We start from the raw sequence: 111926 nt of genomic DNA on the forward strand, positions 1-111926 counted from the left end.
ACTATGATAAGATTAACCCGTTAGGTCAGGTGGCCTAACTTAAATAAAAAACTCTCCGACAAACCCGGTACGGTTCACAATGCCTTGACATCATTGTCTTGGCTTGGATCTTTGTACTGCACATTCAGCGTTTGATTTTCTTCAATCGGCGTAGCTGGTACTAAGGTCACTTGCGCACCATCAATGATGATGTCGGTAATCACAACGTCTTTACCATTCACCATGAAAGTGAAGTCATTCAAGCTTGGTGGATTGGTTGCATCTAACACTTCATTGAACATTAACGACACGTTGCCATCCGTTGTCACCTCAGCACTTTGCAAGGTTGGTGCTGTTTCATTAAGGTCAGAATCGCTGTCCGAGTCAGAGTCAGAATCGCTGTCCGAGTCAGAGTCAGAATCGCTGTCCGAGTCAGAGTCGCTGTCCGAATCAGAGTCAGAATCCGAGTCGCTGTCCGAGTCAGAGTCGCTGTCCGAATCAGAGTCAGAGTCGCTGTCCGAATCAGAGTCAGAGTCGCTGTCCGAATCAGAGTCGCTGTCCGAGTCAGAGTCACTGTCCGAGTCAGAATCAGAGTCGCTGTCAGAATCAGAGTCGCTGTCAGAATCAGAGTCGCTGTCCGAATCAGAGTCGCTGTCCGAGTCAGAGTCGCTGTCCGAATCCGAGTCAGAGTCGCTGTCCGAGTCAGAATCGCTGTCCGAATCAGAGTCGCTGTCCGAGTCAGAATCGCTGTCAGAGTCAGAGTCAGAGTCGCTGTCCGAATCCGAGTCAGAATCGCTGTCCGAATCAGAATCGCTGTCCGAGTCAGAATCGCTGTCCGAATCAGAGTCAGAATCGCTGTCAGAGTCAGAGTCAGAATCGCTGTCAGAGTCAGAGTCGCTGTCAGAATCAGAGTCAGAGTCCGAATCAGAGTCGCTGTCCGAGTCAGAATCGCTGTCCGAGTCAGAGTCGCTGTCAGAATCAGAGTCAGAATCGCTGTCCGAATCAGAATCAGAGTCGCTGTCAGAATCAGAGTCGCTGTCCGAATCAGAGTCGCTGTCCGAGTCAGAGTCGCTGTCCGAATCAGAGTCAGAGTCGCTGTCCGAATCAGAGTCAGAGTCGCTGTCCGAGTCAGAATCGCTGTCCGAATCAGAGTCGCTGTCCGAATCAGAATCGCTGTCCGAGTCAGAGTCAGAGTCGCTGTCCGAGTCAGAATCGCTGTCCGAGTCAGAATCGCTGTCCGAATCAGAGTCAGAGTCGCTGTCCGAGTCAGAGTCGCTGTCCGAGTCAGAATCGCTGTCCGAGTCAGAGTCGCTGTCCGAATCAGAATCGCTGTCCGAATCAGAATCACTGTCAGAGTCCGAGTCGCTGTCCGAGTCAGAGTCGCTGTCCGAATCAGAGTCGCTGTCCGAATCAGAGTCAGAATCGCTGTCCGAATCAGAGTCGCTGTCCGAATCAGAGTCGCTGTCCGAATCAGAGTCAGAATCGCTATCAGAATCAGAGTCGCTGTCAGAGTCAGAATCGCTGTCCGAATCAGAGTCGCTGTCCGAATCAGAGTCGCTGTCAGAATCAGAATCGCTGTCCGAATCAGAGTCAGAATCGCTATCAGAATCAGAGTCGCTGTCCGAGTCAGAGTCAGAATCGCTGTCAGAGTCCGAGTCGCTGTCAGAGTCAGAATCACCTTCTGAATCTTCGATCTCTGAGTTGTTCGTTACAGCCACATCAAAACTTGTAGCGTCATTGCCTGCTTCATCTTGCAATGCAGCAGTGTCGTTCTCTGCACTTGGATCGTCGTACTTCACATTCACCGTTTGATCTTTTTCAATCGGTGTTGCAGGCACAAGCGTCACTTGATTGCCATCAATGATGATCTTCTCAATCTCAACCTGTTCGCCATCCACTGTTAAGGTTAAGTCCTCAAGGCGTGGCGGATTGGCTGGATCAAGCGCTTCGTCAAAGGTTAACAGCACTTCACCATCAACGGTCACTTCAGCTGTTTCAAGGGCTGGTGCAAGTGGATTGGTCACCGCAACGTCAAAGCTGGCAACGTCGTTACCCGCTTCATCTTGGAATGCAGCAGTGTCGTTCTCTGCGCTTGGATCGTCGTACTTCACATTCACCGTTTGATCTTTTTCAATCGGTGTTGCAGGCACAAGCGTCACTTGATTGCCATCAATGATGATCTTCTCAATCTCAACGGCTTCGCCATCCACCGTTAAGGTTAAGTCCTCAAGGCGTGGCGGATTGGCTGGATCAAGCGCTTCGTCAAAGGTTAATAACACTTCACCATCAACGGTCACTTCAGCGCTTTCAAGCTGAGGGGCTGGGTCAATATCGGGATGATTATCTGGTGCTTGAGGTTGCTTGGTATCGCTATTGGAGTTTGCAATCCCTGCAAATGCTGCAATGCCTAAACCTGTTAGAATTGGCCATAAATAAGGGAATGCTGCAAATTCAGATTTAGAATAAAGTAAAGGCTCAAGCTGATCTAAGCTGACATATTCGACTTTCGCCAAATCATAGTAGAAAAATTGTTCATGTTGGGTACGAAACACCAATGAACTTTCTTCTGCTACAAAATTTTCAATCTTTATGACATCACCATTTTTTAAGGTAATGACCACTGTATTGCCAACATATTCAATTGTTTTAATCTGTGCTGGATCAATATCCACTAAAACAACAGAGTCTTCACCTAGCTCTATACCTGCTTGTGGTTTATCGACCAATTGATTGCTCCAAGCCGATTTAGAAATAATTTGTACTTGCATATAGCAACCCCAAAATTTATGCCCTATCACACAATTATTATTTAATTAAAAGTTAAATAATTCACGTTATATATTAACATAACACCATTAAATCCCAAGGAAATAATGTGATTTAGTTGACAATAAATCATGTATAAAATCCTATATTGTTGGCATATGGTGCGTATTTTATGGGTATATTGCATATTTACTAACACAAAAAAATCCTGCCATATAGACAGGATTTTTATTTCAGATTCACTTAATAATTATCGCTCACGTAAAGCTTCTTTGGCTTTGTTAAACGGTTTAATTAAGTAATCAATAATGGTTTTATCGCCGGTTTTAATATCGACTGTGGCAACCATACCAGGCGTAATACTAAATTGCTGCCCAGACTTATTTTCTAGCTTGTCCTTGTCAGTACGGATATACACACGGTAATAGAACTGATCTTGTTTGACTTCATCACGAATTGTGTCTGGTGAAATCACGGTCACTTTACCGTCTAAACCACCATAAATTGAATAATCATAGGCGGTAATTTTAACCAATGCCTCTTGCCCCGGACGGATAAAAGCAATATCACGTGGTGAAATACGTGCTTCAATTAGCAGCTGTTCATCTAAAGGGACAATCGTCATCAATTTACCATTTTGTGGAATCACACCACCAATGGTCATTACATCAATTTCTTTGACCACACCACGCATAGGTGATTTAAAAATAGTACGACTTAAGGTATCTGATTTACCTTTAACCACCTGTGATTGGGTTTGAATATCCGTATTAGCCTTGGCCAATTCTTCACGTGAATTTACATAGTATTGGTTACGAATGTCATTCATTTGATTACTTAAATCATTGGCTTGACGTTTTAAACGCAACACTTCTACTTCACTGGCAGCACCTTTGGCCACCAAAGGTTCGGTCATACGCAATTCTTGCTCAACCAAATTCAGTGCTTGACGTAAACCCGACAAAGACTCTTCTAAATTGGCACGGCGTGAATTATATAAAGCAGTTTCTTCATTGACTAACTTAGGTTCTTTAAGCACTTCGGCTGGAAATACCAAAGCAGTTCCATTTACTTCAGCACGTAAACGTGCAGAGGTCGCTAAAGAAGACAGTAACAATGACTCTGATTCGCCCACATTAGATTCAAAACGTGTCGGGTCAAGCTGAGCTAAGACTTGGCCTTGCTCAACAATCTCACCTTCACGCACGTTGAGTTTGGTCAAAATACCGCCCTCAAGCGATTGAATGACTTGCTCTTTAGAAGAAGGAACCACTTTACCTGTACCGGTTGATACTTCTTCAAGCTTAAACAGCCATGCCCAAGCAATTAATATAGACAAACCAACACAAACAATCCAAATCAGCAGACTCGATTTTGGTAATGGTGGTTCAAGCTCAGTGACTTTTTGTGCTTGCTTACTCATCCTTTCGCTCCTGCTGCTGGTGCTGGACGTTTTTGCGCGGATTGATTCAAAATCTGATCGCGCGGCCCATCCATCACAATTTTACCGTCATTGACCACAATAATCCGATCTACCAATTGCAATACTGCACGGCGATGGGTCGCGACTACCATGGTACGATTGGTCAACCAAACTTTAAGATGATCTATCAGTTGTTTTTCAGACACATCATCAATCGCGGCTGTAGGCTCATCAAGCAATAAAATATTGGGTTGACGAATCAACAAACGTGACAACAATAATGCTTGACGTTGACCACCAGAGAAACCAACCCCACCTTCTAAGATCACATGATCAAGACCTTCTTTTTTGTCTTGAACAAAGTTAATCGCACCGGTAATACGCAACGCTTGTAGAATTTCATCATCGGTTGCCAGTGGTGCACCAAGGGTTAAGTTTTCACGCACCGTACCATAAAACAGTTGTGCACCTTGATTGAGCAAACCCATATCACGACGTACATCCGATGGATCAATTAAGTTCAGTTCTACCCCATCGAGCTTGACCTTACCTTGGGTAGGTTCTTGCATACCAGACAATAGTTGCAACAGCGTTGATTTACCCGCGCCATTACGCCCTAAAATCGCAATTTTCTCGCCCGGTTTAATTTCAAGTTTTGGCACCACTAAAGTCGGTTTTGCATCGTCAGGACCATACTTAAATGCAACCCCTGCCAATTCATAATGGCCATGAATCGCGGGACGATGAATCAATGAGGCATGATCAGGCTGATCGACTGATTTTTTCATCAGCTCATCTAAGCCTTGTTTCGCCACTTTGGCTTGTTGTAAACGCCCTAATACCCCTGCCAGTTGTGAGATTGGCGCGAGCATACGTGACGATAAAATCGAACACGCCACCAGCGCACCTGTGGTCATTTCACCATCCATCACGGCAAAAGCACCAACCAAAACCACCACAGCAAAGGTTAAACCTTGAATCTTTTGTGTCCATGCCGTCATTAAACCAATGATCTTACGTTGACGCATACCCACATCGGCTGCCACTTCATTCATGTGATTCCATTGGTTTTGAAAACGTGCCTCTGCACGTAATAACTTAATGTCTTCAATACCTTGTACCGACTCAACCAGCATAGCATTACGAATTGCACCTTCACGCATCCCTTCTTGTGCCAATTTCGCCAACGGTTTTTGTGCCAAAATACCCGGTAGAATCATCAGTGGCACCACCACTAACATCACCCAAAACAGATCGCCACCGATCATCCAAAAAATCACCAAGAATAAAAAGAAAAATGGCAAATCGGCAATTGCAGATACGGTCGTTGATGTGACTAACTCACGCACACCTTCAAGCTCACGAATTTGTGAAATAAAAGTACCCGTGGATTTTGGTCGTTCATTATTTTTAATACGTAAGGCATGTCCAAAGACACGATCAGAAATGCGTAAATCAGCGCGCTTACCAATCACATCTGATAAATAAATCCGACTCACCCTTAAAATAAATTCAAAGATTGCCGCAATCAGTACACCACTAGCCAAAACCCATAGCGTTGGAATTGACTGTGCTGGAATAACACGGTCATACACATTCATAGAAAACACAATCGTGGCCAATGCCAACACGTTTGCCAAGAGTGAGGCAAACATAATGTCGATATAGCGTTTCCAGTCTTTTAACACAATCGACCAAAACCAATTTTTTTCAAACGGTTTGATATATTCATCGACACGCGCATCGGGCACTGACTTTTCAGGACGAATTACATACAAATAACGCGCATTTTCGCGCAATTGTTCAAGCGTTAAAGTCTGTGATAAGCCTTGATCACCACTAAATTGCACACTGCTATTGCCTTCACTGTCAATTTTGTCAATGACGCCTACTTGACCGCCATTAAACTCAACCACAACAGGCAAGCGCCATGGATTCATTAAATCATCTGAAAACGCGGCTTTACGCACACTCATGCCAATTTGACGCGTCATCACATGCAGTACATCATCTACAGTTTGGTTGGGATTCCAGTCCAATTGCAAACGAATACGTTCTTCCGATGGTTCAATACGGTAATGCTTGGCGATGGATAAAACCGCTTGCAGCCATGGTTGGTAGTTGATTTTCGTACTCATTATTGAACTTCAAACCCCTGAATAGAAATATTATTTAGTTCATACAAATCGCGTGAACGTCCTGTTTGCGCAATATAGTTCACAATCGCGGTATAGATGTCATAACGTGCCGCTTCAATTTCTTGTGAGGCACTATGAATAGACTGCTCTGCATTTAACAGATCCACAACAGTACGTGTGCCGAGTTTATACTGCTCTTGATACAGCTCTTTGGTACGCGTGGCTGTTTCTTTACGCGCCATTAAGATACTCATTTGACGCTGCTTATTTTCAATTTCTTCACGCAATACCCGCACTTGATCCAGCACATTTAAATATTCAGTATTTAAACGTGCGCGCGCCGCTTGTTCAGCATAACTTGCAGCTTTGGTGCGTGATGTGGTTGCACCACCTTGATAAAAGTTACTGTTGGCTTCAAGCATAATCGAGTGATAAAAACCATCATCTTCATTATTATTGGGATTACGTCCATTAATCGCTTGACTGAGTGAGCCTTTCACATTCAAGGTTGGATAATTACTTAAACGGGTTTGCTCAAGTTCAGCCTTAGCCACTTCAATTTGGGCTTGTGCCAAGATCATTTTCGGAACTTGGTTAAACTCTGGTTCTTGATATAAATTAGAATCCACAATTAAACGCTCAGGTAAGCTCCATTGTAAACCCGACACATCAAAGCCCAGTAAAGTACGTAATTTCTGTTGATACTGACGCAATTGGGTTTGCTGCACGATCATATTAGAACGTGAGGATTCTAAATACGATTGCGCTTGCACAGGATCGGCTTGACTGCTAATACCGGCACGAGCACGTAAATTGGCAATTTCGGTAATGCGTGAAATCCCTGCAATTTGTTGTTCGGCGATTTTAGTAATTTCTTGATAGCGCTTAATTTGCACAATTGAATTGGCCGCTTGATAGGCCACATCATCCATACTCACCAAGACATTGGCTTGTTCGGCAAATAATCGTGCTTGTTGGACATCTACAGTGCTTTTGACTTTGCCAAAGTCGTATAACATTTGGGTGAGGCTTAAGTTGATTACTTGTCGACCACGCTCACCTGAGGTTAAATCGCCTGTACCTAAACCACCTGAAATTTGCGGATAATATGCAGCTCTTGCTACATCAATATTGGCATTTTGTGAGGCTAAATTAGCAATCGCTTGAGAAATATCAGGATTGCGTTGTACAGCACGCAAAATAGCTTCATTAAAGGCTAAACGCTGCACGTTTGGCATGTAATTAGTACCAGTAGGCATATTTGGGTCAAAACTGGTCACCATCGGCAATTCTGGAATTGCCGAGGTATCAATTTGGAAATTGCTCAGTGCTTTAACATTTGCTTTATTAAAGTTTTCATCACTTTTCGGTCCAAGCAAACCCAAGCTTTTATCCTTAAAAGTACTGAAATACGACTTCGGTGTATCCGCATACGCTGTCGAAACCAAAAGAGATAACGTTAAAATTACTCCCTTAATCACATTTGCTTGTACCCCATAGCCCTGTTTTGCTTTAGTTTTTTGTCTGAATGCCATAATCAATAAGTTTGAATGAGCTAATATTTTTCGGTATTTTACCTTGTTTATCGACACTTTTTTGTATTTTTATTTTCAAGGACTTACTTTTTATCAATTCTATGAAAAAAGACCAGTCATCTCCTGGTCTTTTTCTGATTTTAAAGTTCCATTAAACAGTAAAATCTTCACCTAAATATACCTGACGCACTTTTTCGTTGGCTAAAATATCTTTTGGTGTACCTTCTGCAATCACAGCACCCTCACTGACGATATAAGCACGCTCACAAATCGCTAAAGTCTCACGTACATTATGATCGGTAATTAATACCCCAATGCCACGCTGCTTTAAAGTGGTAATAATATCTTTAATATCACCCACCGAAATTGGATCAACCCCAGCAAATGGTTCATCTAACAACATAAATTTAGGGTCTGCCGCCAAAGCACGTGCAATCTCAGCACGACGACGTTCACCGCCTGATACACTCATCCCTAAAGAATCTTTAATGTGGGTAATTTTAAAATCACTTAACAGTTCATTTAAACGTGCCTTACGCTGGTCTTTGTTTAAATCGTTACGTGTTTCTAAAATTGCCATAATATTTTCCGCAATGGTCAATTTACGAAAAATTGAGGCCTCTTGTGGCAAATAGCCAATGCCTTTGCGAGCACGTTCATGCATGGCAAGATCAGATAAATCTAAATGATCAAGATGAATCTCGCCTTTATCCATACGTACGAGACCCACCACCATATAAAAGCTGGTGGTTTTGCCTGCACCATTGGGCCCAAGTAACCCTACAATTTGACCACTTTGCATGCTAAAGGATACATCTTTGACCACCCAACGCTTGCTGTAGTTTTTGGCCAAATGCTTAATGGTTAGAGTCTGTACTGGAGTGCTTGACATTAGTCACGTGCTCCTGGGAATGATTTAGTGCTCGATGGTGGAATCACAATTTGCACACGACCTGAAGATGAACCTGTGCTATTTGGCGTACCAATCGCTTCAATATCACCTTTGTTCATGCTATAGCGTAAGGTGCTGCCTTTTAAGCTTGCGCCATTTTGCTCTAAGATTGCATTGCCCGACAGGGTTAAAATACCCGTTTGTGCATTATAAACAATTTTATTGGCTTGACCTTTGGCTAAGCCTTTATTGGCTTCAAGCTGCTGCTGAAAACGTGCAGGTGAACCTGATGCAGTAATGCTACTGATTTCTTTTTTGGCATTTAAATTGGCCACAATGGTTGCAGCTTGCAGCTTCATGGTGCCTTGTTCAATCACCACGTTGCCGCTATAGGTCATGACACCGCTTTTTTCATTAAAGCTACCACGATCGGCTACCAATGAAATCGGTTGATTGCGATCTGATGGCAAGGCCCATGCCGTACTTGCAAGCAGTGTCATTCCAAGGAGGGCAGCTTTGATTAATGCTGTATGCTTAAAATTACCGTTCATACGTTCCTCGAATATTAAAAAATTCGTATTGCCCTTCATTTAAATTGGCTTTCAGACCTTGGCTGACAAACTCAGCTTGCGGGGATTGCACAATCACCATTTTATCGGTTTCGATATCACGCGTCTTTGGGTAAAAGGTTAACTCAGTGGTATCAAGTTGCATTTGACCTTGGGTCAACAGCTTGGTGGCAGAAACTTGCTCTGACAACACCACTTTATTGTTATCGTCAAAGCTTTGTGCTTTGTTGGCCGTAAAAGTCGCATTGACCACACCATCTTGATACAAAGATGCATCTAGATTGCTTAAGCTTGCGGTTTTTTGTTGCATGTCTTGCGCTAGTCGGTCGACTGTGGCTTTAACATGCAACTGACCATCTTCATGGGTTTGGGTTAAATGAATGTTTTCAGCAGAATAAGTCATGCTTTGGGCAGCATCTGCTTCAAGCTTTTGCTGTTTTCCGCTGTAATAGTAGTAGCCACCACTTACAGCAGCAATCACAACTGCTGCGACGTATAAAACTTTAGTATCCATCGCTGTGGTTTCACTTTAATTAGATAAAATATTAGTGTGGGGTCGCGGCATACTTTTCAAGTAAAGCGTCATACACACCCTTTGACATTAACAACATGTCACAAATCTCACGTACCGCACCACGGCCACCCGTGGCTTGGGTCACTAAATCTGCACGACGACGCACTTCTAAATGACCGTTGGGTACAGTCACTTTCATGCCCGCAATCGAAAATGCTGATAAATCTGGCCAATCATCACCCATGTAGAGGCAATCTTCTGGGCTTAAACCTAACTGCTGACAGGCTTCAGTTAATGCCACACCTTTATCTTCACGGCCTTGATAAACTAAATCAACCCCTAAATCGCTCATGCGTTTTTCAACAATATGACTTTTACGACCGGTGATAATAATCACTTTCATGCCGGCTTGTTGCACCAGTTTCATGCCTAAGCCATCACGAATATCAAAGGATTTAATCTCATCACCATTATTGGTGAGTGTGACAAAACCATCACTTAAAATACCGTCTACATCAAGGACTAAGGCCTGAATATCACGCGCTTGTTCTAGTAAAATATAAGATGCCATGTGTTAATTTACCCCAGCTTGAATTAGATCATGCATACTGACCACCCCAATCACTTTATTGGCTGCATCAACCACCACAAATTGGTTGATTTTTTTATCACGTAGTTGTGCTAAAGCCTCTACCGCACGTGCCTCAGCATCAATGGTTGTAGGCTGTGCCGTCATCACCTCAGACACTGCCAAATTCACATCAAAGCCTTGTTGCTTATCAATTAAACGACGTAAATCACCATCGGTAAAAATACCCAGTAAGGTGTCATTTTCATCAACAATGGTGGTAAGCCCCAAACGTTTATTGGAAATTTCATACAACACTTGGTTCATCGGGGTATGAGGTGCAACTTTGGGCAAGTCCTGACCAGTATGCATTAAATGTTTGACTTGTAACAATAAACGCTTACCCAATGCCCCTGCCGGATGCGAACGAGCAAAATCATCTGCAGTAAAACCACGCGCATCAAGCAGTGCCACCGCCAAAGCATCACCCAAAGCCAATGTGGCTGTGGTACTTGATGTAGGTGCTAAACCTAAAGGACACGCTTCTGTGATATTGCCTAAAGTCAGTGCAACATCAGCATTTTGCGGCATTGGACCTGATGCATCACCACTAATGGTAATCAATGGCACTTGTAAATGTTTAATCAAAGGCATCAGCATCATTATTTCATCGCTTTTGCCAGAATTAGAAATCGCAATTAATACATCACCGCGCATGAGCATGCCTAAATCACCATGCCCCGCTTCACCGGGATGCATAAAGAATGAGGGTGTACCAGTTGAAGCAAAAGTGGCTGCCATTTTACGACCAATATGTCCCGACTTACCCATCCCTGTAATGACCAGACGACCTTGGCATTGCAAAATAATCTCACAGGCACGGCGAAAACGTGCATCAATCTGAGTGGCTAACACTTGCAGTGCTTGTTCTTCAATTTTTAAGGTGGCTAATGCGACTTTTTCAAAGTCAACAAGATTGGGCATATTCGGTGGATTCAATGTCTTAACCTTCACGCTACTGCGTGTCTTAAGGAGGATCAGCAAAAATGAATTTTCGCAAATTTTAGCATATCTATGCAAATGGCTTTTTTAAAATCGCAGCCTTTTTGCCATATCAGTACCGCATTTAGCAAACATAGCGTGGAAAACTTTGTTAAACATGGGCATTACGTTATCATTAGCGCATCTTTTTGTTAATTTTTATTGAAACAGCCATGCAACCATTTGTTCTTTATAATTCAGAGCAGCGCAAAAAAGTAGAATTCGTACCTCGCGTTGAGGGTCAAATTGACATGTACGTTTGCGGTATGACCGTCTATGATTACTGTCATATTGGACATGCGCGTGTCATGGTTGCATTTGACTACATTATTCGCTTCTTGCGTAGTCAAGGTTGGCAGGTGAAATATGTGCGTAATATTACCGATATTGACGATAAAATCATTAAACGTGCCAACGAAAATGGCGAGTCAATTACAGCCCTCACCGACCGCTTTATTCAAGCCATGAATGAAGACGCTGAAAATCTAGGCTGTTTACAACCTGATGAAGCACCGCGTGCCACAGATTTTATTCCACACATGCAAAATATGATTGGCACCTTGGTCAATAATGGCACAGCTTACCCATCAAGTAATGGTGATGTGTATTTCCAAGTAGAGAAATTTGCCAAATACGGTCGTTTATCTGGTCGTAAATTGGAAGATATGCAAGCAGGTGCATCTGAGCGTGTAGATGTTGAAGTTGAGAAAAAACATCCTTTTGACTTTGTGTTATGGAAACATGCCAAAGAAAATGAACCATCATGGGCTTCACCTTGGGGCAATGGTCGTCCGGGTTGGCATATTGAATGCTCAGCCATGTCAACCTGCTGCTTAGGCAACCATTTTGATATTCATGGTGGTGGTTCAGATTTAACCTTCCCACATCATGAAAATGAAATTGCCCAATCAGAAGCGGCAACTGGCGAACAATATGTCAATTATTGGATGCATGTGGGCTTTATTAATGTCGATGGCGAGAAAATGTCTAAATCCTTAGGCAACTTCTTCACCATTCGTGACGTGATGGAAAAATTCCATCCTGAAGTAATTCGTTACTTTATTGTGTCTTCACACTATCGTAGCCCAGTGAATTTCTCAGATGTGGCACTCAAAGAAGCCAAAACCACACTCACGCGTTTTTATCATTCCTTTAAAGCATATCAAGCTGTGTATGGCAATGAAGTTAAAGCGAGCGCCGATGAAACTTTAGTTGAGCGTTTTAATGCGGCGATGCGTGATGACTTTAATACCTCAGAAGCGATTGCGGTATTGTTTGAAATTAACAAAGCGTTGAACACGGCGGTCAAAGAACAACAGGCTGAACAAGCGCATGTGTACTATGCCACTTTGCGTCACCTCACCGATATTTTAGCCATTGTTCAATACGATGTAGATGAATTCTTAAAATCAGATATTGGTCAAGATGCCTTAGCCTTAAGTCCTGAACAGATTGAAGATTTGATTCAACAACGTGTGGATGCCAAAAAAGCCAAACAATTTGCGCAAGCCGATGAAATTCGTCAAAGCTTACTTGAGCAAGGCATTGTGCTTGAAGATACCCGTCAAGGTACAGTTTGGCGCCGTGCCGATTAATTTTTTCATTGGGGTGTTGACAAGCTTAATTTTTTGCTTATAATTTACCTCATTGCGGGAATAGCTCAGTTGGTAGAGCATAACCTTGCCAAGGTTGGGGTCGGGAGTTCGAGTCTCCTTTCCCGCTCCAGAATACGAAAAATCCGAGATCTTTGATCTCGGATTTTTTTATGCCTAATTACAACACTGCTTTACTGTTCACGTTGTTGAATCTGTTGACTGAGTAAAGCATATACCTGTTGTAAATCTTGACGCGCTGCATCATGCAATAGACTTTGATGTAGATTTAAAATATTTTGATCTCCACGCTTTGCAGGTCCTGTTTGTACGCTATGCGGTGGATGCTGGGTAGCTTTTTTGGCCGTTTCCAACATCAAAGGGTGTAACAAACTAAAATCGACTTGTTGAGCATCTACAATTTGTTGGGCTATATCAAAACAATAATTGCTAAAATTGCAAGCAAACACGGCTGCCAAGTGCAAACTTAAACGTTGCTCAGAACTATAAACATAGACACGTTGACTCATCTGTTGTGCCAATTGCAGCAATTGCTTTTCATCCGCTGGATATTGAGCTTCAATCAACAGTGGAGTATTGCTCCAATCAATCACACTTTCAAAGCTAAAGGTTTGCAAGGGATAAAACACCCCGACCCGATCATGTACTGCGCTTAGCACCTGCATTGCCGTGCTGCCTGAAGTATGTACCAAACAAACGTTGCGTAGATACACACCAATATCACCCACCACAGCTTCAATCGCCTGATCACTCACTGCAATAATGGCAATATCAATTTCAGGGTTTAAATCCTCTGCAGAGGTCACCACACGTGCTGCAACTTGATCAGCAAGTGCCTGTGCTGATGCACCACTACGACTATACACATCCACAATTTGATGCTTTGGGCTTAAAGCCTTGGCTAAATGATGGGCCACACGTCCTGCACCAATAAAACTAATCTTCATACCAGCCATCTATCTTTAAATTTACCCACAGCATGCCAATAAAAAAAGGACGAAGCAATTCGTCCTTTTGGGTTTGGTTGAGTTAAGGCTGTTTATTTACCCCTTGTTCATCCACTTTACGTACTGTACCGGTTTCAGTATTGACCACTTCAAACTCAATACGACGATTTCTAAATTTACCTGATTCAGTGGCATTATCAGCAATGGGTTGTTCTTGACCAAAGCCTAGCGCTTTTAACTGATTTGGGTTCACGCCTTGCCCAACTAAATATTTCACCACGGCTTGAGCACGTTGTAGAGACAATGTTTTATTGGCTGCTGCATTGCCTGTGCTGTCGGTATGCCCTTCCACATTCAACACCACATGTCGTGCACCTTTCATTAAACCTGCGGCTTGATCTAAAATTAACTTATTGCTCTCAGGAATGACACTTGATACCGAAGCAAAATTAATGATTTGCAGATTTAATGCTGTGGCGACATCTAAGGCAGTCACGTTATTACGATCAATGTTTGAGAGTGCTTGACCGGCTTGACTAATACTGTCATTTACCGCGCGATCCACTTCAACTGCTGTACTTGCTGGCACGGCATTAGCATCAGTTGCCATCGCAGCTACAGCAGGTGCCACCATGACACTCACATTTTTAAGTAAAGGTTTGATTTTATCTGCAAGATTTTGTGCATCGGTCGGGTTGGCAGATTGAATGCTCAGTTGATTACCCTGCCAATCTATATTGGTATTAGGCACACCTTTAATGTGTTTCAGCACAGTTGGAATTAAATCTTGATCCATAAATTCAGTGCCATACATCGCATTGCCATCGGCACCACAACCATTGTTTTGGTTAAAGATTTGTTTGACCTCATTTTGCAAAATCTGCATGTATTTCGGCTGATTAAGATAAATTTGACAGGTGACCAAATCACCAGTTGCGCCGGTGTTGAGCTGAAAACGTGCTGACTCGCTGGCAGTTTGATTACTTGCGACCACAACAGGTTGTGTTTTTTGGCTGTTACAAGCTTTAAATAAAAATGCCAATAAACCGGCCAAAATTAAAAAGGCAATCAAAGGCAATAAAAAGCCCGATTTTTTTTCTTCTTTTACAGGTTCAACCGGATGATAATGCACAGGTTGTGCTTGGGCATGATTGACCCCCAAAGCTGCCAAAATTGGCACAGCCCATGTAGGTAAGTGCGCTTGAATAGTGGCTAATTTGCTAGTTAAAAAATGGGCAATGGTATCGGGGTTGCTAGAACCTGCCTCGTGTTCTAACACCGTTAAGCTGGGTGCAATAGCATGGCTTAACGTTTTTTCAGTTTGATCAATGGGAATGGTTGGGCTTAAATGTTGCAGCATTTGCTGTTTTAAGCTCTGATTGCCGCTAAATAAATCCTCTACTCGTGGGTTGAGTTGATTTTGTAAACTTTGAATCAAGCCCGGCTTGGCTTGCAGTAATGCCAATAAAATGGGATAAAAACCAGCCAAAGCTTGACTCTTTTCTACGGCATAATCTTTTTCGTCGGCAAGTACCTGTGCAGACACTTTCTGCTTGAGTACATCTACAATATCAAATGTCATAACAAGACCTCATTGTATTTTATTGTGATTATTCTTGCTTTGTAATCGAAGTTACTTTTATCAGTGTAAAGCGGCTTTTTTAAGATGATGTAAATAATTGTATAAATTATAAGCATGACATAAGTAAACTTCAGCTATTACAGGTATAAAAAAAGCCAGCCGTAGCTGACTTTTTTTGACATCATAATTAAGCAATAAAGGTACGTAGCACTTTACCTGTCAGTTGTTGACCCATTAATGGCGTATTTTTACCTTGTGACAAAATGCTTTCTTTGCTGAGCGTCCACGTCTGTGCAGGATCTACTAAGAGCAAACCGGCTTGCTCTTGCCAACGCGCTTGCATATGCGCCACAGTTGCCGGTGCAAGGGTCACTTTTTCCACCCACTCTAATGCTGACAATAAACCTTCGTCCACCAATTGCACACCCAATGCCACAAATGTATCAAAAGCTGTGATACCCGGTTGAGTTTCTGCAAACGGCGCAAGTTTAGCCGAACCACTGAGTGGTTCATGATGAGTACAAATGGCGTCAATCACACCATCTTTTAAACCTTGACGTAGCAGTTGTTTGTCTTGTTCTGAGCGTAATGGCGGACGCACATGCGCAAGTGAGTTAAAACCATCAATTAAATGATCGGTTAAATGCAATTGGTGCATTGCCACATCACACGTTACAGGTAAGCCTTTGGCTTTTGCTGCTTGAATTAAGGCCACAGATGCACCGCTTGATAATAAACCAAAATGCGCACGGACTTGAGTCGCTTCAACCATAATCAAATATTTGGCAATCGCGACAGTTTCAGCAATGGCAGGAATGGTCGGTAAACCTTGACGTGATGCGGTAAAGCCTTCATGCACACAGCCATCTTTGGCAATTTGTGGCTCTTCGGCATAAAACACCACCGTCATGTCTAAACCGGCTGCATATTCAAGGGTGCGAATTACTACATCATCATCAGCAAAAGCCGCATTGGCGTTGGTCACAGCGCTACAACCACCCTTTTTTAAGGCTGCCATATTGGCTGGTTGTTGACCTTTAAGACCTTGGGTTTGAGCACCAATCACTTCTAAATAAATACCACCATCAAGCATGGCTTTTTCAACCAAACCATGAATCAAAGCCCCATTGTCTTGCACAATCGGCTGAGAATCAGGCGGGGTAAACACATGCAAAATCCCGTTTTCACGCGCCGCACGCCCTTCAGATTTTAAGGTACCATGCTGCTGCTGACCCGGTTCACGCAAACGTGCACATAAATCGACCATAGTCGGCATCAGCCATTTGCCTTGACCCTCTAAGGTTTCATCTACGTTGTCTACAGCAGCAACGCGTTTGCCATCTTGAATATAAACGGTTTCTACGCAATCAGTTTGAGTAATCGGATCAAGTACGCGTACGTTTTCAATTTTTACAATAGTCATGCCCAATCCCTTAACCTGCAATCGCTTCAATTAAACCTTGTTCTTCTAGTTGCCCTTGCATGGCAAGTGCCAACACCGCCATACGCACCGCAATTCCGTTGGTGACCTGATTTAAAATCACCGCCTGTGGACCGTCGGCAACACTTGAATCAATTTCAACACCACGGTTCATTGGTCCCGGATGCATCACGATACAATCAGGTTTTGCCATGGCCAAACGTTCTTGGTTTAAGCCATACATACGGTAAAATTCAGCTTGTGACGCCAGTGCCGGTGAATCAATACGTTCGTTTTGAATACGTAAGGTGATAATCACGTCGCAATCTTGAATACCCGCTTCCATGTCGTTAAATAAACGCACTTCAGGGCCGTATTCTTCAAAACCATATGGCAATAAGGTGTTTGGCGCAATCACACGAATATCTTTACAACCTAAAGTTTGTAATGCGGCTACATCCGAGCGTGCCACACGTGAGTGCTTAATATCGCCAATAATGGCAATCGACATCTCTTCAAAATTTTTCTTGGTTTCACGGCGAATGGTCAACATATCCAACATCGCTTGCGTTGGATGCGCATGGCGACCATCGCCTGCGTTAATAATCGCCACATTGGGGCAAATATCTTTGGCAATAAAATGCGCTGCACCTGAAGATGAATGACGCACCACAAAAATATCAGTAGCCATGGCTTCTAAATTCCACAGCGTATCGCGTAGCGTTTCACCTTTTGAGGTACTTGAACGGGCAATATCAATATTTAACACATTGGCCGATAAACGTTTAGCCGCCGCTTCAAAGGTGGTACGGGTACGGGTTGAGTTTTCAAAAAATAAGTTCATGACCGTACGACCTTCCAACATATTGTTGGTGATCAATTGATTTTGGTCATTAAAAAAAGATTGTGCAGTGTCTAAGATTTTGGTGAGCGTTTGTTTTGAAAGACCTTCAATGGTCAAAAAATGTTTTAAATTGCCGTGTTTATTGAGTTGAATCTGGCTCGGGGTGTGTAATGCAGCAAAGTGCATGAGAGATTCCTTAGCGGTTAAGTTGATGCATTATACAGAGATTCATGGATTTGGGCACAGGCTTGCCTCCTCATTCGTACAAAAAGCAGCTTGGTAAATAAAAATCAAAAAGCAAATTCTTATTTGATAATTCAATTAGATAATTTAAACAAAACTCAGTCTTTAGCCTGTGGCATGCTCGGCTTTTTAAGCGATACGCTTTGCGCTAGGGTGTGTACTTGATGAGCAAATTTCCTCAAATCTAGAAAAGCGTGTAAACAAAGACAAAGCCTGTCACCCAAAGCCATGAAAATACGCTAAAATAGCAGATTGCGTTATTGCTTTTGGAAATTTACATGAATTCGAAACCCCGTCTTTCTACCTATTGGGTCACCTGTGCAGATGGACTTGAAGTCCTGCTTCAAGAAGAACTCGAAAATCTAGGGATTCAAAAGATTGAGCGTTTACCGGGTCGTTTAATTTTCCAAGGCACACTCGAACATGCCTATCGCATTTGTATGTGGTCGCGCCTTGCTTCACGTGTATTGTTACCGATTCATACCCATGAGATTGAATTTACTCACGATGCGCGTGATGTTGCTGAAGAGTTGTATGAAGGTGCAATGGCCTTTGATTGGTCACTGATTTTTGCACCACAAAGCACTTTTGCGATTCGTTTACATACCGAACGTGATATTAAGGTCAATACTCAATTTGCCACTTTACGTGCCAAAGACGGTGTAGTTGACTCCTTTATGGAAGCTGTAGGTAAACGCCCAAGTATTGACACTAAAGCCCCTGAAATCACCATGTATATTTTGGCAGGTAAAACTGAGCACACTTACTGCTTAGATTTATCTGGTGATTCATTGCATAAACGTGGCTACCGTCATTACATGACCGATGCACCAATCAAAGAAAACTTAGCAGCTGCCATTTTACATAAAGCCCAATTGGCACAAGTGCAACCTGAAATTTTACTCGACCCAATGTGTGGTTCGGGTACCTTTATTATTGAATCTTTATTTATCTTTACCGACCGTGCCCCAGGTTTAGTACGTCGTTTTGGTTTTAATGGCTGGAATGGCCATGATCATGAACTTTGGATGAGCATTAAAGCTGAAGCGGCTGAGCGTCATCAGGCGGGTCTTGCCAAGCAACTGCCAAAAATTTATGCCTTTGATGCCGACTGGGAAGCAGTAAAAGCCACCAAGAAAAATATTGCTGCGGCAGGTTTTGAAGCTTTGCTTGATCAAATTCAAATTGAAGAACGTACCTTAGCCGATTGGCCTGATTTTCACGCTGAGGGTAAACGTGCCTTTATTGTGACCAACCCACCATATGGTGAGCGTTTAGGTGAAAAAGCCTCCAACCGTGCCTTGTATTTAGGTTTATCGGCACTGTTGCAAAAGAATTTCCCAAATCAAACTGCAGCTGTGATTGCCTCACAAATTGAACAAGCCGATGTGTTGGCCTTTAATGAGCCACAAACTTTGCGTTTAATGAACGGTAAATTACCAATTTATATCCGTTCGGGTAAAATTAAACCGGGCAATGTGACGGTGCCATTTTTAGCCGAGTGGCAGCCACAACAGTTTGAACCGATTGAAGGTGCTGTTGAATTTGCCAACCGTTTAACCAAAAACATGCAAACTTTAAAGAAATGGGCAGTCAAAGAAGGCGTGTATTGCTTACGTTTATATGATGCCGATTTACCTGACTTTAACGTGGCGATTGACTTATATGGCGATCGTTTACATGTGCAAGAATACGCGCCACCAAAAACCATTGATCCTGAAAAAGCCAAAAAGCGTTTCAACTTAGGCTTACAAGCGATTCGTGCAGTCACCGGTTTAGGTCGTGATGCGATCTTTATTAAAACCCGTGCTCGCCAAGAAGGTAAGAATCAGTACACCAAACAAAGTACGGCTTCAAAGCGTTTTATTGTGCAAGAAGGCAAAGCCAAAGTCTTGGTCAACTTAACCGATTATTTAGATACCGGTTTGTTCCTTGATCACCGTCAAATGCGTTTACGCATTGCCAAAGAAGCCAAAGGTAAACACTTCTTAAATCTGTATAGCTATACCTCTACAGCAAGCTTACATGCGGCTTTAGGCGGTGCTGCGAGTACTACAAGTGTGGATTTATCCAATACTTACTTAAACTGGTCAAAAGAGAACTTTGTACTCAACGGCTTAACTGTCGATCATGTAGATGAACAACATATGTTCTTCTCATCAGATTGCTTTGAGTGGCTCAAAGAAGGTCATGAACAATATGACTTGATCTTTATTGACCCACCAACCTTCTCAAACTCAAAGAAATTCCATGGTACTTTTGACGTACAACGTGACCATTTGTCGTTACTTAAACGTGCTATGAACCGCTTAACCACAGAAGGTACTTTGTACTTCTCAAATAACTACCGTGGTTTTGAAATGGACGAAGAAATTTTAGCGTTCTTTGATGTCGAAGAAATTTCGCATGAAACCATTGGCCCTGACTTTAAGCGTAACCAAAAGATTCACCGTGCATGGAAAATCACCCATCCACAAAACTAAACATAGTGCATAAAAAACCGCGCCTTGGCGCGGTTTTTTTATTTAACTTAACTTGACTTTATCAAACACCAATTCACCATTTTGAGCAGTGACTAAAATGGTATCACCCGGCGCATAGTCACCGGCTAAGATACGCTGTGCTAAGCCGTTTTCCACTTGTTGCTGAATCGCACGTTTCAGTGGACGTGCGCCGTAAATTGGGTCAAAGCCGGCATCAATTAATTGATCGAACGCGGCATCATCTAAAGTTAATTGCAAATTACGCTCAACCAAACGGCTACGTAAACGTTGCAATTGAATATCAGCAATGCCACGAATTTGCGCTTTTTTAAGCGAGTGGAAAATCACCAATTCATCAATACGGTTAATAAATTCCGGGCGGAAATGCTCACTTACCGCAGCCATCACCACAGTACGTACTTCCTCTTCTGTTGCATGGTCACCTAATTCACGCACATCATGCGAACCTAGGTTTGAAGTCATCACAATCACAGTGTTTTTAAAGTCAATCACGCGTCCTTGAGAGTCGGTTAAACGACCATCATCAAGTACTTGTAGCAAGATGTTAAATACATCTGGATGGGCTTTTTCGACTTCGTCGAATAACACCACGCTGTATGGCTTACGACGTACCGCTTCGGTTAACACGCCACCCTCTTCATAACCCACATAACCCGGAGGCGCACCCACCAAACGGCTCACCGAATGTTTTTCCATAAATTCAGACATGTCCACACGAATCATGGCATCGTCATCATCAAACAAGAAATTGGCTAAGGCTTTGGTCAATTCGGTTTTACCCACCCCCGTTGGGCCTAAGAACAAGAACGAACCACTTGGACGATTCGGGTCAGATAATCCGGCACGCGAACGACGTACCGCGTTAGACACAGCCACTACGGCTTCATCTTGTCCTACCACACGATTGTGTAAGAAGCTTTCCATTTGTAGCAGTTTCTCACGCTCACCTTGGAGCATTTTTGCTACAGGAATACCCGTTGCCGCACTCACCACTTCTGCAATTTCATTGTCTGTGACTTTATTACGCAGCAATTTGGGTGCATCACTTTCTGTGGCGGTTTCTACACGCTCCATCTGTTTTTGCAATTCTGGAATCACGCCATATTGCAAACGTCCCGCCTCTTCTAAATTGCCTTCACGTTGGGCTTTTTCAAGCGCAATACGAGCTTGATCGAGTTTAACCTGTAGATCTTTGTTACCTTCAACCAACGCTTTGTCGGCACGCCAAATTTCTTCTAAATCATTAAACTCATGCTGAACTTCAATAATCTGTTTTTCTAAATGGCTAATTTCAGCTTTAGCCCCTGCATCTTCATCTTTTTGCACCGCTGCCAATTGCATTTTGAGTTGAATTAAACGGCGCTCAAGTTTATCTAAACTCTCTGGTTTAGAATCCAGTTCCATTTTAATGCGTGATGCTGCTTCATCAATTAAATCAATGGCCTTATCCGGCAATTGACGGTCGGTAATATAACGGTGCGACATTTTAGCCGCTGCAATAATGGCTGAATCTAGAATTTGTACACCATGATGGGTGGCATAACGCTCTTTTAAGCCACGTAAAATAGCAATGGTGTCTTCCACACTTGGCTCATCGACCAAGACTTTTTGGAAACGACGTTCAAGGGCTGCATCTTTTTCAATAAATTGACGGTATTCATCTAAAGTGGTGGCGCCGACACAGCGTAATTCACCACGCGCAAGCGCAGGTTTGAGCATATTGCCCGCATCCATTGCCCCATCGCCTTTACCTGCACCTACCAAGGTATGTAATTCATCAATAAAGAGAATCACTTCACCATCGAGCTTGGCTAAATCTTTCAGCACCGCTTTTAAACGCTCTTCAAATTCGCCACGGTATTTGGCACCGGCCAGCAATGCGCCTAAATCAAGCGACAGCACACGTTTGCCTTTGAGGCTATCAGGTACTTCACCATTAATGATACGTTGCGCTAGGCCCTCTACAATGGCGGTTTTACCGACCCCTGGTTCACCAATCAATACTGGATTATTTTTGGTACGGCGCGATAAGACTTGAATGGTACGACGAATTTCATCATCACGGCCAATCACAGGGTCTAATTTGCCAGCCAAGGCACGTTCATTTAAATCAATGGTGTATTTATTGAGTGAGTCGCGTTGCTCTTCATGGTTATTGCTCATGACTTTTTCATCCCCTCGAATTTTTTCAATGACTTGGCGCAGGCTTGCTTGATTGAGCCCACTTTTTTGCAACAATGGTTTCGTGTTACCCACTTCACTTAAAGCCAACAACAACCAATCGGTAGATAAAAATTCATCGCCCACTTTGGTGGCATAGCTATCGGCAAGGGTTAAGGCTTTAACTGCATCAGGGTTTAAATTAATGTCTGCACTTGGCGTACTTAAAGTTGCCGCATCAGTTAAGGCTTGGTTTAAAGCACTTTTAAGCTGCTGTAAATGACTGCCTGCTTGCTGTAATAAACTGAGATTGCTCGACTCATTTAGCAAGGTGGCTAACAGGTGAATGGTGTCGATGGCAGTATGGTCGCGGCTCATGGCCAAAGACTGCGCATCAGAGAGAGATTGCTGTAAACGATTAGTAAATTTTTCGAAACGCATTGTTATTGTTCCTATGTAAATGTTCGACTTGAAATATATATGGGTGCAAGTTTTGTTTTTTCAATTTATTTTTTATATATTTTTCAATGTTTTAAATAAAAATATTAGGTAAATTTTAGCTTTAATATTGTAGCATGCATTTTAAATTTCAAGTCTTACAATTAAAAAAGCTGTTTATTTTTAATCCAAGCACTTTACTCAAGTTTATTTTAAATAACTTACTCATTTAGTTGGTTTTTTTCTTCATATAAATTGTTACAAAGGCTGTGATTTTTTGCAAAAATTGATCAAAAAAAAGGCTGATAGAACATCAACCTTTCAAGTGTCTATTTTTTAAACCAAATTATTCAGAAACTTCAATAATTTCATAATCATGAGTGATTTCAACACCACCATCTGACAACATCTTACTGGCTGAACAATATTTCTCCGCCGACAACTCAACTGCCTTCGCCACTTGCTTGTCTTTGACACCATGACCCGTCACCACAAAGTGTAAATGAATCTTAGTAAACACTGCAGGTACGCTATCGGCACGCTGTGCTTGTAGCTGACACACTACATCGGTCACATCTTGGCGTGATTTCTTTAAGATGGTCACAATATCAAACGATGCACAACCACCAAGCCCCATTAATATTAATTCCATCGGACGTGGACCACGGTTTTGACCCCCATAGGCCTCAGCACCATCCATAATGATACGATGACCACTTTCTGATTGGGCTTCAAATGCGACGTTATCCATCCACTGCACTGTTGTTTGCATTGCAACTACCTAAAAAAAGCTATAAATTTACCCGGTAACTGTACACTAACATAAATTGAGTTGATACGGAATTTCATCTCTTGACGTGTGAGCAGCAGATTTAGGTTACAACGCCTATCGTTTATCCACATTCGGAATTGTTAGCATGACTGCAAATTTTTCACAATTAAGTACTGATGCCCTATCACCAGGTCAACTCCCAGACTCGGTTAAAGCGCTTCTTAAACGTGCTTATATCAATCGTTATCCAAAACGTACCACCATTGTGGATGCGGGCACAGAATCAAAATCGTTGTATTTAATTTTAAAAGGTTCTGTATCAATTATTTTGCGTGAAGATGATGAACGCGAAATTGTAGTCGCTTATTTAAACCCTGGCGATTTCTTTGGGGAAATGGGTTTATTTGAATCCAATCCACAACGTACAGCAGAAGTTCGTACCCGTGATGTGTGTGAAATCGCTGAAATCACCTACGAAAACTTCCATGACTTAAGCAAAATTTATCCTGATTTAAGCTATGCTGTGTTTGCACAATTGGTACGTCGTTTAAAAAATACCACACGTAAAGTGACTGACCTTGCCTTTATTGATGTCTCAGGTCGTATTGCGCGTTGCTTGATTGATTTGTCTTCACAACCTGAAGCGATGATTTTACCAAACGGTCGTCAAATCCGTATTACCCGTCAAGAAATTGGTCGTATTGTCGGTTGTTCACGTGAGATGGTCGGTCGTGTACTTAAAACCCTTGAAGAGCAAGGCATGATCGAAACTGAAGGTAAAGCGATCTTAATCTTTGATATCGCACCTGATGAAAATAAAATCATTGAAGATGATTTTGACGACGAAGAATAAAATCTTTTGATTCTAAATTCAAAAAGGCAAATGTTTCGACATTTGCCTTTTTTTTGCTTCTTTATTGCGTCAGTAGACAAACACATTCAAGCATAATTTATGCTTTTCATCAGCACAATGATTTGCGTATGCTACAGCATCGTGACTTAATAATTTCAAAGGATCATTATGCAATTTAAAGCCTTAGGTAACAGTAGCATCGTTGTGCCTGAAATCTGTTTAGGTACCATGACATTTGGTGAACAAAATAATCAACAACAAGCCTTTGATCAACTCGATTACGCTTTAGAGCGTGGTGTGTATTTTTGGGACACTGCCGAGATGTACCCCGTGCCGCCTAAGCCTGAAACCCAAGGCTCTACCGAACAGATTATTGGCAATTATTTAAAACAACGCGGTGGACGTGACAAAGTATTTATTGCCAGTAAAGTTGCAGGTCCAGGCTATGGTGGCAGTCATATTCGAGACGGACAAACCCGTTTTAATCGCACAGATATTCGTGACGCTTTAGATGGCAATTTACAACGTTTGCAAACCGATTATATTGATTTATATCAACTACATTGGCCAGAACGCCCAAGTAATATCTTTGGTCGCTTAGGTTATGGCAATCCAGAAGCATCTCAAGTCATTGACCTTACCACATTAGAAGAAACTTTAACTGCGCTCAGTGACGAAGTCAAAGCAGGACGGATTCGTTATATTGGTCTATCCAATGAAACGCCTTGGGGCACCATGAAATTTCTACACTTAGCTGAAAAATTGGGTTTAGAAAAATTGGTGAGTGTGCAAAACCCGTATAGCTTACTTAATCGTAGTTATGAAATTGGTATGTCTGAGATTGCCCATTATGAAGGCGTTGGCTTATTGGCATATTCTCCGCTGGCTTTTGGCTATTTAACAGGCAAGTACCGGCATGGTGCACGTCCTGAAAATGCTCGAATTACCCGCTTTAGCCGTTTTAGTCGCTATAGTAATGAACAAAGTTTATCGGCCACCGAACAATATGCTCAGCTTGCCGAGCAACATGGCTTAAGCTTAACCCAATTGGCACTGGGCTTTCTTAAGCAACAATTTTTTGTTACCTCCACCATTATTGGTGCAACCAATTTAACTCAACTCAAGGAAAATATGGATGCATTTGAGGTGAATTTGTCTGATGAAATTTTAACAGCCATTGAAGCCATTCATATTCAACAGCCTAATCCTGCACCTTGAAGATAAAACAAAGCACTGCCCTATTTTATCCAAAGACTAAGAGTTGATGTAATACACAAGACTTATGTTTTGTCTATCCAGCATGATTTTGATTTATGGCTACAAAAAAGGCTGCATGATGCAGCCTTTTATTATTTTTTCTTGCTCTGATTATATAAAGCTTGCGCTTGGCTTAAATTCTTACGCATGGCTTCAGTACGTGCACTATTGGATGGATGAGTCGATAAAAAAGCTAAGCCTTCCTTACCACCATCATAGGCGCTCATTTTTTGCCATAAGCTAATTGCAGCTTGTGGATTGTAACCAGCACGTGCCATCAGTAATAAGCCACCTTGGTCGGCACGACTTTCTAAATTACGCGAATATGGTAAACCAATGCCAATTTGTGAACCTAATTGCGCAGCAGCTGTACCGGCTTCACCCACACCCGCATAGCTCAGTCCTACATTCAGGGCCAAATTGGTCAAAGCTTGAGCACCGATTTTTTGCTTCGCATGCTCCTCTAGCGCATGTACCATCTCGTGTCCCATAATGGCTGCAATTTCAGCATCGGTTAAATTCAGCTTATTCACGATACCAGTATAAAACACCACTTTGCCACCCGGCGCCACATAAGCATTGACTTGGTCATTTTTAAGCACTGCCAACTGCCAATTAAATTTAACACCAGTTTGATTCATTTGATCAGCGTAAGGGCGTAGATTGTTAAATACAGTATTAATACGACGATATGTGGTTGACGAAGTGTCTAAAGTACCATTGGCACGTGCTTCTGTAAGTGTTTGATTAAACCCTTGAGTTGCTGTCATATTCAAGGTTGTGGTGTCTGCACCCGCCATATCTGCAATCGTTGTACACCCTGATAATGTGATTGCACTCATCGCAAGCGTACTTAAGATGATATTCTTCATAAATAATTTTCCACATTCGTTTTTTGATGTAATAAACTGAATTATAAAGAATCCTTTACCATATACCTATATCAGTTTTTAACGCATTCATACGATTTATGTAAATTGATAAATCAACCAATACAGCAAACATAAAACATTCAACACCAAATAAAAGTGCGCCAATGGTTCGATCTTGTCATTTAAAACGTCATCTTTGCGTTTTAAATACAAATAGCCATTTTGGAGCAAAATCACGGGCACCAATACGCATGCAATCATGACACTTAAACCAATAAAAATCTGATAAAACATTGCAGGATCATGCGGTTGTGACTGAATGATCAGCATCGCAATGGTCGGTGCTCCACCCATGGCAAATAAAAGTGAGTAAAACATGGTATTGGCAATATGACGCTGCATGTGTTGTGATTATCCTAATTTTATACTTTTTTCGATTGTAACAAGCTGTCAGCTTTGGTCTGTGCAACTTTAGTCTTGACATAAAAAAACCCATCCGAAGATGGGTCCTTTATTAATTATGCTTAAGCATCAAATGGATGACGAAGGATAATCGTTTCATCACGGTCAGGACCAGTTGATACGATATCGATTGGACATTCGATCAACTGCTCAAGACGTTTGATGTAGTTAATTGCCGCTTGTGGCAATTGCTCTAAAGATTTCGCACCAAAAGTAGATTCAGTCCAACCTGGCATAGTTTCGTAGATTGGTTTAAGTGTTTCAAATGCAAGTGCATCAGAAGAACCTACACAACCAGAATCTGCAGCTTCATAACCTACACAGATTTTGATTTCTTCTAAACCATCAAGAACATCAAGCTTAGTCAAGCAGATACCAGACAATGAGTTGACTTCTACCGAACGGCGTAGAATTTCAGCATCGAACCAACCACAACGACGTTGACGACCAGTAGAGGCACCAATTTCGTTACCGACAACACCTAAGTGTTTACCGATTGCATCACCAACATCGCTTGCAGCATCATACACCAACTCAGTTGGGAATGGACCTGCACCCACACGCGTGGTATATGCTTTGGTAATACCAAGTACATAGTCTAAGTGCAATGGACCTAGACCTGAACCTGAGCTTACGCCACCAGCCGTGGTGTTTGAAGAAGTCACATATGGATATGTACCATGGTCAACGTCAAGAAGTGAACCTTGCGCGCCTTCAAACATGATGTTGTCACCGTTTTTACGGTATTTATGAAGTTCACCAGTAACGTCAATCACCAGTGGTGCAACCACTTCACGCCATTGGTCACATAGTGCAAGTACGTCTTCTAATTGAACTGCTTCCACACCGTAGAATTGAGTTAATTGGAAGTTATGGTACTCAAGAAGCTCAGTTAACTGTGCTTTAAGATGTTCGCCACCACGTACAAGGTCAGCAACACGAATTGCACGACGTGCCACTTTATCTTCGTAGGCTGGACCAATACCACGACCAGTTGTACCAATTTTTGCGTTGCCACGCTTAATTTCACGCGCTTGGTCAAGTGCAATGTGGTTTGGCAAAATCAATGGACAGTTTGGAGAAATACGTAAACGCTCTTTTACTGGAACGCCTTCTTTTTCAAGAATATCCATCTCTTTGATGAGCGCTTCAGGAGAAAGAACGACACCATTTCCAATTAAGCACAATACGTTTTCACGTAAAATACCAGATGGAATGAGGTGTAATACAGTTTTCTTACCACCAACTACCAGTGTATGACCTGCGTTGTGTCCACCTTGATAGCGAACAACCGCAGCCGCTTGATCTGTGAGCAGGTCAACGATTTTACCTTTACCTTCGTCGCCCCATTGGGTACCAAGTACCACAACATTCTTGCCCATAATAGCCTCATTGCATCATGCTTAAAATAAAAAACGATTGCCAATTGCTTGGCAATCACTGATTTAGATTGGTTGAACTTGCCACTGTCCGTCTACAAGCACCATTTGATGGGTGGCTGCAGGAACAGATTCAATCGCATCATCACCTAAGAGTTGGATGACGCTCAAACCCTGATTACGGCTATCTTCGATTGCCGCAAGTAATGCTGGATCACTGCCATTTGGTGCAACCACAACCTTAACTTGTTGGTATTGACCGGCGCTCAAGGCATACAAGTCACATGAGAAACCTGTTGCGGGACGCGCACGGCCAAAGTGTTCTCCAATACCATCATAACGCCCACCTTGTGCCAAGGGTGCAGCACGATTTGGTGCATACACGGCATACATTAAGCCGGTGTGGTAATGATAAGAACGTAATTCGACCACATCAATGCCAATATGTAGCTCAGGCCAACGGGCTTGAATGGCCGCTTTGGTTGAACTTAAGGCATCAAATGCATGTTTAAATGCTGAATCTTGCACAATCTCCGCACTTAAATGTGCTTGGAGTTGCTCTAGATCACTTGCATAACGACCAAGCGCATAAAAGTCCTGACCGAAGTTTAAATCTTGGGTAAATTCAGCCAATTCCGGTAACGCTTTACGCTGATACAAATCAGACAAATGACGTTCGGTGGCTTTATTTAAACCGGCATGCTTGACAAGACTACGGAATAAACCGACATGACCTAAATCAAGATGAATCCCATGTGCAAAGTCGGCTTTTTGAAGCAAACCTAGCATCACATCAATCATTTCAACATCAGCATCAATGCTGTCTGAACCGAATAATTCCGCACCAAGTTGCAGCGGTGCACGTGTGGTATTAAACCCTTGAGGTTTCGTATGTAAGACCGTTCCTGCATAGCAATAACGTGCCACACCATGTACAGGATGTACATGTGCATCGATACGTGCCACTTGTGGTGTCATATCGGCACGCACACCAAGTAAACGACCCGACAATTGATCGATTACTTTAAAAGTGGCTAAGTCTAAATCTTGATTCGATTCTGAAAGAGAAGAGAGAGATTCGATGTATTCGATGAAAGGTGTGTACACCAACTGATAACCACGCGATGCGAGGAAATCTAATGCGTCACGGCGCAAAGTTTCGATTACTTGCGCCTGTTCGGGTAATACATCAGCTACACCATCAGGTAATAACCATGTCTCTGAAATGGGCATGTTGTAAACCTAAATTCTTGTCAGCGCGGAACAAAATCCGCATAAAAAAATCGGGAACACACCCGATTTCTCTTAGTCTAGCACGATAGTTTAGTGCTTGCACACGTCTTTTTTGCCAAAACTTAAAAATCATAAATAATCTTGGCAATGAGCGAATCTAGAGCTTTTTATCTCAAAGCATTTAAGCCCACGAGATCTGCTTAGGTTGCTCTTTAATGTGTTTTAAAGCCAGAGCTCAGCGCGCTTTTTGCTGTGCTTTGACCAATTGGGTCATTAGCTCAACCAATTGCGCATGTTGCTGCTCAAGCTGCTGTAAACGAGCAGCTTGTTGTGTCTGTATGTGCTGTTGTTGCTGCATCTTTTGCGTCATGTCTTGAATGAGGCTCAAGGTTTGACTTAAATGCTGCTCTAAATGCGCAGTTTTTTGTGTCGCATACTCAAGCGCTGTTTCAGTGGTCTGCACGCGTTGCTGCATTTTTTGATATAAAAATATGCACAAGGCCAATGCAGTGAAACTCAGGATCATCGCCAATAGCAGCATAGTTTAGTCCTCAAAGGATTGGCAAAGATCTAACAAACGGTTGGCATAACCCCATTCGTTGTCATACCACGCAAAGACTTTGGCCTGCTGCCCCACCACCATGGTTTGACTTAAATCTACAATCAATGAATACGGTGAATGGTTAAAATCAGATGAGACTAACGGCTCATCGGTGACTTGCATAATACACGCATAGTCGCCTTGTGCTGCTTGGCTTAAAACTTGATTTAAACGCGCCACATCAATTGCAGTTTGTGCAATAAAATTGAGATCAATGGCGGCTACGTTAATGGTTGGCACACGAATTGAATAGCCATCTATTCGTCCATCCATTTTAGGTAAAACCCGTTTGAGTGCACCTAAAGCACTTGATGTAGTCGGAATGATATTTTGACCCGAAGCACGCGCACGACGTAAATCACGATGCGCATGATCCAGCACCGATTGATCGGCTGTCACTGCATGAATTTCGGTCATTAAGGCACTTTCAATCCCAAAGGCATCGTCAATAATTTTGACCAACGGCACTAAGGCTTGGGTGGTACACGACACACTGGAGATAATTTGATCGGATGCTTTGACTTCATGATGATTGACACCATACACAATGGCAGCATCAACCGTATCAAAAGGCGCTGCGCCAATAATCACACGTTTAGCCCCTGCGCTTAAATGTTCTGTAGCAGCAGCTCTGGAGCGAAATAATCCACTACATTCAAGCATCACATCGACATTCAAGGGCTGCCATGGTAAATCGCATGGTTGTTTGCATTGCAACACTTGTACACGTAAAGATTTATTGGCTGCACAAATTTTTAAAAAGGTGGCGTTGTGTTGTTGCTCTACTTCTACCACGCCATTAAAACGTCCATGGGTGGTGTCGTATTTAAATAAATGGACTAAGGTCTCTACATCTGCAATGTCATTAATGGCCACTAAATCAAAGTTAAATTGTGTAGGATGTTCAAACCATGCACGTAATACATTACGGCCAATTCGTCCAAACCCATTAATGGCTACCCGTTGCATGCGCGTTCCTTTTTCATTTTAGCCTAGCGGGCTTATGTTAATAGATTTCACATGAGTACGAGAGAAAAATTTGCACAACAAACGCGCCTAATGCCTAAAATACCAACAAAATAGAATTATATTCTAATATATTGAAATTAAATTTGACTAAATTGCAAAAAAATTAAAAAAATCCCCCTTTTTTGTTTACTTTATGCGTTAAAACGAGTAAAAAATGCATCCGTCACTCAATCTAAACCTTGAAGTTTAGGCGCTGAGTATCATCGCCTCAAAGATGAGCATTTGAGCACAACCTATTGCGCTTAAAATATTGTACTTGGCAATTGTCAGCCAATCGGGCTAAAAGCATTGGTGGATAGCGCTTTTTTGGGTATAATTTGTCGTTTTTTAATATTTAAGCCCCGTGTAACAGTTCGGCTTTTTTTGCCACATCAACTGTTATACTTTTGCCAAATCAGAAATTATGGAGTGACTTGGTTGTGAGTACTCGTTTTATGACATCAGCTGAAATTCGTGAAGCATATTTGCGCTTTTTTGAGACAAAAGGCCATACACGTGTCGCGTCGAGTTCTCTGGTACCCGCCAATGACCCAACGTTATTGTTTACCAACGCTGGTATGAACCAGTTTAAAGACTGCTTCTTGGGTCTTGAAAAGCGCGATTATGTACGTGCTACATCTTCACAAAAATGTGTACGTGCCGGTGGTAAGCACAATGACTTAGACAATGTCGGTTATACAGCCCGTCACCACACTTTTTTTGAAATGCTAGGCAACTTCTCGTTTGGTGACTATTTCAAACGCGATGCGATTCAATATGCATGGGAATTTTTAACCTCAGATGAATGGTTAGCTCTACCTAAAGACAAATTATACGCCACGGTTTATCACACCGATGACGAAGCGTTTGAGATCTGGAACAAAGACATTGGTCTAGATGCATCACGCATTATCCGTATTGGTGACAACAAAGGCGGTCAATACGCATCAGATAACTTCTGGGCGATGGGTGATACCGGTCCTTGTGGTCCTTGTTCTGAAATTTTCTTTGACCATGGCGATCACATTTGGGGCGGCCTGCCTGGCACACCTGAAGAAGATGGCGACCGTTTCATTGAAATTTGGAACAACGTCTTCATGCAGTTTAACCGCACCGCTGATGGCGTACTGCATCCACTTCCTGCACCATCTGTTGATACAGGTATGGGCTTAGAGCGTATTTCCGCAGTTTTACAACACGTCAACTCAAACTATGAAATTGACTTGTTCCAACACTTACTTAAATCGGCAGCTCGAATCATTGGTTTAGACACCACTGAATTAGAAGCCAAAGCGCAAGAAACGGGTAAGCCTGTTGAATACCCTGCATCTTTAAAAGTGGTTGCCGATCACGCGCGTTCATGCTCATTCTTGATCGCCGATGGCGTGAATCCTTCAAACGAAGGTCGTGGTTATGTACTGCGTCGTATTATCCGTCGTGCCGTGCGTCATGGTAACAAATTAGGCGCAACGGGTTCATTCTTCCACAAAATGTTGCAGCCTTTAATTGAAGTGATGGGTGAAGCTTATCCAGAACTGGCAGCCAACCAAGCTCGCATTGAAGCGCAACTTTTAAAAGAAGAAGAGCAATTTGCAAAAACTCTAGAGCAAGGTTTGAAATTGCTTGAGGGTGAACTTGGAAACTTAAAAGGTTCAGTGATTCCGGGTGAAGTAGTATTTAAACTGTACGACACTTACGGCTTCCCAACTGACTTAACTGCTGACATTGCGCGTGAACGTGATTTAACTATTGACGAAGCAGGCTTTGAAACTGAAATGGCGACACAGCGTCAACGCGCGCGTGATGCAGGTAAGTTTGCCATTGACTACAACAGTGTGGTGAACGTTGAAGGTGAAACTCAGTTTGATGGTTACGATGCAACTCAAGGCCAAGGTCAAATTATCGCAATCTATAAAGATGGCGAGCAAGTTGATGAAGTCCTTGAAGGCGACGAAGCACTGATCGTGTTAAACCAAACACCGTTCTATGCAGAAAGCGGTGGTCAAATCGGTGATACAGGTCTGTTTAAAAACGATACCGGTATTTTTGAAGTACAAGACACCAAAAAATCTGGTGGCGCGTTCGTTCACCAAGGCATCGTGACCATGGGTAACTTAAAAGTTACTCAAAATGTAGAAGCTGTGGTTAAAGCAGACATCCGTGCTGCAACTGCACGTAACCACTCTGCAACGCACCTTTTACATGCTGCGCTGCGTCAAATCTTAGGCTCACACGTTCAACAAAAAGGTTCATTGGTTGCCTCTGACATCTTACGTTTTGACTTTGCCAACGATCAACCGGTTACGTTTGAACAATTGCAAGAAATTGAACGTCTTGTGAATGCTGAAGTGGTTGCCAACACTGAAGTGACCACTGAACTGCTGGACATCGAATCTGCCAAAGCCAAAGGCGCAATGATGTTGTTTGGTGAGAAATACGGCGAAGAAGTTCGCGTACTTTCAATGGGTTCTGTAATCGAAGAGAAAAACTTCTCAATCGAACTTTGTGGTGGTATTCACGTTAAACGTACAGGCGATATTGGTTTATTCAAAATTACCTCAGAAGGTGGCGTGGCCGCAGGTGTGCGTCGTATTGAAGCGGTAACTGGCAATAAAGCTGTTGCAGCGGCGCAAAAAGCCGACCGCGACATTCATGCCATTAATGAGCTGTTAAAAGCGCAAAAAGACCAAACTTTAGAAAAAGTAGAAGCTTTAAGTGCCACAGCATCAAGCTTGCAAAAACACATTGAACAGCTCAATCAAAAATTGGCCAGCTTACAAGCGGCTGAATTATTAGGCCAAGTTCAAGACATTGCCGGTCGTCAAACCTTAATCACCACAGTTGAAGGTATGGATGCCAAATCGCTTCGTACCCTACACGACGGCGTGAAATCAAAATTAGACAACGCAGTGATTGTACTTGCAGCAGTAGAAGGTGACAAAGTCAGCTTACTTGCTTCTGTCGCAAAAGACTTTACCGCGTTTATTAAAGCAGGTGACATCATCAAACATCTTGCCACCGAGCTTGGTGGTAAAGGTGGTGGTAAGCCTGATTTAGCACAAGGTGGCGCGCCACTCAACGAAAAATTTGCTCCTGTGATGGCTGATTTAGCAGCTTGGCTTGCAGCAAAATAATCACTTCACCTTTTGTGTAACTGACCCTAAGGCGCTTAGGGTCATGGTTTATATGGAACAACTATGGCATTAATCGTACAAAAATATGGCGGTACTTCAATGGGTACTCCTGAGCGCATTTTAAATGTTGCTCGTCGTGTAAAGCGCTGGCATGACCACGGCCACAAGGTGGTGGTGGTGGTATCGGCAATGAGTGGCGAAACCAATCGTCTACTTGCTTTAGCGAAAGCCATTACTGAGACCCCTGACCCACGCGAATTAGACCAAATGGTGTCTACGGGTGAACAGGTCACGATTTCCATGTTATCAATGGCATTGAACTCAATTGGTGTTGCGGCGAAGTCTTTAACTGGTCGTCAAGTCGGAATTAAAACCGACAGCGCATTTACCAAAGCCCGTATTGAATCAATTGATACCGACGTGATGACTGAGCATTTAGATGCAGGTCGTGTGATTGTAGTGGCAGGTTTCCAAGGCTTTGATGCCGATGGCAATACGACTACTTTAGGTCGTGGTGGTTCAGACACGTCTGGTGTCGCTTTAGCTGCTGCATTAAAAGCAGATGAATGCCAAATCTATACCGATGTAGATGGCGTTTACACCACCGACCCGCGCGTTGCACCAAAAGCAAAAAAAGTAGATCGTATTTCGTTTGAAGAAATGCTTGAAATGGCATCACTGGGTTCAAAAGTATTGCAAATTCGTTCGGTTGAATTTGCAGGTAAATACCAAGTGCCATTACGTGTACTTTCAAGCTTTGACAATGACAACGATGGCGCATTTGACGAAGACTTTAAACAAAACGTCGGAACACTTATCACTACTGAATTGGAAGACAACATGGAACAACCAATTATCTCGGGTATCGCATTTAACCGTGACGAAGCAAAATTAACAATTTTAGGCGTGCCTGATGAGCCAGGTATTGCATCTAAAATTTTAAAGCCAATTGGTGATGCAAACATCGAAGTCGACATGATCATCCAAAATGTAGAAGAAGATGGTACGACTGATTTTACCTTTACGGTAAACCGTGGCGAATTGGCTAAAGCTAAAAAAATCTTAGAAGAAACAGCGCAAAACATTGGCGCGCGTGAAGTGACCACACGTGATGATATCGTAAAAGTATCAATCGTAGGTGTAGGTATGCGTTCACATGCAGGTGTGGCGAGCAAAATGTTTACTTCTTTAGCTGATGAAAGCATCAATATCTTGATGATTTCAACTTCAGAGATCAAAATTTCTGTGATTATTGAAGAAAATTATCTTGAACTTGCAGTACGTGCCCTACACACAGCATTTGGTTTAGACCGCGAATCAGGCGAATCTAGCGTACGTGCTTAATGTGACCATCAACTTTGAAAGATAAGTTGATTTTAGCTGTAATTGCCAAATGCTACAAAAAAACAGAGCCACTATATTTTCTTTTATAGTGGCTCTGTTATATTAGCCAATAAGGATTTTTGTAAATCTATAGAAAATAGATATTGCGTTATATAGCATATAATGCGATACATCTTTTTAGATGAATACTTTTCATTCTCAAGGTTGTGTTTTACGTTTTAAAAATCGCAGTTTATAGCATTTGGCAAGGAGATAAGCATGCTGATTCTGACCCGACGTGTCGGAGAAACTTTAATGATTGGGGACCAAGTCAGCGTGACTGTGCTTGGTGTTAAAGGTAACCAAGTTCGTATTGGTGTAAATGCCCCAAAAGAAGTGTCGGTGCATCGTGAAGAAATTTACCAACGCATTCAACATGAGCGTGCCATGCATGAGCATTTACAGCACCTTGACCAAGATTATCAACCGACTTTTGAAGAAGGTGATTTCTCGCAGAATAACTACAATCGTTAAGATCGATGTTTTTCTCCTAAAGCGGCATTTATGCCGCTTTAAACGTTTTTGATCTACCGCTTTATTGGGATTACTGCTCAGTTAAGGCTTTTCGTACTGGTGCAAAACTACGACGATGTTCAGCAATCACCCCATGCTCTGCAATAGCAGCAAAATGTGCTTTGGTCGGATAGCCCTTATGCTTGGCAAAACCAAATTGCGGATACTGTGCATCAAGCTCAAGCATCTGGCGATCTCGAGTCACTTTGGCCAAAATACTCGCCGCTGAAATCTCAGCATGTAAAGCATCCCCCCCAATCACAGCCTCGCACGACATGCTTAAACCTTGCACCAGCTTGTTGCCGTCAATCAAAACATGTTCAGGTTGAATATTTAAGCCTTCTACAGCACGGCGCATTGCAAGCAGTGAGGCTTGTAAGATATTGAGCTCATCAATCTCTGCTGCACTACTTTGCGCAATTGACCATGCTAAGGCTTTTTCTTGAATCTCAATAAATAATTGCTCACGTTTTTTTTCGGTGAGTTTTTTAGAGTCATTGAGTCCATCAATCGGATTTTTTGGATCTAAAATAACTGCTGCTGCCACCACTGAGCCAACCAAAGGCCCGCGCCCTGCTTCATCTGTACCCGCAATTAACATCTTTTCCTCACTTTTGTTCATAAAAAAACGACCCTAAGACACAGCTTAAGATCGCTTTTGGTTATGTATTCATTTGCTTAGTTTTTTAAAGTTTCAACCACACAAGCATTTAAGGTATTCGTCACTATTTTAGTGGCTAAATTGGCTTGTGAAGTTTTATCCATCGCGGCAATAACTAAATCTGTTGCAGTCACTGAGGTGGTGGCTTTTTCGCCCACACAGCTACAGACTTCGGTTTGTAATTCTTGCTTTTGTGTTTGCGTCAAAAGTTGTGAAGCAGTTTGCCAATAGCTGTTGTTTTCAACTTCAGTGACACACTTCGCCTGTACACCGACCTTTACCGCTGCCATAGCCAATTGCTGTGCACCTGTCGCAGCTGAAGTTTGACCTGTAGCAGTTGTGCCATCGGTTATTGCACAGGCAGTTAAAGCAAGAGCAAAAGGTGCTAGCACAGCAAGTAATTTTTTCACGATTATTTTCCCAAATGGTTATACAACATGTATGGCGCTATTGTGCCCAAATCTTACTATATAAGACATGCATCCCCCATTTAGATGCATAAAATAACAGCAACTAGCGTTTCAATGACATGAATAGAGCGTTGCAAGCACAAGCTGTGCTGAAACCCAAATCCATCCTATACTGATGACAATTTAGACGAGCTTAAAACAACATGCATCAAAACTATTACACCCGTACAGCGCAATACTTACATTGGATCATGGCCATTATTTTTATTGCAGCATGGCTGATTGGTTTTTACAGTGGGAATTTTTTATCTTATGCGGTCGATGGTAGCTTTAAAGGCAGTGTGATCACTTTACATAAAAATATTGCTACCGTAATTATTTTCTTATTGCTGGTACGCATTTTCTGGGGTTATACCCATCCTATACCGCAACTTCCCGACACCATGAACCCTTTTATGAAAAAAATGGCGCATTTGGGTCATTTAGCTTTGTATTTGATGCTAATTGCATTGCCGGTGACGGGCTGTTTATTTAGTTGGAGCGCAGGACATCCTGCACCGGTATTATATTGGTTTGAAATTCCACGCTTAGTAGATAAAAACCCTGAACTGTTGGCGATTGTTAAACCCTTACATATTTACTTGTCTTGGGCCGTAGGTGTTTTATTACTGGGTCATATTGCTGCTGCACTTAAACATCACTTTATAGACAAAGACCATGTCTTGATCAGCATGACCCGCCAACCCAAAAATTAACGCACAGCTTCTGCGATGCAGCCTTTTAAGCTGTTCATGACCGCTTGACGAACCAATCTATTTTTTTCGTCTTCGTTAATTACAGCTAACGCTACATCTTTGGCATCCATATCGTTCATGGCATGTTGACTGACACAGCCACAGATCCTGTCTTGATGCGTTTGCTTTTGTTGTGCGCTCATTAACCAACTTGCAGCACTCCAGACTTTAGAGTCTTTGAGCTCTTGTTGGCATTGATAAGCAATCACAGGTCTGAGCATTTTTTGGGTGAGGCTGGCGGCTGTTGTATGTGATGACAACAGCATAGCCAATAAAATGAGATATTTTTTTTGCATGGTCTAAATATCCTGCAAGCAAAAGGCAGCCGAAGCTGCCCTTGTGTTTAAAGCGCTTGGATTTTCTCAATCCACTGTTGTTTGTCTTGCTCACTGATAAAAGATGCCTCAAAAGAATTGATTGCCAAATGTTTGAGTTCATCTTCGCTTAAATCAAGTGCTTGTGTAATGGCAATAAAGTTGTCATTCATATAACCGCCAAAATAAGACGGATCGTCTGAATTGACAGTGACTTTAACACCCTGTTGTAGTAAACGACGAATATTATGCTCACGCATATCTTGAACCACACACAGCTTTAAATTAGACAGTGGACACACGGTAAGTGGCATTTTGTCGCGAATTAAACGCTGCATCAATTTTGGATCTTCTTCTGAGCGTACACCATGGTCAATACGATTGACTTGAAGTAAATCTAAAGCTTGCCATACGTAATCTGCAGGTCCTTCTTCACCGGCATGTGCCACAATTAAAAAGCCAGCTTCACGCGCTTTAGCAAAAACACGCTCGAACTTTTTCGGTGGATGCCCCACTTCGCTTGAATCTAAACCAACCCCAATAATGTGGGCTTTATACGGTAAAGCTTGTGCAAGGGTTTCAAAGGCTGCTTCTTCGCTTAAATGACGCAAGAAACACATAATTAAATGCGAGCTAATACCAAGTTTGGTTTTTGCATCATCACAAGCACGTTTTAGACCATTGAGTACGGTTTCAAAAGCCACACCACGGTCGGTATGGGTTTGTGGGTCAAAGAACATTTCGGTATGTACCACATGATCTTCGGCACATTTTTCAAAGTATGCCCATGCTAAATCATAAAAATCTTGTTCATGAATTAACACTTGAGCGCCTGCATAATAAATGTCTAAAAATGACTGTAAATTATGAAAGTTATAGGCTTGTTTAACTTCTTCAACCGATTTATATGGAATTTCAATTTGGTTACGCTGTGCAATAGCAAACATCAGCTCAGGCTCAAAGGTGCCTTCAATGTGCACATGTAACTCAGCTTTGGGTAATGCACGAATTAAATCAAGTTGCGTCATGATCTTATCCTCTTATTGATATAAAAAAGGGTGCTCACCTTAAAGGTTGCACCCTTTTGGTTGTTTTGATGAAATTAACCACCAAACAGCGCAAATTTTAATGCCCAAAGTACCGCAATAATCCATACCATATACGGTACGGTTGATGCCTTACCTGTAAGTAATTTGACTAAGGCATAACTAATAAAGCCCATTGCAATACCATCTGCAATTGAATAGGTAAATGGCATAAATACAATGGTTAAAAAGGCAGGTACCGCTTCGGTAATATCGTCCCAATCAATATGGGTGATGCCCTGAATCATCAATACACCAACAAACAATAATGCAGGCGCTGTGGCAAAACTAGGTACTGATTGTGCAAGCGGTGCTAAAAATAAACACGCCACAAACAACAACCCTACGACAAGAGCAGTTAAACCGGTACGACCACCAGCAGCAACACCCGCTGATGATTCAATATAAGGCGTGGTAGATGATGTACCTAAAGCCGCACCTGCCACAATCGCAGATGAATCAGCAAATAAGGCTTTTTTCAAACGTGGTAATTTGCCATCTTTGAGTAAACCTGCACGGTGTGATACGCCCACCAAAGTACCGGTTGAGTCAAATAAATCGACCAAGAAGAAAACAAAAATCACACCAATTAAGCTGGCTGTAAATAGACCCTCAAAGTCCATTTGCATAAAAGTTGGGGCAATTGAAGGAACGCCACCAATCACACCATGAAATTCGCTTAAGCCTAAGGCAGTTGAAATGGCGGTCAACACTAAGATACTGATGATGATAGCACCACGTACTTTAAATTGATGCATCACCACGACCATCAAGAAGCCAAATAAAGCCAGTAAAACCGAAGGTTGTTTTAAATCACCTAAGCCCACTAAAGTCGCTGGGTTATCTACAATGACACCAGCATTTTTGAGTGCAATTAAAGCCAAGAATAAACCAATACCACCGCCAATCGCCAGTTTAAGCGACATCGGAATGGCATTGACAATTGCCTCACGGACTTTAAACATACTAATGGCAATAAATACCAAACCTGAGACAAACACTGCAGCCAGTGCAGTTTGCCATGGCACACCCATGCCCATACACACCGAATAGGTAAAGTAAGCGTTTAAGCCCATACCCGGTGCCAATGCAATAGGATAATTTGCAACCAATCCCATCACCATACAGCCAATAGCTGCGGCAAGACAGGTGGCAACAAAGACAGCCCCATGATCCATACCTGTTTCAGATAAAATCATTGGATTGACAATAATGATGTAACACATTGTTAAAAATGTGGTGATACCTGCTATGACCTCTGTGCGAAAATTGGTTTTATTTTCGCTGAGTTTAAACAGACGTTCTAGCATATTTGCGGAAGATGGATTAGGAGTCGTCATGACCTAGCCCCTATAAATAAGTAATACCTAACTGTGCGATAGGAGAGACTCTTGATGACACTATCAAAGAGTTAGCAGCAAATTAAGCAATGGATATGCCAAATGTTCCATTTTAAGAGGAAAATTATTTACCCTAAATCCAATATTGAAATAGTGTAAACAAAAAAGCTGCATATCATTTATGCAGCTTTCCTCACTTTCATTTAAATCAAGTACTTATAAAAAAAACACATTGATTTAACTTACAGTACGGTAATTATAACACATTGATTTTTTATTTTTTCTAAAAATTACATTTAATCGCTTAACTTGTATGGCATTACTGTACAAGTATAGGGCTGTAAAGTACTCTAACGCTTAATGAGTGATAACAGTTTTATTTGATATTTCAATGGGTTGATTTTGGTAATATGGGTTTTTTTGTACAGTATGCAATGACCTTTTGGCTTCATTTAACACCTGATCCACATAATGTTGCTGCTGTTGTTTTTTGTGCTGATACAGTACATAACTCGTGATTGATACAACAATAAGCGTTGTACCCAACATTATTTTTATCATAATTGACTCATTGTGCTAAAAGTTATTGTTGTGGCGATAGTGCTTGAGTGTACTGTATTTTATTGCCTGCTTGAATATCAATTGTCTAAACAGAGTGTAACTTTACTGAGTGAACTGACGCTACCACCCATAAAAAAACCGGTGCCATGCACCGGTTTTTTCGCAAGCTTAAAGTTAAGCTTTAAATGTGTCTAACACAGTGTTTAATGTTGTGCTTGGACGCATTACTGCATCTACTTTTGTAGGATCAACAGCGTAGTAACCACCGATATCTACAGATTGACCTTGAACTTGTGCAAGCTCAGCAACAATTTTTTCTTCATTTGTAGCTAAGTTTTCTGCAAGTGGTGCAAATTGTGCTTTTAGCTCAGCATCTTGATCTTGGTTTGCAAGCTCTTCAGCCCAGAATTTCGCTAGGTAGAAGTGGCTGCCACGGTTGTCAAGTTCACCAGTACGACGTGATGGAGACTTGTCATTGTCAAGCAATTTGCCTGTTGCAGCATCTAAAGTTTTGGCAAGAAGTTTTGCTTTTGCGTTGTCTTCTTTAATGCCCATCTCTTCTAAAGATACAGCAAGTGCCAAGAACTCACCTAAAGAATCCCAACGTAAGTGGTTTTCTTCAACAAGTTGTTGTACGTGTTTAGGTGCTGAACCACCTGCACCAGTCTCGTACATGCCGCCACCTGCCATTAATGGCACGATAGACAACATTTTGGCAGATGTACCCAATTCCATAATTGGGAACAAGTCTGTTAGGTAATCACGTAAAATGTTACCTGTTACAGAAATCGTATCTAGGCCACGCGCTACACGTTCAAGTGTGAAACGCATTGCACGTACTTGTGACATGATTTGAATGTCTAGACCAGTCGTGTCATGATCTTTTAAGTATTTTTCAACTTTTTTGATCACTTCGTTTTCGTGTGGACGGTACGGGTCTAACCAGAAGATCGCTGGCATACCAGAGTTACGTGCACGTGTTACCGCAAGTTTAACCCAATCTTGAATCGGTGCGTCTTTCACCTGACACATACGCCAGATATCGCCTTCTTCAACATTTTGTGACATCAACACTTCACCGGTTTCGATGTCAGTGATGTTGACAACGCCTGCTGCTGAAATTTCAAAAGTTTTGTCGTGTGAACCGTATTCTTCAGCTTTTTGCGCCATAAGACCAACGTTAGGTACAGTACCCATGGTCTTAGGATCGAAGTTACCATTCCACTTACAGAAATTGATCATTTCTTGGTAAATACGCGCAAATGTTGATTCAGGCATCACTGCTTTACAGTCGTAAGGCTTGCCGTCAGCACCCCACATTTTACCGCCACCACGGATCATTGCAGGCATAGAAGCATCTACAATCACGTCGTTTGGAGAATGGAAGTTAGTGATGCCTTTAGCAGAGTCGACCATTGCAAGTGCAGGACGGTGTTCTTGGCATGCATGTAAATCAGCAATGATTTCTTCACGTAAAGACGTTGGTAAGGTTGCGATCTTTTCATAAAGACCAGCCATACCGTTATTTACGTTTACGCCAAGCTCTTCAAATAGCTTACCGTGTTTTTCAAATGCTTCTTTGTAGTAAATTTTCACACAGTGACCAAATACGATCGGGTGTGAAACTTTCATCATGGTTGCTTTTACGTGTAAAGAGAACAAGATGCCTGCTTCTTTACAATCAGCCAATTCTTTTTCATAGAAATCGCAAAGCGCTTTCTTGCTCATGAACATAGAATCAATGATTTCGCCGTCTTGTAACGCCACTTTGTCTTTTAAAACAATGGTTTCACCAGCTGTGGTGATGAGTTCCATTTTCACATTACGCGCACGGTCTAAAGTCATTGACTTCTCACCATGGTAGAAGTCACCTTCTTGCATGTGCGATACGTGAGTTTGTGACCATTGTTTCCACTCACCCATAGAATGTGGGTGTTTTTTCGCGTAGTTTTTAACAGCAGTCGGTGCACGGCGGTCTGAGTTACCTTCACGTAACACAGGGTTTACCGCAGAACCTAAGCACTTACCAAAACGTGCTTTAAGTGCTTTTTCTTCGTCAGTGGTTGGGTTTTCTGGGTAGTTCGGAATTGCATAGCCTTTTGCTTGTAATTCTTTCACACACGCCGTTAACTGTGCAACAGAGGCACTGATGTTTGGCAATTTGATGATGTTAGTGTCTGGGTCTTGGGTTAAACGGCCCAATTCAGCAAGGTTATCGGTAACCTTTTGCTCTTCAGTTAAAAATTCTGAAAATTCTGCAAGTACACGAGCTGCAACAGAGATGTCAGTTTTAACAATCTCAACGCCAGCAGGCTTAGTAAAAGTCTCGATGATCGGCAATAGCGAGTAAGTTGCTAATAATGGTGCTTCATCAGTTAGTGTGTAAATGATTTTTGACTTTCCACCAGCCATATAGATCCCCTTTTGGATTGTGTTTTTAAGAGCCACGCTTGTGGCACAGCCCCTAGAACCGGTTTGCTTAAATAAAACCCTGAGAGTATCGTCCCTCAGGGCTTTTCAGTCAACGAAATATGCTTTTAGATCGCGATTTTGCTGAAATTTTATACGTATTTTTCAGTTTTATCGGTGTTATATTCTAAGTCAAAGCATATACAAAGTGTATAAAAAATATACGCATTCAATTTAAGCCAAGAATGCTGATCAATCAAGTTGAATTATGCAAAAGGTGTAGGCATAAAAAAACCACGCAAGCGCGTGGTTTTTTAAAATCTTGGTAGGTATAAGCAGACTCGAACTGCTGACCTCTACGATGTCAACGTAGTATCTTTCCAACATAATCAATAATTTAATTTAATATGACGTAATATTGACGTAAACACAAGATTATCCACAGTCTGTAATTAGCTGTGTAACAACATTATAACATGTCTAATCAAACTAGCTACTCTTCCTCTTTCAAACTTTTCACACCATTAACAGATGTTTTAAAACCAACGCTCTTGTCAATATTATGTGTACATTGCTCAACAATCCAATCACCAGCAATTCCCTCTCTGAAATTCACAAGTGTTATTGGCATTTCTGCTGAAATTTTAGGATTACCAGGTAAATTTAAACTAAGACTATCCTCACCACGGCGTGATTGATCAAGTGATGCTTGTGCAGCAGCATATGCACTTTTCTCATCCTGATAACTATGTCTTAATCTTTTTACAGGCTCACCATCTCCGACTTTAACTTCTTTTCTTTTAGCACCTTTTTTATCATGCCAATAAGCAATTACAGTACCTGCACTATCACTTGTGCTCGATGTCATTTCCCAATCGCTCACTTGTTCTTTAGCCAAAATCAAATTAGGTAAGTCAATATCGCCACGTTTTACGAAAAGTAGCTTTCCACCTGCAGGTTTACAGATCACATCGTACCTTTTAGCGATACGTAATAAAAAGTTTAAATCCGATTCATCAGACTGATCAAAATGCGGGAGTTTAATTTTAGCAACAGCATCACTTACAAACGGATCTAAACCATGCTCTCGTGCAATTTTAGTGACTACTGCCGACACACTTGTATCTTTTGGCCATGATCTTGTTTTTTGAGATGCTAATGATGTAATTCCGCTTTTACTTGTCAATTGAGGTACAGCACGACCACGGATCACCATTTTTTCAGGTGGTCCAGATAACGAAACTTCACTAACAATAAAAAGCCCCATATCAATCATTGCTAAGTCGTATCCCATGGAGATTCTTAACTCAGCCCCTTTTTTTGGTAACTCAATAGGACGTATAGGGTCATCAATTAAAGATATTTCGCAAGTATCTGATTCATAGCCTGTGCCATCAGTAATAGAGATATATTCATACAAATCTGAAATGATGCTGGTGATATCAGTTTCATTCGCAATGACAGAGAAGCAAGGTTTTAATCCCATAATTTCACCTTCTGCTTTTCAGTTGATTGTGTTACTTCAGGCAGCTCAATCAAAACACCCGCAGGTAAAATTGCTGGATAATCTGTAATACCAAAATTCGCTTCAATGATGTTTTCCACGACTTTGTTGTTCGTGTTTCCATAATAGCGATAAGCGATTTCATCTAAAGTATCACCATCTTTCGTTGAATATTGAGCCATTTATATACCTATTGCATTCATTAGTGTGCCAAGTAAACCTAAGCGCTCAGGACTATCAGAGTATTTGCGCATATTCACTGTAAATTCCTGACGGCGGGGAACACCAAAGGCAGCAAACCTAGTCTGGCCTTCTGTAATGCTACCAATCACCCAATAACCTAAAATTCTACCTGTACCACTCACAAGTAATTGAGGCTGTCCTGTTGCAGCCAATGCTCTTAGATCGTCAATTTGCCCAGTACCACCTTTAAACTCAGGATAAACTACGCCTGTTAATGAAATTGCATCTTCACCTGGTCCTAAATACTGTAAGTTATCCCAACCGCCAAAAACCGCTTGTTCTCCCCACTTATAATTTGTGGTTCGATTCAGTTCTTGATATGCAGCTGTATAAATACAAAACCTAAATGTTCCCAACTTCATCATTGAGAGGAATGTACCGAATATTTGACCTTTCATTATTGGCTATACCCCACATCTAACATTGAACCGCGTTGAGCAACTGCACTGGCTCTATTCATTTTTTGCATGACCAAATTAGCAATTTCATTTGGATTTTGACCTGGTGCAGCATTAACCGTAAAAGAGTTGGTTATGTTTGGTTGAGAAACAATACTCTTTGTATTAGCTCCTCTAATTTGTGGTGCAACTCCTGTTCGGTATGGTACTGCTGCTGGCTGTGCTTTTGCTGGTGCTTTTGAATTACCAAAACCTAAAGAGCTTTTTACAGCACCAAAGAATCCGCCAATAGTCGGTGCTTTATTTGCAAGATCTGCAACCTTACCAATAATTCCACCAATATTTTTATGAATCCAAGATAGGGCATCGACCAATGTCGTAATTGGTTTTAGGATCCATTCAATCGCTGTCCCAACTACCTTACCAAATGACTCGCCTGCACTAGTGGCTGTCTTTAGTTGTTCTTCAGTTGCTTTAGCCGGTGATATCAGCTTCATAAACCAGTCGTAAACAATCCCAATCCCACGACCAATCAATTCGACAACAGGATGAAGCCATGACATAGATTTATAAAGATCAGTGAATGATGTAACTACAGGTGCAATCCCCTGTTTTAATCCAGTCCAGAAACCACTAAAGAATGCTTTGATTCGATCCCAGTATTTATAGATCATCACACCAGCGGCAATCGCAACGGCTGCTACTGCGCCCCAAGGGGTTCGCATCAATGCAAAGCCAATTTGCCGAATTACTGGCATAAATTTTGCGAATGATAAACGCGATATTGTCGCACCAGCTTGCAAGCGTGCGAACATCCCAGTCGCAGCAAGAAACGGTGCTTTAACCGCCACCATTGCGAGTCTGAGCATTAACCACCCAACCTTAAATGCAGTCAAGCTAGCTAGTGCAACAACAATTGCGCCAACAATTTTCGGGTTTTGTTGAACAAAAGTCGTTATTCCGTCAATCACTGGTGTTATTGCGGTTGCAATTGCAATGAAGGTTGGTTCCAGCGCATCACCGATAGCGATAGCCATACGCTTGAATGATGCAACAACAGTGCCACCCCATGACTTCGAAGTTTCACTGATTAGAGCGAAATCTTTATCTACAACACCGTCAGCGTTTAGAGCCGACTCCTTGATTTTTTTGTAATCATCCCATTGCTGAATCATTGGACGCAAGAAATTTTGTACTTGCATGTCTTGGAATAATTCACCGATTAGCTTCTGGTCGCCGCCATTTGTCGCCTTGATAACACCTTCCATTGCTGCTTCGAATGGGTTGCCGCCTTCTTTCTGTGCCTTGGTGATAGCTCCATATAGGTCAACGCCCAATGCATCAGCATTCCCTAATGTTTTTGGTGACAAGATTTTTGCGAAAAAGTTTTTCATGTTGTTCGCGGCTTCCGCTTCATCTGCGGCACCTTTTCGCGCGATCTGCAAAGCTGCGCCCATTGTGGCCGCTGCCTCCTTGCCTTCCATTTTTAATGCTTTGAATGACGCACCAAGAACTGGTAAGTTTTCGGCCATCGCTCTAAATTCGAAGTTCCCGTCTTTACCAGCTTGAGCTAATGCATCTAGCGCGCCGATCATTTTGTCTGGCTGAATATTTAGCGAGTCTTGCAATGTGTATGCGGCGCGTGCTGCGTATTCAACGTCTGTGCCTGTTGCGATTGCTGCTTTACCGATCGGTCTAAGCATTTTTGTAGCGGTGCCAATGTCCAAGCCTGCGGCAGTCAAGAACCCTTGTGCGCGTTGCACTTCCTGTGGTGTGGCTGCCAGTTCCTTGGAAATATCCATAATTTCTGACTTAAGCCCACTAATCTGCGCTTTCGTCATATCGGCAGTGTTGCCAATCATTTGCATTTGATAATTAAATTCTGACGATTCTGCCAACATTTTACCAATAGGCAAACCAACCGCCAAAGCAGTACCAACAGTCGAACCAATCTCACCGTATAATTTTTTGGCTTGTTCGGCATTTGCAAGGCGTGCGCGTTCGGAACGATTTAGCCGATCTTGTGCTATGCGAAGGCGTTCAAGTTCTCCAACAGTCTGTGAATAGCGACGGCGCAAGTTATCAACGTTATGCCCCATTCTTCCAAACGTTTGAATAGAATCTGTTAGCATTCGCTGCCGATTCTGTACGCGTTGAATTTCAGAACCGATTTTTCCTAATTGAGAAGTCGTACTGCCAATTGCAGTGCGTAAAGATCCTGCGACTTCACCACCAATCGTGATAATGGCATTTAATTTCTTATTTGACATTGCATCTGACACACTTAAACCAATGTGCCATTTTGTTATTTTTAATACATTTTATTCATTATTCACTTATGCAAAGAAAAACCGCACTTAAGCGGTTTCTCTTGGTAATCCATCACACCACCAGATCAATCTTGAAATTGGTAATCTCTCAATTTCCGAAAGTGACCATGAGGTAAATGATGATAGTGCAATCACAAGCTGGCGAATGTCATTTGCACTTATGATGTAAAAAGTCGATATGAATCCTGAATGCGACCATAATCACGTAAACCAAGACCTTTAATAAAGCCAGGTTCAATTTCACAAAGATTTGTGAACATAGTGATTTCTTGCTCTGCACTAGACTTGCCTTTGCTTTGTAATTCAGCAGTCAATAAATCTTGTACAGTTGGCTCACGCATTACAATATGTTGAATCCCACCATAAGCACGGCTTAATTCAATTGTATTTTCACCTTCACCTTCTTGAATATAATCTTTTTTTAGATTTTCTTGATTTTCCATTTTTTACATTCCTAATGCTGAACGAATATCTGCAAGTACATCTGTACCATTAATAATACGAACCATGTTGATCACATCAACTTCATGGATCACTTGACCACCAATGGTCTGTTTGTAATACGTTAGCGATAAATCATATTTATCTTTTGGTGCTTCACCAGCTTTTGATGTGCCTTGGTTAATTTTGACAATCTTACCTGTTAAATTATGAACTACTGGTGTAACTGTGCCATCGAATGATTCCATAGCTTCACGAACAGTAAATGAAGTCAAACTACCTTCTTTTACACCAAATAGAGATAGCACATCACGATCATGTGAATTCAAAGTAAAGTCAGCTGTTAGCTTTTCCATACCCATCGTGATATCAATCGGGGCATCCATACCACCAGCACGATATTCTTCAGTCTGTAAAGACAATTCAGGCATATTGGCTTCATCTGTATTACCAGCGTAGCCACGACCATCAACAAATAGATTAAAATTCTTACGAATATCCTTTGCTACACCCATCTCAAATACTCCTTAAGAAAAAATCTCTTTGATATAGTCATTGACCAAGTGCGAACGGAAAATAATATGCTCAGCTGGATATACAGGCGTAAAGTCAAAATCAAAGTACACTTTACCTTGAGCAATTTGATCTGGTGAATTGAGCTCAGGATCCGCCCAACAAGAACCACCCAAAATAGCACCAATGTTTGTAAGGTAGCGTAAATAAGCATTTACCCCTTCAACTACATCACTGACATAAGTTTTTGTAATACCACGGTCTACTGCCCAAAGATGTGAAGCTTTTAAAGATTCATCAATCATATCGGCTGTACGTACTACACATAAAAATGCCCACTTCGGATCAGTGGAAAGTGTACGGTTACCCCAAAGACGATAGCCTTGCTGACGAATAATTGTTGTGATGTTATTTTCATTGAGCAAATTAGCGCGACAGTTTGCATCACCCATTGCAAAATCAATTGCGCGAGCAGTACCAACAATACCATTAATTTCTTGGTTAGACGGAGACCACCACCAACCACGATCATTGTCTGATTTAGCAATTAAACCAGCAACACATGCACTTGCCCATTCTTGAGAAGTTTCACCAGCAACTGATTTTAAAACTTTAGGATCAACAAGGAATACGCGTTTAGAACCAAAGTCTTTTGAGTATGCAATTGCATCAGCATCATTAGTGTTAGGACCATCGGCAACAATGACTGCTTTTAAGCGCTCTGCAATACCAATTAATTCCGCAACAACTGGATTTGATGTAGCTGGTGTTTCGCCAACTGCTTCTGTACGAGTGTGTGTAAAACCAGGTGCAATTAGAATTTTAGGAACAAAGCCTGTGATGTTTTCAGATGCTAGGAATGCATGAACACCTTCATATGTGCCAGTGTTTGCATCAACACCACCAATTACATTTGCTAATGTAGCTGGTGCTGTTTCCTCTTCATCAATACGCACAACAATAACCACGGCGCCAATTTGATCAAAAATAGAATCAAGCGCTTGTGGCAATGTTCCTTCTGCTCCAAGCTTTGCTGCAAGCGCACGTGACCCTGCAATTAAAACAGGTTTATTCAGTGGAAAAATTAAAGGATCGGCTTCTGGTGCAGATCCAATCAAACCAATAGTGGAACTACGCACAGTAGTAATGGGGCGCGCACCATCATCTACCGTGACGTTTTGAATCCCATGTAAAAAAATATCGCTCATTAACCGCAATCTCAGTTGAAGATTTTAGTCAATTTTTACGCTTTAAACAGTTATTTTCATTATTCACAATTGTGATTTAAAAAGTCATACTCAATTCCCAAAACTCATCAATTTCTTCATCTGTTTTACCTAACAAGTCACGCATCACATCAATGCTGGGGTCTGTACGAACGAAGTTAGTCGCATCTTTAAAACCGATCATTGTTAATTCACGTGTAAATTCATCTTCAATTAATAAGATTTGAGCTTCTATGTCTAAGGACTTAAAGCCCATTTCAATTAAGCCACGCATAAATTGATAGCGTGTGAGTTTTGGATATTGTGAGCGTTTATACGCGAGTTTTTCTTCTTCAGTTCGTAGATCAAGCCAGTCATTGTCATTCCAAACTTCAAAGTGAGAATTAGGTTTTAACTCTGTAAACTCATCTTTGATTTTTCCTACATAATCGACTTTTGATTCAGTTTGATCTAAAGTTGAGTACACTGTTTTTTCACGATGATCTTCTTTTTGTTGCCATGCTTCACCATTCCAGACTCTTACAAAACCTTCTTGAAACTCTAGTGGTACAACAAGCGTGCTATTTGCAGCAAGTCCTGTTCCGACTTCCCATTTATAATCAAAATTTCCGCAGTAAATGCCGAGACTGTCAAATGAATAAAGTCTTACTATTTTTGTTTCTTCTGCAAACATGATTACCCCGCTTTCACAATATATAAAAATGCAATGTTTTTAACTCTAGTTTCTGTGCTTCCTACTGCGCCTGTTGATCCTGTTTGACCTGCTGTAACACTAAAATGTCCTGCCCCAGTCGCTGTTTGTATATTTACATTACGGTTCCAAGTTGGGTGACTGTGCGATTTAATGGCATCATCTTGCTCACTCAAAACAACACGATCAGTATCAATACCACGTCCGTAATCCAAACCTCGAATACTATATGCACGCAAATCTGGTAGCTTTGGGCCGTACAATGCATAAAGCTTGGGATATGTGGCTTGCGATATTGCTTGACCCATCATAGCTAGATAACCTGTTGGTGGTGTGCTTTTTGGGTATGCAATCGGACAGTAATTCAAAATATCAAGTGAATCACCTAAAATCTTACCTTGTGCAGCAGTTAAAGCTTGTGTGTTGCTAGTGCTTGTTAGTGTGTTGTTAAGTGAAACAGATAAAACTTCATTTGCAACACTTAAGCCTGTGCCAACTTTAACACCGCCTTTTGTTGTTGTGCTTGCTGTAGGCAGAGAGTAAACAGGAATGTTTGTTATCTTTTCATTCAGCACTTTACCTTGTGCAGCACTCAATACCTTAGCTGAATCATTCGTGGTTAAGTCGTCTACGATTTCAGAACGCTTAATATAATTTTCGTCAATCCATGCTTGTGTTGCATAAATTAACGATTCATCTAACGTCAGTTCAACAACAGAACCATCTGTCACATTTTGAGTAAAACGAAGTCGATATTCACTTACACCGCTTGGATCAGCTACCTTTTCAAAAGGTGCATGTGAACCATGTGAAATCAATTTTTCATTCGCAATGATGCCCATTTCACGAATGGTAAAACCACCAACATCGGATGGAATAATGGTTTCAATGACAATCCAATTTGCATTGGTAGGATGACGTTCATATTTAGTGACAGCTTGACGATGAACTTCACGAACTAAAAATGTTCGTGCCTTATTTGGCGTTGGTACAGAGCCATTGCCATCTCCAAAAGCAATATGAGTGATATTCAACTTTGTATTTGTGGCAATTGCATTCGCTATTTCAGCGTCACCTAAATTTGTTGTGACATTATAATATTCAGCCATTTATGCCCTCGGCTCACTTGTATACGTTAATGCTGTTTGATGCACAAGAATATTGCGGATCGTTAAAATCGGATTTGTTGTAATAGTCAGATTGGTTAAATGTCTTGAAGCCGCTTTTGCATCAGAAACAAGTCGACTAATTTCGTTATAGACTTCTTGATCTAAGCTTTTCCCAATTAAATCCAACTCAAGATTGAAAGTACCTGGTATTAAATTCGGCTCAGCCTGAAACCATTCGATGAGCTTTACTTCATAACCAAAGGGTTCTAGTGCACGTTTGATTGCCGCTGCTGTTCCCTTAATTCGATGTTGTTCAAGTGAATTCTTAATCACATTTCGTTTTAGGGAGTCTTGCCAGTTCTCATCCCAATAATCGACCGACTTTTGCCATGCGATAAATGGTAAAAACTGCGCTGGTACCTGATCGATATCTTTGATGATACGAATCGACGGTAAATCAAAAGCATCTTTACCTACTTCAGCAAGTTTTCGTTCTAGTTCTGTGGAATTTGGAGGAAGTAAAGTTTTCAAACTACACCTCCAACAGTAATATTTTTAGCAGTGCAGTATGGGTGGTGATAACTATCCATCACCAAGTCTGCTGTCGGTGAAATAATCTCTACTCGTTCAATACCGTCCACATGCAATGCAGCATAAACTGCAGATAGATAGATACTCTCACCATTTTTTTGAGCATTTTTAATATATTTATCTAATCGAATATTTGCTGCTTCAAGTAACAATGCATCCTCAGCATTTTTACCAACATATAGAGATGCTTCAATTTGGTAATTTGTTGCGATACTTGATTTGACGGTTGGTCTATCACCAACTGGACGCACTGTATCAGGATCTAATGCGGTTTGAACTATTTGAATTAATTCTGCTGATGCTGCACCATTTTCACTATCGACTTGTGTAATCACAATGTCTAAAAAACACGGTGTTTCTTCATCTGATTTGACTTTAATACCATCAACACGACCATCTGCTGATAATGTGAAATAACGATATGCATTAGCAGAGCCTGCTGTATTCATACCATCAAATGACAAAATACAACGTTCTTTCAATCGTTCGTCAGATTCATAAACTGCTGGCAATGGTGGAGTGGCAGAAATGTCTTCAGGAGTTACGATTAAACGTGTTAATCCATATTCTGTGAGTGCTAAATGGTCTAAATCTGATTTTTCCGCATAAGCAAGCAACAAAGATCTAGCGTCAGCATTACATTTTGCTTGATAAAGCATTTCCAGATATGCATTTTCTTGCAGTAACTTTACTACTGGTTCAGATTCACGTTGCAATAACTCTCGTACTGCTTGTTGTTCAGATGCATCATATAGAGATATGAAGCTTTCTTTTCTTTTTGTGAAAATAGCTTCGTAGCTTAATTCTGTGATTAAGCTAGGCGGTAAAAGCTGTGAAAAATCGACTGTACTCATTTGCCCACCACAATCCCGTCCAATTGAACAGTTTTTCCATCAAGTTTGTATTTACCAGTGATTCTTAGAACAATCTGTCCTACTACTGCGCTCGTTATATCTACAGCACTAACCACAAGGCGATCTTCCCACTTCATTAAGGCTTCAGCTGTTTCTGCAACAATATCAACCACTGTACTTCTATTAATTGGAGCATCAATTAACTCAAATAATCGAGAGCCATAATCACGGCGCATCACTCGCGAACCAATCGGAGTATTTAAAATATCGGCAATCGATTGTTTTAAATGCTCCAGCCCTGTCAATTCACGACCCGTTTCAGCATTCATACACATTAGTTCACCGCCCCAGTATTACCACTGCCAGTTTGAACACCTTTATGTGAATGGTCTTTACCAATGCTTTTACCTTTATGTGTTACATCAGAACCATTAAATTCAGCTAAGCCATTTACAACCAATTCACCATTAATCACAACCTTGCCACCTGAAGCGGAAAGATCGATATTCAATGTATGACTCGCCTTGTTGTATTCAACCACAGTCCCATCTGCATAAATATGCTTAGGATTTTCACCATCACCAGCATTCGGAAAGGCATCTTGAGATATCGCAAATGCAATAACACCTTGTGACAAATCACCCGATGGAGATAGCACTACAACTTGCTCGCCTTTGGTATAACCACCATTCCATGAACGATCTGCTCCAGCACGTGATTTAGACCACTCAAGACCTGATACCAACTCACCATCAAAATCCACCGTTGCAGTACCAGCAGCTAAATCAACGCTATCTACACGACCTATCTTTATAAGGTTTGCAAGGATGCGATCCATCTGTGCTAATGCATAACTCATGGCAGTATCTCCTGATAAGCACTTGAATGAGCGCTACCAATTTCAGGCGACCAACCAAACCATGCTGTAGGCGTCACACCTCCAGATTTCCAAATACTCTCACCAATATGAATGGGTATAGAAAAATCCACACGCCAAACATCATAGCGGTCTAGTCCAGGATAAAATGCATCTTCAGTCACATCTAAAAGAGTTAATGGACCTGTTTTTAACTCATGAAAATGTTTGTTTTTAAAAAGGTATTGCGCGAGTTTTAAGGCAAGTGCTCTTACCTTTAATTTTGCAAAAGTTGGATTGTCTTGTTCTTTTTCCATTGCATCAATAACAACGCGCGCTTCAATGCGAGCAAGCATAGGTAATTGTTCTGTGCCCGCATCTTCTTCCAAATTTAATTCAAAGTCTGGAACCTCAAGCAACAATGCTGGTAAATTTTCTTTTTTTAATGGCGTGCGATCATTTTCACTTCGATAAAATTCAATCAACTTAAAATCATCTTTAAATTGATCTGAAAGTTTTTTTACAATGTTCTCATGCATTGCAACGATGTCTGTTCCTTCTATCGCATCTGCCATTTCAATTCATGCTCCAAAACTTTAAAAAATTGCTCTTGGTACCCATTAGAAAAAGCTTGGCCATCTAAATATGAATCTGCTTTTTCTTTAATTTCTAACGTTTGCTTTTCAAGTGGCAAACGTCCTTTTCCTTGTCTTTTAAAAACTTGACCTTTAGCAATAAAAGCACCGTCTCGCTTATGTTTGCCAGCAGTCACACCACGTTTAGTTTCACGTGCATTTAAATGAATCAATGATATTTCGTTTAAGCCATACCAAAGATTGATTGTCCAACCTGTACTTGTTTTTTGAATCGTCGTCTTACGCATTCTTCTGCGTAAAACCTTCTGCATAACTTGAAGCTCTGCACTCAAACCTTTTACAGTTCTCGTTTGAATCCACTTGGCCATCTTATTTAAAGTACGGCTTAATGCAGCATTAACTTGTTTTTCTGTAGGCTCTAACTCAGCAATAATTGATTCAATGCCTTGAGCACTAATATCAAGAGAAATCATGCATTCACTTCAAGTTTAAGAATAGACATTCCAGTACCGTCTTGCTGTGGATATGTCATCACATGAAATTTTCGACCATCAGAAAGTAACAAACCATCACCGCGTGCAACACCTTTAACGTCACTTGATTTGCATGTAAAGCGTGGCTGAGCATCATCAACTTCATATTCACCGAGCTGAGCATTTAAATACGGCTCATCAAATATGCCTGTTACTGGCTTATCATCAGATCCATTTGCAAACTGAACCGTTGCAGTAATAGCAAAACCACCTACTGCATCAGTTTGTAGAAAAACGTCTAAATTTTCCCAGCTCGGCGAAGTCATTATTCGTCTGCCGCAGCTGCTTGAATCGCTTCGATTAATGCATACTTGGTAAGCGATGCATCAAGTTCAATTTCATATTCATGCAGTGCAAATTCAACCAATTGAGCTTTTGTCATTTTAGCCAAATCAATCTCTTCATCCCCCTCTTGGGTGGAATCGGTTGCTTCAACCAATACGCCACGACCACGCGCCAATAAATCTTTTGCAAGATCTTGATCAACTTCAACTTCAGCGCCTGCAACACGAATTTCACCATCAATTACAACAGCAGAAGTTAAAGCGATAACTACAGTTAGTTTCTTAACCATTTTTATATGCCTATATAAAGTCTAAAGACAGGTTAGAAACCAGCATTAAGCTGGTTTCTTGCCATAGCAAATTGATGCAGTATTGCGAAGAATAAAGTCTACGTCTTGGAAGCCAACAATGCGCACGCCACCTTTAGCACTTGATGAATACGGATCGACAGTAATATCAAGACCACCCCAAAGTGCGATGATTAAGTCGGCAAAGTTACCGAAGAACACATCACCATTGGCAATTTGATTGGTTACTTCTGTGCGGTAGCCGTTCATTGTATTGCCTGCTTCCCAGATTGTACTTTCTGTACCAGATCCAAAACGCGCTGTTGTTTTTGCATGACCGCGCATTACTGCGTTAATCACATATGCCATACGGTCTGCTTCTGCATTATCAGATGCAATTTCAGACTCCATTTTCACCAATTCAGCAAAAGTAGGATTATCCGCAGCAAAATTCACGGCGTTAATGCCTGAAATATTTTTAAGGCCTAGTGGCTGATTTGCAGAACCTGAACCGTAATAAGCAGCATGGTCAATTTTCAATGCAATTGAACGGTTTAAATCATTCCAAACCAAATCTTCTGCTGCTGGAGAGCTTTGTTGTAAAAGCTTACGTGTAATCTCAACACGGCCACCAACTGTTTTAGGAGATGCTTTTAATTGTGAAGTAGTAGGATTTGAACCGCCAACCTCTTCATCTTCACCCAACCAATATGCTGTTGAGCCAGCAGTTTGTTTTGGAATATCAACATCGCCAACTAAACCACCCATCACATAACCAAGACCCATGATTGAAGTGCGGTTGCGAAGCATGTCAATAAACATGTCTGCACGATGGTCTTCAGCAACAAGGCTTGCACCAGAGCTTGAAGTACCGCCTTTTTCAAACGCACGATTTAAAACATCGCTTGGCACTAAAATACCTTGTGCAGTACGACCATACGCTTTTTCAGCTTCACGGCTACATTCCATTTCAAAAGCAGCTGCTTCTTTATCTGCTTGTGTTGCATTTGGAAGTAATGCACGAATTGCGCGGACCAAGCTAAAACGCTGAACTTCCGAATCAGACAAACCAAGGTTACTATCACGCGTTTGTTCGCGTAACGGTTTGCTTTGTTTTTTATGGGTTCGTTCTAAAATTGCGGCTTGCAAATCTGTTGCTGTTTTATTTTCATCAATGAATTGACGAACCAAGTCACTCGCACCAAAACGCTCACCTAAAGCAATAATATCGCTTACACGTTTGCGCTCTGCTTGCGCGCCTTGCTCTGCTGTATCATCAACAGCGCGAACCAATTCGATTGCACCAAAACGCTTACCTTCTGCGTCTACTTGTTGACGTACTTGGTTGCCCTTTTCGTCAGTAAAATATTCCCAATTCATAATGTGTGTTCTCTGTTGATGAGGAATTTGAGTATTGTTTATTTTTTCATTTTGCAAATTCGTAGGCGTGTTTTCATTATTCACAATTGCAGAACGCCCCACCCCCACTGTGATATCCGCAGGTACAGATACAAGTGAAATCTCATAAGGTTCCCAATCTGTAATGAGATAAACATCATTATCATCACGTGTTTCTTTTAACTTGGCACCGAGTACGCGATAACCCACAGATACATGCTTACGAATACCATCTTTAACATCTTGAAAAATCTCTTCTGCATGTGCTGAGCGCCCAAAACGAACTACCGCACGACCTTTGCGATCTGCATCAATGCGCACAGATTCAACAACACCCACCTGATCATCCCAATCATGATTCAGCAACAAAGAACCACCAATAATGCGGTCCATACGCATAGCGCCAGCACTATGATCTAGTACCTCAAAACCAAACCAACGCTGAACCTCCACTTCACTTGAAAATGAAAGCTCTACAGTGCGTTTTTCTTCATCAATTGAAGCGCGCTCAAAAGTAAAAGAACGCGTTAATGCCTCCTTGTTAAATTCAGGCAACACAGTGTTTGAAGCATCACGTGTAAAATAGGTACCAGCCAAAGCCATCGCTAAATTGATACGGTTAATTTTCATTTACATACCTTCCTTTGGACGACCTACCGCCCCTGTTTGTTTGCGCCCCATGCTGGCAAGCACCATTTCTTCTGCGGTTTCAGCAGAAAAACCTTGATTAATGTATTCGTCTTTCATTGTTTTTAAATCACGCGCGGATTCTGCCCACACGGTTTGCGGATCTTTACCTTGTTCGCGAATTACAGAGCCTGGTGAAGTCAGCATGTTATTTTTTGCTTTTTCAGCGGCTGCTACTTCGCTTGATGGATCGATCCACGTCCAACGACGTGCTTGCCAAGAAACCTTGCTTAATCGGTCAAGCTCCAATGCCTGATATGAAGAACCATTTTTTTTCTTAATATGGCCTTTCAATAGCGAATATTTGAGCCATTCAAAAAATACAGGCTCAATCAGTGTTTCAATTAGCCATTGTTGTAGTTCTTTCCAGTGTTCGCGCTCATCCAATGTGCCCTGACGAATACTTGAGAAGTTGACGTTTTCCAAATCTGAAGCAAGGTTGTTATATAAAACCCCCATACCTGCCGCCATCGATCTAAGCATTGCTTTGTGAAATGGTAGAAATTCACCTGTTGGATAATTTGGCGACCACTCTTTTAACTCTGCCCCCTCGGGTAGCATCGGAAATTCACCCGCTTGCGATTCAATTTGAATCTCATCGTCTTCTTCAAATTTAGGACCGAAACCCTCACGCCACTGAATAAAACCCATTTTGTTAGCGGAAACACGTGCATTCACAATAGCTGAGTCTTCAAATTCTGAAATTTGATGTAATCGGAATAAGCTTGTAGAAGTCCAAGGCAAGCCACGCTTTTGCCCAACCATGTCTTCTAAAAATCCATGAATTACATCAGAAGCTTCTACACGAGTGTAATTGTTAGTCGCTGTTCGATAGTAAACATCATCACCATCTGTAGCATTAAAGTAATATGCGATTGGCTTGCCATAAGTATTAAACTCAATGCCTTGGCGAATAAATCTGCCATTTTTCAACTTAGCGTTGTAATCAATTGGACAACGTTGTGCATCAATCATCTGTAACGAAAACCCCCATGGCCCAGCGTCACCACCGCGAACGATCCGTGCAAAAAACTCACCATCCTTAGCTGCAGAAACCACGCAAGTACGCTGAATAGAGCGCCATGTTTTCTTTGATTGAATATCGCAATTTTCTTTTTTCGACCAATCAGACCATGCAAACTCAAGTGCATCATTGGCTTGGGCATCAAGTTTACCTGCGGAGTTTTTAACTTGTGCTTGAAGTGTCACACCAGTAGGGCCAACAATATTTTGGTGCACCATGCGAACATAGTTTTTCGCATAGTCATTGTTTGAGCATTGCTCACGACTACGTGCCACTAAAATTCTTTGATTGCGTTCAATTACTATATCCGCGCTGATCGGCATAGATGGCCACTTACTGTTTAAGCGACTTGAAACAGCAGCTTTAAAAGAGCGAACCATATTTCGATATAGTTTTTTTGGCTTGTTCACAGTTACGTCATTCAATTCTGTAACGTGTGGAGTTCTGATTTGGTCTTCTTTCTTTACTAATCCAAACATGGCTTACCCCAAACGCACACGTAATGTTTTACCGAACATGCTTTTGCCGGATAGCTTTGCTTCTTCACGGCTCACTTCTGCTCGATACTGATCACGTAGTTTCTTTAAAGTTTCTAGTGGTGTTCGATATAGTTCACGGTTGTTAATTCTGTATCGTTCTTGATCAAGAGATGCACGCCCTTCAATAGTTGCCTCAATTGCATCTAATGTTTTACGTGCATGACTTCTTAAATCTTGGCTTGTAGATATCGCTGCCAAGTCTGCTTTAATCTCAACAGCACCAGCTTCAAGTTCATCAACTTCACCAGATTCAGTTTGAATTGCTCGAAGTGAATAGCCGTAATGACCCGCTTTGTATTCTTTAGTAACCAAAGCTGAAATATTGAAAATATGCATATTGCCCTGTGGTTCTGCCTGCATATCAATTGCATCAGCACCACGTAAATAGGCGTGAATTGTCCAATCGGAGGCAGGATAAGCGGTCAAATTCAAACTAAATTTAAACGTAGTACCTGCTTTGATTTGGTTTGGAAATTGCTGACCACTCATGTATTTTTAACCAAAAATGCGTGTTTTCTTGGTCTTATCATTATTTTTTAGGCGTTTTTTTTCATTATTCACAATTGCAAAAAGCACCCTTTCGGATGCTTGTAAAAATTTAAATTTAAACTTCTTCCAGAACTTCAGAAAGCCCATTTAAGGCTAATGCTGCCTGCCAATTCTCTTGTGCGTCACCGTCTACGACTACACGTTCATATAAAACGGAAATAGCTGCTTGCATTGGCTCTTGTAGCTCAACAGATAATTGACTAATAAATGCATTGCGTAGTTCGTCACTGCTAAATTCGGCATAGTCATCAATGCGCCAGTAGCTATGACAGCCGTAGTGAGTCACTTCACCACTTTTATCGCAAAGCGGCACGCTGATGTTATTCGGGCCGCATTCGTAGACTTCTGCAAGCGCATTGATTAAAGCAAGGTAAGCGGCAGGGATGATATTCACGACTGATAAAATATAAAGATCACTTGTCATGTAGCCGCCCCAATTTTATTAAAATAATCTGCAACTTGACTGCGCTCTAGATCAGTAAGTGCGCGATTAATCAATAAGTACTGCTTAAAATCTTGATTAATAATATGTGCTTGATTGATTGCTTGATTATCTAAAATCTGTGTTTGCTCACCGTGCTTTACAGTTACAATCGTGCAGTTTGTTAAAGCGCTTGGGAATGCAATGTTTAGTGCATCATCAATGCCGTCAAATTTAATGTCGTTTTGTAATAGTGGTTTTTTAGCGCTATCAATTTGATATGCGTGATTTCCAGCCACTTCTTTAACCGAAACAGACTCGACTATTATTTGAGCACCAATAGCTTCTGTCGCGACTGCATAAGCACGTAGCACTCCCGAAACAGACGTAGCTTCCAAGATAAAAGTGTATTCAGTTGTAGTTGTTGAAGTAAGGGTAGTCCGATAGCTGAATTTATCAAATGCAGAAAACAATCGGAAATGCTGAGTACCGCCAATTTCATTTTTACGTGCAATGAATTTAATTTTGTAGAACTTGCCAACCGTAAGACCTGAAATAGGTATTTCAGCTCGATTAGCAGGGCCTGTTTGCGCTGTGACAACCAAAGCAGTACCCTCAATGCTAAGCGTAGCCCATACAGGCGATATTCCTGCAAGTGAGTTAAACCCTGCTGAATAGTTTGACAATTCATTGCCAAGTACCAACCCTTTGCTCTTATCCAACAGCAACCCTACAGGCTGCCCTGCTGCTGTGACTGGAACAATCCCTGTTGCATCTTGATAGAGTGTACTTAAGTCGTTAGGGTCGTATGCGAAGCCCTGCTCACCGTTTGAGAATAGTTTGCGCATTAGTGAGTGTATGGTTTCATTAACAAAAATGGCAGCTTTACCAGTTTTAGGCTCAATAGCTGCTCTTGAATTGACGATAGCCATAATTAACCTCGTCTTAATAAAACATCACCACCAACAACTTTGATGTAATGCCAGCTTTGCTGTAATACAGATGAATCATTAATAGCCAAATCTACAATCTTGACCCAGTTGACTTGATCGTGACTCCCATACACAGCACTCGCTGTTGCTGTTGATTGATATGTATATATAGATGACAAGCCTTTTATTTTGTAAATTTGACCATTTTTAAGAGTAACTAGCTCAGCTGGAGAGATTTCAGTAACCATTTTATTTACTCAAATATAAAATTTGAATGTAGTCAAAGCTAACTTTGAAATCATTATTCAGTTTTGTTGTTGGTATTTAGGACGGCTTCTTATTTCCAAATATTCGTTTTTTCTTAACCACAGCACTCTTGATAGCTGGCATGACTATTTTTGCTTGTGGCTTTTTAACAACCTTACGTTTAACAACAGTTTTAGGCTTAGATTCGGTATTCTCTTTATTTTCAATCACAGGTTGATCTGACACATCTATTGATACACGCTCAGCTACACGCTTTAAATTCGGCTGCATAATTTTTAAAGCAGCCAAAGCATATACACGACAATCCAGTGCTTCATTTCGTGCTCGATCTGGCTTATGCCATTCACGTATTGGCTGTCCTTTGACATAGCGGATAATCAATTTTTCAGCCGTTAATTGTCTATACCATTCACTTTCTCGGTCATGTGGAAAATGACAATATCCCGGTCCTTTCTTTTCTAAATCCAAACGGCGCATGACAGTGAGTTTGGCTTCATCAACCCCCACAATGAATAAATCAACTTTACGCTTATCTTTACCCGATTGCTTACGCTGTGGACTTTGCACAATCGGCATACCCCAACCGGCACGCCCTTTAATTGCAAATAATTTTCTATTTCTACGACTTTTTACATATTCATAGGCACGCTGTGTATAACCAGCCGTACCACCTGTATCTAAACATGCAGCCGAAACACTCAGTTGTGCACCCGATTCATGCAGATACGTAGCTTCAAGAATGTCGTCTAATTCTTCCCAGATTTCATCACCCAGCGGATCACCCCAAAGCACACGGTAATCAATAGACCAACTTTCTTCACCTACACCCCAAGCGACAATCTCAAGTTCTAAACGATCCATCTGCATGTCGATACCACAAGTTAGATAGACACCTGCGTTCGGCACACGTGCGACATATTCCTCAGCACGCAATTGAAGTATTTCAGGATCTGCCTTATCTCCATTTTCTTCATAAGTTTCACCCAGTGACACATTTACAAATACCTGTAAATCATCAAGTGTCAATTTATCCAAATAGGATTGCACGATGTCACGCATCTTACGGAATGTAGAAAGCATCTCTGGTGCGTGAAAGCTAATATGCCCCTTAAAAGGCTTTTCGGCTTTCCAACCATGACCAAGTTTTTCAGCATTGCGAATCGATGCAATGCGCTCACCATCAGACCACACTACACCACAGCATTCACAGCGATAACCCGCTGTTTCAACATCATGTTCTTGATCCAAATCCTCTTTTGCATCTTGAATATTTGTAGATTTTCGACCCTGCCAAGTGACATTTTCCCACCTTAAAAATTGCGCTTCATTGCAATGTGGACAAGGTACATAATACCGGCGCATATCACCTTGCTTAAACGCATTTTCAACACGGCTTGCACCTGCAATAGTGGGTGTGCTTGATTCAGTTCTTAATGCTTGGTCGCCAAATGTTGCAGAACGCTGAGCAAGTAATTCAATTGGATCACCTTCTGCCGTTGCCTCCATGCCGTCAATTTCATCGGCATGCGTAATTGGTGCAGAACGCGAACGCAAAGTTTTTGGAGAGCCTGCCCAGGAAAACATCAACCAACCACCAACGTAAGAAATCATGCGACTGTTATTCACACCATCACGGCTACGTGGCTTGGCCATCTTTTGTGAAATAGACCTGTTCGCTTCAATCATTGGACGAAGCTTAGTTTCTAGAAAAGTTTGCACATCGCCTTGTGTTGGCTGTACGAATATTTGTGATTTAGGCTCATGAGCAATGAAATAACCGGTTGCGCACTGCTGAATGGTAGTTTTACCAAGCTGTGCGCCTGTCATGTAGGTAATACGACGAACACCATATTCTTTAATGGCGTCAATCATCCCTCTTTGATAAGGTGCGTTATCAAAATTAATAGGACCCGGTATCGCATTACCCACAGGGATTTTAATATTTTTTTCTGCCCACTTGCTTGGCAAAATATCTGGTGGCGGTACCAGATGATGCATAGAGCGTTTTACAGCATCTAAAACAGATCCGTGATTACTGAATATAGATAAATCACTCAATCTCTTCCTCCTCCAGCTCCTCTTCCGCTGAAGTTTCAAGCGCCAAGACCAATTCAGCTTTTAATTTCTCTTTAAAAGCTCTTTCATCAGTTTCACCAAGTAGCTGTAAAACGGCACGCTGCGGCACATTCATAATATTTGCACGTATAGCAGCAAATACCATTGCTTGAGCACGCTCAAACTCTGCAATTAATGCAACCTCACCTTTTTTTGTGGCCAACTCTAATTCAGTAAGTTCTGTTTTTGCTTTTTGCTCACGCAATTTTAATTCTTCGAGGTCATCTGGAATGCCACCTGTTGCTCGATCAACTGCTTCGTCTTGGAGCCATGATGAAATTTGGGCTGTATTAAACTTCCATTCTTGCCCCTTTCCATGACCACGCACTACTACTGGGCAGCCTTTTTTTACCCACGAATCAACGGTTGTTAAAGCAACCCCAAAAACCTCTGCAAGCCCTGCTCTACTTACGTTTTGACCCTTTACAGCATTCGTCATGACAAGACATCATCCAAACCTATTTATATTTAAGAAGTAGTAGTATGTTGCGATTTTGAAATTCACACAGATATGAAAACCTGCGAGGTCTTTGCCCCCGCCTTGGGTGCCCCTCTGGAAGTACCTTGGGAAACTATTTTTTCATTGATATTAGATATATCGGTCTGACCGTTACAAAGCTCTCTGTCTTGCTTGATGAGAGCTTGAGCACTCTTGAGTTGCTCTGCTACGGCGTCTGCTCTTGCGGCATACCGAATAAGAAACTCGACATCTCTGTCGTGAAGTCCGCCTGTTGTGGTTGCATGATTGCCGCTGGTGCTGTTGGCAGTGCTGGACACATCGGGACATTGCTTGGCTTTAAGTGAGTCGCGCAACCTGAGATTGTTAGCGTGATACTCATTAATAAGAGTTGTTTCATTGTGCTGTAATTCCTTAATCTTTTCAAGGTACTTAGTCTCAAGTTGCTCTTGTTTTTTGTAACTCTCACGCTCTCTTTCGAGTGCTTGATCTGATTCAGCTTTCAGTTCTCGAATCATGCTTTCGTAATTGTCTATTTGCTGTGTGCGTGCCTGTGTATAACCATAGTCATAACAGCACCAACCAATGAAAATACTGGTCAGTAAAAAGCCAAGAGCAACAATGAGTTTAATATTCATAATCGTATGCAATTATCCAACTTTGCGATAAACGCTTTTATCTTTAGCAGTTAAGAAAATCCCAAAACTGCAACCATGTACGCCCAGCAAAAAACCCTTATATCCACCACCAACCACCAAGCGCCCTAACGCCTCAACGCAGTAAGGCGAATGCGGATCATATTTAGGTGGATTAAAACGATAAGTGATAAGAATGCGACCAATTTTTAAAGACATACCCAACACCACCTCATTTCAAAAATAGGAGTTTTTCTTTAGCACGGCGGTTCACCAGCCCGTTAATGACTTTGCCATTGTCATAGATCCAACGGTCGAACTGATTGGCAGCTAATCCAAACTTTGATTGGTTGATTAGCGTCAGCATGGTGCTTTTCACAAATGCTGTCTCGCCAACGTTGTAAACGAATGAAGCCAATGCATCGAATTGGTTTTGATTGAGTTTTACTTTGATGTGTTTATCAAGGCATGCATCCACCCATTTGCAATCGTTTATCAGCCATAAGTTTGCTTGGCCTTGGGTGCAGGTATCACCTTGTTTGACGGTCACACCATTTGGATACTTGATCGTTCCATAGCCAATTGTCCAAACACCGCCAGTATCTTTATAAGCTTGGTTCCGAAAGCCTTCACTTTCACGGATGATGGAATAGCCATAACCTGAAATATCAAAATGACCACTTACAGTATTGGTTAATGAAAACCCGATCAGCGTTGCGAATGTTGTTAAGCCATGGCATGCAATAATTTCATCGCCAGCAATCACTTGTGACTGCTCAAGCTTTCCGCCTGAGATTGATCGTAACCATGAATATGCCTGTGCAACTTGACTCGATTGATCAATACTCATCACTTACCACCCCGCTTAAACCAGTTTTTCATCATTTCTATGAAAAATGATGTAAATCCGACCTGCTTATATGCACCCGATTTAATCCAAGCGAAGAACTCTTGTAAGACCAACCCACCAAGCGCTCCAGTCAAAAACCCAATACCACCCGCATGACTCGGTGCAAGCGCCGTGTAATGCATAATGAGTAAAGTGAGGTAATGTGCCGTAAATGCACCCGACAGTAAAAACACGGCGTAGTCTTTGGGTGTTTTAAGCTGCTCTTTGTTATATCGAGTTGCCACAACCGCCCCCATCAAACCTGCAATCCAATACTGAAAATCGCTCAACAACTTCAACACAGCGACCCACCATTCATTTCCACCCATTTTTCCACACACCTTTTTAATTTTCTTTATTGTTTAAGAGTGCAAATTATTTTTCATTATTCACAATTTAAAAGTCATTTGCTGGTTGCTTAACTCTGTTCCGTAGACTCTTGAAACAACTCTTTCGGTTACATTAAAAATATTCGCAAGCTCTTGAACCCCAAAGCCATACTTCATCATTTGGCGAATACCGTTGTCGCGTGTTTTCAAAATGATTTGCTTACACTGAGCCAATACAAGCAACTCTCCGCCAAATTCTTTTGAGAGTTTTTCCGCATCTAGATAGCCAAGAGTTTTTACAAGGAAATGATTCATTTCGAGCCTTTTCAGTGTTGGCACATAAAGAAATAATTGCCCTTGTCCTGCACGTTTTTCTGTTTTGTATCGCGGGCACTGGCTGACAAGATAAAGCGCATTTTGTCGACCAATGACCTCAGCAATACTTCTTAAATCCCCATTTAAATCATTAATGCGTTCCATATCAGTCCTTTTGGTGTCTAGCTATACGGTGAAATACCAACATTTCTGCATCACGTGTGTTTTAGCGCTGCATTAATCCCTATTCCCCTCAAAACTTCGCAAATCTTTTAAATACCAACATAGCTGCATCACGTGCATGCTCATTCGTGCGACCAGTCCAACCGGTCCTACGTTTAAAATCTGCTGCTTTCATTTTTGTTGCATTTGCCGCTGGGTGAATCATCTTGAAATTAAGACCTTGCTCAGTGCACCAGTCTTCCCAAATTTGTGCATCACGTTTAACCGATCCAACGCCTTCGCGAATTCCTGCCCCACTTCTGGCTTGTCGAGCATCAGCACCACCAAACCAGGTACGTTTTCGTGCATCTTCGATATAAAGCATGATGTCTTTAAGATCGTGCTCATCTTCCAATTCAAGAACACTTTGCATGGCTTGAGTAATACTGAGACTTTCCACCTTTTGAAGCACACCACCTTCACCATGGTCGAATGCCACGGCGAAGCCTGTATGAACACCAGTATCGATACCGATGAGGATTTTCACTTAGAGTCACCTCGCAGGGCATCTTCAACCTTGATAGCAAGAAAAACGCCTAACACTCCAGATTCATGACAAGCAACCAACGCCTTATCAATCTGACCCTGCAACCCTGCACACTCACTTTTCTTCTGGTTGAGTTTGGATTTAAGTTGAGCAATCTCATAATGCAGGCTATCAACCAAACAACCATCACAAAATCCCACTTCGCCATGCTCTAAGCATTGATGCTTCATACAACAAACTCCATGTCACCCTTACACCAACACACATACCCAATCTGAACAGTTAAATCGCGGTACCCAATACCCTGATCAAAATCAAACAATCGATCACCCCGGATATATTTCAACTGCAGGTAAAACGGTTGGTTCATGAAAAAGGCTTCGTACTCTTTGCGCTTGTCCGGGCATGTACCTGATTGAATTAAACTCATGCAGCTACTCCCAAGCCATTACCCAAATTAATTAACTGAATAGCCTTAAATTCTCTTGCACACGCCAAATTTCTAAATGCTGAAAAACAAGTAACTACATACGGCTGTTTAACAATTTTAAAGTCCGGTCCAGCGGTTGCATGGAAGTAATCGTTCATCAAATTATTCGCGCCCTTCCATTCGGTTTTTAAGCCAGCTTCCATGATGTAAATCGGTTCCTCGCCATTTTCTCTATCAGCACCACATAAGAACTGGCCATACGTCATACGCTCTGGTACAGCTATTTCATAATCAAGCTCAATAGATGCACCATTTGGGTGTTCTGCATATATCTTGTAAGCAATATGAAAGCTTTGTTCTGAATCAATCAAACCTTTGCGAAAAGCAATCACTAGATCACCCTTCACCATAGTAAGCATGTGTTCAAGTTCTGGACCTTCATGCTCTGATCTGCCATTCAATAACTGCCATAAATCCATCTGCAGGTTTTCTTCAATAGCTTCACCTGCAAATTGAAATTTACGCACTGGATTAGGTAGCGGTTTATTTGGGTTGTATTTCTTATTACGCTTTACTGGCTTCTTCATGCTACTACCTCAATCACTGCGCCAAATTCACCGATTAGATCGGCTTGCTGTTCACACCAGGCTTTACGAAATGCAATCTCATCCGTTTTTAATTTGCTGTGTTTATTTGAAAAATACACAGCATGACCAGAGCCACCCTTCTTCATTAGAGATTCACACGCATTCAATTCAGGACTAAGTACCGCATTGCTGAATTGTGATAAATGTTCGAGTCTGGTCATGCTGCACCCCCTGTACGAGCATCAGCCCAAATACATTCAACCAGGCGAGATCCGTTATCGTGAAAACGAGACCATAGACGATCACCCATCCATTTTTTTAATGCCGGTGCATCAAAGTTAGATACAAGGATTGTGCTTTTCATGTCGTCATAACGCTTGTAAAGCAACTTATGTACAGCTTCACGCTTCATATCATTCATGCTTTTGGCTTTACCATCAGCACTTGCACTTGAATCGTGCAGACCTACTTCATCAACGATCAGAAAATCATACGAAGCCAATTCATCAATTACGGATTGCTCTGTTTGGTCTTTGCGGTTCCAACTGCCCATGATCTTTTCAGCAATTTCAGCACTGGTGATGTAGCGAACACTTTTCTTAGAACGCAACAAGTAACGGCCAGTACCACAAACCAAATGTGTTTTACCTGTACCGGTGCTTCCAACTAACATCAAATTTTTATTCAGGCCTAATTCCAAGTCCTTTGAAAAATTCACACATGCTTCAAGTGCAACTTGCTGACCTGGTGTTTTCACCGAATAACTTTTCAAAGTGCATTCAGCATGACGGCGCGGGAAAAATGCCTGTTTTATGCGAGTGCTGATCCATTGTTCCGATTGGGCATTCGCTTCATTTATTTTTGATTTCTGTACAGCTTCAGTCGCGCATTGCGGGCAAATCGTATTACCCACAATCACAACCATATTCACTTGATGAGTCGGGCAGATCGCCGTTGAATTCTCTAATTTAAACATTGAAGTCATCTCAGTTGAACTCCTCACCAAGTACCAGTGTTGGCACAAAATTAGTTGCTGGTTCTTGCGCTTGTAGTTTGTCAGTCCAGTAGGCGTTTACGTCAGTGTGTTGCTGTTGAGCAGGTGTTTGAATCTCATCAGCCCAACGTTCGTTGAAAATCCAAGTCGTTGGCATTGGTACGTATTGACCGTCGTTCTTGGTCCAATCATCAGACTGCTTTTGTTTTTCAAGTGAAATCATGATCGATTCAAATGAGGTCTTTTTGAAATCAATGCGTTTGAATTTTTCAAATGCTGTTTTTTTTGATTTCTTGTTTGGATATGCAGACCAGAACAATTCGAAGTTTTTCAAAAGTTGATTTTCTGATTCCGCTTTTGCTTTTGCCTTGGCTTCCAAGTTGGCTTTCGCTTCCTGTTCCGCTTTTTGTTTTTCAAGACGTTCAGCTTCTAATTTTTGCTCAACAAGAACTTGATCCTGTTTTGCTTGGTCATGTGCGTTTTGCACATAAATACTTTCTTTAAAGTTTTCTTTAAATATATCTTTAACAGTCCCCCCATGATCGGGGGTAGTTTTATCCCCATGATCGGTGGTGGTATACCCTCCCTCATCGGGGGTACTGCCGTTTGTAGGTGGTACTACCGTTTGGCGGTGGTGGTTAAGGGTCAATGTATAAACATTTGTTGCACCAGTTTTACGAGACACATGGATCAATTTAAGTTGCTCTAATTCACGCACGGCGCGAGAAAAAGTTTCTTCTTTGCTAATCCCTGTTTTCGTACGAGCAAGACTGCTACCCACCTGGCATGAATTGCTACCGAATCCATAAGCCATACGAATAAGGAAGTCCAAAACCTTGTATGCATTACCACTGAGTTCAGACATCAAACCCGAATCAATAATAAAGTTTGGTTTTTTTGTATACCCACCCATAAAAACCTCTGAATCTTTCCCCAAAGGCTTTGATAAACCTTGAAAATTTGATAAACTTAATGCCATGTTCATTTTCTTCTACCCGATGATTTTGAATTAAAAAGCCTGATCCCCGAGATCAGGCTTTTTCTTTGCCTAAATCCCTGTGAATCCCTTCCGATCCCTCTGTCAAAAGTACTTCGGTACTCAAATCCCGCAACAAAGCTGATACTCCCAAGCGCTCAAATGATTTTGCTTGTAAATTAAGTACATGCCACTCACCTGCGATTTCTTTCTCAAGTAAATACGCAAGATATTGAGCAAGGTCTTTGCCTTTAATATTTGAGAGAACTTTTGCTCGTTCATGGTTCTCTGGAGACAAACGGACATGTGTAGATTTCTTTTCGAGACTCATAAATTCACCTATATGATTGATGCTGATTTTGAAATTTTCTCAATTAACAAATCTAGCGCCTTGCCTTTTTCATACTGCACGCTTTGTTGGGTTTCTTTGAGAATCCGGGAAACTGAGCTTTGAGTAATACTTGTCTCTTCGCTGATTTTTTGCTGTGTATACCCATTTGAGCGCAGAAATAGAATTTTCTCTTTTAGGGTCATTGTTAATACCTCTCACCTTATTATTGCTATTTTATGCATATTTGCATAGCTGTCAATGCATAAGTGAGTTATTACTTTTTATTTATGCTTTATCGCATAAAATGTTTATAAAATAATGGTTGTGATTGCTATGAGTTACTTAAGAACCAACATTGAATATTTTCTAGATAAGTACAAAACAAACCCAAATGATCTTGAGCATAAGAACCCAAGGATTAAGCAGTCCACAATTTTTCGCATTCAGAGCGGGGCGACAAAAGATCCAAGAAGATCAACTCTTGAGCCATTCGCTGAATGGGCCGGAGTTTCTGTAAGTGATTTATTTGAGGTTGATTTTAGGGAGACAGGCAACTCATTAAAATTAGACAACAATGTTGACTTATCTAAAAAAATAGCTATTGAAGGTCGACCTATTCCTGTTATCTCTTGGGTTCAAGCAGGTAGTTGGACTGGTGTTGAGAGTGTCCCCCACGATACAGAATTTACTGAATGGCTCCCACCCAATGCAGATTGTGGAAAGAATGGTTACGCATTGGTGGTTAAGGGTCTTTCTATGTCGCCAAAATTTGACCCCGAAGATCGTATCTATGTGAACCCAGATATTCAGACATTCGACTTAAAAACTAATGATCTTGTTATTGTGTCTTGCGCTGGTGATCACGAAACAACTTTTAAAAAATTAATTATTGAAGGTAATGAGAAATATCTACAGCCATTAAATCCACTATGGCAAGAAAAAATAATGCAGCTCACTGAGGATTGCCGCCTAGTTGGTAAGGTTGTTGGGTTATATAGAAAAATTTAGATAATCAAAGAAAGCACCAAATTTGGCGTGCCGAATAATTTAAGCAGCAAGGAAACAAAATGGATAACTCAAAATTACCTATCAATCAAATTATTGAAAAATTAAAACAAGCCTCTGAGAGTAAGCAAGGAATTACTCTAAATTCAGATGAGGTTGTTGAGTTATATGAGGAGTTTAAAGACCTTGTATACATACCTGTTTTAAGTATGGAAGAACTTGCTGAGTTAAGTAAAAAGGATTGAAAACGGAAGCTAACCCATTTTTTAATAAGCATGTAGAAAATATAACGATTCTGCATCATATTCCGTAGAGCCATAATTTTTAAAAGGACAAAGCATGCCAAATTTAGAAGAAATCAAACAACAATTATCACATGTTAGTGGTATGGAAAATCTCTTCGGTAGAAAAGAAATCAAAGAACTACCATCTATCCTATGGGATGACGAAATTGTCGAGGGTATGATTACTGGGACATACAACAATGGTTTAGGTGCCTTATTTGTTACGAATAAACGATTAATATTTGTAGATAAAGGATTGTTATTTGGTTTAAAAGTAGAGGACTTTCCTTTAGATAAAATAACATCTGTTCAGTATGAGACAGGATTATTATTAGGAAAAATTACTATCTTTGCTTCTGGTAATAAAGCTGTAATTAAAGATACAGATAAAAATTTGACTAGAATATTTGGTGAAATTGCTCGAGCTAAAATAGAAAACTTTAATAAAAAACCAGAGACTACAAATACTCAAAAATCATCAGAAAATGTTGAGCTAAGTATGGAAGATAAAATTCAACATTTGGAACGCCTATTAAAACTAAAAGAGGCAGGTATTTTGACCGATGAAGAATTAGCTACACAAAAAGCAAAAATTTTAAATTAATTGTGAACCCGACACAGTCCTTACAACAGATCGGGTGGAGATAAAATGAAGGCTTTACTAATTTTAAAAGACCACCAATTTAACTTAAATCGATTCAATGAGGTTGCGCAGGTTAAATCAAGCAAAGGCTACGAAATACTATCAACTAGTGTTTTTCTTTTTGAGCTTGAGCATGCTTCTCATCTTCTAGCAAATACACAAAGTTGGCTAAACGCTCAAGAAAAGTCTTACCGTGTAATATACCTTCAAGACGAACCTGTACACTTTGATTATCCGAAGAACAACATATTGGACACTCTTTAGGCTCTACAGGATTAAGAAACATCTCCAACTGAGTAATAGCAGACTTAATATCTTCAGCTTTTAAAACCCCTTGAGCTATTAAAGCCAACATAAGATTATATTTTTGCTCTTTTGACATAACAAACTCCAACCAACCCACCCCAGCGGTGGGTTTTCTTTTGTCTATTAAATCATATTTAAAAAAAATAATGCACTTTTGCATAATTTAGTATTGCATTAAATAATGCATATATGCATATATGCATAATTATTCCCGTACACATCATAACCAGATACGGGAAGAGATCATGTCAAACAAACAAACCGATGCACCCCAATTCGTTGCCGACCTATCAGGCGGTAATTTCGCACAACAACTTGGTATCGCAATTTCAGAAGTTGCTCAAGGCGTAGTGGCTAACGGCAAAAAAGGCCAAGTGAAAGTAACTATCGATATCGCACGTATTGGTGAATCGAACCAGGTCAACATTTCACACACCCTTGCCTATGTTGAACCAACTGCAAAAGGTAAGCGCTCAGAAGACACCACATCTGAAACGCCTATGTATTTAAACAACGATGGTAGCGTCACCATTTTTGCCAATCACACCAGTCAATTGTTTAAAGAATTCGAAAGATCTTAAGCACCCCTTTCGCCCTTTAATTTTTAACTACCAATAGGAACATTCCAAATGGAAAACACAGAAGCAAATACAATTGTTGAACTAGCAAAACCAGTTGAAAACTTAGGCCGTGGCGATCTAGTTGCCATCAATGACAACTATAAAGTTTTGGATTTGGAAAAATACCAAGATGGTCGTAATCGTGCACGCGGTGTTCTAAATACACCTTCTCTTGAAGACTTCAAAACTTATGTATTGGATGCTCAGTCTGGAGATGCCCCTGTATTTGTTGATCATAAAAATGTAAGTGCTACGGCGGTATTAAATTACTCTGAAGAATTCCATGCTCAAGGCCATTGCGACCACCTGGCTAATCTAAAACTTGAACCTACTGTTGTCTGGTCGAAATTAAATTCACTTAAAGATCGTAAATTGTCGCAACGTGATTTTGCTGTATTTATTGAAGATTGGGTAAGCGTATTAGAAATTACCGATGCTGATGGCAATGTAATTTCTGGTGCTCAAGCATTAGCGGCAATTCGTAACATGAAAATCGATTCTTCGGTCACAGTCGATAACTCAGTTGGCAATTTATCAGAAAGCCGTTCTCGTTTTGATAAGGTTGAAGCGCGTTCAAAAGAAGAATTCACCCCTGCTTATTTCAAAATTCATGATTCTGCTTATTTGGGCTTAGATGAACGTCTTATCGTTTTGCGCCTGATCATTAATACAAATGATGACAAGCCTGTGTTCTCAATTCAGATCGTCAAAGAAGAATTGCTGTGCAATGAGATTGTTCAGGAATTTAAAGAAAAAGTAATCGACTTACTTCCTGAAAATCCAGTTCGTATCGGAACATTTGCAGCTTAATTTTAGACATTAAAAAGCCCTGATGCTTTCGACGGGATCAGGGCTTCATGTAAACACTTGCAAGCTTACGAGGCAATTATGAATCTAAACCCTTCACACAGTCAAACACCACAGTTTGGTAATAACAAAAGTCAAACGACTGCGATCCTTCACCGCGAACCAACGTATGAAGAAATGCACGGCAAGCCTGCGAATGTTTTCGCAAATATTAGTGCGTTTCTATTAATCGCAATCACGGTCTTGGCGTTGTCTTATATGTATTTGCGCAGTTCTGAAAAAGAAATTCAATTTCAAGAAGAACAGTCTTTGGCGCGCCAGGCTGAATACAAAGGAGTAAATCAATAATGACAACCCTGTTCCCTGCTGAGTTTTTCGACACCAACCATGGCACGGCGTACCACAAAGCCTTGGCTCAATTTGAAAAACCATTGCTTAAAGAAGTGCTCATTCGCTGCCATGGTAATCAAACCAAAGCAGCCGAGATTCTAGGTCTTAACCGTGGCACTTTTCGTAAAAAAATTATTCAACACAAGCTTCACAAAGAAGTTAATTAAACCGGTGGTTGGTAATGGATCTACAAATTAAATACCTGACAGCTGAGCCAGAAGGCACCAAGCATATTCACTTCCAACTTGCCGGACCATTTGAAACTTGGATTTTAAACGGCGGTTACCAGGCTAAATTTATTAAACATGCGGCAGTTGTTCGTTACAGCATGGCAAATAAAGAAACGCTTGAAATTGATGGCACCGGGAAAATGAATACTGCAGCACAGAAACGCTATGCGATTTTTCTTAAGCAGTATTTGAAAGTGGGTAAATCGTTAATTGAGTCTTTGCGTGCCCAGGCACCAAAAATATTGAAGGTGGCAGCGTGATGAAAAAAGTTATGCAGACAAAAACAGGGATTGGTGGGAACTGTGAAGGTGCAACACTCGCAACCTTACTTGGTTTGGATATTAATGATATTCCTGATTTTTGGGAAGGTTGTGACAAGTCAAAGCCGACGTGCACGATTGAAGGCGCAAAGTATCAAGCGAATCTTGATAGATTCCTTGCAAGCAAAGGATTTAAGGCAATTTCTTTAGGCTTTCACGAGCCAAGTGAAGATTCCGAAAGTTGGGTGCGTGATATTTCCACGAGTGCAGGAATTAAGCATCTGGTTAATGGTATTTCACCGCGTGGCTATATGCATTCTGTGATTTATAAAAATGGTCAATTATGGCATGACCCACATCCTGAAGGTGGCGGAGTAAAACCATGTCAAATTACCTTTCTTCACCCAATTTTTGATGATGAGGTGGCGTGATGGATATTGAAAAATTAACAAAGGATCAAGCAGTCATTATTTCAGGATTTACCGGTATTTTGTGCGGTGAGTTTTCAGACTTTCATGCTGATGTTGAAAAACGTTTAGGTCGTGGTGTTCAGACTTTTGAACTCGCAGATAAGAAGTTCTGGAATGAAACAGTAAAGCCACTATACGCATCTGATTTTATCGAAATTGGCACGATTGATTCAAAAGCAGCCAAAGCCCAAGCATCTTCAAATTTGCACTATGAAATATTAGTTAAATCAATCATTGAGCACGTGGATTCACATTTAGAAAATAACTTCATTGATAACGATCCGTTTGATAGGGGTTGGAGTGCTGCGATGCGATGTGTTCGGAATAATATAACTAGGGTATCGAAACGTAAGGATCTAGCCAATGAGAAAAATTAAACTTCTAAAAATAAGCCATATCGAACCGGGTGGCTTGATTGCTGAAAGTGGGTCGGATCTAGCAAAAGCGTTTAGCAATACTTATTTTAATCAAGCAGCAAATGAAATTGCTGATCAGAGTGAAATTGAAGCATTGCACTTCATGGGTAGTGTTGCTGGCCATGCTTTATCTCAAATGTTCCAAAACTTAGATATAAAGCAACTTGACTCTGTTTTAGCTCAGATTCGCAGTTATGTAATTCAGGAACAAGGGAGCTGATATGGCTGAAATACTCGAAATCGCAAAAGATTTTGCCGAAGACTTGGCTCCACATGTAATCAGTCAAACAGGTACAGTCAAAACGCTTACTGCAGAGCAGGTATCTGCGCTTTATTATATCGCTGTTGATTTTTGGATGCGAAATGATGAGCCAAATGTGAATGTGAAGCTGCCATTTGAGGTTTTGAAAAGTTTGCGGGAGGTGTCATGAGTGATGCAGTGAAATACTTTCAAAAAAATGGGCTTCAAGCATCGAAAGAACTTGTAGGTATGGGCTTTGGGTTTGTCAGCCCTGAAGGTGATCTTTCATTTCATACCGAGCAGTTGAAGCAATTGGTTGAAAGTCATGAGTTGGTGAGTGATTACTACGGTTTAGCTAGAGCAAAAGAACACGCTGAATCAAATTACACAGCGCCAGAACTTAAGGCTGCCTTAAAACAAGCCATCGCAGATGTTGAAGCATGCAAAAGATTGGAGGTGTCATGATAGGAGTTTTTCAAATCACCGTACAAGGTGAAGCACCTCAGCTATTTGTAGGCTCTGAGGTGGGCGGTGCAAAGATTGTATCGATCAAGGATGTAAGCCCAAAACTGGTATCCGCTTCTGAATTGGCTCAGCAGTATGGGATTAGTGTTGATGCGGTCCGTGATCGCTGTGCAGAGATCAACAAAGGTACTCGTGGAAAATGCCTTTACGATCCAGAGCAGGCGAATTTGATTTTGACTGCTAGGCCTGTGGCTAAACGTGGTCGCCAACGTAAAAATTAACTCAAGCCCCAATTAAGGGGCTTTATTCGTTATATCGGGCTGAAGAATAGTAATTTTTTAAATAAGCTTAGGTGAGAAAATCTTATTAGTCGCTAATCATATTTACAATCAATACATTAGCTTCGCTATTACAGGATTTTGCGAATATGATAGTTAGAAGATCATTAATATAAAGCGTCTGGCGCATATGAATATAACACCAAAAACCGAGAATCTAACACTGTCTCAACAAGCTGAGTTTATAGCTCTAGTCACAACCTTTAGTGTAATTATTGGGGTGTGCTACAAAGTTGGGTTTTATCAATCAAAAGGGGTGGAAGCTTTATGGATATTGCAGCTTTTTAACCCTTCTGATTTTATTAAGGCAAATTTAGAAGTATATGGATTTTATACTGTTGCAGCTTTATATATGGCAAAAGTATTTGACCAAAAAATTGAAGAAAGGTCTTTGGAATTTACCGTACAAGGTGTAATTATGATTTTTCTAGCCATTTTTTTCTATTTTTCTATTGATTACCCATTAGTTTTTTATGGCTACATATTCTTTAGTTTTTTAGCTTTCTATTTAGTTTTGTATCGAAAACTTGTTGGTAAATCTATAGGTATATTGATCTTGTTGTTTATACCTTGGCATATGGGAGGGAGCGCGATAGAAAATGTAGGAGGTATAAATAAATTACCAACTGCTATTTTGGAAGAAGTGAATAGCCCTAAGACTTGGTATCTATTAGATCAATATTCTGATAAAGCAATTTTGATTAGCAATGGAATTGAAAAAAATGATTTTAAAATAATTGATCTAAAAGATATTAAATACATTGAGAATAATTCCAAGTAATCACATAGCAAACCCGATCTGATCACCTCCACAGCAACCCTATTCAACCAACCACTGAATAGGGATTTTTTTATGCATCCATCATATCCGCAATATCTTCAACATCCGGGTTGTAATAAGTATTCACCAGTACCTTAATATTTTTATGCCCTGTCACCTTCGCCAATACTTCTACCTGCAATTTCTGATTATTCACGAATCGAGTAATAGCTTCATGGCGCGTGTCGTGGAAATGGATATCTGATAACCCTACTTTCGCTTTACGGCGTTCCCACATCAATCTGAAGGCATTTTCATTTTGTGGAATCAGTTTAGGACCATCATGATCAATCAGATCCAAAAGAGATAAAGCCTTTTTCGTCAGGGGCACATTTCGAGCATCGCCATTTTTGGTTTTAGGCAAATGCACATGCCTATCGTAAATCTCTGACATTGCAATGCCTAGGATTTCACCACGGCGCATTGCCGTTTCTAATGCGAATAGAAAGGCCCATGCAACATAGTGCTCTGGTAATGTTGGGGTTTGCCCTTCACGATAATTCAATCCCTCTAAAATGAGCTGAATCTCCTCATCACGAATACGTCGATTACGTGCTTTCGGTTTAGCCGGTTTCTTAATACCCATCCATGGATTGTTATCTAATAGAAATAGTTCTTTAACCGCATAACTGAATACAGAAGAATAAAGCGCAATCTCACGAAGGACCGTATTTGCACCAACCTCTTTTAATCTTTTATTGCGCCAGGTGGTTAAATGTTTTGGTGAAATTTCATGAATAGACATATCTGCCAGTGCACCAAATTTTTCATCAAACGGCGCTAATTGTTCTTTGACGTATTTGGATCCGCGAAGCTTTCGGCCCTGCTCATCATAGTATTTATGAAAAAGTGTTTTGAATGGATAGTGATGCTTTACACCCGAATCCTCAGCAAGTTGATTTGCTTTTGCCTCAAGCATTTTTTGCGCTGCCCATTGCTCGCATTCTTTTGCAGTATCACGAGTTGCAGATGAGCGCTTGCCATTGATCATGATCTCAATATAAAAAGCTTCACCACGCTTACGAGGCTTCGGTAATTTCATGACGTAAATTCCAAAAGTCTTGACGTAATCTTGACGTAAATTTAACTGCAATATCGGCAAAAAGTAGCGATTATAAAGATAGTGCAGATAACGGCGTACATTACTCAAGACAATAAAAAAGGGTTTTAAGCTATTGTTTTCGCTTAAAACCCTTATAACATAACGTTTGGAATCTTGGTAGGTATAAGCAGACTCGAACTGCTGACCTCTACGATGTCAACGTAGCGCTCTAACCAACTGAGCTATACACCTAGAATGCTAAGCATATTAATGCAAAGCATTGAGTTAAAACAAGGGTTTTAGAGTTTGATTTAATTCAAGCGCGCACTTTTTAAGCATTTTCTTTACATCAGGCGCTAATTTTTGTGGACTGTGTTGCCCATAACGCCACTGTTGGTCGTAGGCTGCTAAATTTACTAAAAATTGCGCACTCTCAGCATCGAGTTGTTGACTTAAACGAAGCAGCCATGCGGCATGGCTTTCGGCATGTTGCTTTTGCAAAGGCAAAGCCAACTGACAGTTAAAATAATGTAAGTTACGCTCATAAGGTGATTGCTGCCGATAGATCTGAACATAACGATAAGCCAGCACCAATATCATCAGCAGTGCAATAGCACTGATCATAAATAAAGCCAAGCGTAATGGCGTAGACAAGCCAAATTGAGATAGCCAATTGACTTGACGATTTTGGTCATAACCCACCACTTTACTTTGCCACTGATAAGCCACAAAGTCGCTCCATACCTGCATACGGTTACGCCATGCCCACTGCTGCTGTTTAAATTCAGATTGTTGTAACAGACTGGTTTGAATACCGGATTCAATGCGCTCAGGTGCAATTACAGCTGTAGGGTCAATACGCTGCCATTGCCCCTTAAGCCAAACTTCACTCCATGCATGTGCATCAAGTTGGCGCACTTCCCATGTTTTGCCATCAGGTGCCGCTTGCCCACCTTGATAGCCGACTACCACACGTGCCGGAATGCCGACATAACGCATCAGCATGACAAAGCTTGAAGCATAATGCTCACAAAACCCTTGGCGTTGGCGAAATAAAAAGTCATCGATATGATCGTTTTGCAGACGTCCGGGGTTTAAGTTATAGCCAAAGCCTTGCGATTTATACCAATTTAATACTTGAGCAATATAGACCTCAGGCCGAACACCACTTTGCTTAAATAACTCTTGCGCCAAACGCTGTGCTTGTAAATCTTTGCTGCTTAAATAATTTTGGTTGGCTTTTAAAACCTGAACAGAAATTGGGTGTATGTTTTGTTTGCCTAACCAAATCAAATCAATAGGAGCGGTATGGCGTTGTAAGCCTTTACGAATTGCGCCATCGTGTTGCACATAGTAACCCGGTTGGCTCGGTACTGAGGTTTCTAAGCCCATAATCCATTTGGGCTGTTTTTCTGCGGCAAGGTATTGATAGTTTAAGCGTGCTATAGGTTGCTCGGTATATCGAAATAGCGGTTGTTGATTGCGCTGACTTGCAGTCCAAGTATACCCATCATATTCATCCAAAACCATGGCGCGCCAATACAGCTGCGACTGTGGAGGTAAAGCAGCAATATTGGTCACAATACGAAATGCCAGTTCACTCGATTGGGATAAATTGGCAATATCGCCCGGTGCCATGCTGTCACTCATGCCGGTAGTGGCATCGCCACCTTGCAGTGGCATATGCCAAAGCGGTGGCAAACGTGGGAAAAATAAAAATAACAGCATAAAAAATGGCAGTGCATACCCCAAGACTTTGGCAACCTGCCGCGCATCTTGAGGGAAATCTGCTGCAATTTTAAATTTAAGCTGATGTAAACGATAAAAACCGACCAAGCAACTGGTTAAACTTAACAGCATCAACAGCGTCATCCAAACACTTGAGCTATATAAAAAACTGCTGGCGCTAACAAATAAAGCAAAATTAAACACCACCAACCAATCCCGTGGTTGATGACTTTCTATGACCTTAGCAAATAAAAAGCTGATTAAAATGGCAACGCCAGCTTCTATGCCCAAAAATGTTCCGTATTGTATATAAACAATGCCTAGAGCCAACAAGATCACAGCAAAATTGACAGCTTTGGGTAAGCGATGCTGTTTTTGGCTGCTTACAGCAAATACCAGCAATACCACAATCAATAATGCCACCAATAGCATGGGCATAAACATGGCTTGTGCAATCAGTAACAGCGTTAAGCTCAGCAAAATTGCATCACGAATGGTCTTTGGCATCGCTTAAGCCTCCGCCAATATACGTTTGGCACGCTGTAATTGTGACGTCCCCTGCCCTAAGCTCAATTGGTTATGCGGCAGTTGCAGCGTATAAGCGAGCTGTTGTTGTTCACATTGTTCAACCAAGCCCATCATCAGACTCAATTTTTGCTCATGACCAACGGCAGGCATGTGCATATAGTCAATCTCAACATGTTGCTGCTGAGCATGTGGGGCAAAATTTTTAATCTGCATGCCTTGTCCACGTGCGAGTTGCTTCCAAGCCACTTGGCTTAATCGGTCACCAATTTGATAAGTTTTAAGCTCATAAAATTCATCAAAGCCGGCGTGTTGAATGGCGTGGCGTTGTTCCTGTTCAAATGGCGCAGGCGATGGTGCAACCCAAGTCACCAAATGGTCTTTAAAATAAAAATCACTCCACGCGCGTACTAAGCCCAAAGGATAACCTGAACTGATCCGAAGGCGAGGATAATAAAATGCACCACGCGTTTGCGCGTCAAAATTGATGGACAATTGTTGCCGTGCATCTTGTACATAGATGTAATGACGTTGGGCATTACATTCAATCAGTACATAACGCGAGCATGGCTTTAATCGACTTAAACTCACTGTCAATTGTATAGAATGCCCCACTTGTGACACTTGAGCACAATCAATTTGAACATTAAGATCTTTGAGTTGTAAATAAGCTAAATAAAAACTGATCGCAAGTACTGCACTGAGCAAAAAACAAAAGCCTAAAATCAGGTTATTGGCGTAATTAACGCCGGCAATAAAGGTAATCAAAATCAGTAACACATACAGATAGCCTGAGCGATGCAAAAACACCAAGATATCTTTGTGCTGCAAGCATTTTTGACCTTGCCACAAAAAACGTTGTTCCAGCCAACTTTGCCAACGCTGCCGCATTTTAAACCACCAAAACCTGTTGCATAAGGGCATGGGTGTGTTCATCGCTTAAACCCAAACGATGCGCCGCCACTGGCACAAATACCGCTTGCACATCATCACTACTGACAAAATCACGCCCTTCAATGAAGGCATACGCTTGTGCAGCTTTTTTTAAGGCCAAGAGCCCACGGGTGGATAAACCATGCCGATTTTTTCGGGTTTCTTGAGCCAGATCAAGTAAGTAATCAATGACCGTCTGATTTAAATGCACCTGCTCTACCTTGGCCTTAAAATCCATAATTTCATCAACACTAAAAACTGCGTTTAAGTCAGACAATAGGCTTTGGCGTGAACGTTGTTGTAATAACAATTGTTCGGCTTGGCGCGAGGGATACCCTAAAGATAGACGCATTAAAAAGCGATCGAGTTGCGATTCAGGCAAGGCATAAGTGCCGCTTTGAAACAACGGATTTTGCGTGGCAATGACCCAAAATGGCTGCGGTAAAGCATAGCGCACTCCATCTACACTCACATAGCCCTCCTCCATGGCCTCAAGTAGAGCACTTTGGGTTTTCGGACTACAGCGGTTAATTTCATCGGCCAATAAAATTTGGCTAAACACTGGACCTTTTTTAAACTCAAATTGTTGGCTATGCTGATTAAACAGATTAATCCCAATCACGTCACTGGCCAACATGTCATTGGTAAATTGAATGCGCTGAAAATCAAGCCCAGTTAAATGCGCCAAGCTACTGGCCAATGTGGTTTTGCCTAAACCGGGTAAATCTTCAAACAAGACATGACCACCTGCCAACAAACAGGTTAAAGCTAATTTGGTTTGTTGTGGTTTATCTAAGATAATTTGATTGAGTTGCTGTAAAAATTGCGCAATTTTGTTGTGCTGTACAGTCGTGTGTGTTTGTGTGCCCCAAATCACTGATTTTTATCCCCAATCAAAAATAGTGTGGCTTTAACATACACGGCTTTTTGATTGGGGTAAAACAAGATTTAAAAAGCGCCCCAAAAGGCGCTTTTTTATTTACATGCACAACTTAACACGGACACTTTTTCATCCCGCCACCTGCCGATGGATAACGTGCATCGACACAGTAACGGTAAAAGGTTTTGGCATCCATAGGCGTTAAATCCGGATGGTGCTGCTGCATATGTTTTACATAATTGTCATAATCTGGCACACCCACCATTAAGCGAAAACTTTGCTGTAAGCGCTGCCAAAGTGTTGCAATACGTGACCAATTTTTAGGATTAAAAATCAGCTCTTTTTGCGACATGATGGTCATTTTAATGATCTTATAAATGACCGTTTTACCACTTTGGGCAAATTTAAGTTTCATGGACTGCTCCTTAATGATGGGCTTGAGGCTTGATTTCCTCAGGATCACGATAAATCGCTTCGGATTCATTCACACTTGGCTCAGGATTTGCCAAAGCACGGCGCACCACTTTAATGGCTGCAAATAACATCACAAACGCCACAATCATAAAGAAGGCACATAGACCTGCATTAATTTGATTGGACAATGCCACAGTTTGCATCTCGGCGACACTTTTTGCTGGGGCTAATAGTTCATTGTTAGCAATTGCTGTATTAAAACGCTCAGCTTGGGCCAAGAAACCAATTTTTGGATTTTCATGGAAAATCTTTTGCCAACCTGCGGTCATCGAGGTAATAAACAAGAAAATGGTCGGGACAATCGTGACCCATACATATTTTTGTTTTTTCATTTTAAATAAAATCACGGTACCTAGCATCAGTGCCATAGCCGCTAAAATTTGGTTACCAATACCAAACAGTGGCCATAAGCTGTTAATGCCGCCAAGCGGGTCAACCACACCTTGATAGACAAAGAAGCCCCAACCAGACACGGCAACGGCAGTGCCCAATAAATTACCAAAGAAGCTGGATGAATTTTTCACCGCAGGAATGACAATACCCACCGTATCTTGCACCATAAAACGACACGCACGGGTACCGGCATCGACTGCTGTTAAAATAAATAATGCTTCAAACAAAATGGCAAAGTGGTACCAAAACGCCATCATTTCACGGCTATTAAAGATTTCGGTAATGATATGTGCCATACCAATGGCAAAAGTAGGTGCACCACCAGTACGCGATAAAATTGAGCTTTCACCCACTTCTTGAGCTAATAAGGTCAGTGCTTCAGGTGTAACCACAAATCCTAAGTTACGCACTGCTTCAGCTGCAGATTCAGCTGTCGTGCCCAATAAGGCTGCTGGTGAGTTAATGGCAAAGTAAATCCCAGGGTCAAGTACCGCGGCACAAATCAGCGCCATGATCGCCACAAAAGATTCCATCAACATGCCGCCATAACCGATCATTCGGATATCACGTTCATTGTTGACCAATTTTGGCGTAGTCCCCGACGACACTAAAGCATGGAAACCTGAAATCGCACCACAGGCAATGGTAATAAATAAGAATGGGAACATAGAACCTGCAAATACAGGACCTGTTCCATCCACAAATTGGGTAATCGCAGGCAATTTCATCTCAGGCATGGCAAAGACAATGCCTAATGCTAAACCTGCAATCACACCAATTTTTAAGAAAGTTGATAAATAATCACGGGGTGCAAGCAGCAACCAAACCGGCAATACCGAGGCCACAAAGCCATAAATGATCAGCGCCCATGTCAGCTCTGTACCTGATAAAGTAAATAAAGGTCCCCAATAAGGGTGCTGCGCAATATTTTCACCATAGATAATGCCCAGCATCATCAACACAAAACCAATAATGGAAACTTCTGCAATTTTACCCGGACGGATAAAACGCATATAAATGCCCATAAAGATGGCAATTGGAATGGTGGCTGCAATACTAAACACCCCCCAAGGACTATTGGTCAGCGCTTTTACCACCACCAGTGCCAGTACTGCCAAAATAATGATCATTACCCCAAGCGCACCCAGCATGACCGTGACACCGGCAAAAGTGCCTAGTTCTTGCTTGGCCATTTCACCTAAGGAGCGACCATCACGGCGCGTAGAGATAAACAGCACTAGAAAGTCTTGTACAGCGCCGGCCAATACCACACCCACCAGCAACCAAATAGTGCCGGGTAAATAACCCATTTGCGCGGCCAAAATCGGACCGACCAAAGGACCGGCACCGGCAATCGCTGCAAAGTGATGACCAAACAATACCCCTTTATTGGTGGGTACATAGTCCAAACCATCGGCTAAACGATGTGCTGGGGTTAAACGCCGTGCATCTAATTCAAAGACTTTGTTGGCAATAAATAAACTATAAAAACGGTAGGCAATACTATAAACACAGGCTGCGGCCAATACCAACCACACCGCATTAACTTGTTCACCTCGGCTTAAGGCCAAGATTGCAAATGAGACTGCCCCGACCACGGCGACAAGCAGCCACATCATTTTTGAAGATAGACTCATCTTCTGCTTTACATTTTCCATTTCATCCCTCATTTGTTTTGCATGTCAATCAGCTTGATTATTTTTGTTCGAGGTTCTGCTGTTTAGGTGACTTTACCCCTGTTGTTATGATGTTAATCTCCTACTTTGGCATAAAAAAAGGGATGATTTGCATCACCCCTTTTGATAATAGTCTATTTTTAAACCATTATGCACGTTCTAGGTAGTCACCTGTACGCGTGTCTACACGAACTTTGTCTTCTTGCTGAACAAACAATGGAACACGTACCACAGCACCTGTTTCAAGTTTTGCAGGCTTACCACCACCGCCAGACGTATCACCACGTACACCTGGATCAGTTTCAACGATTTGTAAAACTACAAAGTTTGGCGGAACTACGTTTAATGGCACACCATTGAACAACATGATGGTACATTTTTCGTTAGAATCGTCTTTTAACCATTTAGCCGCGTCGCCCATAGCCACTTTATCAGCTGCAATTTGTTCAAACGATACAGGATCCATGAAGTTCCACATTTCACCGTCGTTGTACAAATATTCCATTTCTACTTCTTGGATGTCAGCCGCTTCTAAAGACTCACCTGATTTAAAGGTTTTTTCTAACACTTTACCTGATTTCAGGTTACGTAATTTTACGCGGTTAAAAGCTTGGCCTTTACCTGGTTTTACGTATTCATTTTCCATGATTGAACATGGGTTACCATCAAGCATAACCTTAAGGCCTGACTTGAAATCATTCGTAGAATAATAGGCCATGACTGGCACACTCCAAACTAACTAATAAAATCTATAAATGCCTAATCAGCATTTACATCGCACAAGATCGGCATTTTACTGCGGATTAATTTCAACCAACAGAAAAATTCTCGCTTTTTGCAGTATGACTGCTTATGTTACGCGCGGATCGGAGCAAACCTAGGTTTATCCGTCCCTCACTTATCGGTAGAATTATCGCATACTTTAGCGACAGACAAAAAAGGGGTGGCCTTTTTTAGTCACTCAGGTTTATCTTAAGCGCGTTTTTTGCTGAAATTTTAAGCAAAAACCAGTGTCGCCCTTTCATCTCTCTGAGCATTATTTAAAGCATCCCGCATGATAAACTATTTATATCAAGAGCAAAACTGGCAATCACAATTGAGTGATTTAATTACCGATCCAGTAGAATTGCTCAATACCTTGCAACTTCCTGAGAGCTTATTACGAGGCGCCAATCTAGCCACAGCAAGTTTTAAACTGCGTGTGCCGCGTGCTTTTGTGGCTAAAATGCAACTGGGTAATCCTGATGATCCTTTGTTGCTCCAAGTCCTACCACATCACTTAGAACTTGAAGAACACCCAGAATTTGTAACTGATCCTTTGGGTGAAGAACACGCCAATCAACAACCTGGGGTGTTACATAAATATAAAAGTCGTTTTTTATTGACCTTAACCGGTGCTTGCGCGGTGCATTGTCGTTATTGTTTTCGTCGGCATTTTCCCTATCAAGACAATTTACCCAAACAGCAAGATTGGCTAAATATTAAACAGTATATTGAAAGCCAACCAGACATTAATGAAGTGATTTTAAGCGGCGGTGACCCTTTAACTTTATCCAATCGTAAGCTAGCTGAATGGATTGAACGTTTATCGAGCATCAAACAACTTAAATTTCTGCGAATTCATTCACGGGTTCCGATCGTAATCCCCAACCGTGTCGATGAACAGCTTATTTCCATCTTAAAAAACAGTAGGCTACGCATAATTGTAGTGATACACTCCAATCATGCTGCCGAATTAGACGATTTTACCTGCGGTAAATTAAACCAACTTGTTGAGCAAAAAATAGTCGTTTTAAATCAAGCAGTATTGCTCAAAGGTGTCAATGATTCAGCACAAACGCTCATTGATTTAAGCTATCGTTTATTTGATGCCGGAGTGATGCCGTACTATTTACATGTACTCGATAAAGTCAAAGGTGCACAACATTTTGACCTAGACTCAAGCGATATTGAGCAGATTTATAAGGATGTTTTAGCGAACCTACCGGGATATTTGGTTCCAAAACTAGTTCGAGAAATTGCAGGTGAAAACAATAAAACCCCGCTTTTTGGCACAACGAATTTTTGAGTTAAGATCATGACGACGCAAACTTCGGATTTATTTCAGACTCCAACGCAACTTAAGTTAGACAAATTAAGCTTTTGCCAACCTAATATTCAAAGTGTACAAGATTGGGTAGGTACACTGTCCATTTTACAATTGGGTGATTCTTCCAAAACGCTGTTTAATGCAGTATTGGAAATTTCTGAATTACAGTGTTCAGAAACACTGCGTTTTGACTTAATTCAAACCTTGCATCCCACCCTTGAGAATGTATTGGGCAGTCTAGAAAAGCATTTTCTCAATCAAGGCTTGATCTCAAGCGATCGTAATGACCATATCATTGAGCTGGCCACGCTCATTCGTTGTCACTTTAGTAAAATTTATATTGATATTACTAAACGTACACACCAACAATTGCAACAGTCATTTTCTGTATTTGCCTTTCGTAAAAAGCGCAATTTAAATACTGTGCGCACTATGGCTACCTATTATGCCTTGCAACAGATTACTGCGTTATTTTATCAACAACATATGCTCTATAGCGCGCCTTTACCCGGACAATGGTTAATCGCACATCAATTGCTGATTTGGGCAATGAAAAATGATTTCGAACACAGTAACATTAACCATATTCAAGGCACTGAGCATAAACTTAGTACCATCGCACAAGCCTATGCACGCTTAATGTTGCTTGAGGTCTTTAATACCCATCAAATTCGGCCTGCTGAAATTCAAGGCTTATATTTATGCAGTATGGATTGGGCGCGTTTAATTCAAGTCTTACCCAAAGAAACTACCTTATCGCGTTATGCAGTAGACACCCGTAAAGACCATCCACCGGTATATAACAATAACCATGCCAAAGCGTTAAGCCCCAATATCTTTATTGCCACACAAAAACTGCTTGAACACTTTAGTGATTTACAGCGCAAACAAAGCGAATATTTATCGAGTAATGAAAAAATGTTGCTCACGCCTGCGCTGCATTTTCATATTCATAATTTACTCAGCAATCAAACTGGGCGTCGATCAGAACGCTATGATTATTCAGCCCCTTTACGGATTTGTTTTAGTTTGGCCGTGGCACACTATTATTTGTCTCGCGGCAAAGCCTTTTATGACACCCTAGAATTAGACACACCATATAAATTGCATAACAATGCCCATATTATGGGGAATGTGAGCAAAGCAAATTCTGAAGAACCTAAACTTGTTGATCGTGAGGCACGTCAGATTTATTCAGCCGATGTGGTCAATATTAGCTTAAATGGTTATCGGATTCGTTGGAGTGGTGAAACCCCTAAAAACCTAAAAACTGGCGAACTCATCTTAGTCCAAGAAAATACACAAAGTTTATGGCGCTGTGCCACGATTCGTTGGATTAAACAAACCACTGACAAGAGCTTAGAACTTGGGATTGAAATTCTTGCTCAACACATGTACCCATGTGCACTGCATATTCGTAGTGAAAACAACATTAATAATTATCACGTTGCGCTATTGACGCAAAATATTGAGTTAGATTTGGTTAAAAATAGCCTGATCTTACCGGGCCTACCAATTTTTAGAGAAAAGCAAACTGTCTTTTTACGCTTGGGGAATACCGAGATTAAGGTTTATCTCGTGAAAACATTGTTGATTACACAAAGTTTTATGCAGTTTGAATATGAACTGCTTGATGAGAGTCAAAGCACCATCATGGAAAACTTTATTCATCAACAGCAGCACGAGATCAAACATCATCATTTATGGGAAGCATTGAAATGAGAAATCCACTCTTGTCAAAAAAGTTAAAGCAGACCAAAACTAGGCTTCTGATTATTGATGATAACCAAATTGGTTTTAATCAAATTTTTGACTTACTCAATCTCAATGAACATCAAGTTGAAGGTCTGTTGCTTGACGACCTCAATAGCTTTGAAAAGCAATTACATCTCCCTTGGGATTTGGTGATTTTTGGTCGTGCTTATGATTTACTTCTTGAACAGGCATTAAGCTTAATTCATGCGTCAAAGCAACCTTATTTGCCTGTGTTGTTATTACGTCCTGAAGACTACAACGAAACACAATATAGCCGTTATTTACATAAAGGCGTCTATGATGTGGTGAATTTACATACGCCTGATCATTTTTACTTAAGTTTAGTACGTGCCCTGTCTTTTAGCCGTTTGCAACAAAACCAAAGCCATTTACTTAGCGAACTGGAAATTGTGCAAAGCCACGCTCAAGCCTTGGTTGAGGAGAAAAAAAGTGCAGTGGCGATTATTCAAGAAGGTATCCACCTGCATGCCAATTCTGAATATCTAACCTTGTTTGGTTTTCAAGATGAAGATGACCTGATTGGTTTGCCGCTTATGGATGTCTTGCAACCGCAAAATGCCAGCGAGTTTAAAGCACGTTTTAAAAAAATCAGCCAAGGTCAGCTTGAACTTGGCCGCTTTAGCATCCACAGCAATCACCCATCCATTGGGCAAGATGCTGCCTTAAACCTTGAGTTTTTAAGCGCGGTTGAGCATGAAGATGCGCTGCAACTGAGCATTGATCAAGGTGGCCACATTTTAACGCTTTCACCTGTTACCGCTAAACCTCTTGAAACAGCAGCTGTGACCAAAGTGAGCACCTATCAACAGATCAATCGTCATGTGCAACAGCAACCGGCAAGCTTTAATGCCTTAGTGTTATTTTCACTAACCTCTTTTCCGATTGAAGTTCTGCAATACAAATGGCATACCCCTCATGACTATATCATGAGTATGAAAACCTTTTTAAGCGAACAAACGCATGCACCAATTTTTGAAATGGATGCACCAGTATATATCAGTGTGTTGCAAGCCGAGAGCAAAGAAAAGCTTGAATCAAAACTGATTGGTTTGACCAGTTTATTAAAACCGCAACTTTTAGTGGTCGGACAGCAAAGCTATCCACTGCATTTAAGTATTGGTTATCGCGTTATGGAACGCGAGTTTGAAGATGAGGCGCATTTAAAGCAGATCATGCATGATGCTTTTGCCCAACCTTTGCCAAGCAATTCACGCGAAGATGCTTTAGAACTAAATTTAGATGAAGTTGTGGTTGAAGAGCAGTTAAGTTTGCTCGATACCTTGCGCCACAATTTAAGCACTGGACAAGTGCATCTTAAATATCAACAGATCTATGATAAACATGATAGTGAATTACATGTCTATGAAGTCACCAGTGGCTTTATTTATAACAATACATGGATAGCGCTTGAAAACTTAACTGATTTAAATGAAGACCCAGCACTTTCGATTCAACTTGATCGCTGGATTTTGGTCGAAGCATGTAAACAACTGCATAACTTTATTACCCAGTATCCAAAAGCCAAGCTGATTGTGAATTTAAACAAACATGTCTTGCTTGAAGATCAAACCCTTGCCGAGCTGATTACAAAATTACTTAGCATTGTCGGTAGCAAAGAAAAACAGCCAATTTGGTTGCAGTTCTCCGAGCGAGATTTAAGTGAACATTTTGCCGAAGCACAAAAACATACCCAAGTGTTGATTGAGCATGGCGCAGCAATTAGCGCCCGTGATTTTGGCTACTCGATGTATAGCGAATCGATTTTAACGCAAATTGATTTTCGTGCAGTGACTTTACATGATGATTTAACTTTAGCTTTACATGATGAGCAGCAAACCCTTGAATTACAAGCACGTTTGACTGAGTTTAGTGAAATTAAACCCGTAGATATTATTTTGCATGGTTTAGATGATATGACGTTGTTTGCCAATTCTTGGAATCTTGATGCCCGTTTTATTCAAGGCGATTATTTCCAAAAGAAACTCGATCATTTAATTGCAGTTGATGATTAATGAAAAATGCGGGCATTGCCCGCATTTTTTTGCATAAAAAAACGAGCCAATGGCTCGTTTTTTTCGCTTTGGATTAACCACGTTTGATTGAACGTGACATACCAGCAAAACGTTGTTTGAACTTGTCGATACGACCGCCAGTGTCCACGTTCTTTTGTTTACCAGTGTAGAACGGGTGGCAAGCTGAACATACGTCAAGGTAAATCGTTTCTTTACCAAGAGCAGAACGAGTTTCGATTACGTTACCACATGAACAAGTTGCAACGATGTTTTCGTATTTTGGGTGAATATCGGCACGCATGGTCGATTACTCCATAAAGTTTAAGAAGGTTTTGCTGTCATCGCAATTGATCACTCTCAAGACTGAGGAATGGCTAAAACATTAGCAGATCAACACCATAACAGACCATTCTTTTGGCCCACCGAGACGGATACCGTCAGAGCTAAGCACAACAAGCTGCGTGTATTATACGCTCATCACTTATAAAAAGCGAATTATTCTGTGTCCGCTTGTTTGCTCCAATAATTGGCAATCATTCCACACACCATCAACTGAATTTGATGGAAAATCATGATCGGCAATACAATCATACCTAATGGCTGACCAATAAATAAAATTTGCGCCATGGGTACACCACTGGCTAAAGTCTTTTTGGAACCACAAAAGAAAATCGTGCGTTGATCGGCATGGTTAAAGCCCAACCATTTAGGCAGCCATAGTGCCAAAAGCATCACGATGGTCAACAGTAACGAACACAGTGCAATCAAAAGACATAAAGTGCCCAGTCCCACTTGCTGCCACAGCCCTGCCACCACGGCACTGCTAAATGCAGCATAGACCACCATTAAAATCGAGCCTTGATCAAAAGTTTTGACCAACTTAGGGCGTTTTTGCATATAGGGAAATATCCAAGGACGCAGGATTTGCCCCAAGATAAACGGCACCAATAACAATAAGGTAATCTGCACAATCGATTGAGTTGGATCAAAATTGTGTTGGGTTTGCCCTAAAATAAATACGCTGACCAAAATTGGAGTAATAAACATACCCATTAAATTAGAAAACGAAGCACTGCATACCGCGCCTGCTACATTGCCTTTGGCCACTGAGGTAAAAGCAATCGAGGATTGCACGGTGGACGGTAAAAAGCATAAAAATAAAAAACCCCAATACAGCTCTTGCCCTAACAATGGCAGCAACACAGGTTTGGCCAATAAACCTAATACTGGAAATAAGATAAAGGTAAAAGCAAACACTAAACCGTGTAACTTCCAATGCAACACGCCACTTTTGACAGCTTCGTGCGATAATTTTGCGCCATGTAGGAAAAATAAAATGGCAATCGCCACTGTGGTGAAATAACCAAACCATACTGCAGCTTGTCCCGACACCGGTACAAAACTAGCCAAGAGCACCATCACAAACAATAAAATGGTAAAGCGATCAAGCGCTAAGAGTTTAAGCATACATCATCCTTGAATATTCCATAAAAAAGCCCAATACAAAAAATTGGGCTTTGTCTGATCTATGATTTTAATGGCAAAACTTAGTTGTTACGCGCGTTGTCATCTTGCTGAATCAACTCAATTTTATAACCATCTGGATCTTCAACAAAGGCAATGACCGTCACCCCACCTTTCATTGGGCCTGCCTCACGCACCACATTGCCACCACGCGCTTTAATTTCTTCACATGCTTTATAGGCATCATCAACAGCAATCGCAATATGACCATAGGCATTGCCAAGCTCGTAGCTTGGTGTATCCCAATTATGCGTTAATTCAAGCACAGTATGATTTTCTTCATCGCCATAGCCAACAAAAGCCAAGGTAAAACGACCCTCTTCGTAATCACGTTTACGAAGCAAAGTCATACCGAGTACTTCAGTATAAAACGCCAATGAACGTTCTAAATTTCCGACACGCAACATGGTATGCAACATGCGCATAATCTTTTCCTTTTAATTGATGTATTGCGCTTACTATAGGCAGTTCAAACTGAAAATTCAATTTGAACACCCAAATGCTTTAAGCACTTTGTTGATGTTTAGCCAATAAGCGTGCCACCCAAATCACCAACAATAAAATTGGAATACCAATTAACGTGGTCATTAAAAAGAAGTTTGGATAACCAATATTAGTCACAATAGTGCCCGAGTAACCGCCTAAAATTTTAGGGGTTAAGGTCATCAGTGAGCTAAAAATGGCATATTGCACGGCTGTAAATGACACGCTGGTTAGACTCGATAAAAAGGCAATAAATGCAGCCCCTGCAAGGCCTGATGCTAGATTATCCACAATAATGGCAAAATATAGCCAGCCATCACTATACGGTTTAATCACCTTACCGCTAATTTCGACTTGACCTTCTTGATCAAGATTCACTGGGTGAATAGGTTGAATATCAATATCTAAATCTTGTGTCAAAGTTAATTGCTGACTGACTTGATAAGCATGTGTACTTTGCTGTAGCACTTGAGCTTGATCGATCAACAATGCAGTTAAACGTGGCTGCTGTGCCGTTATTAATTTTTGCGCAGGAATGGCAGCACTAAATACACCATGACTTTCTAACTTGGCTGGAAATTGCTGTTGATCTAAGGCAAATACCAATTGCTGATGCTGTGTTAATGCCTGACCTGTATATTGTCCACGTACCACAATGGTGGCGTCTTGCTCGTGAAGGGTTAAAGTATTGTCACTGGTAATCGGTAAAATCTGTAATTGCGTGTGCTGATGGGCCTGTACAAGATATGGCATCGACAACGTAATAGGTGCTTGTGTGGCTGTTGCTGAATTGGCATAACCCACTGTCACATCAATATGCTGTGCGGCTTTTAAATCTTGCACATCAACCGGTACGCTCCAATAGCCCACTTCATCTGGATGGACTAAGTAATTTTTCCCAGCGACATCCACTTGTACAGCACTTAAAGGCTGACCTGATTTGACCAAACCAATAAAAATTAAGTTGGTTGAAGAGGCTAAAATTGCGCCGACAAACATCAATTTCATAATATTAAAGCGCTGTGCCAGTAAGCCGCCTAAAAAACCACCCACTAAGCTAAAAATTACCCCGTAGATTTTGACTGCTTCGGCAATTTGTTCTTTGCTAAAGTTTAAATCTTGGTAAAACACATTGGAAATCACACCGGCAATAATGTCGGAAATACGGTAAAAACCAATGAGCAGCAATAACACCAAAGCCAGTTTTAAACCATAGCGCTTAAAGAAATCTGCAATGGGATTGACCCATGTGGCATAGGCCATCTCACGATTGACCGCGCCAAATTTAACTAAACTTGAACCCACCAATAAAGCCACAGCTGTTGCTGTTAAAAAGCGTAAACTTTCTAAGCTAAACAATACAAATGTGTCGGTTATTTGCCATTGCTGTTTAATTATTTCTACTAGATTGCCTGAATAAATATAACTTAAAACAAAACTCGCCACTGCGACAAAAAACACCATGACCAAACGATAATAGTCACGGCGTTGGTAGTTTTTATTGACGCGTGCCACGTTGGGCTCACGTATCACCAAAGTAGTGGCAATTCCCACCAACATCACGCCCGCCATGGCTAAATAGGTGATTTTCCACGCATCATAAATATAATTGCCTTTGGCCGTACCCAATGATGCTGCTAAAAAGAGCGCGCCTGCACCTGCCACAATCATGCCAATACGATAACCGGCGTTATAAGTAGATGCCAACACGGTTTGCATTTTGGTTTCGGCCAATTCAATGCGATAAGCGTCAATGACAATATCTTGGGTGGCCGCTGCAAAGCCAAGCAATACCGCACCAATCGCCATTTGATAGACTTGGCTTTGACCTAAAGCAGGGTCTGAAAATGCCATGATGGCGATGGCGCAAATAATTAAAACTTGTGCAACCAACAACCATGCACGGCGGCGCCCTAATTTTTGCGTTAAATATGGCAGTGGTAGTTCATCAATTAAAGGTGCCCACACAAATTTAAATGAGTAGCCTAAAGCTGCCCAACTAAAGAACGTCACTGCGCTTTTACTGATGCCTGCTTCGCCTAGCCAAAGCGATAAGCTTGAGAAAATCAACAGGATTGGAATACCTGCTGAAAAACCCAAAAACAACATGATCAGCGCACGTCGATCCAAAAATGCGGCAAATGCTGATTTCCATCCAGTCGATTGTGTGGTCATTGCTTATTATTTTCTGCAAAATGAATAGCGCTATTCAACCGCTTAACGGCGAGGCTTTCAACTGTATTTGAGCATCCTGTGCAATATTTTCATCAATCGATTGTAGTTTTGCTTGAATTTATAGGGCTAACCCATATACCTTAAGGCTTCCTTTTACTTTTATTTATTGTTTTGGATTCTATACAGTGACCGAAAAACTTGAGCAAAATAACGCCACAAGCCAACCACAATTACAACCCTCGCCTAAAGGATTCGTCTCTGCTTTCGATCAACAGGATATTCAAAACACCTTAAGTAGCACCCGTCTACGCTCAAGTGAACTGACGCATATTCCCAATTATGCCAAAATTCCGGCGTCAACCAAACGCATTAAACCGCTGAATAACTTTTTAGGTCAAGATCGGGCCCGTGCTTCGGTGGAAGCCGGGATTGCTTTGCCCTATTCTGGCTACAATATTTTTGCGGTCGGTACAGCAGGTTTGGGTAAACGCACCATGGTTAAGCGTTTACTTGAACAGCATGCCAAGGACATGCCCACACCAAGTGATTGGGTCTATGTCAATAATTTTAAACAAGCGCGCCAACCAATTGCGCTTGAACTGCCTGCTGGTCAAGGGGTGAAATTCCAAGCGCAATTACACCAAAGTTGGCAAACTATTTTAAGACAGTTGCAACGTCGCTTTAGCACCGAAATCTATCAACAACGTCTTGACCTGATTCGTCAACAAACCGGTTTAGAACAGCAACAAGCCTTAATCGAACTGACCAAAGAAGGTGCAGAGCTGGATTTAAAATTGGTAACTCGTGATGAAGCGCATTGTTTTGTACCGGTGAAATATCATGAGCAAAAACTCATTGAATTAACCCAACAAGACTTGGCGCAACTGAGCAGTGATAAACAACAAGAAATTGCTGCCAACATGCGTTATATGGACAAAAAGCTCGATCGCTTAGGGTTACATTTGGGTGATTTAGAAGATGATGCGCGCGATCAAGTCCAAGTGCTCAACCGTGATATTGCTAAACAAGTGGTCATGCCACGTATGACCGCGCTTGCCAACAAATACAAAGATGTTGTCGGGCTAAAAGAATATCTACATGATTATGGCGATGACATTATTCAACATGTAGAGCTGATTTTAGATCAAGAAGAAGATGACTTCTGCCCAAGTCATTTTAGCCGTGTCCCTGCGCGTTACCATGCCAATGTGGTGATTAGCAACAAAGCCAATGCTGGCGCCCCGGTGGTGTTTGAGGATTTTCCAACGCACTACAATTTATTGGGTCATGTAGAACAACTGACACGCCACGGCAGCATTACCACCGACTTTACCTTAATTCGCCCCGGTGCCCTGCATCGTGCCAACGGTGGCTTTTTAATGCTAGAAGCTGAGCAATTGCTTGAACAGCCCTATGCATGGCAAGGACTTAAGCGTGCATTAAAGTCAGGGCAACTTAAACTTTCATCGCTTGAGCATATGCTGACCTTAACCGGCAGTATTTCGATTGAACCGGCAGCGATTCCACTGAATATTAAAGTGGTGTTGTTGGCTGAGCCTGAAATTTATTATCAAATTTTAGAAGTTGAGCCTGAGCTTGGCAGCGTATTTAAAATCCGTGCCGATTTTACCGACACCTTACAACGCAATGAAAGCAATGAACAAGCCTATATGCAGCTGATTGCCGATTACGTACAAAGCGATAAATTGCTGCCTTTCGATCGCTCTGCCCTTGCAGCATTGCTGACCGACTCAAGCCGTCAAGCAGAAGATCAAAGCTCGTTGTCATTGCATGCTTTAACCTTAGGTGATTTGATTCGTGAAGCGCATCATCATGCGGAGAAATCCGCCGATAAAATGGTGACTGAGCAGCATATTAATATGGCCTTACAACACCGTCAGTATCGCTTAGGCTATTTACGTGAGTTGTACTGGGAAGATCTAACCCGTGGCACACAACTGATTGAAACCAAAGGTCATCGTTTAGGGCAAATCAATGCCTTGTCGGTGATTCATTATGCAGATGTAGAATTTGGTTTGCCTTCGCGTTTAACTGCTTCTGTATATCAAGGCGGCGGCGATATTTTAGATATTGAACGCAGTGTGGAATTGGGCGGTTCCTTACATGCCAAAGGCGTGTTATTGATGTCGTCTTTCTTAAAAGCCCACTTTGGTCGTGAACAGATCTTACACTTTTCAGCCGCCCTTGCTTTTGAACAAAGTTACGGTCAAGTCGATGGCGATAGCGCAACCGTTGCTGAACTGTCTGCCCTGATCTCGGCCATTAGTCAAATTCCCATTGATCAGTCATGGGCCATTACCGGCTCCATGAACCAATTGGGGCAAGTACAACCAATTGGTGGCGTGAATGCCAAAATTGAAGGCTTCTTTGATGCCTGTAAATTACAAGGTTTAACGGGCAAACAAGGCGTGATTATCCCACGTCAAAACATGCAGCATTTAATGCTGCGTAAAGACGTGATTGAAGCGGTGAATTTAGGTCAATTCCATATTCATGCGATTGATAACATTGCCCAAGCCTTAGAAATTTTAATGGCGCGCCCTGTGGGACAACTCAATAAAAAAGGTCGCTACACTAAAGGCTCTATTTTTGCAGCAGTCATGAATCAGTTGGAATATTGGCAAGCCTTAGAAGATGGTGCCGCTTTTGAGGAAGAACCCAAGAAAAAGAAAAAAAAGAACAAGAAAAAGGTCAAAGATAAAAAAGCCAAAAATGCGGTTGAAGATGTGATTGAGCATGTCACAGAAAGCCCATAAATAAAAAAAGCGCCTTCGGGCGCTTTTTTTACACTCAACACAAAGCTTAAGCTTCAGGCGCTGGGCTATACTGTTCAACTAAAGGTTGTAACTCACCTTTTTGGAACATATCAAGAATAATATCGCTACCGCCGATTAACTCGCCATTGATCCACAATTGTGGGAAAGTCGGCCAATTAGCAATTTGCGGTAAAGTTGCACGAATGTCTTGGTTTTCTAAAATGTTTACATAAGCAAACGGACGGCCAATTTGACTGAGAGCTTCAACCGCGCGCGCAGAGAAACCACACTGTGGAAATTGTGGTGTGCCTTTCATGTAAAGTAATACTGCATGTTTAGCAATTTGATCGCGAATTAACGCTTCAGTATCGCGTACTTGTTCAGTCATTGATAAATCCTCAACTAATCTGTGCTGCATTATACCCAAAACCGTATAAAACAGTATGACAAAAGCAATATTTCTATTTTTATTTCCAATTACACTTTCAATGTGAAACACTTTTTGCTTATATAGACCCTGTATTTTACGCCTTTTTGGCACAATACAGACTTATTTTTTTTATTCCTCAGATAAGAGTTCGTCATGAATAATTTCACCGTTGCGCCCGTACAAACTGATCAACCCTCGCATTTGATGCCGGTCTTTGGCCGCCAAAAGATCAGCTTTGTGCGAGGACAAGGTGCATATTTATATACAGAAGATGGTACAGAGTACTTGGATGCTTTAACCGGTATTGCGGTGTGTGGGTTAGGTCATGCTCATCCTGCAATCACAGCAGCCATTGCTGAACAAGCCGCCACTTTAATTCACACCAGTAACTTATTTGAAGTGCCTTGGCAAATTGCAGCGGCACAAAAATTAGCTGAAGTTGCCGGTATGGAAGAAGTGTTCTTCTCAAACAGTGGTGCAGAATCAAATGAAGGCGCAATTAAAATTGCACGTAAATTTGGTCATATGCAAGGCATTAGCACACCAAAAATTATTGTCGCGGATCACTCGTTCCATGGTCGTACCATGGCGACCCTATCCGCTACAGGCAATAAAAAAGTGCAAGAGGGCTTTGGCCCGCTTGTTGAAGGCTTTATCTGTGTACCGTTTGGTGATGTAGAGGCGATTGAAGAAGCGGCCATCAATCATCCTGATATTGTGGCAATTTTGGTTGAGCCCATTCAAGGTGAAGGTGGCGTCAATACCGCACCACAAGGCTTTAGCTACTTAGAAGACATCCGTCGTATCTGCAACCAACACAACTGGTTAATGATGCTTGATGAAGTGCAAACCGGTAATGGTCGTACTGGTCAATTCTTTGCCTACCAACACACCAACATTGTACCCGATGTACTGACCACGGCTAAAGGCCTAGGCAATGGCTTCCCGATTGGCGCTGTCATGACCCAAGGTCGTGGTGTGGGTGTGCTCACCGCAGGTAACCATGGTTCAACCTATAGTGGTACAGCATTAGGTTCACGTGTAGTGTACACCGTGATTGACACTTTGCAAAAAGAAAACTTAGTTGAAAATGCAGCACAGCAAGGCGCTTATATTGTGAATCAATTACGTGCACAACTTGCCGATCAAAACGTGACTGTACGTGGTTTTGGTTTAATGATTGGTATTGAGTTACCAAAAGCTTGCGCTGAATTGGTCGATGTAGCACGCGATGAGCATCATATGATCATTAACGTGACGGCAGGCAATGTGGTACGTTTATTACCAACGTTAAACATTAGCCAAGCCCAAGCGGATCAACTCATTGAACGCTTAGTGAGCATGATTAAAAAATTCTTAGCTTAAATACCCAAGATAAAAAAAGCCGCAATCTGCGGCTTTTTTATTTGCGAACTTTGATTTTAAGACGCTTCTTGGTAAACACGCCCTGCTGCCATTTGGCAAAAGTATTGTTTTAAGGCATCTAGGCAACGATCCACTTTCATTGGCGATTGTTCGTGCTTTAAAGTCACTGCATAAAGATTTAAAGGCGGCAGTTTCCACTCGGGGAGTACTTCTACCAACGCCCCACTCACTAAATCTTTTTGTACATCTAAATAAAATACCCGAGCAATACCATGACCGTGTAAGCATAAAGCACGCGCCACGGCGGCACTGTTACTGCTTAAGCGATTATGCATACTCAAATTGAGCTGCTCTGCTTTGCTCACATGGGTAAAATTCAGTTCGTGCTGATTTTTAAATGTATTGACCAACAATAAATCATGTTGTTGTAAATCTTCTGGACGAGATACCGGATTATTTTGATTTAAATAGCTCGGCGATGCCACCAAAATTTGTTCTGCCCGTAACAATGGCTGTACGCAAAATTGCGTATCGTCTATTTCTGTGGCCACACGTAAAGCAATATCGATGCGACCATCAATTAAGTCAATGTTGTCATTATCAGTTTCAAAATGCACCGCCAAACCACGATGTGCCTGCATCCAATGCGACAATGCCGGCACTGCATGTTGTGCTGCAAGCTCTGGTGTGGCTGAAATACGCAATTCACCAATCAAATCATCACGTAACTCATTAATGCGGACTTTACCGCGCTCTGCAGCAGCAAGCATCTCTTGGCAGCTATAAAAAAAGGCTTGTCCGGCCTCAGTCAAACTCAATTTACGTGTTGAACGATGCAGTAAAGTTACTTCCATCTCGTGTTCTAGCGAACGAATTTGCTGGCTCACCGCACTGGTCGTGATTCCAAGTTCACGTGCAGCACCGCTAAATGAGCTTTTTTCAACCACACAAGCAAATACTCCCATTGCTCGAAGTTGATCTAACATAAATTTCCCTCTGAACTTATGAGTGCCTTTAACAAAAAAAAATTGATAAAAGCAACTCATTGTATTATACGGTGAAATTTAGGCTTTGTATCCGTTAAATTTAATCAATTGGTATAACAATACTTGGATTAATGGGTTTTCCGTCTAAACGCACCTGAAATTCAAGCATGGTTTGCGTAGTACCACTGTTGCCCATTTCGGCAATTTTTTGCCCACCTGTCACTTGCTGCCCACTACTCACCAACAGCTTACTGTTATGCGCATATGCGGTGATATAGCCATCGACATGCTTCACCAACACCAATTGACCATACTCTTTTAAACCATCAGCAGCATAAATTACCTGACCTTGTGCCGCAGCCAACACTGGATCACCTATTTTACCCCCAAAGCGCACACCCTTAACATCTTTGGCCGCATCAAAACCTTGTAAGACAGGACCTTGGCTTGGGCGTACCCAACGCAAATTTTGTGATGCAGTTGCGCTAGCCACTGGCGCTTTTGGCGTGACCACTGGCGTGGTGGTTGCGGGTTTAGGGGTTTGAGTCACCGTGGTGCTTGGCAAGGCAATACTTTGACGTTGAATAGGCGCAGTTTGTGTGATGGGCTGTGTACTAATGCTACGTTTAGCACCGGTATTTTTTAAACGCAGTGATTGGCCTACAAAGATTCGGTACGGCGCAGCAATGTCATTGATATCAGCAATACTTTGATAATTTAAGCCATAGCGTGCTGCAATCCCACTTAAGGTATCACCTGAACGGACCGTATAAAAATCAGGGGCTACAGCATAACGCGCACTATGATTAACTTGCGGCTTTGACGCACATCCCGTCATCCCTATAACTGCCAGCAAGGCTGCAGATAAAAAAACCGATTTAAACACCGTATTGGGCGTGTTGTGCACCATATGTAGGATGGACATCAATAAAACTCTCCACAAAGTAAATTAAGTTACAACCACGCAGACTAACAAAATTAAAAGCTGTAAATCTTCAGTTCTTTCTTTTTATCACAAAGTTATAACATTCACGCTAAATCTGCGCAAAATTGCTGGTATAAGTCAGGTAAAACTGCATAGTTAGTCGCATCCATTTGAATTGGGGTGATGCTGACATAACCTTGTTGCACCGCTGCAAAATCTGAACCAATTTCACCTAAACCCATTTTGGCCTCAGTCACCGCCTCACCCGATAAACCAATCCAAAATACGTGACGACCGCGTGGATCAACTTGACTAGTGATAGGTTTAGATAAATGTTTACGTCCTTGATAGGTAATTTTTTGTCCTTTGAGCTTGGCAACATCGGGAATATTGATATTTAAAATATGGCGTGGTGGTAGCTCAGGCATACCTTTGGCAATAAAATCATGCACCCAGGTTGCCGCCACTTGATAATCTTGTGGACTTAAATAACCCCGTACATTGGCTCCCGCTAAGGATACTGCAATTGCCGGTTGTTTCATTAAACGCCCTTCAAAAGCTGCACCCACCGTGCCTGAGTACAACACGTCATCGCCTAAGTTGGCACCACTATTAATCCCACTGACCACTAAATCAAATTCAAAATCAAATAAGCCATTCATAGACAAATAGACACAATCAGCAGGCGTTCCATTGATGGCCCATATATCAGGGGAAATTTCAACCGGACGTAAAGGACGATCTAAGGTCAGTGCCGATGAATAACCACTACGTTCCGCTTCAGGTGCCACCACCACCACACGACCTAAAGGCTTTAATGCTTGTGCCAAAGCTTGAATGCCCGGTGCAAATACGCCATCGTCATTGGCAATCAAAATATTCATATTGTGATCCTTTCTACTCAAATACTGTTTGGCTTATTCTAAAGCGCATTGCCTTTTTCTCAATCTAAAACACCCACACAATGTTTAATTTTTAGTTATTTTTATTACGCTACAGCCTAATTTTTTAGTCACTCAATCATATCTCTATCAGTTAAAAAGTCCGTTATTGTATTTTAAGCTCAGTCATCTATGCCCATTTTAAGACAATCTCACAAAATGCGAACAATATGTTGAGTCTGACTGGCTTTGCCCCATAGCAGTTGTGTGTCGTTTGTCCTAGAATGCTAGGCTCATTGTGCTCACCTCATGATATTGGAACCCTCTAGAATGACCCGTAAAAGTGCCCTTGCTGCATTCTTGCTCTTGCCTAGTTTTTCATATGCAGCAACTGTGTTATCAGCACCACCAGAACTCAATAACAAATCTTATGTTTTGATGGACTATGAAACAGGTCAAATCCTTGCTTCAAAAAACGAAAATGAAAAATTAGCACCCGCATCAATGACCAAAATGATGACCAGTTTCATCATCGAACAAAAATTATTGAAAGGCGAACTCACCGAAGACGAAAAAGTTCGTATGAACGAGTCGGCATGGTGCCGTGGTAGCAGTACTGAATCATGTATGTATGTGCCGCTCAATGGCACGGCGACGGTACTTGAAATGCTGCGCGGTATTATTGTGCAATCAGGCAATGATGCCTCTAAAGCCATGGCTGAACATATTGCCGGTAATGAAGGCACCTTCGTACATATGATGAACGAAGAAGCCAAGCGTATTGGCATGAGCAATACTCAGTTTATGAACTCGACGGGTATGCCAGCCGAGGGGCATTTTTCCACCGCCAAAGATATGGCGACTTTAGCCCAACACATCATTCATGACAGTTCAAAATATTATCCAATTTATTCTGAAAAAGAATTCACCTTTAATGGCATTAAGCAAGGTAACCGTAATGCCTTGCTCTATACCGACCCAAGTGTTGATGGTTTAAAAACAGGTCATACTGAAGAAGCGGGTTACTGCTTAACCACATCTTCTAAACGTGGTCCAATGCGTTTAATTTCGGTGATTTTTGGTGCACCGAACATACAGCAACGTGCCACACAAACCCGTGATTTGTTGGCGTGGGGCTATGCCAACTTTGAAACTGTGAAAGTACAGCCTGCCAATCAAGTTTTAGCCAAAGCCAAAGTCTGGTACGGCCAAACCAATGATGTAGAGATTGGCTTAGCCGAAAACTTTAATGTCACCATGCCAAAAGGTCAGGCCAACGCGATTAAAACCCAGTTGGTGGTACAACCCAAACTCACCGCACCTTTAACGCAAGGTCAAGTGGTTGGTAAATATGTCGCATCCTTAGATGGTAAAGTGATTGCAGAAAAACCACTGGTTGCGCTTAAACCAGTTGAAGAAGCAGGCTTCTTTGCACGCATGCTCGATCACATTAAACAATTTTTTAGTAACTTGTTTTAATTAAAACACGCTACATTAAGCATGCTCTTGAGCATGCTTTTTTTATTTTACACAAGCTACTTTAAGGAAAAATCGATGGCTGTTTCTGTTCGCCCCTATTTAAATGTTTACCCGCAAGTTGCACCCAATTGCTACATAGACCCTATGTCTGTGGTGATTGGTGATGTACATTTAGCCGAGCATGTTTCGGTTTGGCCATTTGCCTGTATCCGTGGCGATGTTAATCATATTCGAATTGGTAAAAACTCGAATGTACAAGATCATGCCATGCTGCATGTGAGCCATAAAACAGCGACTAAACCACAAGGTTCACCTTTGATTATTGGTGAAGATGTCACCATTGGGCATCATGTGACTTTACATGGTTGTACCATTGGCAATCGGGTATTGGTGGGCATTAACACAGTGGTGCTCGATGACGTGGTGATTGAAGATGAGGTAATGATTGGGGCTGGATCTCTAGTGCCACCGGGTAAACGCTTAGAAAGCGGTTATTTATATATGGGCAGTCCGGTGAAAAAAGTGCGTGAATTGACCGAAAAAGAACGCGCCTTTTTACCCTATTCAGCACAAAACTATGTCAAAGTGTCACGCGATTATTTAGAACAAAATTAAGTAATTGTTGCTGAGTGCTGAAGCACTCAGCTTGGCATATTATAAAAACGCTAAAATTCGCCTTAGTTCTTTCCTGAACGCTAAAAATGTTACGCTTTTAGATCATATCATTGCTTTTAAATTAAATATTAACAGCCACTTATTTTGACCTATTTTCATCAAAAATCAGCCATCTAAGCAACAAATCAGAGCTGAGCATAGCCAACTTCATAGAAATTGCGTAGAATATGCGTTTTATTCCATGGTGCTTTGCGATGACTGCTTGGACTGCGCATGTGACTGTTGCCACCGTTATTGAACAAGACGGCAAATTTTTGTTTGTTGAAGAACAGACTGAAGGCGTTACGCATAGCGTATTTAACCAACCCGCAGGCCACGTTGAAGCAGGCGAAACCATTATTGACGCCGCGATCCGTGAAACCATGGAAGAAACCGGTTATCGTATCGAGATTGAATCGTTACTGGGCATCTATACCTATACCCCACCTTTATTTCCTGATCGTACTTATTATCGTTTTTGTTTTATTGGCAAAGTTCTTGAGCATATTCCAAACGCTCAACTCGATACAGGCATTATAGGTGCTGTTTGGATGAGCTTAGATGAACTGTTGGAAACGGCACGCGCACGTAGCCCACTGGTGATTAAAGCTCTGCAAGATGCCCAAGCCGCCAAGCGTTATCCTTTATCGCTCATTGATGAGCACCAAAATTCTCCTTTAATTTCAAATTTGGATGCCTAGTCCTATGCAACAACGTGTCATCGTCGGTATGTCTGGTGGTGTAGACTCTTCTGTGTCTGCTGCCCTTCTGCTTCAACAAGGTTATCAAGTTGAAGGCTTGTTCATGAAGAACTGGGAAGAAGATGATGGCACCGAATATTGCACAGCCATGGACGATTTGGCCGATGCCCAAGCTGTGTGCGACAAAATTGGCATCAAATTACACACCGCCAATTTTGCCATGGAATATTGGGATCGTGTTTTTGAGCATTTCTTAGCGGAATATGCCGCAGGTCGTACCCCAAACCCAGATATTTTATGTAATAAAGAAATTAAATTCCGTGCCTTTTTAGATCATGCCATTCATTTGGGCGCGGACTTTATTGCCACAGGTCATTACTGTCGTCGTGGTGAAACCCAAACCAATTCACGCGGTGAAGCATATGCACCGCTGTTACGTGGTGTAGATAACAACAAAGACCAAACCTATTTTTTACATGCGGTACATGGTCGTGAAATTAATAAAACCTTGTTCCCTGTGGGTGAAATTGAAAAGCCACAAGTACGTAAAATTGCCGAAGAACTGGATTTAGTCACTGCTAAGAAAAAAGATTCCACCGGAATCTGCTTTATTGGTGAACGTCGTTTTAACGATTTCTTACAGCAATATTTACCGGCACAACCGGGTAAAATTGTGCTTGAAGACGGCACTGAAATTGGTGAACATCACGGCTTAATGTACTACACCTTAGGTCAACGTGGTGGCATTGGGATTGGCGGCTTAAAAGGTGCAGCTGAAGGTGCTTGGTTTGTCTTATATAAAGACATTCCGGGCAATCGTTTGGTGGTGGGTCAAGGACATGAGCATCCACTGATGCAAAGCAGCATACTTTGGAGCCAAAGTATTGATTGGGTGGCAGGCGAACAAGATATTCCTGCCACAGGATTCCGCTGCACCGCCAAAACGCGTTATCGTCAGCCGGATCAAGCCTGTACTGTATTTAAAGATGAAAATTTTGAACATGGTGTACGGGTTGAGTTTGATGAGCCCCAACGCGCAGTCACACCCGGACAAAGTGTGGTGTTTTATTTAGGTGAAGTGTGTTTAGGTGGTGGTGTCATTCACCACACCAATGCGCCAACACCTGCATTTATCTAAAGGATTCAACATGACTGGCTTTCCTTTTCAGCAGTCGACCATAGCCTTAACGCCACGGCAAAATCGTGCCTTGGCGTTAGCCGGTGTCTTTCAAGCCACCCAACTTACCCATATGACCGCTTTAGGGGGTCGACAGGGTATGGGAGACAGTGGTCAGTTCTATTTTGAACAGCTGATTAAAGCCAGTCTCAATATTCGCCCCACCCAAACCAATACTCAACAGACCTTAGATTTTTTTCATCAATTGTCCGATCTGTCCTTAGGCTTAAAATCATTTGAAAACTGTTTAAGCCAACCTTTTAATACTGCACCAAAATCTAGACTACCTAAATTAGCCAATACCAAATTGCCTATGAGCTATGCCATGGCTTTATTGCACTTAGAAAAGAAAGTTTATCAAAACCCTGAATTTGTTAAAATTATTGAGCAATCTCAGCAAAAAATATTAAAACAACTGTCTTTTTTCGATCACAATTACTCCCACCCTAGTATTATTGCCAACCTTGCCCAAACCTATGTAGACACGGCCGGATCAATCAATCCGCGTATTATGGTGCGTGGCAATGCCGAAGCCTTTAAGGATGCAGCACATACCAATCGGATTCGTGCTTCTTTATTTACCGGCTTACAAATGGCACATTTGTGGCGCCAAGTGGGCGGAAGTTCATGGAATTTTATTTTTTTTGGCAAGCGCAAGCTTGTACGCGATATTCAAGACCTTGCTCGCCTGCAATATCAGACAGCAACTTGATGTTTTTAGATTTTTTACGTTTCATTCCAAAGTTTAAGGAATTGCTATGAACGCTTTAACTGCACTTTCTCCATTAGATGGACGCTATGCGAGCAAATGTGATGCTCTCCGTCCTTTCCTATCTGAGTTTGGTCTCATCCATGCCCGTGTGACTGTTGAAGTACGCTGGTTGCAAGCACTTGCTAACCGCCCAGAAATCACTGAAGTTCCTGCGTTCTCAAGCGAAACAAATGCAGCTTTAGATTTGATTGTGAACAATTTCTCTGAAGATGATGCCAACCGCATTAAAGAAATTGAACGTACCACCAACCATGATGTAAAAGCAGTTGAATATTTTTTAAAAGAAAAAATCGCTGGCATCGAAGAATTAAAAAATGCAGGCGAATTTATTCACTTTGCATGTACTTCTGAAGACATCAATAACTTGTCACATGCATTAATGCTTAAAAGCGGTCGTGAAGTGCTTGCAGCATCTATGCAACAAATCATTGATTCAATTGTGGCTTTAGCTGAAAAACATGCAGACCAACCTATGTTGTCTCGTACACATGGTCAAACTGCAAGCCCAACCACGTTGGGTAAAGAAATGGCAAACGTAGCGTATCGCTTAGCGCGCCAAATCAAACAATTCAACAACGTTGAATTATTAGGTAAAATCAATGGTGCAGTAGGTAACTACAACGCTCACCTTTCTGCTTACCCAGATATCAACTGGCCTGCGCATTCACAAGCATTTGTTGAATCTTTAGGTTTAACGTTTAACCCGTACACCACACAAATTGAGCCACATGACTATATGGCTGAATTGTTTGATGCGTTACGTCGTTTCAACACCATCTTAATCGACTTTAACCGTGACGTTTGGGGTTATATCTCTTTAGGTTTCTTCAAACAAAAGTTAAAAGATGGCGAAGTGGGTTCATCTACGATGCCACATAAAGTGAATCCAATTGACTTTGAAAACTCAGAAGGTAACTTAGGTATTGCGAATGCAGTGCTTGCTCACCTTGGCGAAAAACTTCCAGTATCTCGCTGGCAGCGTGACTTAACTGACTCAACTGTGCTTCGTAACATGGGTGTTGGTTTTGCACAAAGCTTAATCGCATTTGAAGCATGTGCCAAAGGTATTGGTAAACTTGAACTCAATGCTGCACGCATTAACGAAGATTTAGACAATGCACAAGAAGTATTGGCTGAACCAATCCAAACGGTAATGCGTCGTTACAACGTTGAAAAACCTTACGAAAAATTAAAAGCCCTGACTCGTGGTCAAGCGATGACACGCGAAATGATGGTTGATTTCGTCAACGGTAACGAATTACAAGCTGTTCCTGCGGCTGACCGTGCACGTTTAGCGGAAATGACGCCTGCAACGTATACAGGTAATGCAGCTGAACAAGCCAAACAAGTTCAAGATTTAATCTCAAAAATCTAAACTATTATGCTAAAAAAGCGGCGTTTAAACGCCGCTTTTTTTTATCGCTTAAATATAGCTTTGAGTGTGTAAGAGGCTATCATCGCTTGGCCATCCGCTCATCGTGATGATGGGTTGATGGAAAGTAGTACTTTTGCCGATTTCCTCTGCCTTACCCAATAACGTAGCCAAAATCGGTTCAACGCTATGGTCTTGAGGCTGCTCCAACACTAGACTTTGGGTTGTGGTATAAAAAACGCTACTTTCCTGTGTAACAAAATCCAAGCTCAGCGTATCAACATCTAGGCTTGCTACAGTTGGCACAATAGTCAATTTAAACGTATCACTCATGGCGCTGGTATTGCCACTTTGATCCATTTGAGTAAAGCTAAACTGATGGATGCCTAAAGCTAAGTCAGCATCAGGCATATAGCTCCATGTGCCATCGGCTTTCACTGTTACAGTTGTCACAGCAATGCCTTGATCATAAATAGTTAAGGTGGCATTGGCTTCACCGCGTCCCTCAAATTTGGGGCGTGCATCATCTGTCTGGGAATTTTGGCTCAGGTTGCCTGTTTTATCCCCCACATCATCATGCACACTCAGCGTGCTTAAATTAATTTTGCTGGGTGCAATGCTGTCTTTACGCCCAATCACTTGGCTGGCAACTGACTGATTATTGGCAGCATCTATAACATACAGATTGGCCGTGCTGTTATTGATCAGCGGCTGCGTTAAATTAATACCAAATTGCCCCGTACTGTCGGCTTGACCTGAGCCAATGATAGTTTCTTGTCCATTGCTGATGATTGAGATTTTAATTTTGCTATTTGGCTCAGCTATGCCTGTAACCTGTGTACCGTCTGCATTGATCGTCGCTTGAGCTGCCTCAGGTGCTAAGGTGTCAAGCTTTGGCTTTAAACTCAACGCATCACTGCTGTTACCTGCGGTGTCTTTAACGACAAGCTGGGCTGTACTGGCATCTGTTAATGCAGCTGTAAGCTGAATATCAAAATAACCTTCAGTATTGGCCATGGTGCTGGTGATGATTTGACCATGCTCATCTTGGATTTCAATGCTGCTATTGGCTTCGGCATAGCCTTTTATTTGAGTGCCTGCATGATTGACTTCTAGTGTTGGTTGACCAGGCGCTAAAGTGTCTTGCCCAACAATCACAATAGTGGCTACAGATAGGTGACCTGCGGCATCTTGGCTAATGACTTTTGCTGTAGTGTCTGTGGCTAAAGGAGGATTTACACTGATGGCAAATGAACCATCTGCCCCTGCTGTCACTGGACCTGCCAATACAGTCTTACCATCTGCACTGTATAAACGAACTTGACTGCCTGCTTCAGCACGCCCCGATACGATGCTGCCAGCATCATTAAATTGCGCGGCTGGCGCATCAGGTGCAATGGTGTCTTTGTTTCCTGTAACAGCCACCAAATTGGATTGATTGCCTGCGGCATCTTTGGCATAGACAGCAACACGTTCACCATCGGTGACATCACGTTTTAATTGAATGCTGTAGTTACCATTGGCATCGGCAATCGCCTCCCCTAGCAGATTGCCTTGTAAATCTTGTACATAAATTTTGGCTTTGGCTTCGGTTTTACCCGTTACCACTTGACCTTGGGCATCTATGCTTGCGCTTGGCACTGTAGGTGCAGTGATATCTTTTAACTGCTCAGTCTTATCATCGTCATCATTATCAAATGCGGTGAGGTAAATGGCTTCTACTCCCAGCACCACCAAAGCTGGTTTGACCCAAGATTTTTCATACCATGCGTTTTTTGCCATCGGTTCTTGTGCCACGACCATGCTAGGTTGTGGATTCACCCAAGTTTGACTGCTGACCAACTGATTAAGATATTGAATCGGGTTATAGTCAATCACCTTACCTTTTTGATCAAATTCAACCACATTAAAGGTGCCATTTTGCTCAGGTAAAACCAAACTATGTGGTGTTGAACCATCCGCCTCAAAGAATTGTTCAAGAGTAATTTTTTGACCATTCTTTAAAGTTATAATCAGTTGATGACCTGAACGTACGATCTGACTAATATCTTCGCGGCTATGACTCAGTTGTACAATAGATGCTTGATTCAGTGCCACCCATTGGGTATCGGTATTATGTAAAGTGGCTAAATTTTCTTTATTTAA

At 41.5% G+C, this 111926-nt stretch carries 116 protein-coding genes and 2 tRNA genes; 35 read left to right on the forward strand and 83 right to left on the reverse strand.

All coding sequences use genetic code 11. From position 1 onward, the window contains the following. Window positions 1-74 precede the first annotated feature (74 nt). The 9 genes from Q0Z55_RS03400 to Q0Z55_RS03440 all read right to left on the reverse strand — a co-directional run bounded on the left by Q0Z55_RS03400 (window position 75) and on the right by Q0Z55_RS03440 (window position 11368). Entirely contained in the window at window positions 75-2747 is a 2673-nt protein-coding gene (locus Q0Z55_RS03400) for a SwmB domain-containing protein (RefSeq protein ID WP_297424156.1), read from the reverse strand. A 248-nt stretch (window positions 2748-2995) separates the two neighbouring features. Beyond that, complete coding sequence (locus tag Q0Z55_RS03405) at window positions 2996-4168, reverse strand: HlyD family type I secretion periplasmic adaptor subunit (RefSeq protein WP_297424159.1); 1173 nt, start codon at window positions 4166-4168, stop codon at window positions 2996-2998. Beyond that, entirely contained in the window at window positions 4165-6306 is a 2142-nt protein-coding gene (locus Q0Z55_RS03410) for a type I secretion system permease/ATPase (RefSeq protein ID WP_297424161.1), read from the reverse strand. Before Q0Z55_RS03410 ends, Q0Z55_RS03405 begins: the two co-directional genes overlap by 4 nt. Continuing rightward, window positions 6306-7841, reverse strand: a complete 1536-nt coding sequence (locus tag Q0Z55_RS03415; protein WP_297424164.1) for a TolC family outer membrane protein — start codon at window positions 7839-7841, stop codon at window positions 6306-6308. The genes Q0Z55_RS03410 and Q0Z55_RS03415 overlap by 1 nt, the downstream gene beginning before the upstream one ends. A gap of 151 nt (window positions 7842-7992) precedes the next feature. Next, on the reverse strand, window positions 7993-8733 hold the full coding sequence (gene lptB / locus Q0Z55_RS03420; protein ID WP_297424166.1) for an LPS export ABC transporter ATP-binding protein: 741 nt from the start codon (window positions 8731-8733) through the stop codon (window positions 7993-7995). Continuing rightward, the gene (gene lptA / locus Q0Z55_RS03425; protein WP_297424169.1) at window positions 8733-9284 is read right to left on the reverse strand and encodes a lipopolysaccharide transport periplasmic protein LptA; all 552 of its coding nucleotides are present in this window, start codon (window positions 9282-9284) and stop codon (window positions 8733-8735) included. The genes lptB and lptA overlap by 1 nt, the downstream gene beginning before the upstream one ends. Further along, the gene (lptC, locus tag Q0Z55_RS03430; protein WP_297424170.1) at window positions 9274-9816 is read right to left on the reverse strand and encodes an LPS export ABC transporter periplasmic protein LptC; all 543 of its coding nucleotides are present in this window, start codon (window positions 9814-9816) and stop codon (window positions 9274-9276) included. Before lptC ends, lptA begins: the two co-directional genes overlap by 11 nt. 31 nt (window positions 9817-9847) lie before the next feature. Continuing rightward, the gene (locus tag Q0Z55_RS03435; RefSeq protein ID WP_297424172.1) at window positions 9848-10387 is read right to left on the reverse strand and encodes an HAD-IIIA family hydrolase; all 540 of its coding nucleotides are present in this window, start codon (window positions 10385-10387) and stop codon (window positions 9848-9850) included. Between the two features lie 3 nt (window positions 10388-10390). After that, window positions 10391-11368, reverse strand: a complete 978-nt coding sequence (locus Q0Z55_RS03440; protein WP_297424460.1) for a KpsF/GutQ family sugar-phosphate isomerase — start codon at window positions 11366-11368, stop codon at window positions 10391-10393. A gap of 230 nt (window positions 11369-11598) precedes the next feature. Here Q0Z55_RS03440 and cysS point away from each other — a divergent pair, with 230 nt between their 5' ends. Both cysS and Q0Z55_RS03450 read left to right on the forward strand, forming a co-directional pair. Then, window positions 11599-13020: a cysteine--tRNA ligase gene (gene cysS / locus Q0Z55_RS03445; protein ID WP_297424174.1), complete on the forward strand. Its 1422-nt coding sequence runs from the start codon at window positions 11599-11601 to the stop codon at window positions 13018-13020. Between the two features lie 54 nt (window positions 13021-13074). Further along, window positions 13075-13150: transfer RNA gene (locus tag Q0Z55_RS03450), tRNA-Gly, on the forward strand. Between the two features lie 61 nt (window positions 13151-13211). Here Q0Z55_RS03450 and Q0Z55_RS03455 read toward each other — a convergent pair. The 4 genes from Q0Z55_RS03455 to Q0Z55_RS03470 form a co-directional block, all read right to left on the reverse strand. Continuing rightward, window positions 13212-13985: a F420-dependent NADP oxidoreductase gene (locus tag Q0Z55_RS03455; RefSeq protein WP_297424176.1), complete on the reverse strand. Its 774-nt coding sequence runs from the start codon at window positions 13983-13985 to the stop codon at window positions 13212-13214. Between the two features lie 82 nt (window positions 13986-14067). Further along, window positions 14068-15567 carry an OmpA family protein gene (locus Q0Z55_RS03460; protein ID WP_297424178.1) on the reverse strand — a complete coding sequence of 500 codons (1500 nt, stop codon included), beginning with the start codon at window positions 15565-15567 and terminating at the stop codon, window positions 14068-14070. Between the two features lie 187 nt (window positions 15568-15754). Further along, window positions 15755-16990: a dihydroorotase gene (locus Q0Z55_RS03465; RefSeq protein ID WP_297424180.1), complete on the reverse strand. Its 1236-nt coding sequence runs from the start codon at window positions 16988-16990 to the stop codon at window positions 15755-15757. A gap of 10 nt (window positions 16991-17000) precedes the next feature. Then, a complete protein-coding gene (locus tag Q0Z55_RS03470) occupies window positions 17001-18017 on the reverse strand; it encodes an aspartate carbamoyltransferase catalytic subunit (protein ID WP_297424182.1) in 1017 nt (338 codons plus the stop codon). A gap of 335 nt (window positions 18018-18352) precedes the next feature. On the opposite strand from Q0Z55_RS03470, the gene rlmKL reads away from it, so the two are divergent. Then, the gene (gene rlmKL / locus Q0Z55_RS03475) at window positions 18353-20557 is read left to right on the forward strand and encodes a bifunctional 23S rRNA (guanine(2069)-N(7))-methyltransferase RlmK/23S rRNA (guanine(2445)-N(2))-methyltransferase RlmL (RefSeq protein ID WP_297424185.1); all 2205 of its coding nucleotides are present in this window, start codon (window positions 18353-18355) and stop codon (window positions 20555-20557) included. Between the two features lie 42 nt (window positions 20558-20599). Here the strand turns inward: rlmKL and clpB are convergent, their stop codons facing one another. Further along, the gene (gene clpB, locus Q0Z55_RS03480; RefSeq protein WP_297424188.1) at window positions 20600-23179 is read right to left on the reverse strand and encodes an ATP-dependent chaperone ClpB; all 2580 of its coding nucleotides are present in this window, start codon (window positions 23177-23179) and stop codon (window positions 20600-20602) included. Window positions 23180-23522: 343 nt separating this feature from the next. Then, window positions 23523-23948: an OsmC family protein gene (locus Q0Z55_RS03485; protein WP_297424190.1), complete on the reverse strand. Its 426-nt coding sequence runs from the start codon at window positions 23946-23948 to the stop codon at window positions 23523-23525. Between the two features lie 145 nt (window positions 23949-24093). On the opposite strand from Q0Z55_RS03485, the gene crp reads away from it, so the two are divergent. Both crp and Q0Z55_RS03495 read left to right on the forward strand, forming a co-directional pair. Further along, window positions 24094-24801 (forward strand): cAMP-activated global transcriptional regulator CRP, encoded by a 708-nt coding sequence (gene crp / locus Q0Z55_RS03490; protein ID WP_297424193.1) that lies wholly within the window; start codon window positions 24094-24096, stop codon window positions 24799-24801. A gap of 168 nt (window positions 24802-24969) precedes the next feature. Then, a complete protein-coding gene (locus Q0Z55_RS03495) occupies window positions 24970-26019 on the forward strand; it encodes an NADP(H)-dependent aldo-keto reductase (RefSeq protein WP_297424197.1) in 1050 nt (349 codons plus the stop codon). Between the two features lie 131 nt (window positions 26020-26150). On the opposite strand, the gene Q0Z55_RS03500 is transcribed toward Q0Z55_RS03495, so the two are convergent. The 6 genes from Q0Z55_RS03500 to Q0Z55_RS03525 all read right to left on the reverse strand — a co-directional run bounded on the left by Q0Z55_RS03500 (window position 26151) and on the right by Q0Z55_RS03525 (window position 31574). Further along, entirely contained in the window at window positions 26151-26930 is a 780-nt protein-coding gene (locus Q0Z55_RS03500) for a M48 family metallopeptidase (protein WP_297424199.1), read from the reverse strand. 96 nt (window positions 26931-27026) lie between these two features. Next, a complete protein-coding gene (locus tag Q0Z55_RS03505) occupies window positions 27027-27332 on the reverse strand; it encodes a hypothetical protein (protein WP_297424202.1) in 306 nt (101 codons plus the stop codon). Between the two features lie 122 nt (window positions 27333-27454). Further along, entirely contained in the window at window positions 27455-28774 is a 1320-nt protein-coding gene (locus Q0Z55_RS03510; protein WP_297424205.1) for an adenylosuccinate synthase, read from the reverse strand. A gap of 63 nt (window positions 28775-28837) precedes the next feature. Next, the gene (locus Q0Z55_RS03515) at window positions 28838-30004 is read right to left on the reverse strand and encodes an ATP phosphoribosyltransferase regulatory subunit (protein ID WP_297424207.1); all 1167 of its coding nucleotides are present in this window, start codon (window positions 30002-30004) and stop codon (window positions 28838-28840) included. A gap of 235 nt (window positions 30005-30239) precedes the next feature. Continuing rightward, the gene (locus Q0Z55_RS03520; protein ID WP_297424210.1) at window positions 30240-30545 is read right to left on the reverse strand and encodes a hypothetical protein; all 306 of its coding nucleotides are present in this window, start codon (window positions 30543-30545) and stop codon (window positions 30240-30242) included. A 3-nt stretch (window positions 30546-30548) separates the two neighbouring features. Beyond that, window positions 30549-31574: a type I glyceraldehyde-3-phosphate dehydrogenase gene (locus tag Q0Z55_RS03525; RefSeq protein ID WP_297424213.1), complete on the reverse strand. Its 1026-nt coding sequence runs from the start codon at window positions 31572-31574 to the stop codon at window positions 30549-30551. A gap of 479 nt (window positions 31575-32053) precedes the next feature. Here Q0Z55_RS03525 and alaS point away from each other — a divergent pair, with 479 nt between their 5' ends. From alaS to csrA, 3 genes are all read left to right on the forward strand, one after another. Continuing rightward, the gene (gene alaS / locus Q0Z55_RS03530) at window positions 32054-34747 is read left to right on the forward strand and encodes an alanine--tRNA ligase (protein ID WP_297424216.1); all 2694 of its coding nucleotides are present in this window, start codon (window positions 32054-32056) and stop codon (window positions 34745-34747) included. A gap of 63 nt (window positions 34748-34810) precedes the next feature. Continuing rightward, window positions 34811-36091, forward strand: a complete 1281-nt coding sequence (locus tag Q0Z55_RS03535; RefSeq protein WP_297424218.1) for an aspartate kinase — start codon at window positions 34811-34813, stop codon at window positions 36089-36091. Window positions 36092-36349: 258 nt separating this feature from the next. Then, window positions 36350-36604 carry a carbon storage regulator CsrA gene (csrA, locus tag Q0Z55_RS03540; protein WP_297424220.1) on the forward strand — a complete coding sequence of 85 codons (255 nt, stop codon included), beginning with the start codon at window positions 36350-36352 and terminating at the stop codon, window positions 36602-36604. Window positions 36605-36674: 70 nt separating this feature from the next. Here the strand turns inward: csrA and rnhB are convergent, their stop codons facing one another. After that, window positions 36675-37244 carry a ribonuclease HII gene (gene rnhB / locus Q0Z55_RS03545; protein ID WP_297424463.1) on the reverse strand — a complete coding sequence of 190 codons (570 nt, stop codon included), beginning with the start codon at window positions 37242-37244 and terminating at the stop codon, window positions 36675-36677. Between the two features lie 77 nt (window positions 37245-37321). Beyond that, the gene (locus Q0Z55_RS03550; protein ID WP_297424222.1) at window positions 37322-37714 is read right to left on the reverse strand and encodes a hypothetical protein; all 393 of its coding nucleotides are present in this window, start codon (window positions 37712-37714) and stop codon (window positions 37322-37324) included. A gap of 203 nt (window positions 37715-37917) precedes the next feature. Between Q0Z55_RS03550 and Q0Z55_RS03555 the strand changes: the two genes are divergently transcribed. Continuing rightward, a complete protein-coding gene (locus Q0Z55_RS03555; RefSeq protein ID WP_297424225.1) occupies window positions 37918-38469 on the forward strand; it encodes a cytochrome b in 552 nt (183 codons plus the stop codon). Here Q0Z55_RS03555 and Q0Z55_RS03560 read toward each other — a convergent pair. The 42 genes from Q0Z55_RS03560 to Q0Z55_RS03765 all read right to left on the reverse strand — a co-directional run bounded on the left by Q0Z55_RS03560 (window position 38466) and on the right by Q0Z55_RS03765 (window position 71257). After that, window positions 38466-38804, reverse strand: coding sequence for a hypothetical protein (locus Q0Z55_RS03560; RefSeq protein WP_297424228.1), 339 nt, complete (start codon window positions 38802-38804; stop codon window positions 38466-38468). The genes Q0Z55_RS03555 and Q0Z55_RS03560 overlap by 4 nt on opposite strands. 47 nt (window positions 38805-38851) lie before the next feature. After that, window positions 38852-39850 (reverse strand): adenosine deaminase, encoded by a 999-nt coding sequence (locus Q0Z55_RS03565; RefSeq protein WP_297424231.1) that lies wholly within the window; start codon window positions 39848-39850, stop codon window positions 38852-38854. A 74-nt stretch (window positions 39851-39924) separates the two neighbouring features. Beyond that, complete coding sequence (locus Q0Z55_RS03570; RefSeq protein ID WP_297424233.1) at window positions 39925-41247, reverse strand: NCS2 family permease; 1323 nt, start codon at window positions 41245-41247, stop codon at window positions 39925-39927. Between the two features lie 735 nt (window positions 41248-41982). Continuing rightward, window positions 41983-44220 carry an NADP-dependent isocitrate dehydrogenase gene (locus Q0Z55_RS03575; protein ID WP_297424236.1) on the reverse strand — a complete coding sequence of 746 codons (2238 nt, stop codon included), beginning with the start codon at window positions 44218-44220 and terminating at the stop codon, window positions 41983-41985. Between the two features lie 490 nt (window positions 44221-44710). Then, window positions 44711-45703, reverse strand: coding sequence for a contractile injection system protein, VgrG/Pvc8 family (locus Q0Z55_RS03580; RefSeq protein ID WP_297424239.1), 993 nt, complete (start codon window positions 45701-45703; stop codon window positions 44711-44713). Then, window positions 45694-45903 carry a tail protein X gene (locus tag Q0Z55_RS03585; protein WP_119064391.1) on the reverse strand — a complete coding sequence of 70 codons (210 nt, stop codon included), beginning with the start codon at window positions 45901-45903 and terminating at the stop codon, window positions 45694-45696. The genes Q0Z55_RS03580 and Q0Z55_RS03585 overlap by 10 nt, the downstream gene beginning before the upstream one ends. Beyond that, complete coding sequence (locus Q0Z55_RS03590) at window positions 45904-46362, reverse strand: phage tail protein (RefSeq protein ID WP_297424244.1); 459 nt, start codon at window positions 46360-46362, stop codon at window positions 45904-45906. After that, the gene (locus tag Q0Z55_RS03595) at window positions 46362-48644 is read right to left on the reverse strand and encodes a phage tail tape measure protein (RefSeq protein WP_297424246.1); all 2283 of its coding nucleotides are present in this window, start codon (window positions 48642-48644) and stop codon (window positions 46362-46364) included. The genes Q0Z55_RS03590 and Q0Z55_RS03595 overlap by 1 nt, the downstream gene beginning before the upstream one ends. 206 nt (window positions 48645-48850) lie before the next feature. Continuing rightward, a complete protein-coding gene (locus Q0Z55_RS03600; protein ID WP_297424248.1) occupies window positions 48851-49135 on the reverse strand; it encodes a phage tail assembly protein in 285 nt (94 codons plus the stop codon). 3 nt (window positions 49136-49138) lie between these two features. Further along, window positions 49139-49648 carry a phage major tail tube protein gene (locus Q0Z55_RS03605; protein WP_297424250.1) on the reverse strand — a complete coding sequence of 170 codons (510 nt, stop codon included), beginning with the start codon at window positions 49646-49648 and terminating at the stop codon, window positions 49139-49141. 12 nt (window positions 49649-49660) lie between these two features. Further along, a complete protein-coding gene (locus Q0Z55_RS03610; protein ID WP_297424252.1) occupies window positions 49661-50854 on the reverse strand; it encodes a phage tail sheath subtilisin-like domain-containing protein in 1194 nt (397 codons plus the stop codon). A 76-nt stretch (window positions 50855-50930) separates the two neighbouring features. Then, window positions 50931-51545 carry a hypothetical protein gene (locus Q0Z55_RS03615; RefSeq protein ID WP_297424255.1) on the reverse strand — a complete coding sequence of 205 codons (615 nt, stop codon included), beginning with the start codon at window positions 51543-51545 and terminating at the stop codon, window positions 50931-50933. A gap of 2 nt (window positions 51546-51547) precedes the next feature. After that, complete coding sequence (locus tag Q0Z55_RS03620; RefSeq protein ID WP_297424258.1) at window positions 51548-52672, reverse strand: phage tail protein; 1125 nt, start codon at window positions 52670-52672, stop codon at window positions 51548-51550. Continuing rightward, window positions 52673-53203 carry a phage tail protein I gene (locus tag Q0Z55_RS03625; protein WP_297424260.1) on the reverse strand — a complete coding sequence of 177 codons (531 nt, stop codon included), beginning with the start codon at window positions 53201-53203 and terminating at the stop codon, window positions 52673-52675. Next, the gene (locus tag Q0Z55_RS03630) at window positions 53200-54117 is read right to left on the reverse strand and encodes a baseplate J/gp47 family protein (RefSeq protein WP_297424263.1); all 918 of its coding nucleotides are present in this window, start codon (window positions 54115-54117) and stop codon (window positions 53200-53202) included. The genes Q0Z55_RS03625 and Q0Z55_RS03630 overlap by 4 nt, the downstream gene beginning before the upstream one ends. Further along, the gene (locus tag Q0Z55_RS03635) at window positions 54114-54446 is read right to left on the reverse strand and encodes a GPW/gp25 family protein (protein ID WP_297424266.1); all 333 of its coding nucleotides are present in this window, start codon (window positions 54444-54446) and stop codon (window positions 54114-54116) included. Before Q0Z55_RS03635 ends, Q0Z55_RS03630 begins: the two co-directional genes overlap by 4 nt. 5 nt (window positions 54447-54451) lie before the next feature. Continuing rightward, window positions 54452-54976: a phage baseplate assembly protein V gene (locus Q0Z55_RS03640; protein ID WP_297424269.1), complete on the reverse strand. Its 525-nt coding sequence runs from the start codon at window positions 54974-54976 to the stop codon at window positions 54452-54454. Then, window positions 54973-55548: a hypothetical protein gene (locus tag Q0Z55_RS03645; RefSeq protein WP_297424272.1), complete on the reverse strand. Its 576-nt coding sequence runs from the start codon at window positions 55546-55548 to the stop codon at window positions 54973-54975. Before Q0Z55_RS03645 ends, Q0Z55_RS03640 begins: the two co-directional genes overlap by 4 nt. Continuing rightward, complete coding sequence (locus Q0Z55_RS03650; RefSeq protein WP_279734051.1) at window positions 55533-56042, reverse strand: phage tail protein; 510 nt, start codon at window positions 56040-56042, stop codon at window positions 55533-55535. The genes Q0Z55_RS03645 and Q0Z55_RS03650 overlap by 16 nt, the downstream gene beginning before the upstream one ends. Further along, window positions 56039-56368, reverse strand: a complete 330-nt coding sequence (locus Q0Z55_RS03655) for a hypothetical protein (protein WP_297424279.1) — start codon at window positions 56366-56368, stop codon at window positions 56039-56041. Before Q0Z55_RS03655 ends, Q0Z55_RS03650 begins: the two co-directional genes overlap by 4 nt. Beyond that, on the reverse strand, window positions 56368-56676 hold the full coding sequence (locus Q0Z55_RS03660; RefSeq protein ID WP_297424281.1) for a hypothetical protein: 309 nt from the start codon (window positions 56674-56676) through the stop codon (window positions 56368-56370). Before Q0Z55_RS03660 ends, Q0Z55_RS03655 begins: the two co-directional genes overlap by 1 nt. Before the next feature lie 45 nt (window positions 56677-56721). Beyond that, window positions 56722-58701 carry a phage major capsid protein gene (locus Q0Z55_RS03665; protein ID WP_297424284.1) on the reverse strand — a complete coding sequence of 660 codons (1980 nt, stop codon included), beginning with the start codon at window positions 58699-58701 and terminating at the stop codon, window positions 56722-56724. Further along, entirely contained in the window at window positions 58702-60261 is a 1560-nt protein-coding gene (locus tag Q0Z55_RS03670; protein WP_297424286.1) for a phage portal protein, read from the reverse strand. It abuts the gene before it with no gap. Between the two features lie 3 nt (window positions 60262-60264). Continuing rightward, a complete protein-coding gene (locus Q0Z55_RS03675) occupies window positions 60265-60810 on the reverse strand; it encodes a hypothetical protein (RefSeq protein WP_297424288.1) in 546 nt (181 codons plus the stop codon). Between the two features lie 115 nt (window positions 60811-60925). Continuing rightward, a complete protein-coding gene (locus Q0Z55_RS03680; protein WP_297424291.1) occupies window positions 60926-61294 on the reverse strand; it encodes a hypothetical protein in 369 nt (122 codons plus the stop codon). Further along, the gene (locus Q0Z55_RS03685) at window positions 61291-62223 is read right to left on the reverse strand and encodes a hypothetical protein (protein ID WP_297424294.1); all 933 of its coding nucleotides are present in this window, start codon (window positions 62221-62223) and stop codon (window positions 61291-61293) included. The genes Q0Z55_RS03680 and Q0Z55_RS03685 overlap by 4 nt, the downstream gene beginning before the upstream one ends. Window positions 62224-62225: 2 nt before the next feature. Continuing rightward, window positions 62226-62471, reverse strand: coding sequence for a hypothetical protein (locus Q0Z55_RS03690; RefSeq protein WP_297424296.1), 246 nt, complete (start codon window positions 62469-62471; stop codon window positions 62226-62228). A 76-nt stretch (window positions 62472-62547) separates the two neighbouring features. Then, window positions 62548-64548: a phage terminase large subunit family protein gene (locus tag Q0Z55_RS03695; RefSeq protein WP_297424298.1), complete on the reverse strand. Its 2001-nt coding sequence runs from the start codon at window positions 64546-64548 to the stop codon at window positions 62548-62550. Then, complete coding sequence (locus tag Q0Z55_RS03700) at window positions 64541-65044, reverse strand: terminase small subunit (RefSeq protein ID WP_279698867.1); 504 nt, start codon at window positions 65042-65044, stop codon at window positions 64541-64543. Before Q0Z55_RS03700 ends, Q0Z55_RS03695 begins: the two co-directional genes overlap by 8 nt. A gap of 62 nt (window positions 65045-65106) precedes the next feature. Next, window positions 65107-65700 (reverse strand): lysis system i-spanin subunit Rz, encoded by a 594-nt coding sequence (locus Q0Z55_RS03705; RefSeq protein ID WP_297424306.1) that lies wholly within the window; start codon window positions 65698-65700, stop codon window positions 65107-65109. Window positions 65701-65712: 12 nt separating this feature from the next. Then, entirely contained in the window at window positions 65713-65916 is a 204-nt protein-coding gene (locus Q0Z55_RS03710) for a hypothetical protein (protein WP_297424308.1), read from the reverse strand. A gap of 13 nt (window positions 65917-65929) precedes the next feature. Next, window positions 65930-66547 carry a lysozyme gene (locus Q0Z55_RS03715; RefSeq protein ID WP_297424311.1) on the reverse strand — a complete coding sequence of 206 codons (618 nt, stop codon included), beginning with the start codon at window positions 66545-66547 and terminating at the stop codon, window positions 65930-65932. Then, complete coding sequence (locus tag Q0Z55_RS03720) at window positions 66547-66915, reverse strand: hypothetical protein (RefSeq protein ID WP_279734059.1); 369 nt, start codon at window positions 66913-66915, stop codon at window positions 66547-66549. The genes Q0Z55_RS03715 and Q0Z55_RS03720 overlap by 1 nt, the downstream gene beginning before the upstream one ends. 60 nt (window positions 66916-66975) lie before the next feature. After that, entirely contained in the window at window positions 66976-67395 is a 420-nt protein-coding gene (locus Q0Z55_RS03725; protein ID WP_297424315.1) for a Mor transcription activator family protein, read from the reverse strand. Between the two features lie 88 nt (window positions 67396-67483). Then, a complete protein-coding gene (locus tag Q0Z55_RS03730) occupies window positions 67484-67939 on the reverse strand; it encodes a hypothetical protein (protein WP_297424318.1) in 456 nt (151 codons plus the stop codon). Beyond that, window positions 67936-68169: a hypothetical protein gene (locus Q0Z55_RS03735; protein ID WP_297424321.1), complete on the reverse strand. Its 234-nt coding sequence runs from the start codon at window positions 68167-68169 to the stop codon at window positions 67936-67938. Before Q0Z55_RS03735 ends, Q0Z55_RS03730 begins: the two co-directional genes overlap by 4 nt. Then, a complete protein-coding gene (locus Q0Z55_RS03740) occupies window positions 68166-68369 on the reverse strand; it encodes a hypothetical protein (RefSeq protein ID WP_297424324.1) in 204 nt (67 codons plus the stop codon). The genes Q0Z55_RS03735 and Q0Z55_RS03740 overlap by 4 nt, the downstream gene beginning before the upstream one ends. Further along, entirely contained in the window at window positions 68366-68956 is a 591-nt protein-coding gene (locus Q0Z55_RS03745; protein WP_297424327.1) for a hypothetical protein, read from the reverse strand. The genes Q0Z55_RS03740 and Q0Z55_RS03745 overlap by 4 nt, the downstream gene beginning before the upstream one ends. Next, on the reverse strand, window positions 68953-69177 hold the full coding sequence (locus Q0Z55_RS03750) for a hypothetical protein (protein ID WP_297424329.1): 225 nt from the start codon (window positions 69175-69177) through the stop codon (window positions 68953-68955). Before Q0Z55_RS03750 ends, Q0Z55_RS03745 begins: the two co-directional genes overlap by 4 nt. Further along, a complete protein-coding gene (locus Q0Z55_RS03755; protein ID WP_297424332.1) occupies window positions 69174-69941 on the reverse strand; it encodes an ATP-binding protein in 768 nt (255 codons plus the stop codon). Before Q0Z55_RS03755 ends, Q0Z55_RS03750 begins: the two co-directional genes overlap by 4 nt. Before the next feature lies 1 nt (window position 69942). Then, window positions 69943-70929 (reverse strand): replication protein, encoded by a 987-nt coding sequence (locus tag Q0Z55_RS03760; protein ID WP_297424335.1) that lies wholly within the window; start codon window positions 70927-70929, stop codon window positions 69943-69945. Window positions 70930-70981: 52 nt separating this feature from the next. Next, on the reverse strand, window positions 70982-71257 hold the full coding sequence (locus Q0Z55_RS03765) for a hypothetical protein (protein ID WP_297424337.1): 276 nt from the start codon (window positions 71255-71257) through the stop codon (window positions 70982-70984). Between the two features lie 333 nt (window positions 71258-71590). Here Q0Z55_RS03765 and Q0Z55_RS03770 point away from each other — a divergent pair, with 333 nt between their 5' ends. The 3 genes from Q0Z55_RS03770 (at window position 71591) to Q0Z55_RS03780 (ending at window position 73150) form a co-directional block, all read left to right on the forward strand. After that, window positions 71591-72265, forward strand: a complete 675-nt coding sequence (locus Q0Z55_RS03770; RefSeq protein ID WP_297424340.1) for a LexA family transcriptional regulator — start codon at window positions 71591-71593, stop codon at window positions 72263-72265. Between the two features lie 59 nt (window positions 72266-72324). Further along, window positions 72325-72507: a hypothetical protein gene (locus Q0Z55_RS03775; protein ID WP_279734069.1), complete on the forward strand. Its 183-nt coding sequence runs from the start codon at window positions 72325-72327 to the stop codon at window positions 72505-72507. 94 nt (window positions 72508-72601) lie between these two features. Further along, on the forward strand, window positions 72602-73150 hold the full coding sequence (locus tag Q0Z55_RS03780) for a PH domain-containing protein (RefSeq protein ID WP_297424345.1): 549 nt from the start codon (window positions 72602-72604) through the stop codon (window positions 73148-73150). A 145-nt stretch (window positions 73151-73295) separates the two neighbouring features. On the opposite strand, the gene Q0Z55_RS03785 is transcribed toward Q0Z55_RS03780, so the two are convergent. Then, window positions 73296-73571, reverse strand: coding sequence for a hypothetical protein (locus Q0Z55_RS03785; protein WP_297424348.1), 276 nt, complete (start codon window positions 73569-73571; stop codon window positions 73296-73298). A gap of 169 nt (window positions 73572-73740) precedes the next feature. Between Q0Z55_RS03785 and Q0Z55_RS03790 the strand changes: the two genes are divergently transcribed. The 12 genes from Q0Z55_RS03790 to Q0Z55_RS03845 all read left to right on the forward strand — a co-directional run bounded on the left by Q0Z55_RS03790 (window position 73741) and on the right by Q0Z55_RS03845 (window position 78513). Next, on the forward strand, window positions 73741-74076 hold the full coding sequence (locus Q0Z55_RS03790) for a hypothetical protein (protein WP_067725153.1): 336 nt from the start codon (window positions 73741-73743) through the stop codon (window positions 74074-74076). A gap of 48 nt (window positions 74077-74124) precedes the next feature. Further along, window positions 74125-74925 carry a DUF2303 family protein gene (locus tag Q0Z55_RS03795; protein WP_297424358.1) on the forward strand — a complete coding sequence of 267 codons (801 nt, stop codon included), beginning with the start codon at window positions 74125-74127 and terminating at the stop codon, window positions 74923-74925. A gap of 78 nt (window positions 74926-75003) precedes the next feature. Next, entirely contained in the window at window positions 75004-75270 is a 267-nt protein-coding gene (locus tag Q0Z55_RS03800; protein WP_297424362.1) for a hypothetical protein, read from the forward strand. Next, window positions 75270-75479 (forward strand): helix-turn-helix domain-containing protein, encoded by a 210-nt coding sequence (locus Q0Z55_RS03805; protein ID WP_297424365.1) that lies wholly within the window; start codon window positions 75270-75272, stop codon window positions 75477-75479. The genes Q0Z55_RS03800 and Q0Z55_RS03805 overlap by 1 nt, the downstream gene beginning before the upstream one ends. A gap of 14 nt (window positions 75480-75493) precedes the next feature. Further along, window positions 75494-75802, forward strand: coding sequence for a hypothetical protein (locus Q0Z55_RS03810; RefSeq protein ID WP_297424367.1), 309 nt, complete (start codon window positions 75494-75496; stop codon window positions 75800-75802). Continuing rightward, window positions 75802-76233, forward strand: coding sequence for a hypothetical protein (locus Q0Z55_RS03815; RefSeq protein ID WP_297424368.1), 432 nt, complete (start codon window positions 75802-75804; stop codon window positions 76231-76233). Before Q0Z55_RS03810 ends, Q0Z55_RS03815 begins: the two co-directional genes overlap by 1 nt. After that, entirely contained in the window at window positions 76233-76649 is a 417-nt protein-coding gene (locus tag Q0Z55_RS03820) for a hypothetical protein (protein WP_297424370.1), read from the forward strand. Before Q0Z55_RS03815 ends, Q0Z55_RS03820 begins: the two co-directional genes overlap by 1 nt. Next, window positions 76636-76908, forward strand: a complete 273-nt coding sequence (locus Q0Z55_RS03825) for a hypothetical protein (protein WP_297424372.1) — start codon at window positions 76636-76638, stop codon at window positions 76906-76908. The genes Q0Z55_RS03820 and Q0Z55_RS03825 overlap by 14 nt, the downstream gene beginning before the upstream one ends. Window position 76909: 1 nt before the next feature. Then, window positions 76910-77119, forward strand: coding sequence for a hypothetical protein (locus Q0Z55_RS03830; RefSeq protein ID WP_297424374.1), 210 nt, complete (start codon window positions 76910-76912; stop codon window positions 77117-77119). Beyond that, window positions 77116-77394, forward strand: a complete 279-nt coding sequence (locus tag Q0Z55_RS03835; RefSeq protein ID WP_297424376.1) for a hypothetical protein — start codon at window positions 77116-77118, stop codon at window positions 77392-77394. Before Q0Z55_RS03830 ends, Q0Z55_RS03835 begins: the two co-directional genes overlap by 4 nt. Continuing rightward, window positions 77391-77675: a hypothetical protein gene (locus tag Q0Z55_RS03840; protein ID WP_297424378.1), complete on the forward strand. Its 285-nt coding sequence runs from the start codon at window positions 77391-77393 to the stop codon at window positions 77673-77675. The genes Q0Z55_RS03835 and Q0Z55_RS03840 overlap by 4 nt, the downstream gene beginning before the upstream one ends. Window positions 77676-77862: 187 nt before the next feature. Further along, the gene (locus Q0Z55_RS03845; RefSeq protein ID WP_297424380.1) at window positions 77863-78513 is read left to right on the forward strand and encodes a hypothetical protein; all 651 of its coding nucleotides are present in this window, start codon (window positions 77863-77865) and stop codon (window positions 78511-78513) included. 70 nt (window positions 78514-78583) lie between these two features. On the opposite strand, the gene Q0Z55_RS03850 is transcribed toward Q0Z55_RS03845, so the two are convergent. The 8 genes from Q0Z55_RS03850 to efp all read right to left on the reverse strand — a co-directional run bounded on the left by Q0Z55_RS03850 (window position 78584) and on the right by efp (window position 86921). Continuing rightward, on the reverse strand, window positions 78584-79594 hold the full coding sequence (locus tag Q0Z55_RS03850; protein WP_297424382.1) for a site-specific integrase: 1011 nt from the start codon (window positions 79592-79594) through the stop codon (window positions 78584-78586). A 175-nt stretch (window positions 79595-79769) separates the two neighbouring features. Further along, a tRNA-Val gene (locus Q0Z55_RS03855) sits at window positions 79770-79846 on the reverse strand. Window positions 79847-79879: 33 nt separating this feature from the next. Next, window positions 79880-81829, reverse strand: a complete 1950-nt coding sequence (locus tag Q0Z55_RS03860; protein WP_297424384.1) for a DUF3488 and transglutaminase-like domain-containing protein — start codon at window positions 81827-81829, stop codon at window positions 79880-79882. Window positions 81830-81832: 3 nt separating this feature from the next. Further along, window positions 81833-82738 carry a DUF58 domain-containing protein gene (locus tag Q0Z55_RS03865; RefSeq protein WP_297424386.1) on the reverse strand — a complete coding sequence of 302 codons (906 nt, stop codon included), beginning with the start codon at window positions 82736-82738 and terminating at the stop codon, window positions 81833-81835. Window position 82739: 1 nt separating this feature from the next. Then, window positions 82740-83657, reverse strand: coding sequence for a MoxR family ATPase (locus tag Q0Z55_RS03870; protein ID WP_297424388.1), 918 nt, complete (start codon window positions 83655-83657; stop codon window positions 82740-82742). A gap of 115 nt (window positions 83658-83772) precedes the next feature. Further along, window positions 83773-84075, reverse strand: a complete 303-nt coding sequence (locus tag Q0Z55_RS03875) for a CstA-like transporter-associated (seleno)protein (RefSeq protein WP_297424390.1) — start codon at window positions 84073-84075, stop codon at window positions 83773-83775. Window positions 84076-84085: 10 nt separating this feature from the next. After that, window positions 84086-86185 carry a carbon starvation CstA family protein gene (locus tag Q0Z55_RS03880; protein ID WP_297424393.1) on the reverse strand — a complete coding sequence of 700 codons (2100 nt, stop codon included), beginning with the start codon at window positions 86183-86185 and terminating at the stop codon, window positions 84086-84088. Between the two features lie 166 nt (window positions 86186-86351). Beyond that, window positions 86352-86921, reverse strand: a complete 570-nt coding sequence (efp, locus tag Q0Z55_RS03885; RefSeq protein ID WP_297424396.1) for an elongation factor P — start codon at window positions 86919-86921, stop codon at window positions 86352-86354. Window positions 86922-87257: 336 nt separating this feature from the next. On the opposite strand from efp, the gene epmB reads away from it, so the two are divergent. From epmB to Q0Z55_RS03900, 3 genes are read left to right on the forward strand one after another with little or no spacing between them, the layout of a single operon-like run. Beyond that, on the forward strand, window positions 87258-88271 hold the full coding sequence (gene epmB / locus Q0Z55_RS03890) for an EF-P beta-lysylation protein EpmB (protein ID WP_297424398.1): 1014 nt from the start codon (window positions 87258-87260) through the stop codon (window positions 88269-88271). A gap of 9 nt (window positions 88272-88280) precedes the next feature. Then, window positions 88281-90014, forward strand: coding sequence for a GTPase (locus Q0Z55_RS03895; RefSeq protein WP_297424402.1), 1734 nt, complete (start codon window positions 88281-88283; stop codon window positions 90012-90014). Then, window positions 89996-92080 carry an EAL domain-containing protein gene (locus Q0Z55_RS03900; protein ID WP_297424404.1) on the forward strand — a complete coding sequence of 695 codons (2085 nt, stop codon included), beginning with the start codon at window positions 89996-89998 and terminating at the stop codon, window positions 92078-92080. Before Q0Z55_RS03895 ends, Q0Z55_RS03900 begins: the two co-directional genes overlap by 19 nt. A gap of 73 nt (window positions 92081-92153) precedes the next feature. Here the strand turns inward: Q0Z55_RS03900 and rpmE are convergent, their stop codons facing one another. The 4 genes from rpmE to Q0Z55_RS03920 all read right to left on the reverse strand — a co-directional run bounded on the left by rpmE (window position 92154) and on the right by Q0Z55_RS03920 (window position 96262). Beyond that, complete coding sequence (gene rpmE / locus Q0Z55_RS03905; RefSeq protein ID WP_122898431.1) at window positions 92154-92381, reverse strand: 50S ribosomal protein L31; 228 nt, start codon at window positions 92379-92381, stop codon at window positions 92154-92156. A gap of 194 nt (window positions 92382-92575) precedes the next feature. Continuing rightward, window positions 92576-93547 (reverse strand): bile acid:sodium symporter family protein, encoded by a 972-nt coding sequence (locus Q0Z55_RS03910; protein WP_297424414.1) that lies wholly within the window; start codon window positions 93545-93547, stop codon window positions 92576-92578. An 80-nt stretch (window positions 93548-93627) separates the two neighbouring features. Further along, entirely contained in the window at window positions 93628-94029 is a 402-nt protein-coding gene (gloA, locus tag Q0Z55_RS03915) for a lactoylglutathione lyase (protein ID WP_297424416.1), read from the reverse strand. A 79-nt stretch (window positions 94030-94108) separates the two neighbouring features. Next, on the reverse strand, window positions 94109-96262 hold the full coding sequence (locus Q0Z55_RS03920) for an MFS transporter (protein WP_297424419.1): 2154 nt from the start codon (window positions 96260-96262) through the stop codon (window positions 94109-94111). A 185-nt stretch (window positions 96263-96447) separates the two neighbouring features. On the opposite strand from Q0Z55_RS03920, the gene Q0Z55_RS03925 reads away from it, so the two are divergent. Then, window positions 96448-99039, forward strand: coding sequence for a Lon protease family protein (locus tag Q0Z55_RS03925; protein WP_297424423.1), 2592 nt, complete (start codon window positions 96448-96450; stop codon window positions 99037-99039). A gap of 46 nt (window positions 99040-99085) precedes the next feature. On the opposite strand, the gene grxD is transcribed toward Q0Z55_RS03925, so the two are convergent. Then, window positions 99086-99427 carry a Grx4 family monothiol glutaredoxin gene (grxD, locus tag Q0Z55_RS03930; protein WP_297424426.1) on the reverse strand — a complete coding sequence of 114 codons (342 nt, stop codon included), beginning with the start codon at window positions 99425-99427 and terminating at the stop codon, window positions 99086-99088. 195 nt (window positions 99428-99622) lie between these two features. Here grxD and Q0Z55_RS03935 point away from each other — a divergent pair, with 195 nt between their 5' ends. Further along, window positions 99623-100834 (forward strand): aspartate aminotransferase family protein, encoded by a 1212-nt coding sequence (locus Q0Z55_RS03935; protein ID WP_297424429.1) that lies wholly within the window; start codon window positions 99623-99625, stop codon window positions 100832-100834. Between the two features lie 56 nt (window positions 100835-100890). On the opposite strand, the gene Q0Z55_RS03940 is transcribed toward Q0Z55_RS03935, so the two are convergent. The 3 genes from Q0Z55_RS03940 to surE all read right to left on the reverse strand — a co-directional run bounded on the left by Q0Z55_RS03940 (window position 100891) and on the right by surE (window position 103629). Continuing rightward, window positions 100891-101820: a LysR family transcriptional regulator gene (locus Q0Z55_RS03940; protein WP_297424433.1), complete on the reverse strand. Its 930-nt coding sequence runs from the start codon at window positions 101818-101820 to the stop codon at window positions 100891-100893. A 100-nt stretch (window positions 101821-101920) separates the two neighbouring features. Next, window positions 101921-102745, reverse strand: coding sequence for a peptidoglycan DD-metalloendopeptidase family protein (locus Q0Z55_RS03945; RefSeq protein ID WP_297424436.1), 825 nt, complete (start codon window positions 102743-102745; stop codon window positions 101921-101923). Window positions 102746-102849: 104 nt separating this feature from the next. Continuing rightward, window positions 102850-103629, reverse strand: a complete 780-nt coding sequence (gene surE, locus Q0Z55_RS03950) for a 5'/3'-nucleotidase SurE (RefSeq protein ID WP_297424439.1) — start codon at window positions 103627-103629, stop codon at window positions 102850-102852. A 327-nt stretch (window positions 103630-103956) separates the two neighbouring features. Between surE and dacC the strand changes: the two genes are divergently transcribed. The 6 genes from dacC (at window position 103957) to purB (ending at window position 109784) form a co-directional block, all read left to right on the forward strand. Further along, entirely contained in the window at window positions 103957-105105 is a 1149-nt protein-coding gene (gene dacC / locus Q0Z55_RS03955) for a D-alanyl-D-alanine carboxypeptidase PBP5/6 (RefSeq protein ID WP_297424440.1), read from the forward strand. Window positions 105106-105180: 75 nt separating this feature from the next. Next, window positions 105181-105720: a gamma carbonic anhydrase family protein gene (locus Q0Z55_RS03960; RefSeq protein ID WP_297424443.1), complete on the forward strand. Its 540-nt coding sequence runs from the start codon at window positions 105181-105183 to the stop codon at window positions 105718-105720. Window positions 105721-105974: 254 nt separating this feature from the next. After that, a complete protein-coding gene (locus tag Q0Z55_RS03965) occupies window positions 105975-106460 on the forward strand; it encodes an NUDIX hydrolase (protein ID WP_297424446.1) in 486 nt (161 codons plus the stop codon). Window positions 106461-106464: 4 nt separating this feature from the next. After that, window positions 106465-107598: a tRNA 2-thiouridine(34) synthase MnmA gene (mnmA, locus tag Q0Z55_RS03970; protein WP_297424449.1), complete on the forward strand. Its 1134-nt coding sequence runs from the start codon at window positions 106465-106467 to the stop codon at window positions 107596-107598. Window positions 107599-107608: 10 nt separating this feature from the next. Then, window positions 107609-108349 carry a high frequency lysogenization protein HflD gene (gene hflD / locus Q0Z55_RS03975; RefSeq protein WP_297424451.1) on the forward strand — a complete coding sequence of 247 codons (741 nt, stop codon included), beginning with the start codon at window positions 107609-107611 and terminating at the stop codon, window positions 108347-108349. Between the two features lie 46 nt (window positions 108350-108395). Continuing rightward, a complete protein-coding gene (purB, locus tag Q0Z55_RS03980) occupies window positions 108396-109784 on the forward strand; it encodes an adenylosuccinate lyase (RefSeq protein WP_297424454.1) in 1389 nt (462 codons plus the stop codon). Between the two features lie 48 nt (window positions 109785-109832). Here the strand turns inward: purB and Q0Z55_RS03985 are convergent. Then, window positions 109833-111926, reverse strand: a 2094-nt coding sequence (locus Q0Z55_RS03985) for an Ig-like domain-containing protein (protein WP_297424457.1), incomplete at its 5' end; no start/stop codon positions are given.

Origin of the sequence: uncultured Acinetobacter sp. (assembly GCF_947626835.1) — a bacterium.
Lineage (GTDB): Bacteria > Pseudomonadota > Gammaproteobacteria > Pseudomonadales > Moraxellaceae > Acinetobacter.

What these genes read in the sequence shown, in the direction of transcription:
- lptC (WP_297424170.1), bottom strand. Translation starts at nt 9,816, where the DNA reads ATGGATACTAAAGTTTTATACGTCGCAGCAGTTGTGATTGCTGCTGTA.
- Q0Z55_RS03435 (WP_297424172.1), bottom strand. Translation starts at nt 10,387, where the DNA reads ATGGCATCTTATATTTTACTAGAACAAGCGCGTGATATTCAGGCCTTA.
- Q0Z55_RS03840 (WP_297424378.1), top strand. Translation starts at nt 77,391, where the DNA reads ATGATAGGAGTTTTTCAAATCACCGTACAAGGTGAAGCACCTCAGCTA.
- Q0Z55_RS03775 (WP_279734069.1), top strand. Translation starts at nt 72,325, where the DNA reads ATGGATAACTCAAAATTACCTATCAATCAAATTATTGAAAAATTAAAA.
- Q0Z55_RS03720 (WP_279734059.1), bottom strand. Translation starts at nt 66,915, where the DNA reads ATGGGTGGAAATGAATGGTGGGTCGCTGTGTTGAAGTTGTTGAGCGAT.
- clpB (WP_297424188.1), bottom strand. Translation starts at nt 23,179, where the DNA reads ATGCGTTTCGAAAAATTTACTAATCGTTTACAGCAATCTCTCTCTGAT.
- efp (WP_297424396.1), bottom strand. Translation starts at nt 86,921, where the DNA reads ATGGCCTATTATTCTACGAATGATTTCAAGTCAGGCCTTAAGGTTATG.
- Q0Z55_RS03665 (WP_297424284.1), bottom strand. Translation starts at nt 58,701, where the DNA reads ATGAAAATTAACCGTATCAATTTAGCGATGGCTTTGGCTGGTACCTAT.
- Q0Z55_RS03765 (WP_297424337.1), bottom strand. Translation starts at nt 71,257, where the DNA reads ATGAGTCTCGAAAAGAAATCTACACATGTCCGTTTGTCTCCAGAGAAC.
- rlmKL (WP_297424185.1), top strand. Translation starts at nt 18,353, where the DNA reads ATGAATTCGAAACCCCGTCTTTCTACCTATTGGGTCACCTGTGCAGAT.
- Q0Z55_RS03935 (WP_297424429.1), top strand. Translation starts at nt 99,623, where the DNA reads ATGAATAATTTCACCGTTGCGCCCGTACAAACTGATCAACCCTCGCAT.
- Q0Z55_RS03900 (WP_297424404.1), top strand. Translation starts at nt 89,996, where the DNA reads ATGGGAAGCATTGAAATGAGAAATCCACTCTTGTCAAAAAAGTTAAAG.
- Q0Z55_RS03460 (WP_297424178.1), bottom strand. Translation starts at nt 15,567, where the DNA reads ATGACATTTGATATTGTAGATGTACTCAAGCAGAAAGTGTCTGCACAG.
- Q0Z55_RS03590 (WP_297424244.1), bottom strand. Translation starts at nt 46,362, where the DNA reads ATGAAAGGTCAAATATTCGGTACATTCCTCTCAATGATGAAGTTGGGA.
- Q0Z55_RS03725 (WP_297424315.1), bottom strand. Translation starts at nt 67,395, where the DNA reads ATGGAACGCATTAATGATTTAAATGGGGATTTAAGAAGTATTGCTGAG.
- rnhB (WP_297424463.1), bottom strand. Translation starts at nt 37,244, where the DNA reads ATGTTAATTGCGGGTACAGATGAAGCAGGGCGCGGGCCTTTGGTTGGC.
- Q0Z55_RS03555 (WP_297424225.1), top strand. Translation starts at nt 37,918, where the DNA reads ATGCATCAAAACTATTACACCCGTACAGCGCAATACTTACATTGGATC.
- Q0Z55_RS03750 (WP_297424329.1), bottom strand. Translation starts at nt 69,177, where the DNA reads ATGACCAGACTCGAACATTTATCACAATTCAGCAATGCGGTACTTAGT.
- Q0Z55_RS03495 (WP_297424197.1), top strand. Translation starts at nt 24,970, where the DNA reads ATGCAATTTAAAGCCTTAGGTAACAGTAGCATCGTTGTGCCTGAAATC.
- Q0Z55_RS03570 (WP_297424233.1), bottom strand. Translation starts at nt 41,247, where the DNA reads ATGACGACTCCTAATCCATCTTCCGCAAATATGCTAGAACGTCTGTTT.
- Q0Z55_RS03670 (WP_297424286.1), bottom strand. Translation starts at nt 60,261, where the DNA reads ATGTTTGGATTAGTAAAGAAAGAAGACCAAATCAGAACTCCACACGTT.
- Q0Z55_RS03715 (WP_297424311.1), bottom strand. Translation starts at nt 66,547, where the DNA reads ATGAGTATTGATCAATCGAGTCAAGTTGCACAGGCATATTCATGGTTA.
- Q0Z55_RS03410 (WP_297424161.1), bottom strand. Translation starts at nt 6,306, where the DNA reads ATGAGTACGAAAATCAACTACCAACCATGGCTGCAAGCGGTTTTATCC.
- Q0Z55_RS03780 (WP_297424345.1), top strand. Translation starts at nt 72,602, where the DNA reads ATGCCAAATTTAGAAGAAATCAAACAACAATTATCACATGTTAGTGGT.
- lptA (WP_297424169.1), bottom strand. Translation starts at nt 9,284, where the DNA reads ATGAACGGTAATTTTAAGCATACAGCATTAATCAAAGCTGCCCTCCTT.
- Q0Z55_RS03740 (WP_297424324.1), bottom strand. Translation starts at nt 68,369, where the DNA reads ATGAGTTTAATTCAATCAGGTACATGCCCGGACAAGCGCAAAGAGTAC.
- gloA (WP_297424416.1), bottom strand. Translation starts at nt 94,029, where the DNA reads ATGCGCATGTTGCATACCATGTTGCGTGTCGGAAATTTAGAACGTTCA.
- Q0Z55_RS03745 (WP_297424327.1), bottom strand. Translation starts at nt 68,956, where the DNA reads ATGAAGAAGCCAGTAAAGCGTAATAAGAAATACAACCCAAATAAACCG.
- Q0Z55_RS03710 (WP_297424308.1), bottom strand. Translation starts at nt 65,916, where the DNA reads ATGTCTTTAAAAATTGGTCGCATTCTTATCACTTATCGTTTTAATCCA.
- Q0Z55_RS03675 (WP_297424288.1), bottom strand. Translation starts at nt 60,810, where the DNA reads ATGAGTGGTCAGCAATTTCCAAACCAAATCAAAGCAGGTACTACGTTT.
- Q0Z55_RS03790 (WP_067725153.1), top strand. Translation starts at nt 73,741, where the DNA reads ATGTCAAACAAACAAACCGATGCACCCCAATTCGTTGCCGACCTATCA.
- Q0Z55_RS03505 (WP_297424202.1), bottom strand. Translation starts at nt 27,332, where the DNA reads ATGCAGCGTCATATTGCCAATACCATGTTTTACTCACTTTTATTTGCC.
- Q0Z55_RS03865 (WP_297424386.1), bottom strand. Translation starts at nt 82,738, where the DNA reads ATGCGGCAGCGTTGGCAAAGTTGGCTGGAACAACGTTTTTTGTGGCAA.
- Q0Z55_RS03485 (WP_297424190.1), bottom strand. Translation starts at nt 23,948, where the DNA reads ATGCAAACAACAGTGCAGTGGATGGATAACGTCGCATTTGAAGCCCAA.
- Q0Z55_RS03605 (WP_297424250.1), bottom strand. Translation starts at nt 49,648, where the DNA reads ATGGGTGTAGCAAAGGATATTCGTAAGAATTTTAATCTATTTGTTGAT.
- Q0Z55_RS03960 (WP_297424443.1), top strand. Translation starts at nt 105,181, where the DNA reads ATGGCTGTTTCTGTTCGCCCCTATTTAAATGTTTACCCGCAAGTTGCA.
- Q0Z55_RS03830 (WP_297424374.1), top strand. Translation starts at nt 76,910, where the DNA reads ATGGCTGAAATACTCGAAATCGCAAAAGATTTTGCCGAAGACTTGGCT.
- Q0Z55_RS03810 (WP_297424367.1), top strand. Translation starts at nt 75,494, where the DNA reads ATGGATCTACAAATTAAATACCTGACAGCTGAGCCAGAAGGCACCAAG.
- Q0Z55_RS03815 (WP_297424368.1), top strand. Translation starts at nt 75,802, where the DNA reads ATGAAAAAAGTTATGCAGACAAAAACAGGGATTGGTGGGAACTGTGAA.
- Q0Z55_RS03560 (WP_297424228.1), bottom strand. Translation starts at nt 38,804, where the DNA reads ATGCAAAAAAAATATCTCATTTTATTGGCTATGCTGTTGTCATCACAT.
- Q0Z55_RS03690 (WP_297424296.1), bottom strand. Translation starts at nt 62,471, where the DNA reads ATGGTTACTGAAATCTCTCCAGCTGAGCTAGTTACTCTTAAAAATGGT.
- Q0Z55_RS03575 (WP_297424236.1), bottom strand. Translation starts at nt 44,220, where the DNA reads ATGGCTGGTGGAAAGTCAAAAATCATTTACACACTAACTGATGAAGCA.
- Q0Z55_RS03805 (WP_297424365.1), top strand. Translation starts at nt 75,270, where the DNA reads ATGACAACCCTGTTCCCTGCTGAGTTTTTCGACACCAACCATGGCACG.
- crp (WP_297424193.1), top strand. Translation starts at nt 24,094, where the DNA reads ATGACTGCAAATTTTTCACAATTAAGTACTGATGCCCTATCACCAGGT.
- Q0Z55_RS03920 (WP_297424419.1), bottom strand. Translation starts at nt 96,262, where the DNA reads ATGACCACACAATCGACTGGATGGAAATCAGCATTTGCCGCATTTTTG.
- Q0Z55_RS03685 (WP_297424294.1), bottom strand. Translation starts at nt 62,223, where the DNA reads ATGGCTATCGTCAATTCAAGAGCAGCTATTGAGCCTAAAACTGGTAAA.
- Q0Z55_RS03415 (WP_297424164.1), bottom strand. Translation starts at nt 7,841, where the DNA reads ATGGCATTCAGACAAAAAACTAAAGCAAAACAGGGCTATGGGGTACAA.
- Q0Z55_RS03895 (WP_297424402.1), top strand. Translation starts at nt 88,281, where the DNA reads ATGACGACGCAAACTTCGGATTTATTTCAGACTCCAACGCAACTTAAG.
- Q0Z55_RS03940 (WP_297424433.1), bottom strand. Translation starts at nt 101,820, where the DNA reads ATGTTAGATCAACTTCGAGCAATGGGAGTATTTGCTTGTGTGGTTGAA.
- dacC (WP_297424440.1), top strand. Translation starts at nt 103,957, where the DNA reads ATGACCCGTAAAAGTGCCCTTGCTGCATTCTTGCTCTTGCCTAGTTTT.
- Q0Z55_RS03760 (WP_297424335.1), bottom strand. Translation starts at nt 70,929, where the DNA reads ATGGCATTAAGTTTATCAAATTTTCAAGGTTTATCAAAGCCTTTGGGG.
- epmB (WP_297424398.1), top strand. Translation starts at nt 87,258, where the DNA reads ATGATAAACTATTTATATCAAGAGCAAAACTGGCAATCACAATTGAGT.
- Q0Z55_RS03705 (WP_297424306.1), bottom strand. Translation starts at nt 65,700, where the DNA reads ATGAATATTAAACTCATTGTTGCTCTTGGCTTTTTACTGACCAGTATT.
- lptB (WP_297424166.1), bottom strand. Translation starts at nt 8,733, where the DNA reads ATGTCAAGCACTCCAGTACAGACTCTAACCATTAAGCATTTGGCCAAA.
- Q0Z55_RS03860 (WP_297424384.1), bottom strand. Translation starts at nt 81,829, where the DNA reads ATGCCAAAGACCATTCGTGATGCAATTTTGCTGAGCTTAACGCTGTTA.
- Q0Z55_RS03655 (WP_297424279.1), bottom strand. Translation starts at nt 56,368, where the DNA reads ATGACTTCGCCGAGCTGGGAAAATTTAGACGTTTTTCTACAAACTGAT.
- rpmE (WP_122898431.1), bottom strand. Translation starts at nt 92,381, where the DNA reads ATGCGTGCCGATATTCACCCAAAATACGAAAACATCGTTGCAACTTGT.
- Q0Z55_RS03520 (WP_297424210.1), bottom strand. Translation starts at nt 30,545, where the DNA reads ATGCTGCTATTGGCGATGATCCTGAGTTTCACTGCATTGGCCTTGTGC.
- Q0Z55_RS03650 (WP_279734051.1), bottom strand. Translation starts at nt 56,042, where the DNA reads ATGATTTCTCTTGATATTAGTGCTCAAGGCATTGAATCAATTATTGCT.
- Q0Z55_RS03635 (WP_297424266.1), bottom strand. Translation starts at nt 54,446, where the DNA reads ATGAATGCTGAAACGGGTCGTGAATTGACAGGGCTGGAGCATTTAAAA.
- Q0Z55_RS03825 (WP_297424372.1), top strand. Translation starts at nt 76,636, where the DNA reads ATGAGAAAAATTAAACTTCTAAAAATAAGCCATATCGAACCGGGTGGC.
- Q0Z55_RS03660 (WP_297424281.1), bottom strand. Translation starts at nt 56,676, where the DNA reads ATGGTTAAGAAACTAACTGTAGTTATCGCTTTAACTTCTGCTGTTGTA.
- Q0Z55_RS03680 (WP_297424291.1), bottom strand. Translation starts at nt 61,294, where the DNA reads ATGACAAGTGATCTTTATATTTTATCAGTCGTGAATATCATCCCTGCC.
- Q0Z55_RS03770 (WP_297424340.1), top strand. Translation starts at nt 71,591, where the DNA reads ATGAGTTACTTAAGAACCAACATTGAATATTTTCTAGATAAGTACAAA.
- Q0Z55_RS03700 (WP_279698867.1), bottom strand. Translation starts at nt 65,044, where the DNA reads ATGACGAATGCTGTAAAGGGTCAAAACGTAAGTAGAGCAGGGCTTGCA.
- Q0Z55_RS03965 (WP_297424446.1), top strand. Translation starts at nt 105,975, where the DNA reads ATGACTGCTTGGACTGCGCATGTGACTGTTGCCACCGTTATTGAACAA.
- Q0Z55_RS03645 (WP_297424272.1), bottom strand. Translation starts at nt 55,548, where the DNA reads ATGGCAGATGCGATAGAAGGAACAGACATCGTTGCAATGCATGAGAAC.
- Q0Z55_RS03820 (WP_297424370.1), top strand. Translation starts at nt 76,233, where the DNA reads ATGGATATTGAAAAATTAACAAAGGATCAAGCAGTCATTATTTCAGGA.
- Q0Z55_RS03910 (WP_297424414.1), bottom strand. Translation starts at nt 93,547, where the DNA reads ATGCTTAAACTCTTAGCGCTTGATCGCTTTACCATTTTATTGTTTGTG.
- Q0Z55_RS03800 (WP_297424362.1), top strand. Translation starts at nt 75,004, where the DNA reads ATGAATCTAAACCCTTCACACAGTCAAACACCACAGTTTGGTAATAAC.
- Q0Z55_RS03610 (WP_297424252.1), bottom strand. Translation starts at nt 50,854, where the DNA reads ATGAGCGATATTTTTTTACATGGGATTCAAAACGTCACGGTAGATGAT.
- Q0Z55_RS03845 (WP_297424380.1), top strand. Translation starts at nt 77,863, where the DNA reads ATGAATATAACACCAAAAACCGAGAATCTAACACTGTCTCAACAAGCT.
- Q0Z55_RS03785 (WP_297424348.1), bottom strand. Translation starts at nt 73,571, where the DNA reads ATGTCAAAAGAGCAAAAATATAATCTTATGTTGGCTTTAATAGCTCAA.
- Q0Z55_RS03535 (WP_297424218.1), top strand. Translation starts at nt 34,811, where the DNA reads ATGGCATTAATCGTACAAAAATATGGCGGTACTTCAATGGGTACTCCT.
- Q0Z55_RS03400 (WP_297424156.1), bottom strand. Translation starts at nt 2,747, where the DNA reads ATGCAAGTACAAATTATTTCTAAATCGGCTTGGAGCAATCAATTGGTC.
- Q0Z55_RS03615 (WP_297424255.1), bottom strand. Translation starts at nt 51,545, where the DNA reads ATGTTTGCAGAAGAAACAAAAATAGTAAGACTTTATTCATTTGACAGT.
- Q0Z55_RS03455 (WP_297424176.1), bottom strand. Translation starts at nt 13,985, where the DNA reads ATGAAGATTAGTTTTATTGGTGCAGGACGTGTGGCCCATCATTTAGCC.
- mnmA (WP_297424449.1), top strand. Translation starts at nt 106,465, where the DNA reads ATGCAACAACGTGTCATCGTCGGTATGTCTGGTGGTGTAGACTCTTCT.
- csrA (WP_297424220.1), top strand. Translation starts at nt 36,350, where the DNA reads ATGCTGATTCTGACCCGACGTGTCGGAGAAACTTTAATGATTGGGGAC.
- Q0Z55_RS03640 (WP_297424269.1), bottom strand. Translation starts at nt 54,976, where the DNA reads ATGAGTTATGCATTAGCACAGATGGATCGCATCCTTGCAAACCTTATA.
- Q0Z55_RS03735 (WP_297424321.1), bottom strand. Translation starts at nt 68,169, where the DNA reads ATGAAGCATCAATGCTTAGAGCATGGCGAAGTGGGATTTTGTGATGGT.
- purB (WP_297424454.1), top strand. Translation starts at nt 108,396, where the DNA reads ATGAACGCTTTAACTGCACTTTCTCCATTAGATGGACGCTATGCGAGC.
- Q0Z55_RS03470 (WP_297424182.1), bottom strand. Translation starts at nt 18,017, where the DNA reads ATGCACTTTGCTGCATTACACACCCCGAGCCAGATTCAACTCAATAAA.
- Q0Z55_RS03405 (WP_297424159.1), bottom strand. Translation starts at nt 4,168, where the DNA reads ATGAGTAAGCAAGCACAAAAAGTCACTGAGCTTGAACCACCATTACCA.
- Q0Z55_RS03755 (WP_297424332.1), bottom strand. Translation starts at nt 69,941, where the DNA reads ATGACTTCAATGTTTAAATTAGAGAATTCAACGGCGATCTGCCCGACT.
- grxD (WP_297424426.1), bottom strand. Translation starts at nt 99,427, where the DNA reads ATGACTGAACAAGTACGCGATACTGAAGCGTTAATTCGCGATCAAATT.
- Q0Z55_RS03795 (WP_297424358.1), top strand. Translation starts at nt 74,125, where the DNA reads ATGGAAAACACAGAAGCAAATACAATTGTTGAACTAGCAAAACCAGTT.
- Q0Z55_RS03515 (WP_297424207.1), bottom strand. Translation starts at nt 30,004, where the DNA reads ATGCCCATTTCAGAGACATGGTTATTACCTGATGGTGTAGCTGATGTA.
- Q0Z55_RS03875 (WP_297424390.1), bottom strand. Translation starts at nt 84,075, where the DNA reads ATGAAACTTAAATTTGCCCAAAGTGGTAAAACGGTCATTTATAAGATC.
- Q0Z55_RS03850 (WP_297424382.1), bottom strand. Translation starts at nt 79,594, where the DNA reads ATGAAATTACCGAAGCCTCGTAAGCGTGGTGAAGCTTTTTATATTGAG.
- Q0Z55_RS03600 (WP_297424248.1), bottom strand. Translation starts at nt 49,135, where the DNA reads ATGGAAAATCAAGAAAATCTAAAAAAAGATTATATTCAAGAAGGTGAA.
- Q0Z55_RS03440 (WP_297424460.1), bottom strand. Translation starts at nt 11,368, where the DNA reads ATGCCCAATCTTGTTGACTTTGAAAAAGTCGCATTAGCCACCTTAAAA.
- Q0Z55_RS03565 (WP_297424231.1), bottom strand. Translation starts at nt 39,850, where the DNA reads ATGACGCAACTTGATTTAATTCGTGCATTACCCAAAGCTGAGTTACAT.
- Q0Z55_RS03880 (WP_297424393.1), bottom strand. Translation starts at nt 86,185, where the DNA reads ATGGAAAATGTAAAGCAGAAGATGAGTCTATCTTCAAAAATGATGTGG.
- Q0Z55_RS03630 (WP_297424263.1), bottom strand. Translation starts at nt 54,117, where the DNA reads ATGAGTACAGTCGATTTTTCACAGCTTTTACCGCCTAGCTTAATCACA.
- Q0Z55_RS03525 (WP_297424213.1), bottom strand. Translation starts at nt 31,574, where the DNA reads ATGCAACGGGTAGCCATTAATGGGTTTGGACGAATTGGCCGTAATGTA.
- Q0Z55_RS03465 (WP_297424180.1), bottom strand. Translation starts at nt 16,990, where the DNA reads ATGACTATTGTAAAAATTGAAAACGTACGCGTACTTGATCCGATTACT.
- Q0Z55_RS03580 (WP_297424239.1), bottom strand. Translation starts at nt 45,703, where the DNA reads ATGGGATTAAAACCTTGCTTCTCTGTCATTGCGAATGAAACTGATATC.
- Q0Z55_RS03620 (WP_297424258.1), bottom strand. Translation starts at nt 52,672, where the DNA reads ATGGCTGAATATTATAATGTCACAACAAATTTAGGTGACGCTGAAATA.
- hflD (WP_297424451.1), top strand. Translation starts at nt 107,609, where the DNA reads ATGACTGGCTTTCCTTTTCAGCAGTCGACCATAGCCTTAACGCCACGG.
- Q0Z55_RS03945 (WP_297424436.1), bottom strand. Translation starts at nt 102,745, where the DNA reads ATGTCCATCCTACATATGGTGCACAACACGCCCAATACGGTGTTTAAA.
- surE (WP_297424439.1), bottom strand. Translation starts at nt 103,629, where the DNA reads ATGAATATTTTGATTGCCAATGACGATGGCGTATTTGCACCGGGCATT.
- Q0Z55_RS03500 (WP_297424199.1), bottom strand. Translation starts at nt 26,930, where the DNA reads ATGAAGAATATCATCTTAAGTACGCTTGCGATGAGTGCAATCACATTA.
- Q0Z55_RS03585 (WP_119064391.1), bottom strand. Translation starts at nt 45,903, where the DNA reads ATGGCTCAATATTCAACGAAAGATGGTGATACTTTAGATGAAATCGCT.
- Q0Z55_RS03510 (WP_297424205.1), bottom strand. Translation starts at nt 28,774, where the DNA reads ATGGGCAAGAATGTTGTGGTACTTGGTACCCAATGGGGCGACGAAGGT.
- cysS (WP_297424174.1), top strand. Translation starts at nt 11,599, where the DNA reads ATGCAACCATTTGTTCTTTATAATTCAGAGCAGCGCAAAAAAGTAGAA.
- Q0Z55_RS03835 (WP_297424376.1), top strand. Translation starts at nt 77,116, where the DNA reads ATGAGTGATGCAGTGAAATACTTTCAAAAAAATGGGCTTCAAGCATCG.